The 83,127-nt window shown below is 69.4% G+C and carries 66 protein-coding genes, 2 tRNA genes and 2 pseudogenes; 27 read left to right on the forward strand and 43 right to left on the reverse strand.

From position 1 onward, the window contains the following. Positions 1–100: 100 nt before the first annotated feature. The gene (locus K8625_RS41590; protein ID WP_223785829.1) at positions 101–1,189 is read right to left on the reverse strand and encodes a DNA topoisomerase IB; all 1,089 of its coding nucleotides are present in this window, start codon (positions 1,187–1,189) and stop codon (positions 101–103) included. 181 nt (positions 1,190–1,370) lie between these two features. Here K8625_RS41590 and K8625_RS41595 point away from each other — a divergent pair, with 181 nt between their 5' ends. The 3 genes from K8625_RS41595 (at position 1,371) to K8625_RS41605 (ending at position 10,142) form a co-directional block, all read left to right on the forward strand. Further along, positions 1,371–2,192 (forward strand): hypothetical protein, encoded by an 822-nt coding sequence (locus tag K8625_RS41595; RefSeq protein ID WP_223751787.1) that lies wholly within the window; start codon positions 1,371–1,373, stop codon positions 2,190–2,192. 129 nt (positions 2,193–2,321) lie between these two features. Further along, entirely contained in the window at positions 2,322–4,484 is a 2,163-nt protein-coding gene (locus tag K8625_RS41600; protein ID WP_141323116.1) for a hypothetical protein, read from the forward strand. A gap of 144 nt (positions 4,485–4,628) precedes the next feature. After that, positions 4,629–10,142 carry a DNA repair ATPase gene (locus K8625_RS41605; protein WP_223785830.1) on the forward strand — a complete coding sequence of 1,838 codons (5,514 nt, stop codon included), beginning with the start codon at positions 4,629–4,631 and terminating at the stop codon, positions 10,140–10,142. Positions 10,143–10,193: 51 nt separating this feature from the next. Here the strand turns inward: K8625_RS41605 and K8625_RS41610 are convergent, their stop codons facing one another. Next, positions 10,194–10,895, reverse strand: coding sequence for an expansin EXLX1 family cellulose-binding protein (locus K8625_RS41610; protein WP_223751789.1), 702 nt, complete (start codon positions 10,893–10,895; stop codon positions 10,194–10,196). Between the two features lie 164 nt (positions 10,896–11,059). Here K8625_RS41610 and K8625_RS41615 point away from each other — a divergent pair, with 164 nt between their 5' ends. Both K8625_RS41615 and K8625_RS41620 read left to right on the forward strand, forming a co-directional pair. Next, entirely contained in the window at positions 11,060–11,632 is a 573-nt protein-coding gene (locus K8625_RS41615) for a hypothetical protein (protein ID WP_223785831.1), read from the forward strand. Positions 11,633–11,834: 202 nt separating this feature from the next. Continuing rightward, complete coding sequence (locus K8625_RS41620) at positions 11,835–12,407, forward strand: hypothetical protein (RefSeq protein WP_223785832.1); 573 nt, start codon at positions 11,835–11,837, stop codon at positions 12,405–12,407. 84 nt (positions 12,408–12,491) lie between these two features. Here K8625_RS41620 and K8625_RS41625 read toward each other — a convergent pair whose 3' ends face one another. Then, positions 12,492–14,363: a von Willebrand factor type A domain-containing protein gene (locus tag K8625_RS41625; RefSeq protein WP_223785833.1), complete on the reverse strand. Its 1,872-nt coding sequence runs from the start codon at positions 14,361–14,363 to the stop codon at positions 12,492–12,494. A 99-nt stretch (positions 14,364–14,462) separates the two neighbouring features. Between K8625_RS41625 and K8625_RS41630 the strand changes: the two genes are divergently transcribed. Next, the gene (locus tag K8625_RS41630) at positions 14,463–14,951 is read left to right on the forward strand and encodes a VOC family protein (RefSeq protein ID WP_223751793.1); all 489 of its coding nucleotides are present in this window, start codon (positions 14,463–14,465) and stop codon (positions 14,949–14,951) included. On the opposite strand, the gene K8625_RS41635 is transcribed toward K8625_RS41630, so the two are convergent. Beyond that, the gene (locus K8625_RS41635) at positions 14,937–16,046 is read right to left on the reverse strand and encodes a heparan-alpha-glucosaminide N-acetyltransferase domain-containing protein (RefSeq protein ID WP_223751794.1); all 1,110 of its coding nucleotides are present in this window, start codon (positions 16,044–16,046) and stop codon (positions 14,937–14,939) included. The genes K8625_RS41630 and K8625_RS41635 overlap by 15 nt on opposite strands. A gap of 309 nt (positions 16,047–16,355) precedes the next feature. On the opposite strand from K8625_RS41635, the gene K8625_RS41640 reads away from it, so the two are divergent. Continuing rightward, positions 16,356–17,336: a pirin family protein gene (locus K8625_RS41640; RefSeq protein ID WP_223785869.1), complete on the forward strand. Its 981-nt coding sequence runs from the start codon at positions 16,356–16,358 to the stop codon at positions 17,334–17,336. Between the two features lie 221 nt (positions 17,337–17,557). Then, complete coding sequence (locus tag K8625_RS41645; RefSeq protein ID WP_223751830.1) at positions 17,558–18,919, forward strand: DHA2 family efflux MFS transporter permease subunit; 1,362 nt, start codon at positions 17,558–17,560, stop codon at positions 18,917–18,919. A 29-nt stretch (positions 18,920–18,948) separates the two neighbouring features. Here the strand turns inward: K8625_RS41645 and K8625_RS41650 are convergent, their stop codons facing one another. The 23 genes from K8625_RS41650 to K8625_RS41755 form a co-directional block, all read right to left on the reverse strand. After that, the gene (locus K8625_RS41650) at positions 18,949–20,118 is read right to left on the reverse strand and encodes a hypothetical protein (RefSeq protein WP_370640443.1); all 1,170 of its coding nucleotides are present in this window, start codon (positions 20,116–20,118) and stop codon (positions 18,949–18,951) included. A gap of 293 nt (positions 20,119–20,411) precedes the next feature. After that, a complete protein-coding gene (locus tag K8625_RS44040) occupies positions 20,412–20,543 on the reverse strand; it encodes a hypothetical protein (RefSeq protein ID WP_255510287.1) in 132 nt (43 codons plus the stop codon). 22 nt (positions 20,544–20,565) lie between these two features. Continuing rightward, a complete protein-coding gene (locus K8625_RS41655; RefSeq protein WP_223785834.1) occupies positions 20,566–21,354 on the reverse strand; it encodes a hypothetical protein in 789 nt (262 codons plus the stop codon). A gap of 112 nt (positions 21,355–21,466) precedes the next feature. Continuing rightward, the gene (locus K8625_RS41660) at positions 21,467–22,234 is read right to left on the reverse strand and encodes a hypothetical protein (protein WP_223785835.1); all 768 of its coding nucleotides are present in this window, start codon (positions 22,232–22,234) and stop codon (positions 21,467–21,469) included. Between the two features lie 13 nt (positions 22,235–22,247). Next, the gene (locus K8625_RS41665) at positions 22,248–23,951 is read right to left on the reverse strand and encodes a hypothetical protein (protein ID WP_223785836.1); all 1,704 of its coding nucleotides are present in this window, start codon (positions 23,949–23,951) and stop codon (positions 22,248–22,250) included. Between the two features lie 26 nt (positions 23,952–23,977). After that, positions 23,978–24,187, reverse strand: coding sequence for a hypothetical protein (locus tag K8625_RS41670; protein WP_223751799.1), 210 nt, complete (start codon positions 24,185–24,187; stop codon positions 23,978–23,980). Next, positions 24,184–25,932 carry a tail fiber domain-containing protein gene (locus tag K8625_RS41675; protein WP_223785837.1) on the reverse strand — a complete coding sequence of 583 codons (1,749 nt, stop codon included), beginning with the start codon at positions 25,930–25,932 and terminating at the stop codon, positions 24,184–24,186. Before K8625_RS41675 ends, K8625_RS41670 begins: the two co-directional genes overlap by 4 nt. After that, entirely contained in the window at positions 25,929–27,323 is a 1,395-nt protein-coding gene (locus tag K8625_RS41680) for a hypothetical protein (protein ID WP_223785838.1), read from the reverse strand. Before K8625_RS41680 ends, K8625_RS41675 begins: the two co-directional genes overlap by 4 nt. Continuing rightward, on the reverse strand, positions 27,320–28,903 hold the full coding sequence (locus tag K8625_RS41685; protein ID WP_223785839.1) for a baseplate J/gp47 family protein: 1,584 nt from the start codon (positions 28,901–28,903) through the stop codon (positions 27,320–27,322). The genes K8625_RS41680 and K8625_RS41685 overlap by 4 nt, the downstream gene beginning before the upstream one ends. After that, positions 28,885–29,373, reverse strand: a complete 489-nt coding sequence (locus K8625_RS41690) for a hypothetical protein (protein WP_141323100.1) — start codon at positions 29,371–29,373, stop codon at positions 28,885–28,887. Before K8625_RS41690 ends, K8625_RS41685 begins: the two co-directional genes overlap by 19 nt. Before the next feature lie 46 nt (positions 29,374–29,419). Beyond that, positions 29,420–29,830, reverse strand: coding sequence for a GPW/gp25 family protein (locus K8625_RS41695; RefSeq protein WP_223785840.1), 411 nt, complete (start codon positions 29,828–29,830; stop codon positions 29,420–29,422). Beyond that, on the reverse strand, positions 29,830–30,480 hold the full coding sequence (locus tag K8625_RS41700; protein ID WP_223751803.1) for a hypothetical protein: 651 nt from the start codon (positions 30,478–30,480) through the stop codon (positions 29,830–29,832). The genes K8625_RS41695 and K8625_RS41700 overlap by 1 nt, the downstream gene beginning before the upstream one ends. Before the next feature lie 2 nt (positions 30,481–30,482). Continuing rightward, positions 30,483–31,115 (reverse strand): phage baseplate assembly protein V, encoded by a 633-nt coding sequence (locus tag K8625_RS41705; RefSeq protein WP_223785841.1) that lies wholly within the window; start codon positions 31,113–31,115, stop codon positions 30,483–30,485. After that, the gene (locus K8625_RS41710) at positions 31,112–31,657 is read right to left on the reverse strand and encodes a hypothetical protein (RefSeq protein WP_223785842.1); all 546 of its coding nucleotides are present in this window, start codon (positions 31,655–31,657) and stop codon (positions 31,112–31,114) included. The genes K8625_RS41705 and K8625_RS41710 overlap by 4 nt, the downstream gene beginning before the upstream one ends. Next, complete coding sequence (locus K8625_RS41715) at positions 31,654–32,538, reverse strand: hypothetical protein (RefSeq protein WP_223751806.1); 885 nt, start codon at positions 32,536–32,538, stop codon at positions 31,654–31,656. The genes K8625_RS41710 and K8625_RS41715 overlap by 4 nt, the downstream gene beginning before the upstream one ends. Position 32,539: 1 nt before the next feature. Next, positions 32,540–33,568, reverse strand: coding sequence for a hypothetical protein (locus K8625_RS41720; RefSeq protein ID WP_223785843.1), 1,029 nt, complete (start codon positions 33,566–33,568; stop codon positions 32,540–32,542). Between the two features lie 3 nt (positions 33,569–33,571). Next, positions 33,572–33,781, reverse strand: a complete 210-nt coding sequence (locus K8625_RS41725; RefSeq protein WP_223751808.1) for a hypothetical protein — start codon at positions 33,779–33,781, stop codon at positions 33,572–33,574. Between the two features lie 1,898 nt (positions 33,782–35,679). Further along, positions 35,680–36,546: a hypothetical protein gene (locus K8625_RS41730; RefSeq protein ID WP_223785844.1), complete on the reverse strand. Its 867-nt coding sequence runs from the start codon at positions 36,544–36,546 to the stop codon at positions 35,680–35,682. A 3-nt stretch (positions 36,547–36,549) separates the two neighbouring features. Continuing rightward, on the reverse strand, positions 36,550–36,939 hold the full coding sequence (locus tag K8625_RS41735) for a hypothetical protein (protein WP_046713998.1): 390 nt from the start codon (positions 36,937–36,939) through the stop codon (positions 36,550–36,552). Between the two features lie 15 nt (positions 36,940–36,954). After that, positions 36,955–38,325, reverse strand: coding sequence for a phage tail sheath C-terminal domain-containing protein (locus tag K8625_RS41740; RefSeq protein ID WP_223751810.1), 1,371 nt, complete (start codon positions 38,323–38,325; stop codon positions 36,955–36,957). Positions 38,326–38,472: 147 nt separating this feature from the next. Beyond that, positions 38,473–38,979 carry a hypothetical protein gene (locus tag K8625_RS41745; protein WP_046713996.1) on the reverse strand — a complete coding sequence of 169 codons (507 nt, stop codon included), beginning with the start codon at positions 38,977–38,979 and terminating at the stop codon, positions 38,473–38,475. Positions 38,980–39,144: 165 nt separating this feature from the next. Further along, entirely contained in the window at positions 39,145–39,621 is a 477-nt protein-coding gene (locus K8625_RS41750) for an MEKHLA domain-containing protein (RefSeq protein WP_223751811.1), read from the reverse strand. A gap of 28 nt (positions 39,622–39,649) precedes the next feature. Beyond that, a complete protein-coding gene (locus K8625_RS41755) occupies positions 39,650–41,392 on the reverse strand; it encodes a thiamine pyrophosphate-dependent enzyme (protein ID WP_223751812.1) in 1,743 nt (580 codons plus the stop codon). Positions 41,393–41,655: 263 nt separating this feature from the next. Between K8625_RS41755 and K8625_RS41760 the strand changes: the two genes are divergently transcribed. Beyond that, positions 41,656–43,173: a hypothetical protein gene (locus K8625_RS41760; RefSeq protein WP_223785845.1), complete on the forward strand. Its 1,518-nt coding sequence runs from the start codon at positions 41,656–41,658 to the stop codon at positions 43,171–43,173. A gap of 63 nt (positions 43,174–43,236) precedes the next feature. On the opposite strand, the gene K8625_RS41765 is transcribed toward K8625_RS41760, so the two are convergent. The 3 genes from K8625_RS41765 to K8625_RS41775 form a co-directional block, all read right to left on the reverse strand. Then, complete coding sequence (locus tag K8625_RS41765; protein ID WP_223785846.1) at positions 43,237–45,054, reverse strand: hypothetical protein; 1,818 nt, start codon at positions 45,052–45,054, stop codon at positions 43,237–43,239. 95 nt (positions 45,055–45,149) lie between these two features. Beyond that, positions 45,150–45,713 (reverse strand): DUF3105 domain-containing protein, encoded by a 564-nt coding sequence (locus K8625_RS41770; protein WP_223785847.1) that lies wholly within the window; start codon positions 45,711–45,713, stop codon positions 45,150–45,152. After that, positions 45,713–46,813, reverse strand: coding sequence for a DHH family phosphoesterase (locus tag K8625_RS41775; RefSeq protein ID WP_223785848.1), 1,101 nt, complete (start codon positions 46,811–46,813; stop codon positions 45,713–45,715). The genes K8625_RS41770 and K8625_RS41775 overlap by 1 nt, the downstream gene beginning before the upstream one ends. A gap of 113 nt (positions 46,814–46,926) precedes the next feature. On the opposite strand from K8625_RS41775, the gene uvsE reads away from it, so the two are divergent. The 5 genes from uvsE to K8625_RS41800 all read left to right on the forward strand — a co-directional run bounded on the left by uvsE (position 46,927) and on the right by K8625_RS41800 (position 53,280). Continuing rightward, positions 46,927–47,886: a UV DNA damage repair endonuclease UvsE gene (uvsE, locus tag K8625_RS41780; protein ID WP_223785849.1), complete on the forward strand. Its 960-nt coding sequence runs from the start codon at positions 46,927–46,929 to the stop codon at positions 47,884–47,886. A 52-nt stretch (positions 47,887–47,938) separates the two neighbouring features. Next, the gene (locus K8625_RS41785; RefSeq protein ID WP_223785850.1) at positions 47,939–49,771 is read left to right on the forward strand and encodes a M2 family metallopeptidase; all 1,833 of its coding nucleotides are present in this window, start codon (positions 47,939–47,941) and stop codon (positions 49,769–49,771) included. Between the two features lie 117 nt (positions 49,772–49,888). Next, on the forward strand, positions 49,889–50,092 hold the full coding sequence (locus K8625_RS41790) for a cold-shock protein (protein ID WP_015349926.1): 204 nt from the start codon (positions 49,889–49,891) through the stop codon (positions 50,090–50,092). Between the two features lie 91 nt (positions 50,093–50,183). Beyond that, positions 50,184–52,310 carry a hypothetical protein gene (locus K8625_RS41795; protein WP_305070941.1) on the forward strand — a complete coding sequence of 709 codons (2,127 nt, stop codon included), beginning with the start codon at positions 50,184–50,186 and terminating at the stop codon, positions 52,308–52,310. 19 nt (positions 52,311–52,329) lie between these two features. Then, positions 52,330–53,280, forward strand: a complete 951-nt coding sequence (locus K8625_RS41800; protein WP_141323081.1) for a class I SAM-dependent methyltransferase — start codon at positions 52,330–52,332, stop codon at positions 53,278–53,280. 8 nt (positions 53,281–53,288) lie between these two features. Here K8625_RS41800 and K8625_RS41805 read toward each other — a convergent pair whose 3' ends face one another. Further along, positions 53,289–54,020, reverse strand: a complete 732-nt coding sequence (locus K8625_RS41805) for an FKBP-type peptidyl-prolyl cis-trans isomerase (RefSeq protein ID WP_223785851.1) — start codon at positions 54,018–54,020, stop codon at positions 53,289–53,291. A 174-nt stretch (positions 54,021–54,194) separates the two neighbouring features. On the opposite strand from K8625_RS41805, the gene K8625_RS41810 reads away from it, so the two are divergent. From K8625_RS41810 to K8625_RS41870, 13 genes and pseudogenes are all read left to right on the forward strand, one after another. Next, on the forward strand, positions 54,195–54,542 hold the full coding sequence (locus K8625_RS41810) for a PilZ domain-containing protein (protein WP_046713983.1): 348 nt from the start codon (positions 54,195–54,197) through the stop codon (positions 54,540–54,542). 119 nt (positions 54,543–54,661) lie between these two features. Further along, positions 54,662–55,468, forward strand: a complete 807-nt coding sequence (locus K8625_RS41815; RefSeq protein WP_194869005.1) for a hypothetical protein — start codon at positions 54,662–54,664, stop codon at positions 55,466–55,468. Positions 55,469–55,518: 50 nt separating this feature from the next. Continuing rightward, positions 55,519–55,899, forward strand: a complete 381-nt coding sequence (locus K8625_RS41820) for a PEGA domain-containing protein (protein WP_223785852.1) — start codon at positions 55,519–55,521, stop codon at positions 55,897–55,899. 850 nt (positions 55,900–56,749) lie between these two features. Then, on the forward strand, positions 56,750–57,916 hold the full coding sequence (locus K8625_RS41825; RefSeq protein WP_194869008.1) for an AI-2E family transporter: 1,167 nt from the start codon (positions 56,750–56,752) through the stop codon (positions 57,914–57,916). Positions 57,917–58,045: 129 nt separating this feature from the next. Continuing rightward, on the forward strand, positions 58,046–58,723 hold the full coding sequence (locus tag K8625_RS41830) for a uracil-DNA glycosylase (protein WP_223785853.1): 678 nt from the start codon (positions 58,046–58,048) through the stop codon (positions 58,721–58,723). Positions 58,724–58,809: 86 nt separating this feature from the next. Next, positions 58,810–58,881, forward strand: a tRNA-Val gene (locus K8625_RS41835). A 79-nt stretch (positions 58,882–58,960) separates the two neighbouring features. Next, positions 58,961–60,889: a threonine--tRNA ligase gene (gene thrS / locus K8625_RS41840; RefSeq protein ID WP_223785854.1), complete on the forward strand. Its 1,929-nt coding sequence runs from the start codon at positions 58,961–58,963 to the stop codon at positions 60,887–60,889. 344 nt (positions 60,890–61,233) lie between these two features. After that, positions 61,234–61,440, forward strand: coding sequence for a 50S ribosomal protein L35 (gene rpmI, locus K8625_RS41845; RefSeq protein ID WP_046713978.1), 207 nt, complete (start codon positions 61,234–61,236; stop codon positions 61,438–61,440). A gap of 92 nt (positions 61,441–61,532) precedes the next feature. After that, positions 61,533–61,880: a 50S ribosomal protein L20 gene (gene rplT, locus K8625_RS41850; protein WP_141323077.1), complete on the forward strand. Its 348-nt coding sequence runs from the start codon at positions 61,533–61,535 to the stop codon at positions 61,878–61,880. 158 nt (positions 61,881–62,038) lie between these two features. Continuing rightward, complete coding sequence (pheS, locus tag K8625_RS41855; RefSeq protein ID WP_223785855.1) at positions 62,039–63,088, forward strand: phenylalanine--tRNA ligase subunit alpha; 1,050 nt, start codon at positions 62,039–62,041, stop codon at positions 63,086–63,088. Positions 63,089–63,181: 93 nt separating this feature from the next. Then, positions 63,182–65,596 (forward strand): phenylalanine--tRNA ligase subunit beta, encoded by a 2,415-nt coding sequence (pheT, locus tag K8625_RS41860; RefSeq protein WP_223785856.1) that lies wholly within the window; start codon positions 63,182–63,184, stop codon positions 65,594–65,596. A 99-nt stretch (positions 65,597–65,695) separates the two neighbouring features. Next, positions 65,696–65,974 (forward strand): annotated as a pseudogene (locus tag K8625_RS41865) (integration host factor subunit alpha); the annotation flags it as partial. Positions 65,975–66,181: 207 nt separating this feature from the next. Next, a tRNA-Pro gene (locus K8625_RS41870) sits at positions 66,182–66,258 on the forward strand. On the opposite strand, the gene K8625_RS44725 is transcribed toward K8625_RS41870, so the two are convergent. The 12 genes and pseudogenes from K8625_RS44725 to K8625_RS41930 all read right to left on the reverse strand — a co-directional run. Next, a complete protein-coding gene (locus tag K8625_RS44725; protein WP_370642036.1) occupies positions 66,237–66,698 on the reverse strand; it encodes a tyrosine-type recombinase/integrase in 462 nt (153 codons plus the stop codon). The two genes, K8625_RS41870 and K8625_RS44725, sit on opposite strands and share 22 nt — an antisense overlap. Further along, the gene (locus K8625_RS41880) at positions 66,655–67,254 is read right to left on the reverse strand and encodes a 4Fe-4S single cluster domain-containing protein (RefSeq protein ID WP_223785858.1); all 600 of its coding nucleotides are present in this window, start codon (positions 67,252–67,254) and stop codon (positions 66,655–66,657) included. The genes K8625_RS44725 and K8625_RS41880 overlap by 44 nt, the downstream gene beginning before the upstream one ends. A gap of 3 nt (positions 67,255–67,257) precedes the next feature. After that, positions 67,258–69,144, reverse strand: a complete 1,887-nt coding sequence (locus K8625_RS41885; RefSeq protein ID WP_223785859.1) for an AAA family ATPase — start codon at positions 69,142–69,144, stop codon at positions 67,258–67,260. A 9-nt stretch (positions 69,145–69,153) separates the two neighbouring features. Continuing rightward, on the reverse strand, positions 69,154–70,029 hold the full coding sequence (locus tag K8625_RS41890; RefSeq protein ID WP_223785860.1) for a hypothetical protein: 876 nt from the start codon (positions 70,027–70,029) through the stop codon (positions 69,154–69,156). Continuing rightward, positions 70,026–72,701: a hypothetical protein gene (locus tag K8625_RS41895; protein ID WP_223785861.1), complete on the reverse strand. Its 2,676-nt coding sequence runs from the start codon at positions 72,699–72,701 to the stop codon at positions 70,026–70,028. Before K8625_RS41895 ends, K8625_RS41890 begins: the two co-directional genes overlap by 4 nt. Further along, positions 72,679–76,656 (reverse strand): ATP-binding protein, encoded by a 3,978-nt coding sequence (locus K8625_RS41900; protein WP_223785862.1) that lies wholly within the window; start codon positions 76,654–76,656, stop codon positions 72,679–72,681. The genes K8625_RS41895 and K8625_RS41900 overlap by 23 nt, the downstream gene beginning before the upstream one ends. Before the next feature lie 18 nt (positions 76,657–76,674). Beyond that, positions 76,675–78,348: a DUF262 domain-containing protein gene (locus K8625_RS41905; RefSeq protein ID WP_223785863.1), complete on the reverse strand. Its 1,674-nt coding sequence runs from the start codon at positions 78,346–78,348 to the stop codon at positions 76,675–76,677. A gap of 56 nt (positions 78,349–78,404) precedes the next feature. Further along, positions 78,405–80,252, reverse strand: a complete 1,848-nt coding sequence (locus tag K8625_RS41910) for an AIPR family protein (protein ID WP_223785864.1) — start codon at positions 80,250–80,252, stop codon at positions 78,405–78,407. 384 nt (positions 80,253–80,636) lie between these two features. Next, positions 80,637–81,080 carry an ATP-binding protein gene (locus K8625_RS41915; RefSeq protein ID WP_305070943.1) on the reverse strand — a complete coding sequence of 148 codons (444 nt, stop codon included), beginning with the start codon at positions 81,078–81,080 and terminating at the stop codon, positions 80,637–80,639. A 279-nt stretch (positions 81,081–81,359) separates the two neighbouring features. Beyond that, a complete protein-coding gene (locus K8625_RS41920; protein ID WP_223785866.1) occupies positions 81,360–81,743 on the reverse strand; it encodes an ATP-binding protein in 384 nt (127 codons plus the stop codon). Between the two features lie 88 nt (positions 81,744–81,831). Beyond that, a pseudogene (locus tag K8625_RS44730) lies at positions 81,832–82,449 on the reverse strand (IS21 family transposase); the annotation flags it as partial. A 65-nt stretch (positions 82,450–82,514) separates the two neighbouring features. Then, a partial coding sequence (locus K8625_RS41930; RefSeq protein ID WP_223785868.1) for a transposase occupies positions 82,515–83,127 on the reverse strand: 613 nt, incomplete at its 5' end.

Consider the following 83,127-nt stretch of genomic DNA (forward strand, 5'->3'; position numbering starts at 1 on the left):
GCTCCTTGCCGGTCGCATGGTCCAGAAAATGCGCATGCGACCGGCATTTGTCTCGGAACTTCCGGCGACCTACTTAGGCGCGGGACGGGCCCGGCCCGGCTCACGCGTCGGGCCGGCGCCGGGGCGTGTCGAGCAGGTGCAGGAGCGCCTTCTCGGAGCAGTGCAGCCTGTCGCCGCGCGACGACGTCAGCTCGTCCACGGAGTCGAAGTAGCGGTCCACCACCTGGCCCCGCTCGAACAGGGCCAGCACGGACGGGTAGATGTACGAGGAGCGCGCGACGGCGGGCGTGTTGCCCAGGTGCTCGGCGACCTCCTTCACCGCGGCCACCATGCTCTTCTTGAGCGCGGGGCCCTTCGCCTGGGCCTGCTTCGCGCGGGCCCGGGCCAGGGCGCACGCGCAGATGAGGGTGCCCGCCCAGGTGCGGAAGTCCTTGGCGCTGTAGTCCTCGCCCATGACCTCCTGGATGTACGCGTTGATGTGGCGCCGGCGGACGTCCACCACCAGCCCGTCATCCAGCACGAACTTGAACACGTCCCGCCCGGGCACCTTCAGGAGCTTGCGCACGAGCGTGGCGACGCGCCGGTCGGTGAGCTGGCGGTGCTGCTGCTTGCCGCTCTTGCCCGGGAAGTCGAACGACACCGTGTCCCCGGACACGCGCACGTGGTTCCTCCTCAGGGTGGCGATGCCGAAGCTCGCGTTGTCCTCCGCGTAGCGCTGGCTGCCCGGGCGGATGAAGCACGTGCCCAGGATGCGCAGGGTGGCGGCCAGCACCTTGTCGCGCCCCAGCCCCTGGCGCCGCAGGTCCGCGTTCACGCGCCTGCGCATGCGCGGCAGGGCCCGGGCGAAGCCGACGATGCGCCGGAACTTCGCCTCGTCCGCCTTCCTCCGGTACGCGGCGTGGTAGCGGTACTGCCAGCGGCCCGCGGCGTCGCGGCCCACGGCCTGGAGGCTCGCGGTGGGGGAGGGGGCGATGAACACGTCGCGCCACGCGGGCGGCAGTCGCAGGGCCTCGATGCGCTCCTTCGTCCTCGCGTCCACGCGCCTTCCGCTCGCGTCCACGTAGCGGAAGCCCCGGGCCGGTGAGCCCACGCGGCGCAGGCCCTCTTGCTGGAGCCGCTCCAGCCGCGTGAGACCCCGGCTCCGGGCGGGGGCTCGAGGCGGGCGGGCAGTGGCGGCGGTGGCTTGCATTTCGCGGCTTCCGGGTGGAGGTGGACCCCGGGAACCCTTGGGTCCCGGCCCTCTGGAGGTGCCAATCCCGAGCGCGCGCGGCAACGAAGGTCGCCTCTGCTTTCCCGCCCGTGGAGCAGGCAGGAAAACGACCCCCCCGGTTTTCGCAGGGAATGCCCGTGGATTAGAGTCCGGAGCGCTGATGACGCCCTTCTTCGACGCCATCCTCGCGTTCCCCACCGCCCTCTTCACCACCGCCATGGGCGTGGTGCTGACCTATTGGCTGTTCGTCATCGTGGGCGCGGTGGGGATCGACCTGCTGGACGGCGGGCACGTCGACTTCGAGTCGGGCGGCAAGGCGCTGGGCGCGGCCATCGAGGGTGGCGGCAAGGCGCTGGCGGGCTCGCTGGAGGGCGGGGCGAAGGCGGCGGGCGAGGCGCTCCAGGGCGGCAAGGCGCTCGCGGGGCATGACCACGACGCGCACGTGGACGGGGGCATCCTCTCCACGCTGGGCTTCGCGGGGATTCCGCTCACGGTGTCCGTGAGCCTGGTGTCGTTCTTCTCGTGGTTCCTGTCGCTGCTGGCCACGCCGCCGGCGCACGCGCTGCTCGGCGGGGCGCTGCCATCGTGGCTCATCAACTCCACGCTGGGCATCCTGTGCTTCATCGCGGGCCTGGTCATCTCCGGCTTCGCGGTGCGGCCGCTGCGGCCCGTGTTCGTGGCGCACAAGGCGCCCGGGCGCGACTCGCTGCTCGGCCGGGTGTGCACCATCTCCAGCGGCAGCGTCACGGACAGGAACGGCCACGCCACGTTCGAGGACGGCGGCGCGGGCATCATCTTGAATGTCATCTGCGCCAAGGCGAACGGCCTGAAGCGCGGAGACCCGGCCCTGGTGCTCGCGTACGACGCCGAGCGCGACGCGTACGAGGTGGAGCCGGTGGATTGGTTGTTGCCGGAGGAGATGGATCAGCTTCGCGACCCGGTGCGGGCCGCGGCGCTGGCACGCTCCCGGGCACGCGCATGACTTGAGTCGAGGCACGGGTCCGCTTCAGAGGGGGGCGGGCCGTGAATGGATTCGACGCCAGGGGGCTTTCGCGGGGGATCCCTGGCGCCTGATACAAGGCCCGCCGTCAATACTTCACAGGAAAAGGCCATGGATCCCATCACGCTGGTAGCCGCCGTCGGCGGAGGTGTCATCCTCCTGACCGGCATCATTCTCACCATCGTCCGTCTCTACCGGCAGGTGGACCAGGGCAAGGTGCTCATCGTCAACACGCTCAAGAGCGAGCCGCTGGTGACCTTCTCCGGCGCGGTGGTGTTCCCCATCATCAACCGGGCGGAGGTGATGGACATCTCCCTGAAGACGGTGGAGATCGACCGCCGCGGCAAGGAGGGCCTCATCTGCCAGGACAACATCCGGGCGGACATCAAGGTCACCTTCTTCGTGCGCGTGAACAAGACGCGCGAGGACGTGCTCAAGGTCGCCCAGTCCATCGGCTGCGTGCGCGCCAGCGACCAGGAGACGCTGGAGAAGCTCTTCGAGGCGAAGTTCTCCGAGGCCCTCAAGACGGTGGGCAAGAACTTCAACTTCGTGGACCTCTACACCAAGCGCGCCGAAATCAAGGACAACGTGGTGGAGGTCATCGGCCGCGACCTCAACGGCTACATGCTGGAGGACTGCGCCATCGACTACCTGGAGCAGACCCCGGTGGAGATGTTGGACAAGGACAACATCCTGGACGCCGAGGGCATCCGGAAGATCACCAAGCTCACCACCGAGCAGAACATCGTCACCAACGAGCTCAAGCAGACCGAGCGCCAGGCGGTGACCAAGCGCAACGTCGAGGCCGACCAGAGCATCTTCGAGCTGGAGCGTCAGCGCGAGGAGGCGGCCGCCAAGCAGAAGCGCGCGATTGAATCCGTGCAGGCCGAGGAGTCCGCGGAGGCCGAGCGCGTCAAGCAGGAGCAGTACTCCAAGGCGCAGCTGGCGCGCATCAAGGCCGAGCAGGAGATCCTCGTCCAGGAGCAGAACAAGACGCGCGACATCGAGGTGGCCCAGAAGCACCGCGAGCGCGAGGTGAGCGTGGAGGCGGAGAACGTGGAGCGCGCCCGCTCGCTGGCGGCCATCGGCCGGGAGCGTGAGACGGAGCTGGAGCGCATCGCCAAGGAGCGCGCGCTGGAGGAGCAGAAGAAGGACATCGCGGACGTGGTGCGCGCACGCATCGCCGTGGAGAAGACGGTGGCGCAGGAGGAGGAGCGCATCAAGGACCTGCGCGTGGAGTCGGACGCGCTGCGCAAGAAGCAGGCGCTCATCATCACCGCCGAGGGCCAGGCGCAGGAGAAGACCGTCAAGGACGTGAACGCCGCCAAGGCCAACAGCGAGATGGCGGTGTACATGGCGAAGGAGAAGCTCACCCTGGCCGAGGCGGACCTGGAGGCCGCGGACAAGACGGCCAAGGCGAAGACGCGCCTGGCCGAGGGCATCCAGGCGGAGGCCGCCGCGACGGGCCTGGCCGGCATCCGCGTGAAGGAGGCGGACGCCGCGGCCACGGAGAAGCTGGGCATGGCGCAGGTGCGCGTGCAGGAGGCCGAGGCGGGCGTCATCGAGAAGCAGGGCCACGCCCAGGCGCAGGCGGTGCGCGAGAAGCTCCTGGCGGAGGCCGCGGGTGAGCAGGAGAAGGGCCTGGCCCGGGCGCGCGTGCAGGAGGCGGAGGCCGTCGCCATCCAGAAGCGCGGCGAGGCGGAGGCCATCGCGACGAAGGAGAAGCAGCTGGCGGAGGCCGCGGCCATCCAGGAGAAGCTGCTCGCCGAGGCCCGGGGCCTGGCGGAGAAGGCGGCGTCCATGAAGCTGATGGACGGCGTGGGGCGCGAGCACGAGGAGTTCCGCCTGCGGCTCGGCAAGGAGCGCGACGTGGAGCTGGAGAACATCCGCGTGCGCAAGGACATCGCGCAGGCGCAGGCGGAGGTGCTGGCCAAGGCGTTCGCCAACTCGAAGTTCAACATCGTCGGCGGCGACGGCGAGTTCTTCGAGCGCTTCGTCAAGGCGGTGTCCTTCGGCACGGCGGTGGACGGCGCGCTGGACCACAGCGAGTCGCTGAAGAAGGCGCTGGGCGGGTACGTCAACGGCGAGAAGGACCTGCCGGCGGACCTCAAGGAGATCCTCTCCAAGCCGGGTCTGAGCAACGACGCGCAGAACCTGGCCGTGGCCGCGTTGCTGCACCGCATGACGCCGAGCGCGACGGACGCGACGGCGGCGAGCCTGAAGGCCCTGCTGGGCTCCGACGGCAAGGCCGCCTCCGCCGACAAGCAGGGCTGAGGCCATCAGCAGGGGGCCGCCATCGCCGCGCGAGCCGTGCGGTGGCGGCCATGTCGTCACGACGACTCCGCCCCGGGCCCTCCGGGGTGGCGTCCCCTCGACGGGGGACGGGGCGGGGTCCATGCGCAATTCCGGTGAGCACTCATGGCAACTGAAGGTGGCAAGGGCGCGGCGCCCACGGGCGAGGTCGCGCTAGAGGGGGGCAGCTACGAGGTCATCCGGACGCGACTGCTCGCGCAGGCGGAGGCGCTGGGCACCAAGGCGGCGGACCTCAACGCGCGGCGCAAGGCGTTCTTCGGTGGCACGGAGCTGGCCGTCATCGGCAACGAGCGCGTGCGCACCGAGAACAACTGCGTGGCGCGCGACATCGTCAGCGTCGGCAAGTACCTGCTCTTCGGCTACAACGTCTTCATCGGGCTGAAGAAGGAGACGTCCGTCGCGGACGTGTTCTCGCTGCACCGCTTCGAGAAGACGGCGGACGGGTTCGACCTGTCCGCGGTGCCGCACACGGAAGGCGGCGGCTTCCTGGCGGACCCGCGCTTCATCAAGGACTTCGGCGAGCTGTACCGCTACTACAAGGACGCGAAGCTCCTGCAGCTGCGGCGCAAGGACGCGCGCCTGTTGGCGGTGTTCAAGACGGGCCAGTCCGCGAGAGACCTGAAGGTCTTCCGCTTCAGCCTGGACACGGACGGCAACGCCACCTACCTCGACAACCAGGGCGACAAGGACCACACCTTCCCGCCGTCGCACGACTTCGAGTGGACGGTGGCCACGCGCGAGAACTACGTGCTGGGCGCCCACCCGCACGTCAACGTGCTGGACCAGGTCTTCGTGGAGACGGTGAAGGGGGACCTCACCGTGAAGGTGGAGGACAACACGTCCTCGGGCCTGGGCATCTACAGCGAGCCGGTGGAGGACGCGAACCAGTCGCTGGACGACGCGCGCTTCGCCTGGGCGCAGGTGGGCACGCTCATCCTGCTGCGCGTGCTGCCCTTCCGCGAGAAGGTGCAGCGCTACCTGGTGTTCAACTCGCGCACGCAGCACGTGGTGCGCATCGACGCCATCGGTCAGGCGTGCATCCGGCTGCCCGAGGACCAGGGCATCATCTTCCCCGGCGGCTACTACCTCCAGACGGGGGACTACAAGGTCTTCGACGGTGAGGCCACCGGCGAGGGCATGGAGTTCAAGAAGGTCATCCGCTCGCCGAATGGCGAGGACGTGCTCTACGTCTTCCACCAGCGCGAGGTGGGGCGCTACCTGCTCTTCCCGTACAACCTGGTGCGCAAGGAGGTGCAGAACCCGCTGGTGTGCAACGGGTACAGCCTCTTCGGGGACGGCGGGCTGGTGGTGTTCCGCGAGACGTCGGCGGACCCCACGCGCGTGCACCCGATGCAGGTGTGGCAGACGCCCTTCGCGTCGGACGAGCACGCGGCGGCGACGCCGCCCGCGCCCGGGTACCTGGGCAAGGTGGGCAACGCGGAGCTGGTGCGCGGCATCTCCGACTCGCTGACGCTCCAGCGCATCGCGAAGACGGACAAGCCCAGCCGGCGCACCTACGAGGACCTGGTCGCCGCGGCCACGCGCGCGCTGGACGCGTACTACTGGCTGGGCCACGCGGAGACGGGCCTCCAGGAGCCGATCGAGACGCTGCGGCGCACCTCCGAGCTCATCATCGACGAGTTCGAGAAGGTGCTCGCCCTCCAGAAGCGCGCCACGGAGGCCCTGGCGGAGGCGGAGCAGGCCCAGGCGAAGCTGCTCGCGCGGGTGCGGCCGGAGCTGCTCACCACCGCCGAGGAGTTCATGCTGGTGCTGGCGGAGCTGCGCCAGCAGCGCGGGCACCTCATCACCCTCAAGGACATCCGCTACATGGACCTGGGGCGGGTGGACGCCCTGGAGAAGGCGGTGGTGGAGGCGTCCGACTCCACCAGCACCGCGTGCGTGGAGTTCCTCCAGAAGGGGGAGGCGCTCCAGCCGCTGGCCGCGCGACTGGACGAGCTGCTCGCGAAGCTGGAGCCGGTGCAGACGACGGCGGAGCTGCAGCCGCTGGGCGAGGACATCGAGAAGACGGCCCAGGGCCTCACCGTGCTGGGCGAGGTGGTGGGCGGCCTCCAGGTGGGAGACCCGCTCGCGCGCGCCCGCATCCTGGAGGGCATCTCCGAGCTGTTCGGCCGGCTCAACCGCGTGCGCGCGAGCCTGGCCGCCAAGCGCAAGGAGCTGTCCGGCCGCGAGAAGCGCGCGGAGTTCGGCGCCCAGTTCAAGCTGCTCGGGCAGGCGATCGAGAACGCGCTGGCGCAGGCGGACGTGCCGGAGAAGTGCGACGAGGGCCTGTCGCGCCTCACCGTGCAGCTGGAGGAGCTGGAGGGCCGCTTCGGCGAGTTCGACGAGTTCCTCGGGCAGATCACCCAGAAGCGCGAGGAGCTGCTGGAGGCGTTCGGCGCGCGCAAGCAGACGCTGGTGGACGAGCGCCAGCGCCGCGCGCAGAGCCTCTTCGGCGCCGCGGAGCGCATCCTCCAGGGCGTGCAGCGCCGCTCCAAGGCGTTCAAGTCCGACGACGAGCTCAACGCGTACTTCGCCACCGACGCGATGATCCTCAAGCTGCGGCAGCTCTCCGAGCAGCTGATGGCGCTGCAGGACAGCGTGCGCTCGGACGAGGTGCAGTCGCGGCTGAAGTCCGCCAAGCAGGACGCGCTGCGCGCGCTGCGTGACAAGCAGGACCTGTTCGCGGACGGCGACAACGTCATCAAGCTGGGGACCTACCGCTTCAACGTCAACACCCAGCCGCTGGATTTGACGCTGGTGCCGCGCGACGGCGCGCTGTACCTGCAGCTCACCGGCTCCGACTACGCGCAGAAGCTGGAGGACCCGGCGCTGCTCGAGCAGAAGGACCTCTGGGACCAGCACCTGGTCTCCGAGACGCGCGAGGTGTACCGCGCCGAGTACCTGGCCGCGTGCATCCTCTCCGACGCGGAGGAGGGCAAGAACGGCCTGTCCCTGACGGGGCTGCACGCGGCGGTGATGGGCGGGACGCTGCTGGAGCCCGTGCGCGCGTACGCGGCGGACCGCTTCGACGAGGGCTACGAGCGCGGCGTGCACGACGTGGACGCGGCCGCGGTGCTGGAGAAGCTCCTGGCGCTGCACCAGGGCGCGGGCCTCTTGCGCTTCGCTCCGGTGCCTCGCGCCCTGGCGGCGCTGTACTGGGCCTTCGACACCGAGGAGGCGGCGCGGGCGCTCCTGCACCGTCGGGCGCGCAGCCTCGCGCGGCTGCGGCAGACGTTCTCCGCGGCGGGCGGCCTGCACGAACTGGGCATGGCGCTGGGCGAGGCCGTGGGGGCCTTCCTGAAGGCGCAGGGGCTTTCGCACTCGCCGGCGGAGGCGCGGCTGGCGGGTGGCTACCTGGTGGAGGAGCTGGCCGTGGAGCGGCCCCGCTTCACCACGAGCGGCGAGGCGCTGGTGCTCCGGGACGCGTTCCTGGCGCAGCTGGAGCGGCAGGGGACGCGCACGGCCTTCGAGGAGGATTTGCGCGGGCTGGAGAAGGACCTGGCGTCGCGGCTGGACATCGCGCGCGCGTGGGTGCAGGCGTGGCTCGCGCAGCGGGACGGCGGCCCCGGGGACTCCGGCTACTTCGTGCTGGAGACGGCGGTGTTGCTGCTCACCGAGCGCAAGCTGGACCGCGAGCCCGCGGGCGCGCTGACGGCGGCCGAGGTGACGGGCCTGTTGGGCAGCCACCCGCGCATCCAGGACCGCAAGCTGCCGTTGCGCCTGGATGAGTTCCTGGCGCGCCTGGGCGAGTTCCGGCAGCTGCGCGTGCCCCGGTATCAGGCCTACCGCGCGTTGCAGCGGGACCTGCTGGAGCGCGAGCGGCGCAAGCTGCGCCTGGAGGAGCTGACGCCGAAGGTGCTGTCGTCCTTCGTGCGCAACCGGCTCATCGACGAGGTGTACCTGCCGCTCATCGGCGCCAACCTGGCCAAGCAGCTCGGCGCGGCGGGCGAGGGCAAGCGCACGGACCGCATGGGCATGCTGCTGCTCATGTCGCCGCCGGGCTACGGCAAGACGACGCTGATGGAGTACGTGGCGAGCCGCCTGGGCCTCACCTTCGTCAAGGTGAACGGCCCCGCGCTGGGGCACTCGGTGAAGTCGCTGGACCCGGCGGAGGCGCCCAACGCCACCGCGCGGCAGGAGGTGGAGCGCATCAACCTGTCCTTCGAGATGGGCAACAACGTGATGCTCTACCTCGACGACATCCAGCACACGGACCCGGAGCTGCTCCAGAAGTTCATCTCCCTGTGCGACGGCCAGCGCCGCGTCGAGGGCGTCTGGAATGGCCGCACGCGCACCTACGATTTGCGCGGCAAGAAGTTCTGCGTCGTCATGGCCGGCAATCCCTACACGGAGACGGGGGAGCGCTTCCGCATCCCGGACATGCTCGCCAACCGCGCGGACACGTACAACCTGGGCGACATCCTGGACGGGAAGGAGCACCTGTTCGCGCTGAGCTACCTGGAGAACGCGCTGACCTCCAATACGGTGACGGCGCCGCTGGCCACGCGGGACTCGGCGGACACGCATCGGCTCATCCGCATGGCCCAGGGCGAGGAGGTGCCCGCGGGCGAGATGAAGCACGGCTACGCGGCGGCGGAGCTGCAGGAGATCATCGCCATCTTCCAGCGGATGTTCCGGGTGCAGTCGGTGCTGTTGAAGGTGAACATGCAGTACATCGCTTCGGCGGCGCAGGACGAGCGCTTCCGCACCGAGCCGGCCTTCAAGCTCCAGGGCAGCTACCGCAACATGAGCAAGCTGACGGAGAAGCTCGTGTCCGCGATGACGGACGCGGAGCTGGAGCGGCTCATCGACGACCACTACCAGGGCGAGTCCCAGACGCTCACCACCGCCGCGGAGCAGAATCTGCTGAAGCTGGCGGAGATGCGCGGCCGGCTCACCCCGGAGAAGGCGAAGCGCTGGGAGGAGATCAAGCAGGGCTTCGCGCGCGTCAAGCGCATGGGGGGCAAGGAGGACGACCCCGTGGCCCGTGTCACCGGGCAGCTCAGCGGCATCGAGGAGCAGCTCGGCGCGGTGCGCGACGCCGTCTCGCAGGCGGCCACGCAGCTGGCCCAGGGCGCCGCGAATGACGAGGCGGACCCCACGGCCGAGGCCCTGCCGTACCTGGAGGCCCTGCGCGACGCGGTGCTGGAGGTGGCGCGGGTGGGCCGCGAGGTGAAGCAGGCTCCGGTCGTCGCGGCCGCCGCGCCCGTCGCCGCGAGCCCGGATCTGACGCCGTACCTCAAGCACCTGGCCCAGCTGCTCAAGGCGCTGACGGAGCGCGCGGCCATGCCCGTACAGGCGCCCGTCGTCCAGCAGGCGCCCGCGCAGGACTTCGGGCCGTACCTGGACCAACTGTCGCGAGCGCTCGCGGCGCTGGCGGACCGCCCCGTGAATGTGTCGGCCCAGGTGCCGGCGGAGGCGCTCCAGCGGACCGCCGTGGCCGGACCCTCGCCCGCGGAGCTCAGCCGGCAGATCGAGCTGGTGGAGGGTGTGCTGCTGCCCCTGGAGCGGGCCTCCCGTCGCGCGGTGCAGGGCGAAGGGGAGGGCGTCAAGTCGCTCCAGGTCTGGCAGAACGTCACCGAGGCGCTGGAGCTCCTGCGCTCGATGCTGCGGCGCTGAGGTGCGGGCCGGGGCTCGCTTCGCGCGAGCCTCGGTCCGGGGTGCTCGGGGTCAGCGGAACTGCTGGGTGCCGCGCACGCTGTCGTCGTCGAGGACGCGGGGGAGGGTGTCCTCCACCTGCTCGCCGGTGGACGACGTCACGCGCACGGTGAACGCGCCTTCGCCCATTCCGCCCGACTCGACGAAGTAGTTGTAGTCCTCGCGCGGCACGTTCTTCCAGGCGCCATCGCCGCGTCGCCACTCGAGCTTCGAGATGGGCAGCCGGTGGTTGCGGACCTGGATGGCGGTCCACCACGGGTTGCTGCCGTTCTTGAAGTGGTACTCCAGGTTGCCGGCGACGTCGCAGGAGACCACCTTCCAGGTGATGTCCACGCGGCCCAGGCGCATCTCGGCGATCTTCGCGAAGGCCTCGCGGCTCAGGTCCAGGTGGCCCGCCTCGCATTCAGGGCAGCGGTCGACGATGCGCACGCGCACCGAGCCGCTGGGGCCCTGGATGTCCACACACTGGCCACAGGCGGCACTGTTGGCGTACTGGGGCGTGTTCATCGCCGCCACCATCATGTCGTCCGGGCTGGCGTCGTAGCTGCAATTGCCCGCGCCGGTGGCGTCGTAGAACGTCGCGATGCCCTTCTGCTCCTCGCCCAGGGGCACGCCTCCGCCGGAGGGGTCATCTTTTCCGCAGCCGCCGCAGGCGAGGAGGGAGGCGGCGAGGGGAACGAGCAGCACTCGGGAGGACAGGTGGGATGGGCGCATACGTGGCGGAGGATACCGCAAGGCGTCCTCCCGGTGCCCAGGCCCGTTGCCTGGAAATGTCGGTGCAATGACTTGCAGGCTGCTAGCGTGCGGGCGCTGTTCGCGAACCAGGGGGTTGTCACGTCATGCGAAGCTTCCGACGCGCTGTCTCTCTTTGTGCGGCGATGGTCCTTCCGGCCTGTGGTGTGGAGGAGCCCACGGGCGGACTCGATGAGGTGTTCGACGTCCGCGAGGCGGAGCTGGTCTCGGCGGTGTCCCGTGGATGTGTCTTCGAGCTCACCTCGGTGGTGCGCGCGGGCACGCTTCCGCCCATCCACGACATCTTCCTGAGCCGGCTGGCCTCCGGGACGTGCGCCTGGCCCGCGGCCAGCATCGGGCTGGGCACCTCCATCAACTCCACACCCAGCCTGTCCCTGGTGGCCAATGACCTGGGCGTGGCGGCGGGCTTCACGGTGAAGAACGGCTACAGCGGCAGCTCGCCCAGGACCGTGGGCATCAAGCACGTGGACCCGGAGCTGCTGACGGTGGTGCGCAACACCGGCTTCGCGGTGTACCTGGGCACCGGCAGTGTCTTCCTGGGCTACCTGGCCATCGGCGCGGACGGCACCACGCTCACCGCGGGCGGGACGAAGGCGGGCATCATCAGCCCCACCGAGACGGGCAGCGGCAGCAACTTCATCGCGACGTTCCCGGACTTCTTCACCAGCACCACCCCACCCAGCGTCGTCGCGTACTGAGCGCGGCCGTGGGCGGACCGGGCCTCCAGGTGATTCTCGGAGACGGAGAGGATGGGGTTGGGGTTCTCAGCGCGTGAGTCTTTGTCTGGCTGCGATTCCGGATGCAAGACATTGCGGGGGTGGTACGGTGCCGCCGCCACATTCCTGAACCGGGGGTTGTCACGTCATGGGGTTCCTCAAGAAGTCTGTCTGTCTTTGTGCGATGTCGGTCCTCTCCGCCTGCGGTGGGGAGGCTCCCGGGAGCGAGCAGGAGGCGTCACTGGAGGCTCGGGAGGCGGCGCTGTCGTCCACGGCGACGTCCAGGGGCTGCACGTTCGAGGTGACGTCGGTGGTCGTGACGCAGGCCCCGGTGCCTCCCGTCACCGAGAACAAGCTGCACCGGCGCGCGTCCGCGTCGTGCCCGTGGGCGGCGGCGAGCCTGTCCTTGCCCTCGTCCAGCGGCTACGCGCCCCCGTCGCTGTACGTCGCGGCCAACGAGCTGGGCGTGGCGGTGGGCCTCACCTACAAGAGCAGCTACGGCGGCGGGCCCTACCGCACGCTGAGCTTCTTCCACGTGGACCCGGAGACGATGACCATCGTCCGGCGGGATGGCTACCAGGTGTCCGGCACGATTGACCTGACGTCGGTGGCCATCGAGCTGGACGGCACGACGCTGACGTCCTACGGGACCAAGGCCGGCGTCATCTACGGTGAGACGGGCACCGGCCCGGAGTTCGTGGTGTCGTACCCCGACTTCTTCACCAGCACCACGCCGGGCACCGTCCTCGCGTTCTGAGCGGGCGTGCCGGAATGAAAAAGTGGGGTGGAAGGCTCCCCCAGTGGGCCTTCCACCCCACGACCCCCGACAGCGAACCTCTCTTCAGCGACCGCGCGCCGAGGCACCCGACAGCGCGCGGGCCTGCGTCACCAGCCGGACGAACTCGGCGCGGTCCGCGTCACCGCCCACGGCGCCCTCGGCCAGCTTCTGCGCGGTGGCCAGGCTCCAGCCCTCGGCGGCCGGGTTGCCGCGCAGCACGTCGGCGGTGGCGGCCACGGCCAGCGCGAAGCGGAAGTCGGGCGAGGCGGCCTCCAGCGAGTCGCGCAGCAGCGAGCGCTCCAGCGGGAAGGCCTGCTCGGAGGCCTCCGTGCCGTTGGGCGCCTTGGCGCGCACGCGCACCGTGGCCAGCGACTCCCTGGCGCCCTTCACCAGCTCCACCTCGTACAGCGCCGTCACGTTGTGGCCCGCGCCAATCTCACCCGCGTCCACCTTGTCGTCGCGGAAGTCCTTGTCCGCCACGTCGCGGTTCTCGTAGCCGACCAGGCGGTAGCGGCTCACGGCGGCGGGGTTGAACTCCACCTGCAGCTTCACGTCCTTGGCGATGACCTCCAGCGTGCCCGTCAGCTGCGTCTCGAAGACCTTCTTGGCCTCCTTGTAGCTGTCCACGTAGAAGCTGTTGCCGTTCCCCTTGTCGGCCAGCTTCTCCATCATGTCGTCACGGTAGTTGCCCATGCCGAAGCCCACGGTGGTGAGGGTGACGCCCTCGGCCACGTACTTGCGGATGCTCTCCAGCATGGACTCCGGGGACACGCTGCCGATGTTGGCGTCGCCGTCGGTGAGCACCACGACGCGGGAGACGACCTGCCCGGACGCCTTCTTCACCGCATGCTTGTAGGCCATCTCCATGCCCGAGCCCATCGCCGTGCCGCCGCCGGACTCCAGCCCGTCCAGCGCCGCGTGGATGCGCTTGACGTCCGTGGCGGGCGTGGGCGCCAGCACGTCCCGCGTCGAGCCCGCGTAGGTGACGATGGCCACCGTGTCGTTCTCGTTGAGGTTCTTCACGGCGATCTTGATGGCCTCCTTGGCGAGCGGCAGCTTGTCCTGCGACGCCATGGAGCCGCTGGTGTCGATGAGGAACACCAGGTGCGCGGGCTTGCGCTGCGAGCGCGAGACGACCTTGCCCTGCACGCCCACGCGCACGAAGTGGCGCTTCGAGTCGAACGGGGAGGGCGCCGCCTCCAGGTGCACCGTGAACGCGCCCTTCTCCGGCGGGGCGTAGCGGTACTTGAAGTAGTTGACGAACTCCTCCACGCGCACCGCGGAGGCCGGCGGCAGGTTGCCCTGCTGCAGGTAGCGGCGGGCCACCGTGTACGACGCGGTGTCCACGTCCGCGGCGAAGGTGGACAGCGCGTCCTTGGCCGTCTCGGTGAAGGCGTTGGGCTTCCAGTTCTCGAACGTGTTGCCCTGGTGCGTGGTGTCCGCGTCCGCCGGGGCCAGCGTGTCCTGCGCGGGCTTGCGCGTGGGGAGGCTGGGCATGCTCTTGCTGGGGCCGGGGGCCGCGCGCTTGGCGAGCTCCATGGCCCTGGGCGCGGCGCCCGCGCCGCCCAGCGTGGCGGGGCTCGGCGGAGGAGGCGCGGCCATCATCACTGCGCTCGGCTCCTCCATGGGCGCGCCTTCCACCGCGGAGGACTCGTCGTGCTCGGTCTCGGCGAACGTGTGGGGGTCGGCCTTGGGCGCCTCGGGCCGCATCGCCTGCGCCACGGCGCCCGCGGGGGCCTTCTCCCTGCGCTCGTCCTTGGCGCCGTCCTGCGCCGCGTCATCTCGGTGGGCGGCCCGGGGCTTGTAGTCGGCCTGGGGGGCCACGGAGAGGCCCTCCGCGGTGGGCTTGGACGACGTGCACGCCGGCAGGGTGCAGGCGACGAGCAGGGCACTTCCCCACTGGCTCAGGCGGCGCTTCAGGAAGGACTGGGACATGCGTTCTCCGGGGGACGGATACGACGTTCGCCGCTTCGAAACGCACGACCTGGGAAATGGGTCTATTCCCCCGGATTTTCCCGTGACAGGGTGCCCCCCATGGAGACCTCGAGACCCTTTCGAATCCTGGGCGTCCAGCAGATCGCCATCGGCGCCGCCGACAAGGCCCCCCTGCGCAAGCTGTGGGTGGACCTGCTGGGCCTGACGCCTCACTCCACCTATCGCAGCGAGCGCGAGAACGTGGACGAGGACATCGTCACGGCCGGTGCGGGCCCCTTCAAGGTGGAGGTGGACCTGATGCAGCCCATCAACCCCGAGGGCAAGCCCCGGGTCCACGAGACGCCGCTCAACCACGTGGGCCTGTGGGTGGATGACCTGCCCGTCGCCGTGGCGTGGTTGGAGAAGCAGGGCCTGCGCTTCGCCCCCGGCGGCATCCGCAAGGGCGCCGCGGGCTTCGACATCTGCTTCGTGCACCCCAAGGCCAACGAGCAGTTCCCCTACAGCGGAGAGGGCGTGCTCATCGAGCTGGTGCAGGCCCCGCCCGAGGTCGTCTCCGCCTTCGAGAAGCTGGCGTCAGCTTCCCACTGACGTCAGCGCTCCACGCGGGCGCTTCGTCACGGCCCGGAGCGCGCTCTTCACCAGGCGCTCCAGCCCGTCCCACGCCAGGCACAGCATCCACGTGGCGACGATGAGCACGGCGGTGAGCAGCCAGTACTGGGGCCAGTCGCTCTTGTCCCCCCAGAAGCGCTGGAACGAGAAGACGCCCCCCAGCCGGTAGAACAGCAGCATCTCGTGGAAGAAGTATGCGGAGAGCGACGAGGTGCCGAACACCTCGATGAACCGCCGCAGGCGCGAAGGCGCGCTCGCCTCCGCCACGCGCCCCTCCAGCCACATCAAGCCGAGCAGCACCGCGCACACCCACGCGAAGCGCGCCGCGGAGTTGGACGGGTTGGCCACGAAGAAGCGGTGGTGCGGGTAGAGCTGGAAGAGGAAGTCGCCGGACGCGGCGCCCACGGCGCCCACCGTCACCAGCGCCAGCAACGCCAGGGCCAGCGCGCGGCGGCCCCACGCGCCCGCGAGTGTCCCCGCGAACGCGCCCAGCCACCCGAAGCCCAGCCAGGGCAGCAGGGGGAACGGCGCGAAGGAGGACTTGTTCGTCAGCGTGGCCCACGGCCCCGTCACCTGTTCCCCCAGCGGCGCCACCGCGAAGACGGTGAACGCCAGCGCGAGGCTCAGGCCGGCCAGCGCGCGGGGACGCGAGGCGAGCAGGGCGGCCACCGGCAACATCAGGAGCAGGCACACGCCCACGCACTGGAGGATGTCCATGCGCAGCAGCCACTTCGGCTCGCTCAGCAGGGGGAACCAGGCCCAGTTGACCAGCGAGGCCACCAGCAGCACCTCGCAGGCGCGGCGGAGGTTTCGCGGCACGCGCTCGCGCAGCTTCCCGGCGGCGGCGCTGCGCACCATGACGAGGGCCAGGGCGAAGCCCGCGGAGAAGATGAACGCGGGGGCCACCAGCCCGTCCACCTTGAGCAGGCGGCCCACCCAGACGCTCTTGCGCAGCTCCGGGGTGAGCAGGGCCAGCGAGTGCGTCTGGACCATGAACAGCACGGCGATGCCGCGCAGCCAGTCGATGGCGCGCACGCGCTCTTGGGACACGGCGAAGGGGGGGGATGGGCTCACGGCGGGCGAACCCTACGGCAACCCCAGGCGAAGGTGTATGGGGAGCGGGCTGGCGGGCCCCGGACGTGAAAGAATGCGCCCCGGGCTGGCCGGGATTAGAGGCTCCGGACGGCGTCACGCGTGGCAGGAGGCCCCTTGAGCGAGGAAGTCAGTCGGAGAGCGGCGCTGCGGTTGCTCGCGGTGGCGGGGGCCACCACCACGGCGAGCTGCACGAAGAGCCCGGGAAAGGCAGAGGAGCAGGGGATGAGCCAGTCGTCGAAGGGGAGTGAAGCGCCACCCGTCATCCTGGGCATGGGCCCCTTGCGGGGCATGCCCTGGCCCACGCCGGACCCGTTCCTGTTCTGCGTCCACCACGTCGACGCCTACCCCCAGGGCAACGAGCAGCTGGGGCCCACCGCGTCGCTGGCGGGCCGGCAGCTGGGCCAGGACTTCGAGGGGCGCGACGGCTGGAACATGTACCACGGCACCGTGGTGCCGGGCTTCCCGCAGCATCCGCACCGGGGCTTCGAGACGGTGACCATCGTCCGCAGCGGGCTGTTGGACCACTCGGACTCGCTGGGCGCCGCGGCGCGCTTCGGCGGCGGGGACGTGCAGTGGCTCACGGCGGGCAGCGGCGTGCTGCACTCGGAGATGTTCCCGCTCCTGAAGAAGGACGCGCCCAACCCCGTGGAGCTCTTCCAGATCTGGCTCAACCTGCCGCGCGCCGACAAGCTCGTGGCGCCGCACTTCTCCATGCTCTGGGACCACGCCATCCCGCGCCACGTGGCGAAGGATGAGGCGGGGCGCACCACCGAGGTCACCGCGGTGGCCGGCAGGCTGGGGGACGCGAAGCCGCCGTCGCCTCCGCCGAAGTCCTGGGCCGCGCGGGTGGACTCGGACGTGGCCATCTGGACGGTGAAGCTGTCGCCCGGCGCGCGCTGGACGCTGCCCGCGGCCCAGCGCGGCAGCAACCGCTTCGTGTACTTCTTCAAGGGCTCCGCGCTGAAGGTCGGCGGCCGGGACGTCCCCGCCCGGCATGTCCTGCAGCTGCGCCCGGACGCGGACGCGCTGCTGGAGAACGGCCCGGACGAGACGGAGCTGCTCATGCTCCAGGGGCGCCCCATCAATGAGCCCGTCGTGCAGCACGGGCCGTTCGTCATGAACTCGCGGGAGGAGATCGTCCAGGCGTTCAACGACTACCAGCGCACCCAGTTCGGCGGGTGGCCCTGGAAGAGCGATGACCCGGTGCACGCGCGCGAGGAGGGGCGCTTCGCCCGGCACGCGGATGGCCGGCTGGAGCGGCCGGCCTGACGAGTCCCCCGCGCCCCGTCCGTGATTCCACCGGGGCGTCGGCCGAGTGCCGGCCGCCCGGTGGCAGGGTGGGCGAGGGCCGCCCGCGCGCAGTGTCGTCGAGCGTGACAGTCGCGCGGCCACATGTGCATAGAAGAGAGGTGTCCGACTCCCCTGGCTCCTCTCCACCCGGCTCGCCGCCCGCGTCCTCCCAGAGAGGCTCCCGGCTGGCGTCCATCGCGGTGGCGAGCGCGCTGTTCATGGAGTTCGTCGACTCCACCGCGCTGTCCACCGCGCTGCCGACGTTGTCCGCGGCCTTCGGCACGGACCCCATCCACCTCAAGCTGGCGCTGACGTCGTACATCCTGGCCCTGGCCGTGCTCGCGCCGGCGAGCGGCTGGGTGGCGGACCGCTTCGGCCCTCGTCGCGTCTTCATGGTCGCGATGAGCGTCTTCCTGCTGGGCTCGGTGCTGTGCGGCTTCTCGCGCACGCTGCCGCAGCTGGTCCTCTTCCGGACGCTGCAGGGGTTGGGCGGCGCGCTGATGACGCCCGTGGGCAGGCTCATCGTGGTGGGCTCGGCGCCGCGCGAGAAGCTGGTGTCCGCGCTGAGCTGGTTCACCATGCCCGCGCTCGTGGGGCCGCTCATCGGTCCCCCCATCGCCGGGCTCATCCTGGGCGTGGCCGACTGGCCATGGATCTTCTTCGTCAATGTCCCGGTGGGCCTGTTGGGCATGCTCGCGGTGGCGCGCTTCGTCCCGGAGCTGCCGCAGCCGCACCCGGGGCCCTTCGATTGGAAGGGCTATGCCATCGCCGCCGTGGCGATCACGCTGACGATTGTCGCGGTGGAGACGCTGGGCGTGGGGCTGGTGCCTCCGGAGACGCAGCTGGGCATGGCCCTGGTGGCCGTCGGCGCGGGGGTGCTCTACGTGCGCCACGCGCTGCGGCGCCATCGGCCGGTGCTGGACGTGCGGCTGGTCAAGGTGGCCACGTTCCGCGCCAGCATCGCGGGCGGAGGGCTGGTGCGCATGGGCCTGGGCGCGACGCCCTTCCTGCTGCCGCTGCTCTTGCAGGTGGGCCTGGGATGGGGTCCCTTCGAGGCGGGCATGATGACCATCGGCACGGGCCTGGGGGCCATGTCCTGCAAGCCGCTGGCGCCGTGGGTCATCCGCAAGCTGGGCTTCCGCGCCACGCTGACGGGCTCCAACCTGGCCGCCGCGGTGCTGACGGCCGTGCCGGCGTTGTTCCGCGTGGGCACGCCCATCCCGGTCATCGTCGTCACGCTGTTCGTCAGCGGCTTCGTGCGCTCGCTCCAGTTCACCGCCATCAACGCCGTGGCCTACGCGGACATCCCCCCGGAGAAGATGAGCCAGGCGTCGACCATGGCGGTGGTGACGCAGCAGATGGCGTTGAGCGTGGGCATCAGCTTCGGCGCGCTCATGCTGCACCTGGCGCGCGGGGCCGGCGAGCTGCCCCTGACGCCGGACCGCTTCCTGATGCCCTTCATCGCCATCGGCGTGGTGTCCTCGCTGGCGGGGTTCTTGTTCCGCCGGCTGCCCGAGGACGCGGGCTCGCGCATCGGTGGACGCGCGGCCCGGGCCTCGTGAGGCACCCGGGCCGCGAGGAATGGCGGTGACTACAGGCCGTCGTGGTAGCAGAAGCCCATGGTGCGGTCGAAGCCGCCGGGCGGACGCGAGTAGCTGAAGTAGCCCAGCTCCTCACCCGGACCGCAGTTCGTGCGGGCCCGCTCGTAGCGCAGGCAGGTGGCGGTGCCCGTGCGGCCCAGGTCCAGGCACGTGCCGCGCGCGCCCTCGCTGCCGCAGAACTCGGCGAACGTCACGCCCGGGGTGCACGTGGAGCCCACCGGCGCGGTGTCGAACCGGAAGCCGAACGACTGCAGCACGGCCTGCGTGGTGCACAGGCCGTAGACGCCGCACATCATGCCCTGGGGACAGCCGGGGTCGGCGGCCAGGAAGTCACACGTCTGGGTGCACTGCGCGTTCTCCGACAGCAGATCCGTGCAGGTGTAGCCCTGCTCGCAGTCCGTCGACGCCAGCTCGTACTCGCTCGCGGCCGGCGTGGTGGTGCACGCCTCGCCCTGCGTCTTGGTCCCCAGCGAGCGCTCCAGCGTGCCGTCCGAGGCCACGTAGTTGGTGGGCACGCACGTGGTGTCCGGCAGGTTCGCCGTCAGCGAGCCCTGGCGGGGATCACACCCGCCCTGGCGCACGGTGTTCCACGTCGCGAAGCGGATCCACTTGCACTCCCCACCCGGCACCAGCGCGCTGCCCCAGAAGGGCGCGTTGAGGGGCGGGGCGTCCACGGCCTCGCGCAGCACCACGTTGGCCAGCGCGCCGATGGTCTGGTCGGGCGACACCTTCAGCGCCAGCAGCAGCGTGCCGGACTCGGCCACCAGGTCCTTCTGCGTGGCCGCGCCCGAGTCCTTCGTCCCGAAGACGCACTGGTCGCACGCGAAGGTGTTTCCGCCCGCGGTGGCCAGGTTGTAGAGGCCCGGCGTCGTGTCCACGTCCAGGCGGATGAACGCCCGGTCCCGGGCGGCCGGGTCTCCGAAGCTGCTGAAGTCGCCGCGCAGCGTGGGCTGGTTGGTATACATGACCGGCGTCAGCTCGATGCCATTGGCCATCTCCCCGAGGGTGATCTCCTCACAGCCCGGAGGCGCCGTCAGCAGCCTGGCCTGCTCCTCCAGGGAGCCCACCTCCTGGTGATTCGTCGCGGGCTCCTTCGTCGTCGTGGGCTCACAGCCCACCAGGCCCGCCAGCAACACCGCACCCCAACGCAAACCCTTCACGCTCGAAACAGCTCTGACGTAGGACGCCATGTGTCTCCCTTTCGCTCGAATGCTGACTGGAATGACATGGGCGCCGGTGTGCCGGCCTCCCATGCATTGGATTGAACGAGCGGGGGCCGGAATTGTCGCGGGAGATTTGTCAGGAGTGACTATTTTGTCTGGATTTCATGGTTCAGTGTGACTGAGTGTGCGATTGGTGTCACTCGTGGCGTGGCTCATCTCGCGGATGGGGTGGGATGGCCAGACGTGCCGGCTCCTTCCTTCGAGAGGAAGGGGCCGCCATGCTGCGGACTTCAGGGCTGGTAGTCATTGACGCGGAAGCCGCCGACCCAGGTGAACCCGTTCGGGTCCCTGGCCGCGAAGCCAATCACATACCGCTCACCGGCCAGGATGGTGTGCGCGGGAGGCGTGCCCCGCGCGTCCATGCCTCACCCCAGGCCGCGCGGCTCACGGCAGGAAGTAGCGGGCGCGGAAGCCGTAGAAATTGACGCTCGCGTTGGGGTCGCGCGTGCCGAAGCCAATCGTATACCGGTTACCCACCGTCACCGTGTGGGCCGGCTGGGACGCGGAGAAGATGGGGAAGCTGGTGAAGCCGCCGTTGAACGCCACACCCGAGGACTGCCAGGTGCCTCCGAAGCTGCTGAAGTAGATGGGCGCGAACGTCGTATCCCCCGTGCTCCAGATGGCCGCCTCGAAGTATCCGGCGGTGGAGTAGTCCAGGCCGTAGGCGATGACCTCCTGGATCTGCGCGCCGTTCGGGAGGTCCAGACCGCAGACGAAGGTGTTGCGGGTGGCGTTGGCGTTCACGGTGCAGGGGAAGAGGTTGTCCCCATCGGTCCGGAGCGTGCCGCCGCCACTGCATTGGCCCGTCGTCGCCGCGGCCGCGGTCCCCTGCGGCGTGCAGGCGATGGCGGGGATGGACACGTAGTACGTCCCGGCCAGCAGCTCCCGCGGGCCGGTCTGCGCGAGGGTGGCTGGCTTGGACTGGCAGCGGATGGACCCGTCCGGCGTGACGCTGCCGATGGCGTCCGCCCCGCACGTCCGCGCCACCGACTCCATCCTCGCGTCCGAGTACGTGGGCGCCGCTCGGGGCGAAGCCTTCTCGGTGACGACCACGGCGGGCGTCGTGGCCTGGGGGGCGACGGGCTCGCCGCGCTCCTCGGCGGAGGCAGTGGACAGCGTGACGAAGGCGGTGAGCGCGGTCAGCGCGTGCACGGTCGACAGATGACGAGGCATGTCGATGTCCTTTGGGTTCGGAGCGCGTGCGTGGGTGCTCGCGCCCGAATGTCGATGGGACAACACATGCCGGAGTTGCCGCAATTGCGGTTTAGTCTCGTTGTTTTGAATCCTACGTTTCCCGCCGCACCTCGAGGATGATGCCCTCGGACTCGGGCGTGCCGAGCGAGACGAGCTGCTCCAGCTCTCCGCGGACCAGGAAGTTCGCCTGGGCGCGGTGATAGGGAATGTCGCCCTGCAGCTCCAGGGTGCGATGGACCTCCTCCAGGGTTGCCTGGGGTTGGAGCAATCGCAGACGCACCCCGGAGGTCTCCGCCTCCGTGTCCTCGTCCTCCAGGTTTCCCAGGTCCGCGGACGCGGCCAGGGCCGCGGCGAGCGCGCGGGACAGCAGCGGCGCCGCGTTGCCCGGGGACTTCACCCACGCGCGGACGGACAATCGCAGCTCACAGCGCCGCCGCTCCAGGAAGCCCTCGGCGCGGGTCCCTCGCAGGTAGGCCACCACGGCCTCGCTGGCGACCGCGGGCGCGCGGTACAGGCGCAGCGTGGACTCCTCCACGACGTAGTCGTCGCCCCGACGCAGCGGACGGCCAGGAGGTGACTCCACCTCCACCACCTGTCCCGTCGCGTTCGCCGGCAGGGTGAAGTCCTTGCGCGTGCCATTGCCAGCCCAGCGATGCACCTGCGCGAAGTAGGACGGCTGTCGCAGCGCGGTGAGGTCATCGCCCTCGGGCATCGTGAGCTTCATCCGCGAGGCGATGACCTCGACGAGCGCCTCCATCTCGACGGAGGGCCCTCGCGAGGGGCCGGTCGCGACCTCCACCGTCTCGGGAATCGCGGCGCGCAGCGCATCGTGGAAGTAGGACTCGATGGCAAGGAGCATGGGTGGGGGCTCGCTATCTCGGGAAGAGCGCGTAGGTCTCCTGCCGGGGGATGACGACCTGGAGTCCGGAGAGGGTGACCTCACCGGCCACGCGGGATTGGACGATGAGCTCGAGCGGTGGTGCTTCGCCCGTTCCTCCGGGCGGAGTGAGCACCGCCAGCGCCTGGGCGTCCAGGTGGACGACGCCGTCACCGTCCGGTGTCACGTCGAGCACCTTCGTACCCCAGCGCAACTGGAGCCGGGGCGGAGGCGGCGGCACGGGCACGATGGGGCGGAGGCGGGGACGGGCGCAGGCCCAGAGCGGCGCGGCTCCCGGGGCCTCTCCGGGCAGCTCGCTGTCGCGCGGCAGCCAGGGGCCGGTCGGCTCGGTGCGATGGAGCGTGGTGTCCGGTGTCACCGCTCCCGGCTCGGGTGTGCCGGACGCGGGCTCGATGAGGCTCCAGAGGACCTCTCCCTCGTCGGTGGTGACGACCACCCACCAGCGCCCCTTGTTCAGCGCGAGGGGCTTGGGGAGCGTGAAGGACACCCAGCGCGCGGGCCACGGCGGAGGCCCCGACGCCTCGAGCAGCAGTGGCACGGCGCTCCCCGGGAGCGGTGCCTCGTCGGGCCGGTCGTGCACGTCCGCGTGGAGGGCGACGGTGCCCGTCACCTGGCGCGTCCCCGGGCGCAGGTGGAGGTCCACGGCCGTCAACGCCCCCGGAGCACGCGACGCGATGAAGGCCTGTGCGGCGGAGCGCCCGGAGCCGCAGCGATGAGCGCGCGAGGGCCGCGCGGGTGGACGCGGTGTCAGAGGGAGGTGCTCGTCGCGCAAGGCGTGGCGCACGTGGAAGCGCACCTCCGACAGCGCGCGGTCCCTGGGGACGGAGACGCTCGCGATGGCGGTGCCGTCCGTGTCCAGCGCCAGCGTCCGCTCATCGGCGCCGTCGCTGAAGCGTCGGATGTCATCGAGCGTGTCCAGCGCGAGCCGGACGCGGTCGAACATGCCCAGCCCGGAGGCGCGCAGGGACACCGTCACGCGGCCCGCCTCGAGGTTCGCGGGCCAGGCGCGCTGGAGCGCCTGGGTGAGCACGTCCTCCATCACCAGCTCCTGGCGCGCGTTCATCGGGAGCGCCTGGTGGAAGAAGAGCGCGCCCGAGCCCGTGCCCGCGGAGGCGGTGAGGTCCGGCGGACGCGCGGGCGCGCGCAGGGTGAGGCTCGCGAGCTTCGTCGCCGACAGCGTCTTCGGCGTCCCCAACGGAGGATGGGAGTTGTTCGCCTCCACGAACTCCACCAGCAGGCGGCTGGCGAAGATGCCCGGCAGGGGCTCCACGGCGTTGACGCCCACCGTGTCGGACGGCGTGGGCGGATACCAGGCGCCGCCCTCCGCGATGCTGAGGCGGCCCTTCTTGGCCGTCTGGGTCGGTGACGCCGGAAGGGTCAGCTCCATCGAGGACAGGGGCCGCCGCGAGCCCCAGTCCAGGCTGAGCCAGGTGATGGCCTGGCTCGCGTCCACCACGTTCTGCCCGGTGCTCGTGGCCAGCGTGGCGGTGGGAATCAGGTTCACCGTCACGTCGTCGCCCGGGGCGCGCAGGGCGAGCGACGCGCGCAGCAACACCACCCCCGCCGGCACCTCCAGCGCGACGACGAGCCCGGCCGGGTCCACCGGCACCTGCGCGGGCGTGGGAGGAGTGGCCGTTCCGGTATAGGTCAGCGTGGCGCCGACGCGCGTGTCGCTCATGGCAGGAGTCTCTGCGCCGCGGGGCTTCAGCGCGCGGCGTGCGGGAGGTTCGTCACGGTGGCGTTGGTGGCCTCGTCGGCGGGCAGGAGCTCCTGGAGCACCTGCATGGCGCCCTCGATGCGCAGCATCGTCTGCACCAGTCCCGTGCGCTTCGCATCCAGCTCCGCGAGCATCTTCTGTCCCGCCTCGTGCTCGGCCTTGAGGTCCGCGAGGCGCTTCTCGATCTGGCTCTTCATCCGTGCTGCTCCTGGTCGTGGAGGCGCCGCTCCAGCGCCTCGATGCGTGTGTCGTAGTGCGCCTTGAGCTCCTGGAGCGCTGCGATGGCCAGCACGCTGAAGGCCTCGTACGCGAGCCCCTTGAGCGGCTTGCCGTCCTCGAGCATGGGCGCGTCCGAGACGAGCTCCGGGAACAGGGGCTCCACCTCCTGCGCGACGAGCCCCAGCTGGTGATGGCCCGTGGACTTCAGGTCGAAGCTCACCGGGCGCAGCGCGAGCACGCGCGGGAGGATGCCCTGGAGCGACTCGATGTTCTCCTTGAGCTGGACGTCGGAGAACTTATGCCACTCACCATCCTGGGGCATGTAGCGGCCGTTGCCGCTGCTGTGGAACATGTGGAAGGTGCCCTGGCCCTCGTACGCGATGTCGATGTAGCGACCGGAGGTGTTCTCGCTGAGGCGGATGCCCACGTTCGCCTCGCGCTGCTGGACATGCAGGGGGGCCGAGGGCCGCGCCGCGCCGATGCCGACGTTGCCGTTGACGATGCACAGCCGCTCCGCGGTCCCCTGGAAGATGGCGAACGCGTCCCCGGGGTCGTTCTCGACGCCGATGACCAGCCGGCCATTCTCCTCGTCGCCCGGGAGCGGATTGGGGAGCCGGTAGTAGCGGATCCACGCGCCGTCGCCCGCGCCACCGAAGGCGTCCACGGGGAACTGGATGCCATTGCCCGTGGAGTTCCCGATGGAGGGCGTGATGGCGCCGCTGACGCGCAGGTTGCCCCCCTGGACGTCCAGCCGCGCGCCCGGCGTTTGCGTGCCGATGCCGATGTTCCCATCCGCGTTCATCCACAGCGTCGACGTGTTGTTGACGATGAAGGAGAACGCGTTGTTCGCGCGCGCACCCACGTCCCAGAACAGGCCGGAGGCCGTGCCGCCGCTCAGGCCGTACCGGATGGACGCCCGCGACTCGCCCTTGTGCCAGACGACGTGGGGGTTGTTGATCATCAGCCCCGCGGCCTGCCCCGCGCCGATGGTCACGTGGGACATGCCGGGGGACCAGTCGCTGGTCAGGTTCACCACGAAGCGGTCGAACCCGGACGCGCCCCCCGGCAGCCGCACGTCCAGCGCGCCCTGCGGATCGTTGGTGTTGAGCCCCACGCTTCCGCCGGCCTTGATGTGCAGCCGAGGCGTGCCCGGGCCCGAGCCCGTCTCCGGGTCTCCTCCGTCCTCGGTGATCTGCAAGCCCAGCGCCGCCGGGCCGGGCTCTCCGCGCACCTGCCAGCTCTTGGTTCGGGTGCGCAGGAGCATGGACGCGCCCTCCGCGCCGCCCATCGTCTTGACGACGAGGCCGATGCCCCAGGTCTGGCTGCCCGAGGTGCGCACCTCCAGGGGCGCGGGGGCCTCGGTGTTCGGCGGTGCCACCACCAGCAGGCGCTTGGTCCCCGGCGCCGCGCCGATGCCCACGTTGGCGTTCACCGTCAGCGGGCCACTCAGGGTGCCCCCCGTGAGGGACAGCTTCTGGGCCTCCAGGTCCAGGAAGCGCGTGGTGACGTCGACATTCCTCACCACGAGGGTGTCGGTGGCCTCGACGCGGGTCACCTTCAATATCGCGGAGGGGGAGATGCTGTCGCCCGCGAGCTGCTTGCCATCCAGGCCGCCGCGGTGGGTGTGGTTGTGGATCTCCGCTCGCGCCTGCAACTGCATGTTGTTCCAGGTGTCCGCGAGGATGGGGTCACCGGGACGGGCGGGGTAGTAGGGCTGACTCATGGCTGGAACCTCGAGGTATCGAAACGGGTGCCGTCGAAGACGCCACCCCAGGTCAGCGACTCCTGGGGCGCGGGGAACTGTTCGTGCAATTCGATGTGGGAGCCGAACGACGTCAGCGCGTCGGTGGGGACGAGCCGCTCGGAGAAGTCCGCCTCCAGCACGACGCCCAGCGGGCCCTCGCGCGCCACGAGCGCCTCGGCGGGCATGGGCAGCGTCAGCTCGATGCGCGTGCGCACGCCGGCGCACCGTCCGTACTCCAGCGCGGCGGTCAGCTCCTGCACCAGCCCTGGCAGTCCGGGCGTCACGCCCTCCTCGTTCGGCTCCAGCAGGTGCGGCGGGATGTGGTCCGCGGGGATGCGCAGCGAGAAGGTGGCGGGGGACACCTCCGTCCAGTCGAAGCGCAGCTCCAACGGCGGGGTGTCCCGCTGGGGCAGGGCCTGGGCCTCGGCCTCGAGCACGTCCTCCTCGCTCCACCCGAGCAGATAGGCGCGCACCTCGGGCCGCTCCAGTGTGCCGTAGGTCCAGTGGCTCTCGCCGGGCGGCAGCTCCGGCAGCCGATGGTCCTCCTTGAACACGGAGAAGCGGGAGTCCACCGCGTCGAAGCGCGTCGGTGGGCTCGTCCCGTCCTCGTCGGAGAAGCGGGTGGGGTGGGCCAGGATGATGGGCCGCTCCACGGGGACGCCGTCGAGCATGGGCGCGAAGCCGTCCCGCAGCTTCAGCGTGGCGCCCTGGGGGATGCGGCCCAGGTAGATGAGGTCGAGCCCGGACTCCGCGTGCCGCAGGATGGGGACCGCGACCTCGCGCGAGGTGGCCCGCAGGGTGATGGTGGGCATCGCCGTCGCGAGCCCCGCGTTCGTGGTGAGCAGCCGCTGGCCGCCGCTCACGTCGCGGAAGCCGGCGGTGGCGGGCGTCTGCGGATTGTCCACCAGCTCCAGGGTGAGTGGCCGGAAGGTGCCGTCCTTCCGGGGCACGACGAGCCGGGCCACCGTCCGGCCTTCCTCCCACGTCACCGCCGGAGGTTGCCGCGCCATGTAGACCAGGGAGACCAGGCGCAGCAGCGCGGACGCCGAGCCCAGGCCCGTGCGGTGCAGCTCCACCACCGTCGCCAGCCGCGTGCGGAAGTACTCGGCGGACTCCCCCCGGCGCGGCAGCAGCCCGTGGAGCGCCCCGAGCCGCCCCAGCTCGGAGAGCGCCTTGTCCGCGGGTGACTCCGCCACGGCGAAGCCCCGGGCCAGCGTGTACCAGCGCGAGCGCATCAGCCGCGTCAGCCCGCCCTCCATCTGCTCCAGCTCCAGGGCGAGCGTGGAGAAGAACTCGTTGAGCTTCGTCCCCGATTGGAGGACCGGGGGAAGGTAGCCGACCATGCGGCGTCTGCGCTGGTCCGCGCTCATCCGACCCCCACCAGCTCCGCTCCGCCGAACACGAGGCGCAGGTCCGCGGACACCTCGAGCTGCGTCACCTCCTCGGTGAGCGCATTCGCGGACGGGGCGGAGACCAGGGCCACCGTGGTCCCCGACGGCAGAGTGACGTCACAGCCGAGCAGCCCCGCCACGTGGGCCTGCGAGCGCAGCGCCTCTTCCAGCTTGCCGCGCGTGAGGTACGTCGGGAGGGTGGGGCGCTGCTGCGCCTCCTCGGTGAGCCGCGCCGCGTGGACCTCCACCGCGCCGCGCAGCGCGTCGCGCACCTGCTCCGCCGTGCGCGTGTCGCCCTGGGCGAGTGTGACGACCAGGTCCAGCCGCCACGTCGGGGGGCGCAGCCGGGTGATGCGCGGCGGCTTGCGCACCAGGTCCACGCGCGCGGCCTCGAGCGACTCCAGCCGCCAGTCCCGGTTGGCGCCATACAGGCGACTGGTGGACTCCAACACGAGCGTCTTCCCGAGCGCGGCCTCGGAGGCGGTCCCCCACACGTACGTCTCCACCTGGATGTCGGAGATGCGCCGCACCGCCGGGTCGCCGTAGAACAGCGCCTCCAGCTTGCGCCGGCTCACCGACGCGCCCACGGGCAGCTCCCGCATGTAGCTGGACAGCTTCTGCTGGAGCTCGCGGCGCAGCCGGTCGAACGTCGCCTCGTCCATGGCGTCGTCGTTCGGCTCCACCTTGAAGTCGAGCAGGAAGAAGATGGTGCGCGCATAGCGCAGCCGCACCAGGATGCCCGCGGCCTTGGACTCGCGGATGGCGGCCTCGACGCGCCGGACGCCCTCGACGTCCGACTCGAAGTCCGTGTCGCCCACCAGCACGTCGACGACGCCAGGCGGCGCGTCCGCGGGCTCTCGCACCGTGACGTGTTGGACCCCTTGCTTGCGCACCGCCGCGGCGATGGACTCCAGCGTGCCCTTCTCGCCGTCGCGCATCGCGGTGCGCGCGCGGGCGCGCAGGTCCGTGTCCGTCTCGTCCTCCGAGTCCCGGCGCAGCGGGGCCGGGTTGGAGACGGCCTCGATGCCCAGGATGGGCCGGGGCATCAGCGTCAGCTGGAAGGGGTTGATGACGGGGGGCGCCTGACGCGCGTCCTCGTCGTCCGACTGGACCTCCTGCACCGGGATGAGCACGCGCGTGTCGCCCTTGCGCAGCGTGGCGTCCTCCCGCGTCTCGAAGAGGGGCAGGGGCTGGCCGTCCGCCGCCATGCCTGTCACCTGGCGTCCGGCGGGGATGCCGATGTCCTCCGGCGCGGGCGCGGCGCGGCAGAGCTCCACCTCCCCGGTGAGGCGTCCGGCGCGTGCGCGCGTGAGGCCCAGCACTGCCACCACGTTGTCCAGCGCCGCGCCCTCGGCGGTGTCCAGGTAGCCCGAGCGGTGCGCCAGCTCCATCATCGCGTAGAACGTCGCCATCTCCCGCGCGTACGCCTCCGCGAGGGTCCGAGCCATGCCTCCGGCGTTGGGGTCTGTTCCGGCCCCCATGTTCGCCAGCAGCCGCTCGACGATGGCGCTGAACGTGGTCGTCTCCGGAGGGATGAGGCTCAAAAGGAGATCTCCCACGTCATCTTCATGACCATGTTGGAGCCCCGGTTGACCTCCTCGAAGCGCACGCGGTTGAAGAGGATGGGCGCCCCCGTCCCCAACGTGACGAGGATGCCGGCCTCCGTCAGGGGCTGGACCGTGGACTGGGCCGGCGGCGGGGGCAGGGTGGCCGTCACCAGGGCGCGCACCGTGCTGGTGCCGTCGCCGAGGATGACCTCCTCCACCTTGGGCGCGGTGTCCGCGGCCAGGTCCACCTGGTTGTCGAGCTTGATGTTGGAAGGCATCGGCTGCGTGGTGCCGGTGCCCACGGCGATGGACCAGCTCGTGGTCAGCGCGTTGACGCGCCCCATGAGCAGCTCCGCCACCAGTCGCTTGCCGGCGATGGTGATGAGGTTGGGGACCTTGCGGCGCTCCATCAGCGTGCCGTCCAGGTTCAAGAGCTCCAGGGTCAGCACTCCGTTCATGCCCTGCGTTTCCTTGCCGTTCATCACGCTCTCCCGAAGTCGTGTCCGTACCCCGTGTGTCCCGCCGCGCTCAGCCCAGGTCGAGCGACAGCCCCAGCTCCACCGGGTCGCCGGTGATGGCGCGGATGCGTGCCCGCACCTCCACGGCCCCCGGGAGGTCCGGCCGCGCGGAGACGGTGAGCTGCAGCACCTCGTCCACGCGCGGGTCCTCCTTGATGGCCTGCCGCACGTACCTGCGCAGCAGGTCCAGGTTGGCGCGGTCCAGCGGCTCGCCGATGAGGTCCGCCACCCGGCTGCCGTAGCGCTGGTGGCCCAGCTGCTCCAGGTGTCCGCGGTAGACGAGCAGCCGCATCGTCAGGGCCTGGATGAGGTTGTCCTTGCCGCTCACCGTCGCGGCGCCGCCGTCGTCGGACCAGTCCAGGTCCACGCCGCCCGACTCCTTGAAGGAGAGACGCAGGTCGGTCTTGAGCGCGTCCGTCATCAGAGCAACCTCCCCGGGCCCGCGGTGGCGCCGGGCGAGCTGGGGATGCCCGGGGCGACCTTCAGGCGCGTCATCATCTGCGTGAGCGCGTCGGCCAGCGTCTGCGCCATCGCGCCCGCCAGGTCCGGCGCGTTCTCTCCCCGGATGCCACCGGCCTGGAGGAAGCCGAGCGCAATCGGCTGGAGCATGGGCTTGGCGGGCGCGGCGCCCATGAGGCTGCCCGGCGACGTGGTGGTGAAGCCCGCGATGGCCATCCCCGGCGCCACCATCACCGTCGTGGTGAAGAGCACCAGGGCCTGCTCCACCGTCTGCGCGATGGCCTTCGCCAGCGCGTCGCGCTGCTCGCCGTTGAGCTGGTTGGACGCGAGCAGGCCCTTGGCGATGGGCTCTATCTGCGACGCGCCGGGGCCGCCCGCGGGCGGGGGCAGCATCATGCCGGGCCCCGCGGTGCTGCCGGCGCCCGGAGGCGGAGGCGCGGCGGCGGGGATGCCTGGTGACACGATGGCCATGTTCGCGAAGAGGGTGAACGCCTGGCCGCAGGCGTCGCCGAGCGCGGTGGCCAGGTCCGGGGCGTTCTCTCCCCGGAGCCCCGCGGACTGCATGGCGCCCTTCGCCAGGCCGCCTATCTCGCTTCCGCTCGGTGCGGGCATGGTTACTTGGCCTTCACGTCCTGCGAGCCCTTGAGCGGCGCGCCGGTGAAGTAGCACTTGTGGCTCTGCTCGGTGATGACGCCGCTGCCGCCCTTGCCCAGGTCGATCTTCCCGGACGCGTCCACCGTGCAGTCGGTGCACTTGAGCTGCACGTTGCCCTCCACCTCCAGCGACAGGTCCGTCTTGCCCTTGATGGTGATGACGTCGTCCTGCTTCACCGTGACGACGGTCTCCCCGGCGGTGATGACCACCGACTGCTCCTGGTTGATGGCGATGGACGTCTTGCCGTTGGGGGGCGAGACGACGCGCCACTCGTCCGCCTCGTGGATGGGCGGGTTGAGCTTGTCCGAGTAGAGCCGGCCGGTGATGACGGGGCGGTTGGGGTCGCCGTTGAGGTACGTGATGACGACGAGGTCCCCGGCGTGCGGCGCGCTCACCATGCCCAGGTGCGGCGTCGCGATGGGCACGCGGCGCAGCTCCAGGCCGCTCTCGCGCAGCTTCACGTTGCACTCGTGGTTGTGCGCGTCGCCGTCCGCGTGCGGGAAGGCGCTCGTCACCACGCCCAGGTCTCCCAGGCGCAGCGAGGCCAGCTCGTCGCGGATGATGGCGCGGATGATGGTGACCAGGTCGCTCATGCTCCGCCTCCCACGAGCTGGGGCGCGCCGGACGGCAGGGCGGTGAACGACTCGGTGCCGGGGGCGACGAGCGCTTCGGCCAGCTCCTTCAGCGTGTCCTTCAGGTCGATGACGGCCCCGCGCAGCGACGCGAGGGACTGCTTGGGCAGGTAGCCCTGGAGGACGACGGTGACGCCCGCGCGGATCTTCTCCAGGAGCTGGTGCGCCGCGTGCGCCGCGCCCGCCAGCGGGGCCAGGGGCTCCAGACCCATGTCGCGCATCTCCTGTTCGGACTTCTCGCCCAGCGCCTTGAGCCCATCGAGCGCGGGGTCCAGCGCGTCGAGCAGGTCCGGGATGGCCGCGACCTGCTCCAGCTTGCCGATCCACGTGATGATGAAGTCCAGCGCCTTGTCCATGCCGTCGAGGACGACCTTCACGGGGGCGCCGATGCCGCACTTGCGCACCAGCCGGACGATGGCGGCGACGGTGTTGGATTCGAGCAGCTCGTCCAGCGCGTCGATGAGCCGGGTGATGCCATCCACGATGTCGGCCGTCGTGCTCACGGGAGTTTCTCCAGGTCCTTGAAGGGGCCGAGCGGATCGAACCCGCTGATGACCTCGCCCAGGGCGACGGCCTCCTTGCCCACGCGCTGGACCTTGGCGAGGAAGTCTCCGGCGCCGGCGATGTCCTTGATGATTTCGAGCGCGTCGCCCAGGTCCAGGCCCGTCATCTGCTCCAGGATGTTGATGCCCTCGGTGGCGAGCTTCTCGATGAACTCGCCCAGGCTCCCCGCCTGGCTGAGCGACTGCACGAAGCCGATGATGGCGCCGGGGTTCACCTTGCCGAGCTTGCCGAGCAGGCTGCTGAAGTTGCCTCCGGTGAGCGAGCCCTTGGTGCCGTTGACCACCGAGCCCAGCTCGTCCGGCGACAGGTGGCCGAGCAGCTCCGGGTTCGCGTCCACCGCGTCCATGAGCGTCTCCGGCTTCTGGAGCACGCCCGCGGCGTCCGTGGAGCTCCTGGCCCAGGACTGCGCGTCCTGGGAGACGGCGTCGTTCACGGCGCCCACGCCCGCGTCCGCCTTGGCGGGGGGCTCGACGTACTCCTTCACGCGCAGGAAGAAGCTGAAGCGGCTCTGGTGGCCCGCGAGCTGGCGCACCTGGAAGTCCGCGATGAGGACGTCGGTGAGGTCCGCGCCGGCGATGGCGTCCGAGGCGAACGAAAGGGGCGTCGCCTTCATCTGCGCCTGACGCAGCTCCTCCAGCGCGGCCTGCGGATCCTCGCCGAGCAGCAGGCCCTCCATGACCACGGTGACGGGCTCGCGGCCCAGGTCCTGGAAGACGCTGCCGGCCTGCCCGGGCACGCGCTGCTGGACGAGGTTTCGCGCGTCCTCGGTGTAGATCTTCGTGAGCCCGATGAGCTCGATTCTTCCGATGCGGACGGGCATGTCAGAGCTCCATCCGGGTGGTGAAGCCCGTGCGGGCGTCGAGCTGGTGGCGCACGGTGCGCACGCGGAGCACCTGTCCGGAGAGCAGGTCCTCCACGGGGTGTCCCTGGGGGATGTCCTTCACGGCGATGAGGTCTCCGGGTTGGACGGCGGGCGCGCCGAGCACGACGAGGAAGCCCTGGAGCTTGCGTGACGCCAGCGCGGTGACGCGGCCCTTGGCCTGCGCGGAGGCGCCGTCACCGCTGCGCACGGCGCCGTCCTTCACCTCGCGCGAGTGCTTGCCCACGGAGCCACCGCGGACCTGCCCCTGGTCACCCAGCGCGGCCTTGCCGTGGATGGGGGCGACGTCGTCCACCAGCCAGTGGGCCTTGCTGTCGCCCTGGGAGCTGGCCGCGCCCTCTCCCCAGACCTCGAAGCCGTCGATGGCGGGGAGCGCCTGGTGCAGCTGCGTGCGCAGCACCTGGGTACGGTAGACGAACGTGTGGTCCGCGCCGCCCTTCCTGGGCGCGGAGAAGTGCACCTGGCCTCTTCCGTTCGTGAAGACGTCGAAGCCGCACTGTTCGGCCAAGCGCTGGATGTGGCGCAGGGCGCGAGGGCCGCGGTGGAGCACGTAGCTGGGGAACGTCAGGCCGTCCTCGACGGTGCCCGCCTTCGCGCTCGCGAGCCCGAGCAGGTCTCGCACGATGGCGCCCGCGGACATCTGCTCGTAGGCGCCCGTGGCGTCGATGCGGGCGAGCTGGGTCAGCGCGTCGCCGCCGATGACGACGGCGGAGTCCGCGGCGGCGCGGGCCTCCAGCACCTGTCCGGTGAAGACGGTGATGGAGCCGTCACCCGGGTCCAGGGCGATGGTGGTGGATTCGCCGGGAGAGGGGAGCCCCGCGTCGGAGGGGACGAGCTCCACGGTGCATCGTCCGCCCACGCCGTCCATGGTCAGCTCGCTGGAGATGGAGCGGACCAGGGCCTGGCCCTGTCGGGAGGAGTTGGAGGCCCGGAGCGAGCCGATGCTCACCGTGTATCCGATGCCGGCCATGGCTCAGACCTCCAGTCCGTGGCGACGCGCCGACTCGCGGAGGATGTCCACCAGCGCGTCCTCCAGCGTGCGCCGGTCCATGCCCGTCGCCGTGTTGTCGGCGCCGACCTGCACGCTCACGTTGAACGTGTTCTGGACGGGGGCGCTGGTGTTGGGCTCGGTGCTCGGGGCGGGGACGGAGAGCTGTCGCGCGTGCTCCAGCAGCGGCGCCATCGCGTGGGAGACATCACGCGAGAGGGGGAGCACCGGCTGGGGGGAGGGCGCGGCAGCGGGCGACGGCGCTTCGGGAGGCGCGAACGTGAGTCGGGACTTGGGACGAGCGTGGGGAGTCGTGGGCGACGGCGGTGTGGGAGACAGCAACTGCACGACGCGCGGGCGTGGGCCGGCGTCCGCGCTCGTGGGAGTACCGCTCGCGGCGGGCGAGGGGAGGGGGACCTCGAAGGCTCGCTCGTGCGGAGCCGGGAGGTTCGTCGCATCGGCGACGAGCGGCGGCGCGGAGGTTGGCGCGGGCACGGCGGCGCTGCGGGGAGGCAGGGCTCTCATGAGCCGGACGACCTGTCGCTTCGGCGAGGCCGGGTCCGTGGACTTGACGGTGATGCGGAGTCCTTCCGGTGCGGGTCTTGTTGCGGCGGAAGCAACGTGCGTCCCGGCGGAGACCTCGGGCCCTCGGGAAACGCTGGCGTGCGGCGATGCATCGGGGCGCGGTCCCACGGAGACGGACAGGGGAGTCGTGGCCGTGCCGCTTCCGTCATCGCTCGCGAACATCGAGGCGTCGGAGGACCACCCCCTGGGAACTGGAGAAGCTCCGAGGGACTCGGACGCCCGCGACGCAAATCCGTGTTGCACGCGCGGAGCGTGTTCATGTGTCGCGGAGGCACCGGTTCGCACCGAGTCACCCGACGAGGCGTGAGACGCGGACGCATCAGGGGAGAGCCCCCGAGCGGCGAGGGCGGCTTCGCTCGATGACGCAAGCGATGTGAGGTCGGATGCCCCATGCGCCGCATCACGGGATGAGGCCCAAGACGCGCTGGAGGCCGCTGCTCCATCTGCTGCGTGACTCGCGACGGGACCGTGCCGAGCCTCGCGCGTCGCAACCATCGAGAGGGCAAGAGCGCGCGTCCCGTGTGCTGTGTGACTCGCGCGCGAAGCGTGCTGCATCTCACGCGTCGCATCCGTTGAGAGGGCGAGGTCGCGTGTTCCCTGCGCAGTGTGACCCGCGGAAGGAGCCTGCTGCGCCTTGTGCGCGGCATCCGCCGAGGGGACGAAGTCGCGCGGCCCAGGCGCTGTGTGACTCGCGGAAGGAGCTTGCTGGGCTATGTGAGCGGCATCCGCCGAGGGGACGAAGTCGCGCATCCCAGGCGCTGTGTGACTCGTGGAAGGAGCTTGCTGGGCCTTGTGCGCGGCCTCCGTCAAGAGCGCGAAGTCGCGCGGCCCAGGCGCTGTGTGACTCGCGGAAGGCTCCTGCTGGGTCATGTGCGCGGCAGCCGCCGAGGGGACGAAGTCGCGCATCCCAGGCGCTGTGTGACTCGCGGAAGGAGCCCGCTGGGCCTTGTGCGCGGCCTCCGTCGAGAGGGCGAAGTCGCGCGTCCCAGGCGCTGTGTGACCCGAGGAAGGGCCTTGGGGGGCCATGTGCGCGGCCTCCGTCGAGAGCGCGAGGTCGCGCGTCTCATGCGCTGCGTGACTCGCGGCCACGTCCTGCTGGATCTTGTGCGTGGCAGCCGTCGAGAGGCTGCTCGGAACGGATGCTTGGGACGCAAGCCCCCGCGTCTCAATCGATGGGGAGAGGGGTGCTCGTTGGGGCGGCGCCACGTCCCTCGACGAGAGGCCTGAGGGCACCTCGTGTCCATGCGCGGGCTTCAAGAGGGCTCCGTCATTCGACATGACGAGCGCTCCGGACTGCATGTGGCTTGACGGGTTCGGAGTGCGAGCCAGGCGGGATGCGTCGGTTCCAGCCGTCGCGCTCGCGACGTTCTCCTCGGCTGGCCCGGGACGTGGCTCCTCGAGGGGGCGCGGGAGGGGCGCGCCGATCTGCCGCGCGACCCCTTCGAGTGCACGCAGCGCCGGGGTGCGCAGGCGTGAGGTCAGCTCCGCGGTGGTGAACGTCGTTCGCATCAGTCGTCCTCCACCTGGATGACCACCGCATCGGGAAGGTCGGACAGCCGCGGGGCCCGCGATGCGGGGGGCTGACGCGGAGGCGGAGCAGGAGGCTCCGTGAGCTTCAACATCGTCAGCAGTCGGTCCACCTCGGAGGCGGGCGTCGCCCAGACCTGGGCGGGAGTCCACCCCAGGGCACGGCACAGCTTCAGCGTCATCTCCGCGAGGACCCGGGCCTGCTTGCCGGAAGCCTCCAGCATCCGGTCCTCGGGACTCGCGGCGTCCGCGTTGACGGTGACCACCGCCTCCAGCAGCGCCGCGGTGGTGGCGCCGTCCAGCGACTCCAGCGTCACCGGGGGAGCCCACTCGACGACCGACGCGTCGAGCATCCCGCGCAGATACCGCTCCAGGCTCAGCTCGCGGGCGCCATCGGCCATCGTGACCAGGCTCGCCTCGAGCACCTGGGTGCGCTCGGCGAACGTCCATGGGCGCAGCCGGGCACGCACCTCGCCCACCTGCCGCCATCCCTCGGGAAGCACCCCGACGGACGGCTCGCGAAGTCCACACAGCGCCCACCACAGCGCGAGCGGCGCCAGCTCCGTGAAGCACGACTCCGGAACGCCCGAGTCCCGCAGCACGTCGAGCGCGAAGGCCTCCGCGTCGAAGTCCAGCCTTGCGCCCTCCAGCCGCGCGTGCGAGTCCAGCGCGCGCAGGTGCGCCCCGAAGCCCCACCGTCGGAGCGGGACGCGCTCCCCGGTGGCGACCTCCACCTCGATGCTCCGCGAGGAGTCCTCGGTGTGGAGGCGGAATCGCCGGCCGTCGATCTCGATGGAGACCGACGCTCTGGGCGATTCCGTGTGTGGGCTCGCGGGCGCCTCCCTCACGGACTATTCCTCGCGCAGGCGGGTCGCCGTGAAGGCGTACGTCGTGGCGGCGCTGCCGTGGGCGTCCATCTGGAACGACTTGCTCTCCACGAAGCAGTCGTCGAAGGACAGGGTGCGCGTGTCGTCCGTGCCCTCGGTGCGCTTGAGGTTGGCCACCAGCTGGAACTTGCCGCGCGCGTCGAGCAGCGAGTCCAGCTTCACGGCGGCGGAGCGGATGACCAGCTCACCGATGACGGTGCGCAGGCCGAAGATGACGTCCACGCGCTCGTTGGAGCCGATGGCGCGGATGTCCTCGCGCTCCGTGACCACCCGGAAGGCGAGCGACTGGAGGCCGTCCACGGCCTCGCCGTCGACGAGGATGCTGCTACGGTTGGCTGAGAATACCGTTGGCATCGATGCGTTCCCTCATCAGACCTGGACCGTGATGGTCGCGTAGATGTAGTCGATGGCGCGCACGGGCCTGACGGCCATGTTGACCCTCACGATTCCGAGCGCGAAGTCCTGCTGCGACGAATAGACCTCCACCTTGAAGGCGGGGTCCTTGCCGTCGGTGGAGGGGACGATGGCGCCGTCCTTCTCCATCTGCACCAGCGCTTCCACCAGCTTCTGCTTCAGCGCGCTGCGCCCGTCCGCGTTGTTGAGCAACCCGATGAACAGGTCGCCCACCATCTTCAGCGTGCGCACCGCGCGGTCCGCCACGCGGCGCACGTTGATCTGATCTCCATCCGTCGTCAGGCCCCGCACGACGATGGTGCCCCGGCCGCGCTCCGTGACCACCGGCACCACGAAGGCCCTGAGCAGCGCCTTCTGCTCCTCCACGCTCAGGGACAGCTCGTTCAACCCGGACACGCGCTTGAACGTGGGCGACTGGTGCGGCGTGAGGCCACCCACCATGCCCGCCACCGCGCCCACCACGCCGTGCGGCGCGACGAGCACGAACCTGTCACTCACCAGGTTGGAGGCCAGCTGCGCGGTCTCCTCCAGCGTCCCCGTGGGAGGAATCTGTCCGAAGCCCAGGCGCCCCTTGCTCTCGCCGCTCAGCGCGTTGCAGTGGCTGATGACGTCGCCATAGATGCGCGACAGCTTGGTCCTGTCGGTGAAGTCCTGCACCGCGGCCAGCACCAGGTCCACGTCGGGATGGTCCTTCAGCTTCCCCAGCGCCGTGGCGTACTCGTCCGGCGACGCGTCCTTGCCGCCCGCCAGCGTGTACGTGCCCGCCGTGGGCCAGCCCACGCCCTTCGTCGTGTCCACGCGGATGAACGACGAGGTGTCCAGCGTCGACACCAGCCCCGCCGAGTTCACGTTGCGCAGCACCTCCGCCGCGCCGCTCGCCGGGTGGATGACCTCCAGGTCGAACGACACCGTCTTGTCGATGTTGTCCCGGTAGCTCACCTTGACGGTGATGCCGTTGGCCCACGGGCCGGCGACGCGCGCCTGGAACGTCGCGCCATACTTCTCCCCGGTGGAGCCGGAGGGATACTTGCTCGCATCCGGCGGCGCGGTGATGGTCGCGCTCGTCCCCGCCGTCGCGGCGAGCGGCGAAATCACCAGCTCCGAGACACCGTTGTCCAATGCCTGTCGCGCCTCCGGGAGGCTGTAGGCGCTCGCGCGTCCGGCCACCTCCAGGAACCGCGACCAGCTGCTGGCACGTATCACCTTGCCCTGGGCTGACTCCAGGAAGCCGGTGATACCCAGAACCCCTGACGGCGCGAGCTGTTGGGGCAACACTTCCTTGACGACCGTGACCTGGACACCGGGAATGATGAGACCTGTGGCCATACGCTCCCCGACCCTCGTGAGCGAGGGGGTATCGAACCCTGCTCAGGGTGCAGGTTCCCCGGACCGTGTGACTGGGCACACGCCCACCCCGACCGGGGCACGGTCCTATTCAATGACTGGTTGTTTTTGAGCCGACGACGTCTGGAATCAGGGATTGGTGGCGGGAATCTGCACGCCCGTCTTGCGCAGCGCCGCGAGCGTCGCCGGCAGCAGCGTGGACGCCTCGTTGATGAGCGCCTTGCCCACGTTGAGCAGCAGGTCGACGATGGCGACGATGTGCTCGACGCCCGCTCCCACGAAGTCGACGATGATGTTCAGGAAGCGCTGTCCCGTCAGCGCCAGGTTCCGCGCCGAGTCCGGCAGCAGATCCAACGTGGAGTTCACCAGGTCGCGCCCGGCCTCCAGCACGTTCTTGATGGAGTCCACCACGTTGGGGTCCATCAGGGGCTTGATGAGCCCCTCCACCTGCTTGAGCACCGAGCTCAGGACATTGCGCACCGGCGTCCAGATGACAGCAATCTTGTCGGTGATGGTCTTGAAACCCGAACCGCTCACCGCCAGATACAGCTTGTACAGCGCCTGCTCGACCTGGATGGCGATGTTGTCCACCGTGGCCAGGGCGTCGGATACGTTCGCCGCTGCGTCTGCTGCCATGGAATGTCCCCCTCGAGTGATTTGAGCGCGCTCACGCGAAACATGAGCGCACACGGAGAGTATGCGAAGGAACACTCCGGATTCAAGGTTTTATCGGGTAGGCAACAAAACAGCGTTTCATCCTACCAGGCTTGAGTTGTCGCGAGTGACCCATGCGAGGGCCTTCTAGAGCGGCGCGGGCCAGACGAGCGCGCCCAGGCCCAGGTGGGTTCCTTTCGCGTCATGGACGAGCCACAGCTCCGTGTCGCGGATGCGGAACAGCTTCCCACCCTGGGTGACGCGGATGCCGGAGTAACCCTTCATGAAGCCGCGCTCCTCGACCTCTCGAATCACGGCCGCGCGATGCTCCCGGCCATCGGGTGGCGCGCTGAGTCGAGCGGGTGTTCGGAGGAACTCCTCGGCGGAGTAGCCGAACTGCCGGGACGCGGCGGCGTTGGTGTAGAAATAGACCGGCTCTGGCTGGGCATCCTGGGCCAGCAACATGAAGGGCGCCTCGGTGTGGACCCACGAGAGGCGGGTCGGGTCGGAGACGTGCTCAAGGTGGGGAGGGCAGAAGCCGACGCCCAGGGGCTTGTTGAAATATCGCCGGTAGGTGGTGTCGAGCAGCTTCAGGTACGGCAGCACTTCGTGGATGGCTTTCATCGGGGTTCCTCCGGGGAAGCGCGGGCGGTCAGAGGTTGCCGGCGCGGGGGTTGAGGCCGAGCACCTGTTCGCTGTCGACAGGGACGGTCACCAGGATGGACTGCCCCGCGCGAGCACGGTGGAGGCTCAGGATGGCGTCCAGGTTGGTGAGGTCTGGCTTCAGATCGAACCCCACCCAGCCACAGGCGCGAGCGATGTCGCCGAACTCCATGGGGGTGAGCTGGGTGTGGCGGCGAGTGGCCTGGATGCCCGGGAGGATGGTGGGCAGGGCCTGCTCGACGATGCCGTAGCTGGAGTTGTCGAGCACGAACAGGAGCAGGTCCAGGTGGCTCGCCTCGGAAAGACATCCCGCGAAGAGCCGGAAGCAACCGTCACCGGTGAATCCGACGACGTGGCTGTCGGGGCTTGCCAGTCGCGCGCCGATGCACAGGCCCAGCACGTTGCCCATGGCCGAGCCCCGATAGAGAGAGAAGAAGCGCGCGTTCGGATGGGGGCGCTGGGTGACATATTGCCGGTCCTTGTAGGAAAGACAGACATCATCGAAGCCGAGTGTCCCCGGAGCCCAGCGGGTGTCCAGCCGGGTGAAGAGCTGGCGCAGGTCCACGAAGCCGGGACGGGGTGGGAGGCGCGGCGTGTGGTTGAGGTTCGCGGGCGCGGGGGAGGCGCGTCGGGTGCGCGGAGGGCTGTGCTCCAGGTGCTCGACGAGCGCATGCAGGGCGCTGTCCAGGGGCGTCACCCATTGATGGAACTCGTGCCGCGAGCGGTGGGCGAAGCTGCCGTCGAGCTGGCCGTAGCCGTCCTCGATGGACGTGACGACGAAGGTCTTCCCGGCGGGGTAGGGCTGGAGGTTGACGGTGTACTCGTCCGGACACGCTCCGAGCACCAGGAGGACATCTTCCTCGCCCAGGTCCTTCCAGACGTCCATGGCCGCGTCGTTGCCCCCGAAGGAGATGTAGCCATGGCCCCACGGGTTCTGTCGCTCGACACCGTTGGCGCCGTTGATGCTCCAGACGAGCGAGGCTCCGAGCTGCTCACACAGGCGGGTGGTGAGCCTCGGTGCCCGAGGTGCGCGCGCCAGTTCCTCGCCGGCAAGGATGACGACGCGCCGCCCCTCCGCCGCGGCGTGGAACGTCTTGACGAAGTGACGGACGTCCTCCGGCTTCGCCTCGGGTGGACGGAGCGGGTGGAAATGGCAGGACTCCTCGCCGCTGGGGAGCTTGAGGAGGTTCGGCTCGATGACGAGCACGATGGGCTTGGACTGCTGGAGCCGGTGCTGGGCCCGGCGCAGCTGTGGGATGAGGGTGGCGGGCTGGTCGAGCACGAACACGCCCCCGGGGAGCTCCGCCTGGAGCTGGGGAACGATGTTGCTGCCGAGCGGGGAGGTGTCCTGGAGTGGGCTGAGCCCCTGACTCTTCGTGGAGCACAGGGGCACCAGGAAGACCGCCGGGATGTCATGCAGCTTGGCGTCGCTCAAGCCGCAGGACAGCAGCTTGGTCGCCGCGCCCGTGGTCGCGACGCAGCATCCCAGCCCGCCCGTGGCGAGATAGCTGCCCAGGGGCGTGAAGCCCGCGGCGTACTCGCCCAGTGTGAAGAACCAGGGAGACTCCTCGCCGCGCGGCTCCTCCCGTCGTCCTGGATGGGGCTCCAGGTTCTGGAGGAAGTGCAGCAGGCCGCCACCCGTGACTCCAGTGCAGGTCGTGACGCCCCAGGCCCGCAGCGCGGACAGGAGCACGTCATAGCCACTCGGTCGCTTCGTTGGATTGGTTGTCATGCGCACCAGGGTAGGGATTCGTGTATTTGTTTGCACGATTATGTTTCGAGTTGATTGGGGCATGGCGGGCCGCTCTGCGGGTGACGGTGTGTTGATGGTTTGTTTTTGATTTCCAGGTGTGGGCCCGGAGGCTGGCGGGGCTCGCGGCGGGCCGCGTCATGCGGGGGAGATGCGCGAGGCCTGCGGGCCGAGGCAACAAATCCGCGCGCCAGGCCGAGAACTGGTTTGTCAGTCATTTCCTTCAAGCACGCGAGAGTCTGCCCATGACCGCCCGCATCGATGGCAAGCCACGCCCGCACGTCGGGAGCACCCAGAAGAAGGAGGAGCCTTCGGCCGTGCCGGTCCGGACGCCCTCCGGGAACGGCGTCGCGGAGCGGGCGCGTCAGAAGGGCGTCGTGGATGCCTTTCAGGGAGCGCGGCTGAGCGAGCGTTCGCTGGCGAGCCTCGGCAATCCCACGGCGCTCGCGAAGCAGGGGGCGGCGTGTCCTGTCCCGGTGCTGACGCCCGCGGAGGAGGCGGAGGCGCGGCGGGCCATCGAGGAGGCGACGGGCCGCGAGGACCCGGAGACCATCGCGGAGTGGCTGAGGGCGCATCCGGACCCCGCGGAGCAGGCGGCGTTCATGGACATGCTCTTCGACTACGGCCCCACGGTGGGGAACATCCTCGACAACGCGGACGACCTGAGCCCGGAGGACCAGCAGCTCCTCTCGGACGCGCTGGACGCGGCCTACCGGCGGGGAGAGGTCACGCTCGAGGAGCTGAAGGAGGCGGTCGGCTCCCACGGGAACGGGACGTGGAGCGGCGAGTCCCACGAGATGTTGGCGAAGATCATCGCCGGGACGGGGAACCCGGACCTCATCAACGCCTACGTGGAGCGCGAGCTGGACAACATGCAGGCCGAGAACGTGGAGGACCCCGCGCGAGCGGTGGCCATCGCCACGGCCCTGGCGAGCCTTCCGCCGGACGAGCTCCAGAAGTTCCTCGAGCGCAACCCGGAGGTCGTCTCGCGGGTGTTGAAGAACCTCGAGGAGCCCATCGCGCGCATGGGAACGGGGTCGTACGAGGCGCTCGGGAAGCTGCTGGACGCGGCCGGCGCCATCCAGCCGCCCACACCCCAGTCCCTCCAGGTGTTCATGGACAGCATCCCGTACCTGGGTGAGAACGAGGAGTCCCGCGCCGCGGCGGCCCGGTTCTTCACGCGCAACGCGGATGCCATCCTCGCGTCCGTGGCGGACGCCTCTGGAGCCATCAGCAGCCAGAGCGCCGGGAAGCTCGCCGAGTTCTTCACGAGGACGCTCTTCACCGACCCCTCATTCGAGGGACAGGAGGCCCTGCACACGTTCGTGGTGCAGAAGCTGGGGGAGATGCAGAGGCGGCTGGAGACCGAGGCGACCGCCAATCCTCCTTCTCAGGACGCTCAGCGCCTGGCCCGGGGCATGGGCAGCCTCGTGGGCGCCATCGAGGGCGGCTTCATGCTCGCCGTCGAGGAGCTGGACGCGCGCAACGAGGCCACCGAGGGCCTGGTGGGGTTGATCTTCAAGGCCAAGGACCTGCTTCCGGACGTGTCGCTCCCCGTGATTGGGAGCGTGCGCGACCTCACGCTCGACCAGATCCAGGACTGGGTCACCGACGCGCTGAAGGAGCATCCGGATGACCCGAAGGATGCGATTCCCTTCCACCTGCTCTTCGGAGAGGCCATCTCCAATCCGCTGCTGGCGACCATCTACGAGACCGCGCGGGGCACCGCCCTGGACAACCGCGAGCTCGGCCTGGACGACTGAGTCCGGACGGGAACGACACGGCTCCGTCTCTCGAGTCGAGCGCCGGAGCCGTCGTGCTGGTTGCTACCAGGCCACGCTGTCCAGGTGGACGGTGCCCGTCCAGCCCGCGTTGGTGATGAGCTCCACGCCCAGCTGGTACAGCGGCGTGGTGCTGTCCGAGGGCAGGGGAAGGGTCAGCGTGTTCCAGGCCCCCGTCTGGAGGCTGCTCGCGGCGGTCCACTTGCCCGTGTAGCGCCAGTTGCTGGTGGCGCCCTCCAGCGCGAACGGCTGGACGGCGGTGAGCTTGCTCCCCGCGGGAACCCACAGGCGCATCGTGACCACGCCCGCTTGAGGCACGGTGGCGGTCATCACGGACACGACGCCCGTGCCCGCGGTGCCACTGAACGGAATCGCGAGCGAGCGCGTGCCCGACTGGGGCCGGGTGGTGGTGGACGTCGCGGTCTTGAGCGGCGCGCCCGTGGCGGACCAGCCCTCGGTGCCGGACTCGAAGCCATACCCACGACCCGTGCCCCCGCCCGAGCCGGCGTCCGGTGTCCCCGCGTCGGTGCCGCCCGAGCCGGCGTCTCGCGGTCCCCCTGCATCCGGAACCCCCGCGTCGGTTCCTCCGTCGGTGCCAGTGCCCGGGACGGGCAGGGTGGTGCCCGTGGCCGGGAGCGTCAGTCCACCGGCGGTCAGGAAGGGCGACGCGTTGCTCTTGAGATAGGGCTGGCCGTTCGTGCCCAGGTCATTGGTGTAGGAACTCTGTCCGCCCGCGCCCGCGCCGAAGAGCAGCGCGATGACACCCGCGTTGGCGAACTTGCGCCGGTGCGCGTCTCCAGCGGGGCCGAAGAAATACTCGGTCCGGTTGTCTCGGTAGCCCGCGCGAGGGGTGCCATCGTTGTTGATGTTGCGGTGCTGTGAGTTGCCGAGCGGAATCTGCCAGAGCACCCAGCGCTTGCCGGAGGTCTGGTTCATCAGCGTGAGCCACTGGTGGTAGCGATTGAACGAGCGCGAGGCGATGGCGGCGTTGTCGTTCGTGTCCCACCACACGTCCTGGCCCCGGGTGAGCTTGTAGAAGTCCGCGTCACGGTCCAGCGGGTCTCCGACGAGCACGTCGTACGTCGCGCCGGTGCTGTTGGCGCCCAGGCCCAGCGGCTTGAGGAAGTTGACGACCTTGTCCACCTCCGGCTGCAGGGGATCGCTGATGGAGCAGCAGGAGATGTCCTTGCCGCTGGCCCACGCGGAGATGTGGAGGCCGAGGATGACGTTGTTCGCGCCCACGGCCTTGCGCAGCTGGAGGAAGGCGAGCCCCCATCCGGCGACGGTGTTGGGCAGGCCCGCGAGCTCCGGCATGCCCGTCGCCGCGACGGCGGCGTACGTGTTGGGGTTGGAGTTCGTATAGAACTGGAGCAGGCCCACCGCGTCCGGTTCGATGGGCATCAGCACCGGCCTGCCGTACTCCTTCGCGCGCTGGAGGAGGATCTTGAAGTCACTGAAGTAGCCACGCATGGTGTCGATGTTCTGCACCTTCTCGAGGGACTCGGCCTCGCCGCCGCCCGGCTCCGCGAAGAGCTGGTAGAAGACGGGCGCGGGGATGAAGCCCTGGGTGTTGGACTCGGTGAGGAAGGTCTTCGCCCACGCGCCATCGCGCGGGCCCCAGCCCCAGTTGTCCACCCAGCCCTTGGTGAGGTAGCGGTAGCGCACGTCCCAGGGGACGCCGCTGTCACGCATCCAGTTCTGGCCCGCTTCCTCGAACAGGCCGATGGACAGGCGATTGGGGAGGCCCGTGGGCACGGGGCCCTTCACGCCGGGCGGTGCGGCTTGAGCGAACGCGGACGACACAGCCAGGGTCGTGCAGGCCAGCGCCAGCACGGCGACGGTTCTTCGGAGCGTTGTTCTCATGCCCCTGAATACAAACGGCGTGCGGTCGCCACGCCGGTTGCCCGCAGCGGGAGCCTCGTCGCCTGCTACACGTCCGGGGCCTCAGCCCCTCGGTGTCACGGGCCGGGACAGGCGAGGCCCGGCTCGGGCGCGTCCGTGTCCTGGAAGGCGAGCAGGCAGCGGAGCGCTTCCGGATCCGCGGCGTCAGCCAGATACGTGCGCCGCCACAGCATCGCGGCCACGCGGTTGGGCAGTCGCGGGTCCTGCGCGATGAGCGCGCGGCGCACGCCGTTGGCGCCGATGGGCACGGTGGCCGCCGCGGCCTCCAGCTTCGCCACTTCGTCGGGACAGCCGTCCGGGCAGTTGTAGAGGAACACCGCGTGTCCGTGCTCCAGGTTGTGGACGTACAGGCAGCGCGACACGGGTTCTTCGTAGATGCCACAGCGGGCCACGCTGGCGCAGTGGGGACCGGAGTTCGGAGGGTTCTCCCCGTTGCCGCAGGCGGGGCTGTCGCAGACGGCGAGGTGCCCGGAGGACGTCTGCGTGGAGAGGGGGAAGCTGAACTGGCCGCAGCCGCCAGGCGCCGCGTCCGAGGAGTCGCAGGCGGACAGGGACAGGAGCGCGAGCAGCGAGGGGAGGGTGAGGAGGCGTTGGGCGTGCACGCCCCCGTCATACCGCATCAGCCGGGGAACGCACCGCGACGCTCCACGTCCTGGGCGCGCAGCCCTGGCAGCCCCACGGCTTCGGCGAAGCGGAGGAAGTCGGACTGGCTCACGCTGCCTCCCGTGGCGCGAGCATGGCCGTGGCCCAGCTCCTCGCCCATCGGCGGCAGGCCCAGTCCCTGGATGAAGGCCCTCAGGTCGATGGGCGCATGGCTGCGCATCGCGAAGTTCACGCGGCCGGGCAGGTAGCCCGTGTTGGCCGCGATGACGATGTGCTCGGGCAGCCGCTGCGTCCATCGCACCGCCACCAGCGGATGAACCTGCGCCTCCGAGCTGAACAGGAGCAGCGCCACACGCGAGGCGACGCGCGGCGGTGTGCGAGCACACCGTTCGACCTCGCGGCGCACCTCCACGCGGCAGTCGTGCAGTTCGTCCACGCCGGGCACGCGACCCTCGGAGATGTCCTTCGCGGTCCCCCCGCGCAGCAGGACCTCCAGGGCCCGGGGCGCGGCGAAGCGGGCCGAGCGTCGGGCCGCGTTGATGAGGGACACCGTCTCCGTCACCGCCTTGCGGTTCGCGCGTCGCAGCGCGTCCTTGAGGAACGGCATGGGGGCATCCGCGCCCAGGTCCCCCACGGTGCCAAGCACCGCGAGCCACTCCAGCGGCCCCGGCACGACGAGCGGCGACACCAGCACGTAGGTGAGCAGGCTGCTGCTCGCGATGGGCTCATGGCCGTACGCGGTGACGACGCGTGCCTCGGGAGGAAAGGACTCCGCCGCGTGGTGGTCCACGATGAGGGTGGGGACAGAGGGCAGCAGCGGGGCGGGTCTGCTGCCCATGTCGAGGACGACGAGCGCGTCGGGCTTCGTCGCGCCGAGCCGCTCCAGGAAGCCGGGCGAGTGGGCATGCTCTCCCTTCCCGGGCACGCGGACGGCGACGCGGGCGCCCACGGCCTCGAGCGCTCGCACCATCAGGACGCCGGAGGCCAGGCCATCCACATCCGAGTGGGGCGCCACCAGCACGCGCTTGCCGCGCTGGGCTTGGATGAAGCGTCGGGCCTCGGCGAGCGCCTTTTCAGACGTGGGCCAGGCGGGGTCCTTCGTGTGACCGAGCAGCATGCCTTCAAGCTGTAACGCCAACCCCTGACAGCAGAAGGAGCGGCAAGGGGAGCCCGCCTGCTCCACGAGCGTGCCCGAGTGGGGCTGGTGGCCCGCTGTGCGTGGGCCCGTTCGTGGCGAGCTTGTCTCAGGTGATGGAAGGCTTCGACTCCTACCGACTCGGCTATGTCGCGCAGAGCCTGACGCTGGGCGTGAGCGCGGGGCACACCTGCCGCCTGGCGGGCGCCACGCCCCAACGACTGGAGTCGCTCATCGCTCAGAACCTCGAGGAGCTCCAGCGCCTGCTCGAGTTCAACGCCTCGCGAGGCATCGAGGTGTTCCGCATCGGCTCCTCGCTCATCCCGTTCGGCTCGCACCCGGTGAACACGCTCCCGTGGTGGAAGACCTTCGGCCGGGACTTCGAGCACCTGGCCCGCCTCGCGCGCCGCTCGAATCAAAGGCTGTCGATGCATCCCTCGCCGGCGGGCGCCTCGCTGTCCTCCCGGCACGCGCGGGTTCGCGAGGCCTCGCTGGCGGAGCTGCGCTACAGCGCGCGCGTGTTGGACTTGCTGGAGGCCGGGCCCGAGTCGCGCGTGGTGCTCCATGTCGGAGGCGCCGCGCCGACGCGCGAGGAGGCGCGGGTCGCCGCGCACCGCTTCCTGGACGAACTGCCCGAGTCGCTGCGCGAGCGACTCACCATCGAGCACGACGACAAGGTGTGGAGCGCGCGGGAGGTCCTGCCCCTCGCGCGCGAGCACGGCGTCCCGATGGTGGGAGACAACCTCCACAACGCGGTCCTCGCCTCGACGCCTGTGATGTCATTGAAGGAGCTCCTGCGCGAGGCCGCGTCGACGTGGACTGCGCTGGACCTGCGGCCCAAGTTCCACCTGGCCAGCCAGCGTCCCCAGGCGCGGGCCGGGGCCCACTCGGACCGGGTGGACCCGGCGGACTTCCGGAAGATGGTGGCCGCGCTGCCCGTGCCGGCGGACCTGATGCTGGAGGCGAAGGAGAAGGACGTCGCGGTTTTCGCATTGCGTCAGCTTGCGAACGCACGCCGAGGCCGACGCGGTGGGGTGGGCGCGCCGGCGCCGTAGACATTGTTTTCTTGGATGTCTTCGGGCGGCGGTTCCTCTACGGTCCGCGTCCATGAACCGGACCCGACTCACGCAGTCGTTGCTGCGCTCGGCCCTCGTGGCCCTGGCGCTGACCGCCGCCCCTGGCCTCGCCCAGACGCCCGCCGCGAAGGCCACGCCCGAAGAGGCGAAGCAGTTCGCCGAGAAGGTGAACGCGGACCTCAAGCGCCTGTGGACGAAGCAGGCCACCGCCGAGTGGATCAAGTCCACGTACATCACCGACGACACCGAGCGGAACGCCGCCTACGTCAACGAGGAGGTGCTCGGCTACGTCAACGGCGCCATCAAGGACTCGCGCCACTTCGACGGGCTGAAGCTGGACGCTGACACCGCGCGCATGCTGCACCTCTTGCGCGTGTCGCAGGCGCTGCCCGCGCCGTCGGACGCGAAGAAGCGCGCGGAGCTGGCCACCACGGCCGCCAAGCTGGAGGGCCTCTACGGCAAGGGCAAGTACTGTGGCGCCGACGGCAAGGGGAAGTGCCGCGACCTGGAGGAGCTCTCCGACGTCATGGCCGAGAGCCGCGACTACGCCGCGCTGCTCGACGCGTGGCAGGGCTGGCACTCCATCTCCCGGCCCATGCGCCCGCTGTACGAGAACCTGGTCACCATCTCCAACGATGGCGCCAAGGACATCGGCTTCAACGACCTGGGCACGCTGTGGCGCTCCGGCTACGACATGCCGCCCGCGGAGTTCGAGAAGGAGGCCCAGCGCCTGTGGGGCCAGGTCAAGCCCCTATATGACGACCTGCACTGCTACGTGCGCGGGCGGTTGGCGAAGCAGTACGGCGCGGACAAGGTGCCCGCGGGCAAGCCCATCCCGGCGCACCTCTTGGGCAACATGTGGGCCCAGGAGTGGAACAACATCTACCCCCTGGTGGAGCCGTTCCCCGGTCAGGCCAGCCTGGACGTGGACGCCGCGCTGAAGGCGCAGAACTACGACGCGCTGAAGATGGTGCGACTGGGGGAGAAGTTCTTCACCTCGCTCGGCCTCAAGCCGCTGCCGGAGACCTTCTTCGAGCGCTCGCAGTTCACCAAGCCCAGGGATCGCGACGTCGTCTGCCACGCCAGCGCGTGGGACGTGACGTACGAGAACGACCTGCGCATCAAGATGTGCATCAAGCCCACCGAGGAGGACCTGGTCACCATCCACCACGAGCTGGGCCACAACTACTACTACACGTACTACTACAACCTGCCCGTGCTCTATCAGGCCGGCGCCAACGACGGCTTCCACGAGGCCATCGGCGACGCGCTGACGCTGTCCATCACCCCCGCGTACCTCCAGCAGGTCGGCCTGCTCAAGGAGGTGGCGAAGAACGACAAGAACCTCATCAACCTCCAGCTCAAGGACGCGCTGGAGAAGGTGGCCTTCCTGCCCTTCGGCCTGCTCGTGGACCAGTGGCGCTGGGAGGTCTTCTCCGGCCGCGTGAAGCCGGCGGACTACAACAAGTCCTGGTGGGCCCTGCGCCAGAAGTACCAGGGCGTGGCCGCGCCGGTGGCCCGCTCCGAGCAGGACTTCGACGCGGGCGCCAAGTACCACGTCCCCGCCAACGTCCCCTACACCCGCTACTTCCTGGCCCGCATCCTCCAGTTCCAGTTCCACAAGGCCCTGTGCGAGGCCTCCGGCTACAAGGGCCCCCTCCACGAGTGCTCCATCTACGGGAACAAGGAGGCCGGAAAGCGGCTGCAGGCGATGCTGGAGCTCGGCGCCAGCAAGCCCTGGCCGGATGCGCTCCAGGTCGTCACTGGGACTCGCCGCATGGATGCGACACCGTTGCTGGATTATTTCAGCCCTCTGCGTCAGTGGCTGAAGACCCAGAACAAGGGCCAGAAGTGCGGATGGTGAAGGTCCCTGGTGGACTTCCCGGGGAAAGGCCGCGTAGATTCTCGGGGTCCGTTAGAGTTCGCTCGGTAGGACCGGACGGCGGATTTTCGCGTCCGTGACGAAAGAAGAAGAAAGCAAATGGCTACTGGTACCGTGAAGTGGTTCAACGATGCGAAGGGCTTTGGCTTCATCACCCAGGACGGCGGTGGTGAGGACGTGTTCTGCCACCACACCGCCATCAACATGGATGGCTTCCGCACCCTCCAGGAGGGGCAGAAGGTGGAGTTCGAGGTCGCCCGCGGCCCCAAGGGTCTTCAGGCGCAGAACGTCCGCGCTGCCTGATTCCCGGCGTCGTTCGTAACGACTTCCTGGATGCATCATGAGGGTCCGGCCTGCCAAGGGTCGGGCCCTTCGTGCTTTCTCGGAGCTGTCCATGTCCTTGTCGAAGCCGCGTTGGGTGTCCCCGTTGCGCGCCTGGCCCCTGGTGATGCTGCTGGGGTGCTCCACGACGTCCCCCACGCCGACGCCCGCCGCCGCGGTGGACGCGCGGCCCGCTCCCGAAGGCCCCGCGATGAAGCCCTCGTCCGACGCGCTGGCCCAGGTGACGGCGGAGCTGGTGGCGAAGCACGGCGAGGCGCAGCGCGCGCGCATCGAGCGCGGCGTCGCGCAGGTGGCCCTGCTGTGGCGCACCGAGGACGGGGACCTGGCCGCCTTCGCGCGCGAGCAGTTCGTGTCGGACCCCCAGGTGCTGGACGCGACCTTCGCGCGGCTGGAGCGCCTGTTCGAGCAGCTCGACGGGCACATGCTGGAGCTGGGGCGCGAGACGCAGTGGTACACGGACCTGGACCTGGGTCCGCTGCTTCCCGTGGAGCCGCTGGTGGCGTCGTATGACCCGTCCTCGCATGTGACGGAGGATCTGTTCCGCGCGAAGGTCGGCTTCGTGGTGCTGCTCAACTTCCCGCTGACGACGCTGGAGGCGCGCACGCGCCAGGGCGCGACGTGGACGCGGCGGCAGTGGGCCGAGGCTCGGCTGGCGGGGCGCTTCAGCATGCGCATCCCCGCGGACGTGCAGCAGGCGTCCTCGCGCGAGGTGGCGGCGGCGAACCTGTACATCGCCGAGTACAACGTGTGGATGCACCACCTGGTGGACGAGCGCGGCGAGCGGCTCTTCCCCAAGGGCCTGCGCCTCATCAGTCATTGGAATCTGCGCGACGAGCTGAAGGCGGACTACGCGGACCCGCGCGGACACGAGAAGCAGCGGACCATCGTGCAGGTGATGGAGCGCATCATCACCCAGACGATTCCGGCCGCGGTCATCGACAACCCGAGGCTGGACTGGAACCCGTTCACCAACGCCGTCACGGTGGCGCCGCCCCAGACGGTGGAGGCGGACGCGCCCTCGCGCGAGGCCCGCGCGGACGCCACGCGGGAGGCGGACGTGCGCTATGCGCGGATGCTCGCCATCTTCCGGGCGGAGCGGAAGCTGGACGCGTACGCGCCGGTGGCGCCCACGCGCATCGCCCGCTCGTTCGAGCTGGGACGTGAGCTGCCCGAGGCGCGGGTGAAGGCGCTGCTGACGCAGGTGCTGGAGTCACCGCTGGTGCCCCGCGTGGCCGCGGAGATCCAATCCCGGCTGGGACGGAAGCTGGAGCCGCAGGACGTCTGGTACGCGGGCTTCAAACCCGGGGCGAAGCGGCCGGAGTCGGAGCTGGATGCGCTGACGCGCAAGCGCTACCCGACGGCGGAGGCGTTCGCGAAGGACCTGCCGCGCATCCTCCAGGGCATGGGCTTCAGCGCACAGAAGGCGGACTGGCTGGCGGCGCGCATCCGCGTGGATGCTTCGCGTGGCGCGGGCCATGCGCAGCAGGCGCTGCGGCGCGGTGACTTCGCCCGGCTGCGCACGCGAGTGGAGAAGGGGGGCATGGACTACAAGGGCTACAACATCGCGGTGCACGAGCTGGGGCACAACGTGGAGCAGACCTTCGGGCTCTACGGCGTGGACCACACGCTGCTCACCGGGGTGCCCAACAACGCCTTCACGGAGGCGCTGGCCTTCGTGTTCCAGGCGAGGGATCTGGAGCTGCTGGGGCAGGACAGGCCCACCGCGGAGAGCGAGCGGGAGCGGGTGCTCGGCGACTTCTGGCAGACCTGGGAGCGCTCGGGCATCGCGATGGTGGACATGGCCGTGTGGCATTGGCTGTACGCGAACCCGGAGGCCACGCCCGCGCAGCTGCGGGACGCGGTGGTGTCCATCTCCCGCGACGTGTGGAATCGCTACTACGCGCCGGTGCTGGGTGGAAAGGACACCACGCTGCTGGCCGTCTACAGCCACATGATCAGCTACCCGCTGTACCTGCCGGACTATCCGCTGGGGCACCTCATCGCGTTCCAGATCGAGGAGCACCTGTCGCGCAAGGGGCCGCTGGGGGCGGAGTTCGAGCGGATGGCGACGTACGGCTCGGTGACGCCGGACCTGTGGATGACGCACGCGACGGGGGCGCCGGTGAGCGCGGAGCCGCTCTTGCGCGCGACAGAGGCGGCGCTGAAGGCGCGACCGTAGGGTAGGCTCGGCGCCGCTCATGCCCATCAAGCGTCGCATCAAGGAGCTGTTGGCCCAGGGGTTGGTGAAGGGAAGCCGGCGGCTCGGGTTGCTCGACGACCCGAGGCTGTTCCAGGTCTACGAGCGTGGCGGCTACCACGTCACGCCGAACCACTTCTATCAGCCCATCCCCGACACGGGCTCGCTGCCCGAGGCGCTGTGGGGCACGCGCTCGAAGATGGTGGGAATCGACCTGCGCGAGTCGAGCCAGCTCGCGCTGCTCGAGCGCCTGTCCTCGAAGTACCGCGACGAGTACCAGGCGTTCCCGAGGTCCGCGACGGGTGAGCCGCACGTCTACCACCTGGGCAACAGCGAGTTCGGGACGGTGGACGCGGAGGTGGCCTACGGGCTGGTGCGCGAGCTGCGGCCGCGAAGGCTGTTCGAGATCGGCTCCGGCTGGTCCACGCGGCTGTCCGCGCAGGCGTGCCGGAAGAACGAAGGGGAGGGCGCGCCCGCGTGCGAGCTGGTGGCCTTCGAGCCCTATCCGAGCGAGGTGCTGCGCGCGGGCTTCCCGGGCCTGACGCGCCTGGAGCCGCTGAAGGCGCAGGACATCCCGTACTCGGAGGTGGAGCGACTGGAGGCGGACGACATCCTCTTCATCGACTCCAGCCATGTGTTGAAGGTGGGCAGCGACGTGCAGGTGGAGTTCCTGGAGCTGCTGCCTCGGCTGAAGAAGGGCGTGGTGGTGCACGTCCACGACATCTTCCTGCCGGCGGAGTACCCGCGCGCGTGGGTGCTGGAGCACCGGCGCTTCTGGACGGAGCAGTACCTGCTGCAGGCGTTCCTGAGCTTCAACGACAGCTTCGAGGTGCTCTGGGGCAGCAGCTTCATGCACCTGACGCATCCGGAGCGGTTGCGTCAGGCGTTCCCGTCGTACCGGGGGGCTCCCGAGGACTGGCCCGGGAGCTTCTGGCTGCGTCGGGTGAAGTGAGGCGCTGACTACTGACGGGTGTCGCCGGGGATGGCGACCAGCTCCACGTCGAAGGTGAGGACGGCGTTGGGCGGGATGCGCGAGCCGGAGGGCGGACGCTCGCCGTACGCGGTGTCTCCGGGGCAGGTGAGCTTCGCCTTGCCGCCGACCTTCATGCGCGACACGCCCTGCGTCCAGCAGGGGATGACGCCGTTGAGGGGGAACTCGACGGGGATGCCGCGCTTGGCGGACGTGTCGAAGATGGAGCCGTCCACGAGCCGGCCCTCGTAGTGGACCTTGACGGTGTCGGTGGCGCGCGGGCTCTTGCCCGTGCCCGCCTGCGTCTCGCGGTAGATGACGCCCGAGGGCAGCTTCACCGCGCCGGGCTCCCTCGCCGCGCGCACCAGGGCCGCGTTGCCGGCCTGCGCCTGACGCGACTTCGCGAAGGCCTGGATCTTCGGCGCGAACTCCTTGGGCTCGAGGGCGGCCGTGCCGGCCATGCCGTCCACCATGCCGCGCTGGAGGATCTGCACCTCCTCCGGCGTGAGCGCGAAGAGGGACAGGTCCTTCCCCACGCTGGCTCCCAGCGCGTAGATGGTCTGCTGCTCCTCGGTGAGCTCGCTGGGGTCCACGGCCGCGGGCGCCGCTGGCGCCTTCGCCGCGGGCTCGGCCTTCTTCACGGGAGCCGGAGCACCGCCTTGCGCGTGCGCGCCCGTGGCGCCGAGCACCAGGGCGAGCGTTGCCATCCACATCGTTCGCATGGTTCCACCTTTCCTCATGGGCACTGGAATATAGGGCCCGAGCGTCCGCGCCCAGCACGAACTGGGAGTCGCGAAAGGGTCGTTTTCTTGCGCGACACGCTCGTGCCTCTACCCTGCGCCCAGGTTGCTTCAACCCCGGAGCAACCTGTTGCACGCAGCGAAGGAGCTGGAGCGATGAGCGACAAGCGTAAGTCGAAGCGGGCGCCCCTCGACATCTACCTGAACAAGTACATGGGCGGCGTGCCGTACATGTCGCGGGCCGCGGACATCAGCCCGGAGGGTGTGAGCCTGGCCCGGTTGATCGAGCCCCAGCACGACGCCAAGCGCGTGGGTCTCCAGTTCCAGCTGCCGGGCTCGGAGGAGATCATCTACGCGGAGGGCGAGGTGGTGCGCGAGTGGGTGGAGCTGTCCACCGCCAAGCGCGAGCACTCGGGTGTGCGCTTCACGCTGCTCACCGAGCGGCACCGGAAGATGATCGACGCGTACGTGGACCGTCACGGCCGCGCGGGCAGCGAGAACTGACGCGCCGCGCTGTCGGGCCTCGGGGGTTGCCTTGACATCCTTCGAGGTGGGCTCGTTGAATGGGTTGCCATTCTGCCCTGGGACTACCCAAGGTATCGGGTGAGGACAGGAGGAGCTCCGTGAGCCGAGCACGATGGGCGGTATTGCTGGTGGTGCCGATGGTGGCATCGGCCCAGGGCAAGGCGGTGAAGCCCGCTCCCACCGTGGAGGTTGTCCGTCCGGTGGGAAGTGTGGGTGTGAACTGGGAGGGGCAGGTGCTCCGGGCGACGGGAGCGGGTGCTCCGGACCTGAAGGCCGCGAATCCCTCTCAGGCGAGGCTCGGGGCCGAGCGGGTGGCGCGGCAGGTCGCGTCCCGGAATCTGCTCGAGCAGGTGCGCGCGCTGCAGCTGCGGGCGGACCGGAGCGTCGGTGACGAGATGGCGCGCGACGACGTGCGCGGCCGGGTGGAGGCGGCCGTGAACGGGTTCAAGGTGGTCGCGAAGCGTTTCTATTCGGACAGTGGCGTGGAGCTGGACGTGGAGGTGCCGCTGGCGGCGATCACCTCCGCGCTGGTGGACCGCGGGCCGGAGTCCGTCATCGTCTTCAACCGCGAGGGCGCGAAGAAGTACACGGGCCTGGTAGTGGACGCGCGAGGGCTCGGGGCGAAGCCGGTGCTCGCGCCCCGGTTGTTGGATGCGGCGGGCAAGGCGCTCTATGGCGCGGGTGCGTTGGCGAGCGAGGTACGGGAATCGACGGGGGTCGCCGCGTGGTTCCGGAGCCTGGATGCGGCGAAGAAGGCCGCGCTCGTGGGCGAGAAGCCGATGGTGGTGAAGGCCACGGGGCTGAAGGGCTCGGACCTGGTGCTCGCGTCGGAGGATGTGAAGACGCTGGGCGAGGTCGACGCGCGCTTCCTCGCCGAGGGCCGGGTCGTCATCGTCACGCAGTGACCCGGACATGGATTCGCGGCGCGACTCCGCGGGGAAGAGTGGGTGACGGGGTGCGACGCCGTCTGGTGACTGGGTGGTGTGCGTGGTTGGTGGTGGGCGCGCTGTGGGGGTGTGGGCGCAAGGAGCCCGACTCCGTGGCGAAGGCGCGCGAGCTGATGGCGGGTGCGAAGCCGACCAGCGGGGATGTGTCGCTGCGCTGCGTGCCCGAGGACGCCGAGGTGTATCTGGACGGCGTGCTCCAGGGCGTGTGCAGCGACTACGCGGGCAATCCCCGTGGGCTCAGCCTGGGCGTCGGGCTGCATCAGATTGAGGTGAAGAAGCACGGGTACTGGCCGTACACGACGTACTACGAGCCCAGTGGTGCGCGGGCGCGGCTGAACGTCACGCTGCGCGCCACGGAGTCCGCGCCTCCCGCGGAAGGGACGCCCTGAGGGGCGTGAGTCTTCGGCGGTGACTCGGGCGCTGTGGTGCACGGCGCGACGGTGATTCCCGGGGCGTGCCGGACCTTCGCTCGGGATGGCAGCGCTGTGTTCGATGTCGCGAGGATGCACGAGCAAGGTGCGCCCCCCAGACCACGAGGCGCCCCAGCGAGAGGGTCCTCCGGATGGCAGCGCCGTGTTCGATGTCGCGAGGATGCACGAGCAAGGTGCGCCCCCCACACCACGAGGCGCCCGAGGGAGAGGGGCCTCCTCCCGTATTCTCGTCCCTTCCTTCCGCATGGCAGCGCTGTGTTCGATGTCGCGAGGATGCACGAGCAAGGTGCGCCCCCCACACCACGATGCGCCCGAGCGAAAAGGTCCGTCTCCAGTGTTCTCGCCTCTTCCTTCGTGCGTCGGGACGGCCCGCGCGGGACGTAAGGAGGCACTTCGGCCAGCCGGTTGCTCGCTCCCGATGCAGGTCCCGGACCGCTCTCGGGAGGGCGGCCCTGTGTTCGATGTCGCCAGGAAGTACGAACAAGGTGCGTCCCCCAGGTCAGGAGGCGCCTGAGCGAGGAGCCCCACTTGGTTTCTCGTCCCTTCCTCCTTTCCTCGGGACGGCCGCGCGGGGCAGGGAGGCACTTCGACCAGCCAGGCGCTCGCTCGCCGAGGTATTCAGGGCTGCGAGGGCGCGGCCCGAGGTGGGTCCTTCGTCCAGGAGGGGCTTGCAAGCTAGGCTGCGCGCTTTCGGGTCGTGACATGGCGGCTTGTAAGGAGCCAGAGTCCGCGAGTGCTTCGCGGAGGAGCGTGGGTCATCGGACGGCGCAACAAGAAGAGCAGCCCTGGGTCCATCAGCCGTGCGCCGGTGCCGCCCGTGCTTCACTCGGTGAAGACGGAGGAGCCTGTCGCGCCTGGGGCCGTCGAGCCCGTGCCTGATGTCGAGCTGACGGAGACTGAGGCGCGCCGCATCGACCTGTGGTGGTCGGCGGTGATGGTGGGCTCGTTGGGGCTGGTGTTCGCGCTGCTCGCGGTGTTCGGCGGCGTGGCGGTGCCCGTGCTGCTGGCGCTGTCCGGCGCCTACATCTTCAACCCGATGGTGACGTCCCTGGAGCGCCGCGGACTCGATCGGACTCTGGGGACGACGCTGGTCTTCGTCGCCGGGACGTTGCTGCTCGTGGGCGCGGTGCTCTACCTCATCCCCGTGTTCCGCGACGAGGCGCTGAAGCTCCCGGACTTCTTCTCACGAGCGAGCACCCAGGTGGTGCCGCGCGTGGAGGCGCTGGTCGGCGCCTCGTTGCCGGACCTCATCCGTCAGCGCACGACGGAGCTGGGGCAGCAGGCCTCCGAACTGGTGCAGAGCGCGGGGCCCGCGGCGGCGCGAATCGTGGCGGCCTTCGCGGGCAACACGGCGCGCTTCGTGGTCACGCTGCTGGGGCTCGCCGTGGTGCCGGTGCTGGCGTTCTTCTTCCTCCAGGACTACCCCCGGTTGATGGGGCGGGTGAAGGACCTGCTCCCGCGCCGCTCGGTGGCGCTGGTGGCGCGCCGCTTCGCCGAGGTCGACGAGGTGCTCTCGGCCTTCGTGCGCGGGCAGCTGACGGTGGGGGCGCTGCTGTCGGTCATCTACGCGGCGGGCCTGTCCATCGGCCGCATCGACATGGCCATCGTCATCGGCGTCATCGCCGGCTTCGGGAACATGGTGCCGTACCTGGGCACGGGCGTGGGCATCCTGCTGTCCCTGGTGGGGCTGATGCTGTCGTGGCAGGGACCCTGGCAGATTGGCGTGGTGGCGGGCACGTTCATCATCGGCCAGATGCTGGAGGGGTTCGTCATCACCCCGCGCATCGTGGGCGAGAAGGTGGGCCTGGCGCCCGTGGCGGTCATCATCGCCATCCTGGCCTTCGGCGAGCTGTTCGGCTTCGTCGGCATCCTCCTGGCGGTGCCGGTGGCGGCCATCCTCAAGGTGGTGCTGCGCGTGGTGGTGCAGCGCTACCAGCGCACACGCCTGTACACCGGCGAGTCGCAGTCCGCCTGATGGGGGAGGGCGGCTCCCTGCGAGCCGCCGGGCCACCCTCGGGTGGGAACCCCGCGCCAGGAGCGGGCCTCCGCGTTATGCCCGGGCTGGCTTCGAGCGGCGGAGGGCCGCCTTGAACAGGAGCGCGCGTTGACGAAGCTGGAGAAGCTGCACCAGGAGATCACCTCGTGTCGGGCCTGCCCCCGGCTGGTCGAGTGGCGCGAGGAGGTCGCCCGGGTGAAGCGCCGTGCGTACCGCGAGTGGACCTACTGGGGCCGTCCCGTCCCGGGGTTCGGTGATCCACGGGCCCGGCTGGTCATCGTCGGTCTGGCGCCGGCCGCGCACGGAGCCAACCGGACGGGGCGGATGTTCACGGGAGACCGCTCGGGCGACTTCCTGTTCGCGGGGCTGCACCGGGCGGGGTTCGCGAACCAGGGGACCAGCGAGCACCGGGGCGACGGCCTGGCCCTGAAGGACGCCTTCATCGTGGCGGCCGCCCGCTGCGCTCCCCCCGACAACAAGCCGCTCCCGGAGGAGGTGGCCCGCTGCGCCCCGTTCCTGGACCGCGAGATGGCGCTCCTACCCGCGCGGGTCCTGCTCGCCCTGGGCGCCATCGGCTGGAACGCGGCGCTGGCCTCGCTGGAGCGGACGGGGGTGACGTTCGGCTCACCCCGGCCGGCCTTCGGGCATGGGGCCGAGCTGCCGCTGCCGGGCGGGCGGACGCTGGTGGGCTGCTACCACGTGAGCCAGCAGAACACGCAGACGGGGCGGCTGACGCCCGCCATGTTCGACGCGGTGATGGCGAGGGTCCACGCGCTGATCCGCTAAAAGAAGGAAGATCGAAGGCTCATCTGCGTGTTTGCTTGACAGTCGCGGGAGCCCGCTGGTATTCCCCGCGCCACCTCAGCACCAACGGGTCGTTAGCTCAGCGGTAGAGCACTACCTTGACACGGTAGGGGTCAGTGGTTCGATCCCACTACGACCCAACTCAGTTGAAGTGAATCTCCAGCGGGCGGCACGGCTTCTCAAGAGCCCTGCCGCCCGCGGTTTTTTCGGAGGTATCGCATGTCCGACATGATCACCGTGACGCTCCCCGACGGCACCCAGAAGCAGACGGCCCGGGGGACGACCATCGCGGACTTCGTGCGGGAGGGCATCGGCGCGGGCCTGGCGAAGGCCGCCCTGTTCGCCCGGGTGAACGGCCAGGACATGGACCTGAGCCGCAAGCTGGACGAGGACGTGAAGCTGCAGATCTTCACGCCCAAGAGCCCCGAGTCGCTGGAGCTCATCCGTCACGACGCGGCCCACGTGGTGGCCAGCGCCGTGCAGCGCATCTTCCCCGGCACGCAGGTGACCATCGGTCCGGCGACGGAGGAGGGCTTCTATTACGACTTCTTCCGCGAGAAGCCCTTCACGCCCGAGGACCTGGAGAAGATCGAGGCCGAGGCCAACGCCGAGCTGAAGAAGGACCTGGCGTTCGTCCGCACCGAGATCTCCATGGAGGAGGCCATCCGCCTCTTCGAGGAGAAGGGTGAGAAGTTCAAGGTGGAGATCGTCAAGGACATCGCCGAGCGCGGCGCCAAGACGCTCACCCTCTACACCCACGGCGACTGGGTGGACTTCTGCCTGGGGCCCCACGCCCCGAGCACGGGGAAGATCGGCGTCATCAAGATCCTCTCCTCGAGCGGCGCCTACTGGCGCGGCGACCACCGCAACCCGATGCTCCAGCGCGTCTATGGCACGGCCTTCTTCGACAAGAAGGCGCTGCAGGAGTACCTGACGCGCATCGAGGAGTCGAAGAAGCGCGACCACCGCAAGCTGGGCAAGGAGCTGGACCTCTTCCACTTCCACCCGTACGCGCCGGGCGCGGCCTTCTGGACGGCCAAGGGCACGACCTTCTACCAGACGCTCTCCGACTGGATGCGCCGCCTGACGAAGGACGACGGCTACGTGGAGATCAAGACCCCCTTGATGTTCAACAAGGGGCTCTGGGAGACCAGCGGCCACTGGGGCAAGTACAAGGAGAACATGTTCCTCGTGCTCGACAGCGAGTCGGGGGAGCATGACTTCTCGCTCAAGCCGATGAACTGCCCGTCGCACCACCTGTTCTACGGCTTCAAGAAGCACAGCTACCGCGACCTGCCCCTGCGCCTGCACACCCAGGACGTGCTGCACCGCAACGAGGCGGCGGGCTCGCTGGGCGGCCTCACCCGCGTGCGCCAGTTCGCACAGGACGACGCGCACATCTACTGCACCGAGGCGCAGATCACCGACGAGGTGAAGCGCTTCGTGAAGCTGCTGGACCACGTCTACAAGGCGGTGGGCCTGACGTACGCGGTGAAGCTGTCCACCCGTCCCGAGCAGCGCCTGGGGGACGACTCCCTGTGGGATCGCGCCGAGGCGGGCCTCAAGACGGCGCTCGAGTCGCTGGGCCTCGCGTACGAGCTGGCCCCGGGCGACGGCGCCTTCTACGGCCCGAAGATCGACTTCGCGGTGTCCGACAGCATCGGCCGCCGGTGGCAGCTGGGCACCATGCAGCTGGACTACCTGGCCCCAGAGCGCTTCGACCTGTCCTACGTGGGCGAGGACAACGCGCTGCACCGCCCGGTGGTGCTCCACCGTGCCATCTTCGGCTCCTTCGAGCGCTTCACGGCCATCCTCATCGAGCACTTCGCGGGGGCCTTCCCGGCGTGGCTCGCGCCCATCCAGGCGGTCATCGTCGTGGTGGCGGACCGTCAGGCGGACTACGCCCGCAAGGTGCGCGACACCCTGCGGGCCAAGGGCTTCCGGGTGGACTTCGATGATCGCGGCATGTCGCTCAACGCGAAGATCCGCGAGGCCCAGCTCCAGAAGATCCCGTTCACGCTCGTGGTGGGCGACAACGAGGTCTCTTCCGAGAGCGTGTCGCCCCGTCGCTACGGCGGCGAGGACCTCAAGAGCATGAAGCTCACCGACTTCGAGGCCCTGCTGGCCAAGGAGTCCGCGCTGCCGTGAGCAGTTGGCCCGCGTCTTGCGGACGGGTCTTGACTCCCAGTTGCACCCAAGTAAGGTGCGGCGCTTTCCGATGGGGGCGTACACCGCTCGGGTGGTGAGCGAGCGGGTGGATGGGCGAGGGTGGAGGACTGGGAGGGTGGCCAGGGCGGACGGAAGGTGTGGGCGTGGGCAGGCAACCTGGAGAGGCGGCGACCGTGTAGGCGCGCGGTGCCACTTCTGAGTGCGGTAGCCGTTCCAGTCGAGACGAAAGAGTGATACAGGCTGCCGCCTCCCGCCGTGGCCTGGAAGTGACAACGCCTGAGGCCGCGAAGCTGACGGCACGCTGTAAGGAAGGAATCAGGACGATGCCGAAGTTGAAGACCCGCAGTGGCGCGAAGAAGCGCTTCCAGGTGAAGAAGAGCGGCCAGGTCAAGCACGGCAAGGCCTACGGCAAGCACCTCTTCACGCACGCCAAGACGCCGAAGCAGAAGCGCGGCAACCGCGGCACCAGCCATCTTCGCGATATGGACGCGAAGAAGGTCATCAAGGAGATGTTCCCCTACGGGGCCTGAGCCTCGGCTCGGCAACCCTGACGTCCCTGGTGGAGCGGCGTGAAGCCTGCGCCCCGGGACCGACAACCTACGCAGTACGGAGTGAGTGAGACATGCGCGTCAAGAAGGGTGTAAAGGCTCGTCGCCGTCGCAATAGTATCCTGAAGCTGGCCAAGGGCTTCCGCGGCCGTCGCAAGAACTGCTACCGCCGGGCGAACCAGGCGGTCGAGCGCGCGCTGGACTACGCCAGCCGTGACCGCATGCAGCGCAAGCGCGACTTCCGTCGCCTGTGGATCGTCCGCATCAACGCGGCGGCCCGCACCGTGGGCCTCTCGTACTCCAAGCTCATCGCGGGCCTGGCCAAGGCGAAGATCAGCCTGGACCGCAAGGTCCTGTCGGACATGGCCATCGCGGATCCCGCGGGCTTCGCGGCCGTCGCCAACATCGCGAAGGCGGCCTGAGACACGCCGGCCCTCACGGGCGGGTGACAGAGCGGGTGGGGTGGCCTTCACGAGCCGCCCGCCTGCGAGAGTGAACGGGTCGCCTCGTCAGGCGGCCCTTTTTTTTGTCCCGGAAGAAGCCCTCGGGCCCGGGGAAGCGAGAACGGAGGCACACGGCCATGCGAGACAGGTTGCAGGCGTTGGCGGAGGCCGCGCGGCAGGAGATTGCGGGCGCGTCGGACAGGCCCGCGGTGGAGGCGCTCAAGGTCCGCTACCTGGGCAAGAAGGGCGAGCTGTCCGCGGTGCTGGGCGGCATGGGCAAGCTGGCCCCGGACGAGCGGCGGGCGCTGGGCGAGGTGGCCAACACCGTCAAGGCGGAGCTGGAGGCGCTCCTATCCGCCGCCCTCCAGCGGGTCGAGGACGCCGAGCTGGAGGCGCAGCTGCAGGGCCCCGGGCTGGACGTGACGCTGCCGGGCCGCGCGGTGAAGCCGGGCAGCCGGCACCCTGTGTCGAGAACGATGGAGGACATCGTCCGGACGTTCTCCCGGCTCGGCTTCGACGTGGCGAGTGGTCCGGAGATCGAGCTGGACTACTTCAACTTCGAGGCGCTGAACCTGCCGAAGGACCACCCCGCGCGGGACATGCAGGACACGTTCTACGTGGACGAGCCCTCGCTGGGACACGCGAAGAAGGCGGACAGCTCGGTGCTGCTGCGCACGCACACGTCGCCGGTGCAGGTGCGCTACATGCTGCAGCGCAAGCCGCCCATCCGCGCGGTGATGCCGGGGCGGGTGTACCGGCGCGACTCGGACATCACGCACACGCCGATGTTCCACCAGGTGGAGGGGCTGCTGGTGGACAAGGACGTGACGTTCGCGGAGCTGAAGGGCTCGCTGGATGCGTTCGTGAAGGCGTTCTTCGGTTCGGAGACGAAGACGCGCTTCCGTCCGTCGTTCTTCCCGTTCACCGAGCCGTCGGCGGAGGTGGACATCTCCTGCACCTCGTGCGGCGGCAAGGGCTGCCGGGTGTGCAAGCAGACCGGGTGGCTGGAGGTGCTGGGCAGCGGGATGGTGCACCCGAACGTCTTCACGTCCGCGGGGTATGACCCGGGCGAGGTGACGGGGTACGCGTTCGGCATGGGCGTGGAGCGAATCGCCATGCTGCGCTACCGCATCGACGACCTGCGGATGATGTTCGAGAACGACGCTCGGTTCCTCGAGCAGTTCTGAGTCCTGGCGGGCGCGGGCCCGCATGCCGCTCCCTGGAGGAGTGGCGCGGCCCGCGCTCCTGTCTTCGTCCCGAGAGAGCAAGAGGGTGGACCTGTGAAGATTTCGGTGAAGTGGCTCGGCGATTACGTGGCGCTGCCGCCGTCGGTGGACGAGCTGGCGCGCAAGTTGACCGCGGCGGGCCTGGAGATTGAGGGCCAGGAGAGTCCGGCCGAGGGCCTGCGCGGCGTGGTGGTGGCGCAGATCAAGGAGTCGGTGCAGCACCCCAACGCGGACAAGCTCTCCGTCACGAAGATCGACGCGGGCGGGGACGCGCTCATCCAGGTGGTGTGCGGCGCGAAGAACTACAAGGTCGGCGACAAGGTGCCGCTGGCCACCGTGGGGACGAAGCTGCCCAACGGGATGGAGATCAAGCAGGCGGCGCTGCGCGGCGTCGACAGCTCCGGCATGCTCTGCTCGTCCAAGGAGCTGGGGCTGAGCGAGGAGTCGAGCGGTCTGCTCATCCTCTCGCCGGACCTGAAGCCGGGCACGCCCATCGCCCAGGCGCTGGGGCTGGATGATGTGGTGCTGGAGGTGAACGTCACGCCGAACCGGCCGGATGCGCTGAGCCACCTGGGCGTGGCGCGCGAGGTGGGCGTGGTGACGGGCGCGGCGCTGAAGCTGCCCCAGCCGAAGCCGGTGGAGTCGGGCGGTCCCATCTCCGAGAAGGTGAAGGTCCGGGTGGAGAGCCCGGAGCGCTGCCCGCGCTACGCGGCCCGGGTGGTGGAGAACGTCACCATCAAGCCGTCGCCGCAGTGGATGCAGGACCGGCTGAAGGCCTGCGGTGTGCGGGCCATCAACAACGTGGTGGACGTCACCAACTACGTGAACCTGGAGTACGGCCAGCCGCTGCACGCGTTCGACCTGGACAAGCTGTCGGGGCAGGAGCTCGTCGTCCGCACCGCGGCGAAGGGCGAGAAGCTGACCACGCTGGACGGCAAGGCGCGCACGCTGGACGTGGATGACCTGGTCATCTGTGACAAGGAGCGGCCGCAGGCGCTCGCGGGGGTCATGGGCGGCGGGGATAGCGAGGTCACCGAGAAGACGACGCGGTTGGTGCTCGAGTCGGCGAACTTCGTGGGCGCCGGGGTGCGCCGGACGGCGAAGCGGTATGCGCTGCACACGGAGGCGTCGCACCGGTTCGAGCGGGGCGCGGATCTGGACGCGGTGGTGCCGGCGATCGATCGTGCCGCGCAGCTCATCGCGGAGCTGTCGGGTGGCACGGTGGCGTCGGGTCGGGTGGACGTGTACCCGGCGGAGAAGCCGCCGCGGCAGGTGACGCTGCGCTTCGCGCGGGTGGAGAAGGTGCTGGGCGTGGCGGTGCCCGAGGTCGAGGTGCGCCGCATCCTGGCGGCACTGGGCTTCAAGGCCCGGTCCGAGGGCGCGGGGCAGGCGACATACGAGGTGCCTCGGGCGCGCGTGGACGTGGAGCGTGAGGAGGACCTGCTGGAGGAGGTCGCCCGCGTGTTCGGCTACGACAACATCCCGGCGAAGCTGCCGCGGGGGCTGGCGTCGCTGGCGCCGGAGCCGGCGACCGCGGAGGCCGAGCGGCGGCTGCGGCACGCGCTGGCGGGGGCGGGGCTGGACGAGGTGGTGAACTACTCGTTCGTGGCGCCCAAGAGCCTGGAGGTGCTGGGCCTGAAGGATCAGCCGGTGGCGCTGCTCAACCCGCTGAGCGTCGAGCAGTCGGTGATGCGGACGAGCCTGCTGCCGGGGCTCCTGGAGAACCTGTCGCGCAGCGTGCGGCACCAGGTGGAGTCGGTGTCGCTGTACGAGACGGGCCGGGCGTACTTCCGGGATGCGCAGGGCGGGCAGGGGACGCGGCCGGCGGCGCGCGAGGTGAACCGGGTGGCGGGCCTGGTGTGGGGTCTGCGGGGTGGGGGGCGGAGCTGGACGCAGAAGGATGCGCGGGCGGACTTCTACGACGCGAAGGGGGCGGTGGAGGCGCTGCTGGCGGCGCTGCGGGTGGAGGGCGTCACCTGGTCGCTGGGCGGGCCGTCGGCGTACCACCCGCGAGCCAGCGCGGAGGTGAAGCTGGCGGACGGCACGGTGCTGGGCCACGTGGGGGAGCTGCACCCGAAGGTGGTGAAGGCGCTGGGGCTGCCTGAGGGCGTGTTCGTGTTCGAGCTGGACACGGAGCCTTTGTACGCGGCGTCCCGGCTGGTTCCCGAGTACCGGCCGCTGCCGAAGTTCCCGGCGGTGCTGCGGGACCTGGCGGTGTTGGTGCCGGTGGAGCTGGAGACGGGGGCGGTGCGGAAGGTGATTCTGGAGGTGGGCGGGGCGCTGGTGGAGGACGCGTTGGTGTTCGACGTGTACACGGGCAAGCAGATTCCCGAGGGGAAGAAGAACCTGGCGTTCGCGCTGCGGTACCGGGCTTCGGACCGGACGTTGACGGACGTGGAGGTCAACGAGGCGCACAAGCGGATCGTCTCGGAGGTGGACCAGCGGCTGGGTGCTTCGCTGCGTGCCTGAATTCCTGAATGAAGTCAGAGGGTTGACTTGGCTTCGGGAAGGCTGCAACAGTGGCCGGGCGTTCACCGCGCTCAGGGTGAGGGCATCCCGAGGATTCGCATGACGAAGGCGGACATCATCGAGGGCGTCTACGAGAAGGTCGGCTTCTCGAAGAAGGAGTCGGCCGAGATCGTGGAGCTCGTGTTCGACACGCTCAAGGAGACGCTGGAGCGTGGGGACAAGATCAAGATCTCCGGGTTTGGCAACTTCCAGGTGCGCCAGAAGAAGGCGCGCGTGGGCCGCAACCCGCAGACGGGCAAGGAGATCGAGATCTCGGCGCGTCGGGTGCTGACCTTCCGGCCGAGCCAGGTGTTGAAGAGCGCGCTGAACGGCGAGGCCCCGCCCGAGGATCACGCGGAGATCGACGCGCGGGAGGAGGCGGCGGCGGACGCGGCGGAGGCCCGTGGCGAGGACTTCGACGAGGAGGGAATGGAGGACTCGGAAGGGTAGGTTTTTCCACGGCGCCCTGCTGCTCTTGCTTGACCTGGGCGTTGTGTAGGGGCATAAGGGCGCACCGTTTCACGACGGCGGCCGCAAAGAAGTTCTCGGGGCGTAGCGCAGCCTGGTAGCGCACTTGCTTGGGGTGCAAGTGGTCGCAGGTTCAAATCCTGTCGCCCCGACCAATAGAAGGCCCTGGAGTCCTTGGCGAAAGCTGGGGACTCCAGGGCCTTCGACTTTTGGGTTCCACGCCTCCTGCGGCAAGCGGAGCGGCCTGAGTCTTAGCAGCAAGCAGGGCCTCGGTGGGGCACGGAACCGCTGGCCCAAACGCGAGCAGGTTGAGTCCCTTGCGCATGTCCTTCGCGTCGAGGTGGCCGTAGATCACCGAGGTGATGGCCGGGTCCGAGTGGCGAAGGATGCGTTGCACGGTGGCCAGCGGGACGCCCGCTTTGAGCAGCAGGGTGGCGGTCGTGTGCCGCAGGTCATGGAAGCGCAGCAGGCGAGGGAGCGCCCGGGGCCAGAGCTTCATGCTGGAGCGGGGGCAGGGCTCCGGCACGGCGTGACTCTTCTTCACCGCGTAACTAGGTGCGAGGGGGGGCCCCTTGCTCCAGCCAGGCGTGGTCATCGGGGGCGGGAATCCCCGTCCAGCGCAGGACCCGTCCCTCAAGGCTCGCCTCGACGATGGGCACCTCCTGGGCTTGCTGGAGGATGTCTGGGCCGTAGCGGTCCGTTAGGAAGACGAACTCCTGGTTGGTACTGCCATGCCAGCCCTGCCCATTGTTGGCGAGGCGCTGGACGAAGGGCCCAGCGATGAGCAGGTCGGTGGCAGCGAAGAGCTCTTGTACCTCCGGGAGCGGGGAGCGGCGCAGGAAGGCCTGGCTGTAGCCACTGTAGGTTACGACGGACAGGCCGTGTGCGCGGGCCTGTCGCGCGAGCCGTGAACAGGCGGCGGCCTGCTCAAAGGGCTCTCCCCCCAGGATGCTGAGTCCCTCGATGTCCTCGGCGGCGAGACTGTCGGCGAGCTCCTCGGGGACCACGAGGTGCCGGCGCTCGTGGGCATGGGTCTCCGGGTTGAAGCATCCCGGGCAGCGCAGGGTGCACCCCTGCACCCAGACGGCCGCGCGCCAGCCCGGACCATTGACGCGTGAGCGGCGCACCAGCCGCGTGACGTTCAGCAGCATGTCTCACTCCAGGTCGAATGCGAGGGTCGGACCATCGCTGGAGGCGGTGACGGTCCGTCCCTTGCGCAACTGGTGGTGTCGGTCGAAGAGAAAGCGAGCCAGTGGATTCACCAGCTCCCGCTCGAGGGCGTTGAGGAGCCCTCGCCCTCCATGGTCGGTGCGGGCGGTGCGCACGAGCCAGTCCTCCACACCGGCTTCCAACCGAAGCTCCACCCCCCAACGCTCGCGGAGGTGCTCCCGCAGGGGCTCCAACTTCCGTTGGAGGATGCCACGGCGGATGGCCTCGTCCGCGATGGGGTGGAATACGACGATGTTGTCGCCCAGCCGGTTGAGCAGCTCCGGGCGCTTCAGGCCCCGGACGAAGTGCTCCTCGACGGCCTGGCGGAAGTGGGCCTCTCTCGTCTGGGAGGCTGCCTCGGGCCCCGGGGCATCGGCCGCTCCGAGGTTGCTCGTGAAGATGATGACCGTCTCGCTGAACCAGGCCGTCTCACCGCGCCCGTCGGTAAGCCGGCCGTCCTCCAGCACCTGGAGGAACTTGTCGAGCACCCTCCCATGGGCCTTCTCGACTTCATCGAAGAGCAGCACGGAGAAGGGCCGCCGGGTGACGGCGTTGGTGAGCTGCCCCCCCTCCTCGAAGCCCACATACCCCGGCGGCGCTCCGACGAGCCGCTGGTCGCTGTGCTCGTGGTTGTACTCGCTCATGTCGAAGCGGATGCAGGCACTCTCATCGCCAAAGAGGAAGGCGGCACAGGCCTTGGCCAGCTCGGTCTTGCCGACGCCGGTGGGGCCCACGAAGAAGAGCGTGCCCTTGGGCTTGCTGCGACGGGCCGAGTGCTGCAGGCCCGCGAGTCCGAGCCACGCCCGGATGAGGAGGGTGGCCATGTGGCGCACGGCGCCGTCCTGTCCCACCACCCGCTTCCTCAGCTCCGCCTCCACCTCCCTGAGCTTGTCCGCGGACAGCTCCTCCCAGGGAGAGCGCTGGTCACCAATCCGGTAGAGGTTGAAGAGCCGGTCCGGGGGAAGCTCGTCGGGCGTGGTGCGGGACAGCGAGAGGACCTGGCGGAGGTCCGCCGTGGTGAGCTGCTCGGTGAGGTCTGCCAGGGGGTCGGCCACTGCCTCGCGGCTCGTGACAGCTGGCGCCCCAGGCGCGGGCCGAGGCCGCGCGCAGCGGAGCTCATCGGCGTGGCGCAGGAAGAAGGCGCGCCGCTCCGACCGGGTGGGCGAGGGGATGTCGAGCAGGCGGACGCGGGGCTCTCCCTGGTAGAGGCTCGGCGGAAGGGCTCCCAGGCTGGCGGCAATCAACACCAGCAGGCCGGTGCCACGCTTCAGCCTGTCGCTGTCGAGCGGCTGAATGGCCTCGCCCACGAGCGCCTTGCCGAGGGTGAGCATCCACTCGCGTTCGTCGGCGGCCGGATGCGCCGGCTGTGTCACGAGCAGATGGGACCAGTCCACCACAAGTAGCGGGCACTCCGAGCCGTCCGCCAGGATCTGGCGGAAGGTGGGGATGAGCTCCCGCAGTGGCACCCGTTCCCCCTGCGTCCCGCTGCCGCGCCCCGGGGCCTCCGGCTCCTCTCCGACATCGTAGGGGGTGCCCGCGCCGGGTCCGCTGCCCAACCGCCGCTGCCGAATATCCTCCCAACGACGTGCTTGCGCCGGGGTGCTGAACCGGAGGCCGTCCGCCTGATCCCAGACGGCGGTGAGAGTGAACCGGCTGGAGGGGGCCCTGCCCAGGCGGCGCGACACGAGCTCGGACAGCGTCAGGTAGTCCCGGCTCTCCGGGTAGAAGAACACGTCACGCGTGTTTCCGTAGAGCACGAGGCCGGAGCGGATCCGGGCTTCGCGCTGGAGGGCCAGCTGCCAGTCGGGAAGCTGTGGGGCCGTGGTCGTCATGCGTGCCTCCTACTGGCCGCCTCGGGAGCGGTTGCCCCCGGGAAGCTCCAGCGCACCTTGTGAGAGCCGGTCCGGGTTCTTCCACACGACCTGCGGGGGACCCAGCGTCACCCCGAAGCGGTCGTGCATGGCCGTCTCCACCTTCTCCATTTCTTGGGCACAGGTGCGCCCCTCGTAGCCATCCAGGTCGAAGCTCATCTGGCCGTCGACCTTCACCTCGAAGCGGGCCCGGCGGCCCGACGGCAGTCGGCCCTCGAGGATGACGATGTCCGCCGAGAGCGTCGGCCCGACGATGACGAAGCCCATTTCCTTCAGGGTCGTCAGGAGTCCTCGCACGACCTCTTTTCGGACCTTCTCTTCGAGGCTGGCGGCCCGTGCCGAGTCCAGCGCCTGCTCCGCTTGTTCGAGGCACTGTCGCGCCTCTGCCTCGGCTCCGCGGCCTGCGTGGGTGCGCGCGTCCTGCACCCTGCGGCGGGCCTCCTCCAGTTCGGGGCCGGTCTGGTGTTTCTGGGCGGCCGTGACAGCTTCAATGCGGCCCGCCAGGGCTTCGAGCCGTGCCTGGGCCTGGACCTGGGCCTCCGACCATGCCCGGGAGCGCGCCTGAGCCGCTGCCAGGGCGGAGGTGAGCCGCTGCTGGAGCCCTTGAATCCGCTCCAGCGCGGCATCAGGCGCCTCCTGCACACGGGCCCCTGCCTCGTTGAGGGCGCTGACGAGCTCACGCAGCTCGGCGGCAGCGTACTGCTGCACAGCAGCATCGCGAACCCCGGCAATCGTCTCGTTGCACACCGCCAGGAGTGCCCGGCTCTCGCCTCGCACCTGCTCCAGGCGAAGGGCCTCCCGGCGCGCACGTTCGAGCTGCAGCTCCCGCTCCCCCTTCATGCTCATCGCTTCTTTCCCTTCTTGCCCTGCTTGTTGGGTTTACTCGCCGACGCAGCAGGGGCCACGGGTGGCTCAACGAGTGCTTCCAGGGACGTCCTTGCCAGCCCCAGTCCTTGCCAGGCCTCGATGACCTGTTCCCAGAGGGGCGCCGTTCGCTGGCGTGCGTCACGGAGGGCGCCCATGTGCCGGGCCAGCGCGGTGCTCGCGGTGCGCTGAAGGTCGGGCCCGAGAGTTCCGGCAACGCCCCGGAGCGACTCCAGCCACCACACCAACCCCTCGACGAGGACGGGTGGCGGGAGTGTCCCCACGAGTGCCTGGGCCCAAGCGCGCAGCACCGAGCCGGCTCCGGGCCAGCCCTGGAGCCGCCGCGAGAGCTCCGAGAGGAGCGGGCCGTGCACCTCCGTGGAGTAGCCCTGCGGAGGGATGCCCAGGAGCGCCTGCAGGTGCCGGTTCCACGTCTCGTCATTCAAAGCGCCCTGCTTCCACACGCTCCGGCTGGCGCTTCGCAGGAGGATGAGGCGCTCGGCCTGGGGCAGGAGGTCATCTGAAACCGGGAGCGCCAGAATGCTCGCGACCGCCACGGGAGCCGCTAGCAATCCCTGGCTCATGCGCAGTTGTTCGGACAGCTGCTCCTCGGTGCGCGCGGGAGTGGCCGCGATGAGGGCCTTCCACTGCCCGGCATGGTGGGTGTTCAGTGCGGGGCCGAGCAGTGCGCCCAAGGGCTCGTGCCGTCTCCTCCACTCCCCGAAGTCCTCGAGCTGGAGTGGGGCTGGCCAGAGTGCCACCACCGCCCAGGCCCACCGCTGCGCCCGATCGGCGGGGGCGACGGTTGCGACGAGTCGTGCGAGCCCAGCGACGCTCTGCTCGTCTGGTGGGGGTGGAATGACCTCCAGGCACCGCTCCAGAGCCGCGATGAAGCCAGGACAGCGCACCGGTGCTCCCTGCCAGCGCCCGTCCATGAGCGTGCGCAGCCTCCCCAGCAGGCTCAAGGCCTCCACCGACTGGATGGCTGGCTCGGGGTGGACCCATTGAGCAACGAGTGGTTCGAGGACCGCTTCTGGCGCGGTCTCCGGGGGGGCCAGTCGGATGAGCGCCCGCAGCACGTCGTCTGGAACCACCTGAGGCCCCGCGGCGAGGATGGCCTGATGGAAGGCCTGCCATGCAGTGGCACCCGCACTGCGCCATGGGGCTGGTGTGGCATCCGGTAACAGCGGACCCGTGAGGTCCGCCACCTGCTGGATGGCTGCGACCCGGTCCGCGCCCAGGCATCGGGTCGCCAGCCAGGCCTCGATGCCGGACCAGCCTTCCGGAGTGGGGTGCAGCACCAGTCGGGCGAGGTCCAGCCGCAGCTGGGGCTCTGCCATCAGTCGTGGCACCGCAGCCTCGGTCGGCGGAGCCTGCCGGACATCCAGAGGAGGGTGTGTCCCCAGTCGAGGGGAGGGCAGTGCGTCCAGGAGTGCTCGGCGCAGCTCCGCGCCCACCGTCGCGGCACGGTTGTGGATCCCCCCGACGACCTCAAAGGAGTACGTCCCCAAGTCCTCCACCTCGGCCCTGACCTCATCGAGGAGCAGCGCCTCGCGTCCGTCCACCACGAGGGCTCCGGGAGCCTCGTCCGGGTGCATGGCTTCGATAACGAAGCCCGGTGCTCGCTGAGGCGCGGCGGACCACGCCTTGACGCCGGTGGCGGCGGCACCGAGTACGTAGATGGCCACTCCCCGGCTGGCCGCGGCGGTGAGGGCGTCAGCGATTCCTGGGGCGGCGGCCCACGCGGCGTGAAGCAGCACCTCCCGTCGGGCGGTGGCCACGAGGCGCTTCGCTTCCTGCTCGGCCTTGGAGATGGGCACAAGCCGCTCAGCCGAGGCGCTCCACCTCTTCAAGGGCTGGCCGCGACGCAGGAAGGGAGGGTGGGGTGCCCACTCATGCGTCACCGCCCGAGCGGGCGTGACCCACTCCTCCAGGGAGTACGCCATGAGCCACTCCCTCTGCTGCGGGGTGAGCGAGGGCGTGTGGAGGCGAAACCCACCCTCCGGCGTGGGGACGAGCGTGAGCGGGTGGGTCACCCAGCTGAAACCGGAGCGAATCTTCCCAGCCTCGCCGCGAGAGAGCACCCGCACTGTCCGGATGAGGGCGTCCGCGCCTCCCACCGGAGGCCCGAGTCGCTGGACGATGGTTCGGAGCCGCTCCAGGCCTACCTCCTCCCGGGGCTCGGGAAGCTCGGAAGGGTCGATGGCCGGGCAGCCTGGGTCTGATCTGCCGTGTGTGTTGACCGGGAGGGACTCGTCCGTGATGGCGTCGAAGCAAAGGCCATAGCCCTGCGTGGAGGGCGCTCCGTCCACCTGGCCCTTGCGGAAGAGCTCCAGGCCCCGCTCGGTGAAGAGGACCTCCCCGAGACCCGTGGCCTCGTTCGCGCCGGGGCGCGGGTGGAGGGCCTCCTGCGACAGGAGGGCCCGCAGGACAGCGGCGAGGAAGCGTGGCTCGCCGAGGCCCAGCTCCTCGGCCATCTCCTCCAACGAGGGCGGGGCGTCGCCGAATGCTTCCAGCACCCGGAGCACGGCCCACTCCAGGGCGGTGAGGCGGCGCGGCTCGACCACCTCCAACTGGCAAGGGACATGCTCGACCGGCCAGTCGAGCGGAATCTCCCACCAGGGCGATGGTTCAGGTGAGGAGCTGCCACGCATGGCGCCTCCCTCCCGCACGGACGGCGATGTCGAAGATGCTCTGGTAGACAGCCTTGCGCTCCGGGGGCCCGCTCTCCTGTGGCTCCAACGAAGGCAGCTCGATGAGCGCACGCTTGAAGGTCTCCGCGGCGCCGATGATGACCAGGAGCTCCTGGGCCCGGGAGAACCCCACGTTGATGCGCTGGAACTGGCGAACGAACTCGCCCATGTTTCCGCGCACGGAGCGCACGAGGCTCGCGATGATGATGGGGCGCTCCATTCCCTGGAAACGGTCCACCGTGTTGGTCCGCACTTCCATCGCGTCGAGGTTGTCACGCTCGCGGTCGATGGCCTCCCGGAGCGCCTTGAGCTGGGCTCCGTAGAAGGTAATCACCCCGACTTGCCGACGGGCGTCCACGTGAATGGTTTCTCCCGTTTGAACCTGCTGCTGGGGTTTCTGTGAGCGGCCCCCCACGCGAATCCGCTTCTCGGCGAAGAGGTCGTCGAGCGTGGCATCGGGTGCGCCGCCCAGTCGCTGCCGGACAAAGTCCCGCATCATCATCCCGGCCTCTGAGCGCTCGACACGCAGCTCGACGCTCTGGCCGTACCCCCGCTCCCAGAGTGCCACGTTGAGCCGGCGCAGGGTTTCCATGACCAGTTCCACCTCCAGCTGATTCAGCTTGGAAGTGCCGCGCTGCTCCTCCCAGTTGGGCTGTTGCTGGGTGTTGCGGGATGAGTCCACCCACAAGAGGTGCTGATGGGGGTCCAGGAACCGGCCTCCGTGGCCATCCGGGATGGTGAAGTGGTGCTGTCTCCGGGCGTCGAGCTTCTCCCGAGGGTTGTCCTCCCCAGGGCCCGCCCCGGGTTGGAGCTTGCCTCCATAGAACTGGTTCACCGCATCCATGACCTGGGGATGCATGCGGTACTGTACCCACAGCATCGCTTTGAGCTCGGCGGGCGCGGCCTCGAACAGCTCCTGGAAGAGGCTGGCCGTCACCATCCGCTGATACTTCTGGAAGGTGGCGGAGTCGATCTCTCCCTCGGCCTGGGCCTCGGCGAAGCTCGCCTCTCTCTCTCGAAACATCGGCGGAAGCTGGCGGTGATCTCCCACGAGGACGACCTTCCGGCCCAGCAGCATCGGCATGATGAGCTCGGTAGGGGTGGCCTTGCTCACCTCGTCGATGATGACCATGTCGAACGGCTGGAAGTCAGGGGCCTGGAAGAACCGCTTCTTGCCGGCTTCGTTGCAGGTCATTCCAACGACATTCGCGTGCTGGATGTAGAGGGACTGGAGTTGCTCACGGTCGGACTCCGAGACGCGGGCCAGCCGCTGGCGCCATTCCTTCTGGACCTCGCGCCACCGTCGGCGGTGGTCGAACTGTGCCTCGGTGTCGTGGTGTACCTGCTGCTGGCTCCTGGACGCGGCCTCGAGGGCCTGGACCGAGAGAGCCTGAAGCGGCGCCGAGTCTTCGGGATGCAGGGCGCGCCAGGCCTCGTTCCACTGCTTCCGAGCCGTTTCCACCGCCTGATGGAGCGTGCGCCCCCTTTCCAGCAGTCCCTCCCGCTCCACCCGAATGGCTCCAAGCTTCGCCTCGGCTGCTCGCGAGTCACTCTCCAGTTGTTCCTTGAGTGCCTGGACCTCGCGGGACCTCATGCCGAAGGCCCGCGACAGTTCAGGGAGGGCCTGTGTGACACGCTCGCTGGCCGCTTTCGCCTGAGTGGTGAGCGCGTCGAGCGCATCGAGTGCAGGCAGCAGCTCCCTGGCAGGCTGGAGGGCATCGATGAGTTGCTGCGCGGGTAGGGGGGCCGGAGCACCCCAGACCCGGGATGCGGAATCCGCGAGCTGTTGCGTGAAGCGGGACCACTCCGCTCCCTGGATCTGTTTGATCTTCCTGTTCAACGCCGGGAGCCGAGCCGCATCGGCCTCATCCTCGGACATGGAGAGCCGCTGGCGCTCGGCCATCAGGGTGGACAGCTCGGCCTGGGCGCCTCCCGAGAGCCCCCCTTCGCAGCGGCGCCTGGCATCCGTCAGCAGGTCTTGCAGCTTCTCCAACTCGGCGCTCCGGCCGGCGACGGCAGCCAGCAGCGCGATCCCTTCAAGGGACCCCACCGAGTCCTTGGGTGACAGGTGGGCACGCACGTCACGGAGGAGGACCTCGAGCTCAGGCAATTCGAGGTGCGCAGAGAAGGAGGGCGGCTCCGCCATACCGTCCGCCCAGGTCTGAAGCGCTCGGAGCACCTCGCCCTGGTGGTGAGCTCCCTCCTTCCGTTCGCGGAGGTCACGGACCCGCCGTGAGCGCGCGCCCTCGACATGCCGCGTTTCGTCGAGCCGATCTCCGACGATCAGCAGGGCCGCCTGCGCCTCATCGTGGGCTTTCGACGCCGCTCGCAAGGCGTCAAGCCGCTGCCGGGCCTGCGCCAACGTGTCCTCTAGCCGAGCGGTTTCCTCGATGCGCTCCGTGCAGGCATCGGAGATGGTGGAGAACCACCGGTCCACCACCTTGTCGGCCAGGAAGTCCTGGTAGTCCTCGTCGACTTTGTCCGCGTTCCCCAGGCGCAGGCGGCGGATGCTTGGCCTGTCTGCGAGCCGGCTGAGCGCATTGTCCACCGCGAGGTTGGTCTGGGACGCGACGAGCACCCGGCCCCCCTCGGCGGTCACCCGCAGGCACAGCTCGGCAATCACCGTGGTCTTCCCGGTGCCAGGGGGGCCCTGGATGAGGCAGAGGTCCGGCGCGGCCAGAGCCTTGGTGACAGCCTCGGCCTGCCCGGGGTTGAGCGGGCGGGTGCCAGGCAGGGGTGCCAGTTCCGGCGGGGGACCGGCCGGCAGGCTCGCGTGGGGGGCTGAGAAGAGGAAGTCCGCGAGCCGGGGGCAGAAGCCCTGGCTGTTCTGCAGGCGGTTGATGGCCTGCGCCTGGTTGCGCAGTGGCGCCAGGTCCCCCGCGATGGCGGAGACGAGGACGCCTCGGGCGGGGAGCAGGCTCTCCTTCTGGTGTAGCCGCTCCGCCAGGTCCTCCTCCAGCCGGATGATGACCTGGCCAGGCGAGTCTTCGTTCCGTAGGGCATGGGCCCAGAACTCACGGGCGCGCCCGTCCCGTGGCTGGATGGCCGCGACGCGCTCCACCTCACCGAGACCCAAAGGGTCGGCGTCACGCCGACGCGGGTTCCTGGGCCGGTCCTCCGTCGGGCGCTCATCTTCCTCTTCCTCGGGCGGAGTGGCGCTCAGCTCCTGGCCGTCGAGGCGGCGGTTGCCAGGGACAGGGTATTTGACGAGGAAGGCCAAGCGGTGCTCATCCATCCACTTCCAGGCGAGGTAGGGCACCTTGACCTGGAGCTTCTTCACGAGCTCCTCCTTCCAGGTGAGGTACTCGCGCCAGCTATCGAGTCGCTTGCTCGTCTCTTCGCGGTGAAAGGGCAACCGGCCGAGAACATCCAGATCCTCGGGCTGCATCCACAGCTCGCGGGGATTCCAGAAGAGAGGCGCTGTGAGCACCAACTCGTGGTCTCGTGGTGGAACGTGTGGTGTGACCTCGAAGCGCTTCACCACAAGTCGCCCCTGGCGGCGGTAGGCCTCCATGCCGAGCGTCTGGTGCGCGGCGGCGTAGCTTCCGGCCTCTGGGCCCCAGCTCACCGGGCGCAGCAACCATTTTGGATGCTGGCGGTTGAAACTGACATTGGACGCAATCAGGGTGGTGGGAACCCCGTCGGGCCACACACGCTGGAGGAAGCGGGAGATGAGAGAGCCTTCGCCTTCCTCCAGCCCGAGCTGCCCCCGGTACCGCTGGAGAAATTCGTTCGCCTCCTGGGGCTTTTCGAGGCCGGGCTCGTTCAACTCCAGGCAGAGGCGTGTGAGGGGGTGAGGGGCGGCTCCGTCACCATCGACACTTTCGTCAGGGTCATCAATGGACGCTTCGTTCTCATCCCACGCCTCGTCATCTCGGGGGCCAATGACGAGGGGGCCAAGCGGAAAGTGGCGCATGCGGTCCCCCGACTGTCCTCAGGAGGGGCGCCAGACGGTATCCGCCAGGAGCGCAAGCCTCTGCTGACGGCTTTCGATGGCTTCGAGATTCCAACCGTCGAGCGTGGCGAGTTCCTGTGTCAGGCGGATCTGCGAATCCTTGTAGATGGTGCGCTTCTTCTCAAACAGCCCATCCGAGGCCACTACGTTTTTCTTGCCTCCCAGCAGGGTGAGGTTGCCCCAGCGATTGACGTAGTCGCCGTGCTCTGCCTGGTGGCTTCCCAGGGCACCTCGCCACTCGGTCGAGAGATGCTGGGGCATGATGTGCTCGATGTGAATCGACCCCGGCTCGCGTGTCTTCTTTTCGTCGTCGAGGTGGCTCTCTATCCGGCGCAGGAGGTAGTCGACGACATACTTCTGTCCCATCGATTGCTGCAGGAACGCTGTCGTGAACTCCTCGGACGACGGCATGGCATCAAGCAGGACTTTCCGGGCGGCCTTGAGGTCCTTCCCCTGGGACTCGGCCAACAGCTTCGCGCTCCGGTGATAGAACACCTCGAGTTCCTTCGAGTCCTTGCTGCAGATGGTGCTGTACCGGAACGTCAGCACCTCGGCGAGCCGGGCGAAGGAGATGAAGTCCTCGTCGCTGAGATGGCGGCGGGCCGAGAGGAGAGAGGAGTAGCACAGAGTGGCTTTCAGCGTGTGCAGGTCCTCCAGGACAGCACGCACGCCCGCGTGGCTCACGTTCCGAGGCTCGACGAACTGCCCATAAAGCTGTCCCATCTCCAGCAGGTCCGCCATGAGCGTGCTGACGCCCTGGCTGGACACCTCCTTCTTGAAGAGCACGAAGATCCCCTCCTTGGTCACCCGCTGGTGCCGGATGAGGAGGTAGTGGCGGAGGAACCGGGTGATGTCCGCGCCCTCAAGCGATGCCAGCAGGCGGTCCCAGCACTCGGCCAGTTCCTCGACAGAGAGCCCCGCCTTGTCCGCGTGCATGAGCAGGTGGTTCTTGAGGAGGTCGCCCGCAGAGAGCGCCAGCCCCCGATCGTTGAGCGTTTCGAAGATGGCGAAGGCGTCCGAGACCTGCTGGACCCGGATGACTACGAACTCGAGCTTCTTGACGATGGCCTCCTCCAGCTTGCGAAGCTCCGCGAGCCGCTCAGTGGGACCAGCGCGGCCCGCCAGGCGCTGGTGCAGGTGCCCCTGCAGGCGCTCCGCATTCCGAAGAAGCGCGGCGTTGCGGTGGCGCTCCGCACTGCTGAGCTTCTCGCCCTCTGCCCAGCCCTTGCGCCCGGGACTCGCGGGTGCCCTCAGAACGAAGTCCTTGAAGACCTGCCAATTCGCTTCGCCCACCCGGAACTTGAAGCGCCGCTCCTCGTCGTCCGGGTGGAGCGTCTCCAGGAACTGCTGAACGTAGCCCACCCGCTGTGCATCGAGGTGCACGTATTCGTCACGGATGAGGGCGAGCAACAGAAGCAGGGTCGTGAGGCGCTGCTGCCCGTCGATGACTTCGGGAGACTCCGGCACCTCGCAGTTGAGGACGATGGAGCCCATGAAGTGCCCCGAGCCCAGCGTCTGGGTGAGGTCGCTCCAGAGCTCATCCACCTGTTCCGCCTGCCATGCGTAGGGACGCTGATAGGGTGGGATGCGAAGTTGTTGATCGGGAACCCCGAGCAGGGTCTGCAGGTGCGTGCGGTCGGCGGAAATCTTCAAGGTGTCTTCCTCGTGGGCGCCAGGGCCCGTCGGAACATGGGAACCAGGGAGGCGAATCAGCTGGCCGCGACTTCCTCGTCCTCGGCCTCCTCATCCAGGTCATCGAGGTTGCGGAACAGCTCGAATGGGTCCACCGCCTCCAGGTGGAGCTTGCTGAGCGCTGCCTGGAAGCGGTCCTTGTCGAACGGGTCCTGCCACTCGCCGTTCTCGAACCAGAACTCTGGCAGGAGCTGCTGAAGCCCCGTTTTCTGGTGGCGCATCAGCAGGCGGAATGTGGACCGGATGGGGCTGGACGGCTTCGGTTGAAGCTGCAGGCGGGAGAACTCCTCGGCCACCTCCTGCTCCCGGCGTGCAACCCAGAGGACGAGGAGACGGAAGGTCGGGATGACGAACCGGGACGGCTGGAGATCCTCGTACTTGTCGATTTCTTTCGTGAGGTCCTGCAGGACGAGCTTCGTCGTGCGGTAGGCGTTGTCGAGGAAGAGCAAGAAGCGAACGGAGCGCAGATGCTTCTCGTGGAAGACGCGCTTGTACTGCTCCTGCGAATCGAAGATGCGCTGCGGGCTCTTGGCGAGATCGAAGCCGAGGGTCCGGCTGGCGGCAGCCACGCAGCGCGCAGTGCTTTCGATTTCGAGCCTGCCATTGATGAATGTGCTGGCGTGGTTGGGGTCCGCGTTGTTCAGGTGGTCCCACGCCCCCTGCTGGCGCTCGTAGAAGATGTTCAAGCGGGCGAATCGGTCCTCCAGTGAGAGCTGGACCGGATCATGGGCGTAGAAGGCCGAGGAGTTGATGCTCGTCTGGCGGTTCGCTCCAATTGTGACTTGACGGATGCGCTCATCGTCCCGAGTCAGCACCAGGCGGATGGGGACCCGGATGCGCTCCCATCGGGACTTCCAGGCTCCGTCTGGCCGGCGCTTGGACCATTCCTTGAAAAACTTCCAAGAGGTGTAGACGGTCTGGCAACCATTGAGCACGTGGATGCCTTCTGTCCCGGGCTCGAGCAGGACCCCTGTCTCCTCGCGCTTGCCTCGAGCCGCCGTCAGGGTGATGCCGTTGTGGAGAAGCGCGAACTGCTCGACGGGCAGCTTTTCATTGCAGATGCCCTCGAGCGTCTGGCGAATTTGGTTGGCGGCGCTCTGGTCCTTGCTGGCCTCTCGCCGCAGGAACATCCGCACGTTCTTCGCGAAGAGGTGGTGTTGGTACCGCTCGTGGAGTTCCACGAAGTCCGCGATCCGCCCCAGGCCCAGCATGACCCGGTCGCCCCCCGGAATGTCGAACTCGGTCCCTTCGAACTGCATGCGGCTGGTCGGCGCAGGAGCCGGAATCACGTCAGCCACGTCCAGTTCCGGCGGGCCGAGGAATTCGAGGCTCGCTCGTCCAGCCAGGGCACCATCGCCCAGCTCGTTCAGCAGATCCCTTCGGAGCTTCTGCACGTTGGGGGATGACAGCCACAGCTCCTGCTCCTTGAGGAGGTGTACGAGGACGAGCCGCACCTGCAGCCCCTGCTGCCATCCGGCATCCAGTCCATACAGGGCCGCTCGCATCCTCTGGATGACGCGATTCTCACTTGGGAGTTCTGAGTCTCCTTGGACCATCAGCCGTTCGACGAGTCCCGCGGCACGCCGGAGGTCCTCCAATCCCTTGCGGACCAGGGTGGGGTTCTCCGACAGCTTTGCCTGCATCACATAGAGGAGCGGGCGATCGTCGCGGTCGCGCTGAAGGGCGAAGCCATCAACGCCTCCGTCATGGTTGCCGTCTGATGACTGTACGAAAGCTTCCTGGGGCGTCAGCCGGTACCGTTTATGGAGAACCCAAGGTGCGAAGGCGTCCTCGACACGGATGGTTGCACCATGCTCGCGGTGGAACTGCTCGACCCCGGCTCGGATTGTTGCAGCGGTTGCCATCATTCCCCCCTTGGGTGATGAGATTCTGGCCGGAGGTGCTCCACTTTAGGCAAGCCCTTTCCGCAGACCCTGGGATGGCGCCCCTGGGGCGGAATCGACACTCCCGCGGGGATTACAGCCCCTAACAAATGTCAGAGCAGAGGCGGCGCAGCAGCATGATGCAGCAGCCGAGGACGAGGAATATGAAGTGGACGTCGTCCCTGCGTTCGTCGCGGACTCGAAGTCGGCGGGGCTGGTTCTTCCAGGCCAGGGTGCGCTCCACCACCCTGGTGTAGCCCCCTGAAGAGTCGGACAGGCTCGTTCTGTTGGCGTTCACGAGGAAGCGCGGGAATCTGGACCGGGATGGCGGACGGGTGCGCGAGCCCACCGTCCCGGCGCGCAGGTTCAGCGCTTCGCCTTCGTCTTGCGAGCGGCCGCGCTTTCTTCGGCGGCCCTGCGTCGGTAGCTCTGCCCCTCGATGCTGAGGATGTCGGCGTGATGGATGACGCGGTCGATGAGCGCGGTGGCACAGGCGCCGTTGGGGAAGATGCCGGGCCAGTCGGAGAAGGCCAGGTTGGACGTCAGGACGAGACTGCGCTGCTCATACCTCCTGGAGACGACCTGGAAGAGCAGGTCCGCGTTCCTGGAGTCGTAGGAGAGGTAGCCCACCTCGTCGATGACGAGCAGGCCGGTGCGACTGGTGTAGTGACGCAGACACCTGTCGAGCGCGCGTGAGGAGTCCTGGCTGGCCAGGTCCATCAGCATCTGAGAGGCGGAGGTGAAGAGGACGGAGGAGCCCTTGAGCACGGCCTGGTGGGCGATGTTCTGGGCAATCATGGTCTTCCCCAGCCCCTAGGGCGCGACGATGACGACGTTGCGAGCGCCCTGCATGAAGTCCAGACGCAGGGCGGACTCGACGGCCTCGCGGTCAATCTTCTTGGGCCAGGCCCAGTCGAAGCACCGTCCAGCAGGCGCACGCGCTGCTCCGAGGCGATGAGTGTCAAGGCTCGGCCAACCAGGTCGCTGTTCGGTTCGGCCAATCAGGTCCGGATGTGAAGTGCCCAGGAATCGCGGCGGAGTGGTCCGAGCGGGTTCGGCCAAACCGGTCCGGTAGGAGCTCCGCTGGGGTCAGCGTGCGATGGTCTCGACCTGGGCCGCGCGCGGTGCGCGGGTGCGCTTGGCGGGCGGTGGGTTGCGGTAGCTGTCGCCCTCGATGGTGAGGACATGGGCGTGGTGCAGCAGCCGGTCCATGGCGGCGCTGGCCAGCAGTGCGTCACCAAATAGCGGCGGCCACTCCTCCAGGGCGCGATTGGAGGTGATGCAGGTGGCCGCACGCTCGTAGCGACGGCGGACAATCTCGTACAGGTCGATGCCCTCCTCGCCCGTGAGGGGCCGCAGCCCCAAGTCATCGACGATGAGCAGGGTTGGAGTAGTGAAGCGCAGGAGGCGTCGCTCGTAGCTGTTGTCGGCGCGTGAGGCTCGCAGCTGTGTGCGCATGTCGTGGGCGCTCACGTAGAGGACGGTGTGGCCGGCACGACAGGCTCGCTGGCCCAGCGCCTGAGCTGTCTCCTGGGTGAGGGGTGGGCTGGGTGAGGCGGGCGATGACGTCGCGGTAGTGGGTGAGCTCGCGGATGAGCGGGTCCACCTGGCGAAGGGTGACGGGAGTGGGCGTGCGCCTTTCGAGGTAGCGGCGCACGAAGCGGTAGGTGGGGACGCCCACCTCGAGTGCCACCTCGCAGGCGTCGTCCAGGGCCGCGGTGCCGTACTTCCTGGCCAGGGACAGCACGCCGAGGATTCGCCGGGTGCCCGTCTCGCCCTCTCGGTGGTGCACCTCGGTGCAGAGGGCGGCGACGCTGCGTCCAGCCCGTGCGGCGCGCTCGAGCAGTTGCAACGTGGTGCGCGGCGCGCGCGAGGGCCTGTCCTCCTCGCGCGTGCGGTGGTGGCCGCGAGGCGTCCGGGTGTGCTCGCGCAGCAGCAGCCCCGAGGAGGGCAGCAGCAGGCGCACGTGGAGACTGTCCCACTGCACGTGCAGCTTGCGGCCGATGTGGCCCGGGGGCACCGAGTAGTACGCGCCCTCCACCTCGACGTGCCCGTCCAGGTGCACCACGCGCTCGCCGAAGGCGTAGTACCGGAAGGGCTCCACCGGCAGGGGCAGCAGCTTCGGGCACTCCTCGCTGAACATGGCCGCCACCTGGCGCTTGGTGGTGCCGTGGATGCGTAACTGTTCGCCGTGCCCCGTCCCGGCGCCGTGCTGACCGGCTCGGGACGGCGGGGGAGCGGGTGTCAGTCCTGACTCTTCGGAAGTGTGACTGTGCCTGGGTTCTCGATGGAGGCGAGAGCAGCGCGCCGCAGATAGTGCCCGGGGTCCTCACCCCGCAGGCGTGCCGTCTCGATGAGGGAGTAGAAGAGCGCTGCGACCTCGGTGCCTCGCTGGGACTTGCTGCCGTAGTGATTCTTCCTGCCCATCACCATGTCGCGCATCTGTCGCTCCACGTGGTTGTTGTCGATGGGCACCACGGGGTTGCGCAAGAAGACGGTCAACCCGTCCCACAGCTTCAGCATGTACTCCAGGGCCTTGCGGAACGCGCTGCCCGGGGCGGCTCGCTGCCCCAGGGCCCACTGCCGGATGCGCTCGACGACTGGCGCGGAGTGCTGCTGGCGCACGGCGAGCCTCTGCGCGAGCGCGACCGAGCGCATCTCTTCCGAGATGGCGTACCAGCCGGGCAGATCCGCCTCAATGGCATACACCTCGCCGATGAGTTTCAGCACCTCTTCGCAAGCGGGCGCGAATTGCTTCGCCTCGAAGAATTTGCGGCGCACTGTTGCGAGGCGAGCTGGTTGATGGACGAGCGAGCCGCCTGGTTGATGGGCATCACCGAGCGCGAGCGTCAGCGCG

The organism is Myxococcus sp. AS-1-15 (genome assembly GCF_020037055.1).
In the GTDB taxonomy this organism is placed as follows: Bacteria; Myxococcota; Myxococcia; order Myxococcales; family Myxococcaceae; genus Myxococcus; species Myxococcus fulvus.

Bases quoted from the DNA above. Each gene is read 5' to 3' on its own strand.
- K8625_RS41590 (WP_223785829.1), bottom strand. From the start codon at position 1,189: ATGCAAGCCACCGCCGCCACTGCCCGCCCGCCTCGAGCCCCCGCCCGG.
- K8625_RS41595 (WP_223751787.1), top strand. From the start codon at position 1,371: ATGACGCCCTTCTTCGACGCCATCCTCGCGTTCCCCACCGCCCTCTTC.
- K8625_RS41600 (WP_141323116.1), top strand. From the start codon at position 2,322: ATGGATCCCATCACGCTGGTAGCCGCCGTCGGCGGAGGTGTCATCCTC.
- K8625_RS41605 (WP_223785830.1), top strand. From the start codon at position 4,629: ATGGCAACTGAAGGTGGCAAGGGCGCGGCGCCCACGGGCGAGGTCGCG.
- K8625_RS41610 (WP_223751789.1), bottom strand. From the start codon at position 10,895: ATGCGCCCATCCCACCTGTCCTCCCGAGTGCTGCTCGTTCCCCTCGCC.
- K8625_RS41615 (WP_223785831.1), top strand. From the start codon at position 11,060: ATGGTCCTTCCGGCCTGTGGTGTGGAGGAGCCCACGGGCGGACTCGAT.
- K8625_RS41620 (WP_223785832.1), top strand. From the start codon at position 11,835: ATGTCGGTCCTCTCCGCCTGCGGTGGGGAGGCTCCCGGGAGCGAGCAG.
- K8625_RS41625 (WP_223785833.1), bottom strand. From the start codon at position 14,363: ATGTCCCAGTCCTTCCTGAAGCGCCGCCTGAGCCAGTGGGGAAGTGCC.
- K8625_RS41630 (WP_223751793.1), top strand. From the start codon at position 14,463: ATGGAGACCTCGAGACCCTTTCGAATCCTGGGCGTCCAGCAGATCGCC.
- K8625_RS41640 (WP_223785869.1), top strand. From the start codon at position 16,356: ATGCCCTGGCCCACGCCGGACCCGTTCCTGTTCTGCGTCCACCACGTC.
- K8625_RS44040 (WP_255510287.1), bottom strand. From the start codon at position 20,543: ATGGACGCGCGGGGCACGCCTCCCGCGCACACCATCCTGGCCGGTGAG.
- K8625_RS41655 (WP_223785834.1), bottom strand. From the start codon at position 21,354: ATGCCTCGTCATCTGTCGACCGTGCACGCGCTGACCGCGCTCACCGCC.
- K8625_RS41660 (WP_223785835.1), bottom strand. From the start codon at position 22,234: ATGCTCCTTGCCATCGAGTCCTACTTCCACGATGCGCTGCGCGCCGCG.
- K8625_RS41665 (WP_223785836.1), bottom strand. From the start codon at position 23,951: ATGAGCGACACGCGCGTCGGCGCCACGCTGACCTATACCGGAACGGCC.
- K8625_RS41670 (WP_223751799.1), bottom strand. From the start codon at position 24,187: ATGAAGAGCCAGATCGAGAAGCGCCTCGCGGACCTCAAGGCCGAGCAC.
- K8625_RS41675 (WP_223785837.1), bottom strand. From the start codon at position 25,932: ATGAGTCAGCCCTACTACCCCGCCCGTCCCGGTGACCCCATCCTCGCG.
- K8625_RS41680 (WP_223785838.1), bottom strand. From the start codon at position 27,323: ATGAGCGCGGACCAGCGCAGACGCCGCATGGTCGGCTACCTTCCCCCG.
- K8625_RS41690 (WP_141323100.1), bottom strand. From the start codon at position 29,373: ATGAACGGCAAGGAAACGCAGGGCATGAACGGAGTGCTGACCCTGGAG.
- K8625_RS41695 (WP_223785840.1), bottom strand. From the start codon at position 29,830: ATGACGGACGCGCTCAAGACCGACCTGCGTCTCTCCTTCAAGGAGTCG.
- K8625_RS41700 (WP_223751803.1), bottom strand. From the start codon at position 30,480: ATGCCCGCACCGAGCGGAAGCGAGATAGGCGGCCTGGCGAAGGGCGCC.
- K8625_RS41705 (WP_223785841.1), bottom strand. From the start codon at position 31,115: ATGAGCGACCTGGTCACCATCATCCGCGCCATCATCCGCGACGAGCTG.
- K8625_RS41715 (WP_223751806.1), bottom strand. From the start codon at position 32,538: ATGCCCGTCCGCATCGGAAGAATCGAGCTCATCGGGCTCACGAAGATC.
- K8625_RS41720 (WP_223785843.1), bottom strand. From the start codon at position 33,568: ATGGCCGGCATCGGATACACGGTGAGCATCGGCTCGCTCCGGGCCTCC.
- K8625_RS41725 (WP_223751808.1), bottom strand. From the start codon at position 33,781: ATGGCGCCGCTGCTGGAGCACGCGCGACAGCTCTCCGTCCCCGCCCCG.
- K8625_RS41735 (WP_046713998.1), bottom strand. From the start codon at position 36,939: ATGCCAACGGTATTCTCAGCCAACCGTAGCAGCATCCTCGTCGACGGC.
- K8625_RS41740 (WP_223751810.1), bottom strand. From the start codon at position 38,325: ATGGCCACAGGTCTCATCATTCCCGGTGTCCAGGTCACGGTCGTCAAG.
- K8625_RS41745 (WP_046713996.1), bottom strand. From the start codon at position 38,979: ATGGCAGCAGACGCAGCGGCGAACGTATCCGACGCCCTGGCCACGGTG.
- K8625_RS41750 (WP_223751811.1), bottom strand. From the start codon at position 39,621: ATGAAAGCCATCCACGAAGTGCTGCCGTACCTGAAGCTGCTCGACACC.
- K8625_RS41755 (WP_223751812.1), bottom strand. From the start codon at position 41,392: ATGACAACCAATCCAACGAAGCGACCGAGTGGCTATGACGTGCTCCTG.
- K8625_RS41760 (WP_223785845.1), top strand. From the start codon at position 41,656: ATGACCGCCCGCATCGATGGCAAGCCACGCCCGCACGTCGGGAGCACC.
- K8625_RS41765 (WP_223785846.1), bottom strand. From the start codon at position 45,054: ATGAGAACAACGCTCCGAAGAACCGTCGCCGTGCTGGCGCTGGCCTGC.
- K8625_RS41770 (WP_223785847.1), bottom strand. From the start codon at position 45,713: ATGCGGTATGACGGGGGCGTGCACGCCCAACGCCTCCTCACCCTCCCC.
- K8625_RS41775 (WP_223785848.1), bottom strand. From the start codon at position 46,813: ATGCTGCTCGGTCACACGAAGGACCCCGCCTGGCCCACGTCTGAAAAG.
- K8625_RS41785 (WP_223785850.1), top strand. From the start codon at position 47,939: ATGAACCGGACCCGACTCACGCAGTCGTTGCTGCGCTCGGCCCTCGTG.
- K8625_RS41790 (WP_015349926.1), top strand. From the start codon at position 49,889: ATGGCTACTGGTACCGTGAAGTGGTTCAACGATGCGAAGGGCTTTGGC.
- K8625_RS41795 (WP_305070941.1), top strand. From the start codon at position 50,184: ATGTCCTTGTCGAAGCCGCGTTGGGTGTCCCCGTTGCGCGCCTGGCCC.
- K8625_RS41800 (WP_141323081.1), top strand. From the start codon at position 52,330: ATGCCCATCAAGCGTCGCATCAAGGAGCTGTTGGCCCAGGGGTTGGTG.
- K8625_RS41805 (WP_223785851.1), bottom strand. From the start codon at position 54,020: ATGCGAACGATGTGGATGGCAACGCTCGCCCTGGTGCTCGGCGCCACG.
- K8625_RS41810 (WP_046713983.1), top strand. From the start codon at position 54,195: ATGAGCGACAAGCGTAAGTCGAAGCGGGCGCCCCTCGACATCTACCTG.
- thrS (WP_223785854.1), top strand. From the start codon at position 58,961: ATGTCCGACATGATCACCGTGACGCTCCCCGACGGCACCCAGAAGCAG.
- rpmI (WP_046713978.1), top strand. From the start codon at position 61,234: ATGCCGAAGTTGAAGACCCGCAGTGGCGCGAAGAAGCGCTTCCAGGTG.
- rplT (WP_141323077.1), top strand. From the start codon at position 61,533: ATGCGCGTCAAGAAGGGTGTAAAGGCTCGTCGCCGTCGCAATAGTATC.
- pheS (WP_223785855.1), top strand. From the start codon at position 62,039: ATGCGAGACAGGTTGCAGGCGTTGGCGGAGGCCGCGCGGCAGGAGATT.
- K8625_RS44725 (WP_370642036.1), bottom strand. From the start codon at position 66,698: ATGACCACGCCTGGCTGGAGCAAGGGGCCCCCCCTCGCACCTAGTTAC.
- K8625_RS41880 (WP_223785858.1), bottom strand. From the start codon at position 67,254: ATGCTGCTGAACGTCACGCGGCTGGTGCGCCGCTCACGCGTCAATGGT.
- K8625_RS41885 (WP_223785859.1), bottom strand. From the start codon at position 69,144: ATGACGACCACGGCCCCACAGCTTCCCGACTGGCAGCTGGCCCTCCAG.
- K8625_RS41890 (WP_223785860.1), bottom strand. From the start codon at position 70,029: ATGAGCATGAAGGGGGAGCGGGAGCTGCAGCTCGAACGTGCGCGCCGG.
- K8625_RS41895 (WP_223785861.1), bottom strand. From the start codon at position 72,701: ATGCGTGGCAGCTCCTCACCTGAACCATCGCCCTGGTGGGAGATTCCG.
- K8625_RS41900 (WP_223785862.1), bottom strand. From the start codon at position 76,656: ATGCGCCACTTTCCGCTTGGCCCCCTCGTCATTGGCCCCCGAGATGAC.
- K8625_RS41910 (WP_223785864.1), bottom strand. From the start codon at position 80,252: ATGGCAACCGCTGCAACAATCCGAGCCGGGGTCGAGCAGTTCCACCGC.